We start from the raw sequence: 110,054 nt of genomic DNA on the forward strand, positions 1-110,054 counted from the left end.
ACAGCCCTACTCAACTGTGCGGAGGTGGGACGACGAAATCGAATTCTAACGAATGACCGATTTCTGTCCCACTCTCTCTCATAAACGATTCATTTGATGAGTCCCTTTAGTCATCAGACTCTGCAAATACTTGAGTGGCTTTGACTGCTTTCTTCCATCCCTTGTACAATTTCTCTTTGCGAGCTTCATCCATCTTGGGTTCAAAGATTTGGGCTGCTCCATGAAGAGATTTTAATTCATCTAAGTCCTTCCAATAGCCTACTGTCAGACCTGCTAGGAAGGCTGCCCCTAAAGCCGTTGTTTCCAAGTTTTTCGCGCGAGCAATCGCGATTCCAAGAATATCTGCCTGAAACTGCATTAAGTAATCATTTTTCGCTGCTCCTCCGTCTACTTTTAGGACAGGAATAGGAGTCTTGGCATCTACCTGCATGGTGTCGATAATATCGCGTACTTGGTAGGCAATAGATTGAAGGGTTGCTTTGATAAAGTCTTCCTTGGTCGTTCCTCGGGTAAGTCCAAAGACAGAACCACGCGCCTCTTGATTCCAGTATGGGGCTCCAAGACCCGTAAAGGCAGGGACCACATAGATTTCATCCTGGTTCTGGGACTTCAGAGCATAGGCTTCAGATTCAGGAGAACTGTCGATCATACGCAGGCCATCACGAAGCCATTGAATAGCACTTCCAGCTATAAAGATTGATCCTTCTAATGCATAGTAGACCTTGCCATTGATCCCATAACCAATCGTCGTCAGCAGGTTATTTTCTGACAACTGCATCTCTTCACCTGTATTCATAATGATGAAGGATCCAGTTCCATAGGTATTTTTGACCATACCAGGTTCAAAAGCCAATTGACCAAAAAGGGCAGCTTGCTGGTCTCCTGCCATCCCTGCAATCGGCACTTGTCCACCGTAGAAATGGAAAGGCGCTGTCTTGCCATAAATCTCAGAGTTTGAACGAACCTCAGGAAGCATGGCTTTAGGAATGTTGAGAATGTCTAAGATTTCATCGTCCCATTTCAGTTCCTTGATATTGTAGAGCATGGTACGGGCAGCATTGGAATAGTCTGTCACATGGGCTGCTCCATCCGTCAGCTTCCAGACTAGCCAAGTATCAATGGTCCCAAAGAGCAATTCTCCTTTTTCAGCTCTTTCTTGCGCCCCATCAACATGGTCCAAGATCCAACGGACTTTAGTCGCTGAAAAGTAGGCATCGATGACCAAACCTGTCTTTTGGTGGAAGGTTTCTACATAGCCTTGGTTTTTGAGCTCTTCAGCCAGTGGAGCAGTTTGTCGTGATTGCCATACAATAGCATTGTAAATGGGAAGACCCGTATTCTTATCCCAAACAACTGTCGTTTCCCGTTGATTGGTAATGCCGATCGCCTCGATTTGATTGGGCTTGATGCCACTTTCAATAAAGACTTCAGCGATCACCGACTGTACAGAGTTCCAAATCTCATTAGCATTGTGCTCCACCCAACCAGCCTGCGGAAAAATCTGAGTGAATTCCTTTTGGCTAGAGCTAACTTGCTCGCCTTTTTTGTTAAAAATGATGGCTCGCGAACTAGTGGTTCCCTGGTCAATCGCCATGATATAGGTTTCTGGTGACATAAACTGTCCTCCTAAATTAGGTACTTAAACATCTTGTTCTTTCATAAACTAGTATACTCTATTTCATCTAGGATTTGTATCCATTTTTTTAATAAATTACTGTCTAAATTTTCCTTCTGCTTCTAACTCTATCAGATCAAATTAAAAGAGCCCTAAGGCTCTTCCTAGTATTTCAAATGCTTATCAAGATCTGCTCTAATCTAACCGATTTAAGAACTCCATGGTCGGACTGTCCTGGTAAAGTTCTTTGAGAGGAATCTTATGATAGGCAGAAATCTCTTCCGATGTCACACCGTAACGAATCAGGAGATCATAAATACGATTTAAATCATGATGTAATTCATCCGTAATGAGGACATTATCGCTCGTTTCTTTTGTTTTCCAATAATAAGATGGCAGAACTTCCTTGGTTTCTATTAAAATAGTTTGCAATAAAGTTCCCCCATGACTATCCTTCTGAGAGATATCGGCTCCAAGTTCTAACATTTTTTTAAAAACCTTGAAGGATTGGTCAGCCTTTTCCTTAGACGAATACATCTCATATTGACCATTCCAACGTTTGATCATGCGCCTGCAGTCAAATACAGCTCTTCCACCGGCAGTTTGGATGACCGGTTGACAGAATGGATTTAGCTCTGTAGGTTCTTCAATAAAGTTAAGATCGGCCCCTCTATCAATGAGTAAGTCTGCAATATCTAAATGTCCCGATTTAATAGCGACTTGAAGGAGCGACTGTCCTTGATCTCTTTTAGGTTTGTCACCCGAAACAGCATTGACTTCTTCAGGCTTTTTATCCAATATCTGACGGACTCCTTCGATATCTCCTCTTCGCAATAACTGAAAGGTTTTTTGCATGGTCTTTCCCCCCTTACCTAGTAAATAAATATCAGACTGTGTTAAAACTATGGTCCTACCTCTAGTTTCTTCGTTAAACTGATTATACCATTTTATGGACTCTACATTGAAGTCCTAAAGGGTGAAGATGACAGACTCTCACAGAAAGAGGTTAAACTTTATTTTTCCGATTTTCGTATTGCCACTAGCCAAGAGGATAGTAGGATTTCAATAATAACTAGAAGGATAATCTGAGGAAGAGAACTCTGAACCAGCATAAGGATAGCCAGACTATCGATCAGCATATGGGCAAGGATACAAGGAACAGCACCTTTCGAGTACTCCTTGAGCGCTCCAAATAGGAAGGTATTCCCTAAAATCATCAGATAAAAGATGAGATAGTTAGACGAACCTGCTGTAATCCAAGGGAGTTGATAGATAGGAATATGCCAGAGGAACCAGACAAGGGAAAGAACCATCATTTTAGGTATAAAGTGCTTACTAAAGGAAAGATGATCTTGTAAAAACCAACGCCAACCGACTTCTTCCAGACCTCCATATAAAAAGGTCCAGGGGAAATAGAGGAAGAAGGCCAAGAGGGAGTTTCCAGTAAAGCGAACATTCATGAGCAGGATGGAGATCCCATAATAAATGACGGGGATGAAGAAAGCTAGTATCCAGGACAGATTACTTTCTTTTTGAAGAAAGACCTTTTTGAAAAATTCTCCCAGGGATTTAGTTTCACCTAAGACGATGGAAAAGCAAAGAGCCGTTATCATGGGAATCAAGTTCATTAGGATAAACAGGAGTGAGGCCCCCATACTACTCCTATCTGGGAAACACCATAGGATAACTTGCCCTACTATATATGTAGCAAAGAGGGCAGTCAGTGCATACCAGATAGCGACTGATTGTTTTGAAATAAATTTGCTCATTTTTCCTCCTTTAGAGTTACATACTTCTTTCTTGCAATCATGATTGCTAAACTAATAATAAGAATTTTACTGACGATAGATAGCCATACCTCTTCATTCACTATCATCTGAGACAAGGAATTGATACAGGCATGGGTCATGACACAGAGCCATAAATTTTGCGTTTTATGATACAAGGCGGATAAGATAAAGCAGTTAGTTAGCAGACCTACTAGAAACGGAAACAATTGAATGACAGCTAAAGAACCATCAATATAAAAGTATAGTAGATGCCAACTAGACCAGGCTAAAAAGGTGATCAAAGTAGCTGAAAGATAAGGTATTTTTTCCTGCAAAGTTGGTTGAAAGAAATAACGCCAGCCAATTTCTTCAATCCCACCAAAAAGAAGAGCCTTGAAAAAGAGCACCACTGGCAAGACAATCGATTGACTGGTAATCTTACCACCTAAGATAAATGGGAAAAAGTCGAGTATCAAGAAAACGAGTACTAAACAATAATTAGCAAAACTGTCTTTAACTTGAAAAAAATCTTTGAGAACTTGTTTAAAACTAGATTGATGGTAACTAATGCTTGCAAGACTGCCCCAAATAGCTGATGACAAGCCACCTACAATAATAGCGATGATCCCAAATGATGATGTAAAATCAACCTTGACTCCTCCTACTCTTAAAAACCAAACCAGAAGGCTGACTCCTAATACTTGACCAAAGGTCCCTAACAAATACATAGATAGGGCTTGCTTTCTACTCATTCGTGATTCCTTTTCTATTCTTTCATCTAATTCATGACTCTATTAGATTTGGAGCATCCCCCTAATCCGCATCAACCCAAAGATGGTATTGTTCACAGTGTAGACATCGAAAGAGATAGCCACACATAGAACCATCCTTGACTAAGTATTCAGCTACATCCTGAAATTCATTACGTGACTCGTATTCTGCTAAGACTTGCTCAGCAATGCCCATTTCTTCCAGTTCACGGGTGCCAACTGTCCCCAGATAGGCACAGTAGTCTTGGCAACAAGAGAGCCAATATTCGCCCTGCCAGCTACTATAGCCGGGAGTTTGACAGAAGAGGACCTGGTCTTTTTCCTTATCCATGACCCCTTGCCAATCAGCATCTTGGATAAACTCTGCTTCAAACTTCTGGGCAGCACGACCTGTAGCAATACAAGTCGGACAGAGATGGCTTAGCTCCTCCACACAATAAGGTCTCAGAACATAATAGATGGTGTGGTCTTCCCCACACGAAGGACAGGTCTTAGGCTCCCCTTCCTTAAAAGCACCAGTCCCTAGTGGATCCGGATGATAGCGGAAGGTTGGCAAGGAACTGATTTTCTCTTTATGAGCCTCTTTTTCTTTTTCAGTCAAAGGACGCGTAAGCGCAAAGCGATCTCCATGACTGAGACTCATCTTTTCTAAGGTAAAAAGCTTCTTAACTTGCTTGCGATCAGACTTGTCTACTAACTCTGAGAAGAGAGCAAAGGCACTGGCATACAAGCCCAACTCCTGATACACATCCACCAAGACCTGCTTAGCTTCTGGAGTTTCCAGTAAGGTCAGCCGATCCGCAAATTCATAGAAAGCCAGCACGCTGGATGAATCCTTATCTTGCGCTTGGAACTGCTTTTTTAAGTGGATATATTCTTTCATCGAATCATTCATAGGACTACTCGCTTTCATTTTTAAAGGAATCAAATCGCAGATCCTATTTCTACAGATGATTGTATTCTAACCTGGATCATGTACTTTAAACCCATACCTACCTGCATTTCGTTTGAGCTTCTCCACCAGCTCTTCATTCCGCTTGCTTTTTCCAAAAAAGAAGGGAATAGTCTTTCCATTTCTAAGCTCGATATAAAAAGCATAGCGAGCCCCACCACCAGATCGTCCACGAAAAATTGCATAGGTGATTTGCTTGATCTCTTTCAGTGGGATCATTCGCCGACTGAAACATAGTGCGGCATGGATATAGAAGATTCCATAGCTAATATGGAAAGGGGCAAAGAAGGGACCGCCACTAGATCTCACGATTGCCCTTCTTCTCAGGAAAAGGAGAAGACTGAAAAAGAGCAAGAAAACTAGCACATATATAATTGGAGTATACATCATCATTTTTCTAAACTCTAACACGTTACCCTTCATCCTCTATTTCATTTCAACCCATTTTTCATTGTCCATGATAAAGGGCTTAGCTAGACCTTCACCGGTGTAATCTTGGTATTTGGTCTCCAAATATTTGTAGACATCTTCCTTGGTCGCAAATTTGATGGCTTGGTATGGCTCTTCAAAGGTTAGCTTTTCAACAAAGAGATAGCCGTCCTTTGCAGGAACCAAGACACCGACGTGCCCGACAAAAAGGGTATTTCCGTCTAGGTTATCATGAACGATGACAGAAAGCATGCGGGCATTTTCATTGAACTTGAAGTGAGAAAAATACTCTTCCATCTTCTTGGCATGGACTTTGACATCCGTTGTGGCCTCTGTCGGAACCCGTGAATACAGTATGTTAAAGGCTTCCTTGTCTGCCTCATCGAAGACTTTTCCTTTGTCAATAGCATCATTGTCCACGAACAAGAGTTCACTATCCGCTTTCATCTTAGGAATCTCGATGCGATTCTTCAGCAAGGTATAACTATTGATCCGGCAGTTGGTTCCGACGAAATCGCCCTTCTGCTTGGTCCACAAGTCACTGATCTTCTCGACATTGTAGTCTGTTTTCTTGAACTTGCTGAAGTCACCCGTCAAACCGACCGAGCCAACAATGCTATCATAGTCCGTTACTAGACCAAGAAACTTGTCTACACTTTCCTTATCCAAATAAGCAGACAAGAGAGCCCGCACTTCTTCGACACTAGCCTTGCTATTGAGGTTGCTGTATGTTCCCTTGTAGTGCTCCTTGTCTGAATGGGACTGCTGAACAGTAGAGCTTTCCTGCTTTTCCTTGGATTGCTTTTGGTTGGTCCCACAAGCCGCTAAAGCAAAGATCGCCAAGGCACAGCTAGTAAGGAGCATGATTTTTTTAGATGGTTTCATAGATTGATTCCTTTTCTCTATACTAAGATGTTTTGTAACATGATACATTTCTTTTTCCTATCGAATCTCCTTCTCCTATATTATAGTTTAAAACTAGCTTTGCTCCAACTATTTTTTACGAAATGAGAAAAGTTTATAAGTAGCAAAAAAAGAGCTGGCAGACTATCCAGCTCTTCAATATGTTACAAAAATTAAAATTAAAATTATTGTTTAATTCAACCAATCTACTTGAGCATGTTCTATTGCGTACTCAGCTTCTTCTTGAGTAAATTTTCTATTTTCAACAAGTATTTCTAATATCTTTTCTTTCGAAATTTTGCTACCATTTGCATAAGATTCCGCTTCTTTCACAGCGTCCTCCTTCCAATCGAAATGACCTTGTTCTATGGCATAATCAGCCTCTTCTTGAGTAAATAGTTCAACATTTATAAGTTGCCAAACTAATTTTTCTTTTGAATAACGATACCTTTGAAGTGATTTTGCTGCTAAAACAGCCTGCTCTTTCCAGTCCATATTAAGCTTATATATAGCGTACTGGTTAGCTCCTTCTGAATAATTATAAATCTTTATTTTATTTTTGATAGCCTGCTTCGAAATAGGAGAATCCTTTGACAGTTGCTTAGCTGTTGCATATGCCCTTTTAAATTCTTCTTCTACTAAAGTTGGATGAAAAAGTTTTTTCACAAGCAAATTAAATAATAATTCTAAATCGTCCTCATTTTCATCACTTGAAGAAGTGTATTTTCTATAATCATAATTCTGTGTACTAGAACTTGAAGTAGCGTATTCTTGTTTTGATGATTCAAAATCATCCTTATTTCCATCACTTGAAGAAGAGTATTTTTGTACAGGATTAGTCAACTGTGATCCTGAACGTGAATTTATCCATTTATTATAATTTATTTCATAATCAATTACTATAAGAGCTAGCATTCCTGCAAATAATCCAAAAATTGTAAAAATAAATATCAAAAACTTTTTCATCATGACTCCCTTTACTTGTTTCTCTCCAATGAAATTTTCATCCCTCTGGAACTGCTTTCATTAGTATTATATCATGAAATATTGTTCATTTTTATTTACTAGTGTAAAAGTCTCTATGGCTAGTAAATAAAAAAGTGACTGCATTTCAACTGCAATCACTCATTCTATGTGAAATAAAAAATGACAAAGTATTATAAAATCTTATTTAATCTTGTGTTTGTTCATCTTTTCTTCAAAGATAGCTGTCATAATCTTGCGGAGCTCTTCTCCTTCTTTTTCAGGAAGGTCCCCTTGACGTTTCGCCACGGCATAGAGTTCAGGGTATTGCTTGGCTACACGCTCAACTGTCTTGGTCGTCGCATGCCCCCTGACAAAGAAAGGAATACGTTTGATCCATTCTTGCGGGACAAGAGCAAGTAATTTCTTCGCTGCTTCCTTATCAGAAAGCTCAGCCGTGCTCAATCCTTGCTTGATTTGTTCCTGTTCTTTTTCTGTAAAATCTTTTAATTCCATAGTAAACTCCTCATTTGTTTATCTAAGGACACATTATACACTTATGGAGGGGAATGTACAACTAAAGGATTTCGGAAAATAGCACACAAATGCGTCCATTAGAAATAGTTTTATACGTTTAGCTCTTCTCTATAAATAACAAATCCCTTTGGCTGAATGATCAAGCGATCATTAGAAATGCTTCCAAGACTCATCAGATCTGCCTGTCCTCTTTCTAATACAAAGTCTTTCTTCGACTGGTTAAAGTAGGCTTTGAGAAGGTGACCTTCATGCTGCCACTCTACTGCCACCACATCCGGCTCTACTTCTTCCAGACTCACTTTACCATACTGAATCATGCTCGCTACTTCTTTTCGGAGCTGGATCAATTCCTTCATAAAGTTGAGCATGTCATTATCAGCTGCCACGCGCTCCCATGGCATGACACGGCGGCAATCTGGGTCTGGACCTCCGATGAGGGCTAGCTCCGTTCCATAGTAGATACAAGGCGTACCCCGTTGCAGATAAAGGAAGGCGAGAGCAGACTTGACAGACTGAAGATCGCCTTTGGCCGTTGTTAGGATGCGCTCTGTATCATGGGAGTCCAAGAGGTTAAACATCACCTCAGAGATTTGTTGCCTATAGTACATGGACTGGCTATTGATTTCCCAAATGAAGCGTTGCGTCTCCTTATGCCCCCGCAGGAAATAATCCTTGATACTTTCAGAGAGAGGATAGTTCATCACCGCATGGAACTCATCGCCCTTGAGCCAAGGTTGGGACGAATGCCAGATTTCCCCGAGGATATAGAGGTCTGGTTTCTTGGCTAAGACCGCCTTACGGAAATCCCGCCAGAATTGATGGTCGATCTCATTGGCCACGTCCAGGCGCCAAGCATCAATATCAAACTCTTCAATCCAGTAAGTCGCAACCTTCAAGAGATAGGCCTTCACCTCAGGATTAGCCGTATTGAGCTTAGGCATAAAGCCCGCAAAGGCAAAAGCATGGTAAGACAAGTCGCGACTATTCCACAGATTTTCTGAGGAGACAGGGAACTCTTTGATATGGAACCAGTCCTTGTAAATCGAATCCTCCCCGTATTTGACCACATCTTGCCATTGGGGTGAATCGTAGCCAATATGATTAAAGACAGCATCCAGCATAATCTTCATCCCACGCGCGTGAGTCTCTTTCACTAGTTTGCGGAAGGTCTCTTTATCACCAAAATGTCGATCAATTTCAAAGTAATCAATGGTGTCGTATTTGTGGTTGCTCGGTGATTCAAAAATCGGGCAAAGGTAGAGCCCTGTAATTCCTAACTCCTGCAAGTAGTCCAAGTGATCGATAATCCCCTGCAAATCTCCACCAAAGAAATCCAACATGGTAGGGGCAATTGACGCATCCCAAGGACGGACACCTTCTGGTGACAGAGCTGGATTGCCATTGGCAAAGCGCTCAGGAAAAATCTGGTACCAAACCGTCTGAGCCACCCAATCCGGTACAGCGCACCCATCAATCTCATGGATAAAAGGAAGCTTAAAGCCATTCATGACGAAGTCCAGGTTCTCCTTGGTGTAAGCTGCCACACCCCGGTCTCCGTACAAGATCTTCTCTCCCGCTGTATCCTCTAATTCAAAGAGGTACTGGATCCGGGCATGGCCAACAGATACCGATACTTGCCAATAATCAAAGAGATCGTCGGTCGTCACCTTGTCCATTTCCTTGGTTGCCTCATATAGATCCTCTATAAATATAAAAGGATCCCCATAGTGCAAGACAATCCGTTTGATATCCTCTTTCTTGGTCCGGATGCGAATGTGAAGCTGGCCGTCCTTATAAAGATAGGCGTACTCCGATTCAGGCCGGTGGTAAATCGCTGTTAATTCCATCTGTCTCGTCTCCTACTTTCCTTTCTTTTCATCATTTACCAATATATGCAAACGATTACATAAAATCATTTATTAGTATACAACTTTATGAAAAGGTTTGCAATATGTTGAGAGAGATAATTTTAGACTACTAACTTTTTATAATTGTATTGCACACAAAAAGCCCATCAATTGGGCTTAAAGATTTTTGTTGAAGCAATGACTTTACCTTATAAGCATCACTTTATACTGTTTCCTACTAAAATATACTACAGATCTATATTTCTGTTAATAGTTTATTGAACAGTTGTTCGAGTTTACTAGTATCTCCATAAACTGTTCCATCCATATATAAGTGATAGATATCATCATCTAAACCAATTGAAATTTCACATTCATAGCCTTTCATCAAAGCTAAAGAACGGATAACTTCTCGTTGAGTACGACCGTTTCCTTCTCTAAATGGGTGAAAATAATTTAGATTATCTAATATCTCAGCTAAACTTTTACAAATCTCAATTTTATTATTTGCGTTAAGTAGATAGTTTGAAATCAAAGTATTTAAATATTTTTCTGCCATATCAAAAGACTGAACTGGCATAAAAGCATTTCCACTTTTAGAGATATTTACTTGACGGTATTGACCTGCCCAAGTATACATCCCTTCAAAAAGAAACTTGTGAATCTTTAAAATATCTGAAACAGTATTTACTTCAATTGGATTAATAAACAGTTTTAAACTTTGGCTTGCTACTAAACGATATTCTAATTCTCGTGCTTTATTATCATTTTTCTCATTAAATTTATTTATGAGAACAGATGAATGGGGATAGGTGTATAAATTATCAGGGTCTATATAATCATACCCATCATATATTTTTCTGACCATTATCCAACTCCTAATGCAACTGCCTCTTCTCTCAGTCGCTCCACGTCTTCTACCGTGGGATGCCATCCTTCAATCATATTGGTGCTAAGAGCAAACCAGACGCTCTTAAAAACCTTTTTGTTGTCAAAAATCACACCCATAATCATCATTTTTTCTTTATCTACATCTAAGGTCATATTCTACCTCCGTCCTATTATTATAGCATATTTTCAATCATTTTAGTTCTCCTATTTAGAACTTACCCTACACAAAAAGCCCAGCAATTGGGCTTTCTCATCATCTAAATGACTGATCCTCATTCCTTACTTGTATGTCGCTTCCCAAGACTGAGCGCTTGCTCTTCTGACATTTCAACTACTTTGGAAAAGTTAGTATTTCGTGGCATGCTATCCTTAGAATACCAATAAACATCAGCACTTCCATTTCTGGCCACATAAACAACTGGAGCCAGTTGACGAGTTGGCTCTGTAGGCTGGACAGGTTGAACGGGCTGTGCAGGCACTGCTGGCTGACTCGGTTGAGGGGCTTGACTTGGTTGCGTCTCTACAGAAGGACTGGCTGGTTGTGGTTGACTACTTGGTTCCGTCGGCACTAAAGATGGCTTGGCGGTCCCCTTCAGATAATCAATGGTCGCATTCTTAGAATAATTATCCAAGGTAACGGTGGTTATCCCATAAGCATCTACAGATTCTTTCGGACTTCCTAAGTTTATACGGAGTAGATTTCCTTCTTGATCAATCCCAACATACTGCAAGATTACTTGTCTCGGAATTAATTCATCACCCGCATAAAACGGGGTCACCTTGTAGTCTAACCAGTAATGAGGGTGAGTGGCTAACCAACTATCCAAGCGCTTTTCATAGTAGAGCATCCCCTCATCATTACGATCAGCGGTTCCTCTATAATTTCCACTATTGGTCCATGCAGTTAAGGGAACTAAATTTTTCCCTTCATTGGTCAGACCACTAAATTGATAGCCGACCAGATGCCCTCTATGGAACAACCAGGCCTTCTTCCCTTTGTTTCCATAGGACAGCTTATAATTATGCCAGCCGACTGGATTGTAGGTCAGCCGTGGCTCTCTTTTCTGCTTTGGTTCATCCTTGTCCTGTAACTGTATATGAGCTGAAGTCGCACGACCTAAATGATCAAACTCACCTAAAACGAGCTGCTTGTTACCAGTAAAAGCTAGCAGGTTGAGACTTTGGTAATCGAGTCCCGTTTGCTGAGCTTGAACCCCATGAACAAAAGTTAAGGTCATGAAAACCGCGACTATCCCAACGATGACATTTTTCAAAAATCGTTTTGTAACCATAATAAACTCCCGTATTACTATCTAGTATTATTATAGCAGAAAAAAGCGGTTACAAACATAGAAGATCTGTTTAGATTTCGATTTTTAGTTTTACCAAATATAACGATGGATCCCCTATACCAAGTTTTTACAGCAAGTCTACATTTATACCAGCTTCATCTTTCAATTATATGTTTTTAATGAGTTAATTTTCAATTTGATGTTCTTTGATATACAAAATACGGACCAGTATTTAAATATATAAAATGATCTACAACAATCCTAAATCAACTTATATTCATACCACTCTTCGTCTACTTTCTGAAATCCCAAAGCCAAAAACATTCTTTGACTTTGAGTATTAAAAGGATAAATTTGAGCAGTTACCTTAACCATTTCTTTCTCTTTGGCCATCTGTATCATTTCAGAAATACACCGTCTTCCGATCTGTAAATTCTGATACTCTTTGCTGATCACTATAGAAAGCTCTGAATTATCTTGAAGTGTCACATCTCCAACTAACACTCCCTCATATTGGATATAATAGCAAGAACCATGTGAAGATAGGTAATCATACATTTTATGAAGTTTTGTTACATCGTAAATCTGATCAGTATTATCCACCTGTTTGCAAACCTCACTATCTTGATACCAAAGAAGGGAGATCTCATCATTCCTATAATAAGGAATAAGAGTGATCTGATCGTCTACTATTCTATTCATCATGAATTGTTCTTATTTCTGATGGATCTAATCCCGGATCACTTTGATTTTTCTTCTATTTGCAATGAAATTACTCAAGAAACTAATCATGGTAATCAGCCCAATGACAAGAGGGAAAATAAAAGTGAAATACATTTCAAAGCTTATCTTATTTTCTTGTAGCAATCCTGTTCTCCAAAGACCGATAGCAACAAAAATAGCCAGTCCCATCACAATCAAGGTTTGAAGGAAAGTTCTTTTTAGCATTTTTTTCTTCGCCTCTCCTACTTCACCTTCTGAAACCTCATAGATATCGAGTTCCAAACGATGAATCACCTGCTCTTGTTGGTACAGAGAGTAGCAAAATACTAAAAACGTGATCACACCGACACAATCTGTAGTGAACATGAAACTGAGCAGGAATCCAAGGATAATCCCCGACATAAAGAGCATGTACATGTTGTTCCCAAAAGTACTCAATTCTTTTTCCTTGTATTCGTCAAGCTCACCTGTAATATCGTAGAAAGCTTTCACACATTTCAATTGCCAGTTTTTATTCATCATCATCGATCCTCCAAAATAAAGAATTCAAATCCGTCCCAAGCTCTTTTGCTAGATTGATACAGAGATCTAGGGAAGGGTTATACTTCCCATTCTCAATCATATTAATCGTTTGCCTGGAAACTCCAATACTTTTTGCCAAAGCCAATTGAGAAAGACCAAGATTGACTCTGTATTCTTTCACACGGTTCACTTGGCACCTCCTAAATGTAAATGTGTCAAATATATTTGATACATTTATTTTACAATACTAGTTGCTGGATGTCAAGTATATTTGACATCGTTTCCTAAAACTATTTTCTCAACTTTAAAAGCATTAAAAAACGATAGACTTCTGTAGCTATCGTTGTGATTTCTTTTATATACTATCTAGAGGTTTCTTCCGATACTTCAATATTCCCCATCACCCAATTGGACATCTTTTTGCCCTTGTCTTTATAAGGGTTAGGAGGAAACAAGGTGAAAGGGGGGATGCTGGCATCTGGGAAGAATAGTTCTACGCTTATCGTTCGCTCGCGATTATGATTGACGTAGGCTGTAAAATAGATATGGTAATGTCCACTCACATCACCACCATTATCATACTCGCCCCTAGCAGTATTTGGCAATAAGGTCACAGATTCTATGCCCTGCTTTTCCCGAGCTAAGTTTGCGATGATCTCACGCTTAATAGCAGTCTCATGATTTCTGACGAAATTCCCATCATCACTATATCCAGGATGCTCACTAAGAGAATAGAAAACAAGGACCATCAGAAAGGGTAGAGAAATTAAAAAAATGATTAGCTTATTTGATTTTAACATGGAGGTTCCTCAATCTACTTATAAAAAATCTTGACCAAATCCTGCTTTGCACTGAGGATACGAGCAACATACACCCTATGCTTCTCCATATAATAAAATGCGAGATAGTTCTCTATTGGCATATAACGATAGGGTTTTCCATCATTCGTCATCTCACCATAGCCCCGGCTTGATACCAGAGGACAGGCTTCTGGAAACAGTTCTAGGGTCTCAAGAGCACTTAATAGCAAATCAACTTTGCCGTCTGCAGCTTGCTGGCTATAAAAATTCACAAGAATATAGTCGTGAATGTCACGCAAGCCCTGCTTAGCACGATCTGAAAGAAAGACCTGATAACGTTTCAACTTAGTCAAGACCAAATTCCTTTCTCACATCGGCTACAGAAGTAACTTTTCCTTGAGCGATTTCCTGGTGCCCCACTAAAATCTCCTTCTTCAAATCCTCAAAGGCCACTTGATACTGCGTGTTCTGTAAATCACTTGAAACAAATTCTTCTGGATCCACAGTCCCGTTGGCAACTTTTCGAAGTGCCGCATTCAGGATATCTGACACAGAAATTTTTTGATCTGCAAGCACCTCTTTTGTTTTTTGGTAAAACATCGCATCTGCGCGAAAATTCACTGCTTTCGTGTTTGCCATTTCTACCTCTCCTTTGTACATACAATTTGTATATACATTCTACCATACAAATGAGAAGGGATTCAAGTGAAAAATGGATTCCTCTTTCACCGATTATAAGTTGGAATAGATAAGAAAGCTGAGTTTATAACTGGTGACAAATAGTTTTAAACTGAAAAAGAGAGTAGGACAGAAATCGGTAATTCGTTAGAATTCGATTTCGTCGTCCCACCTCCGCACAGTTGAGTAGGGCTGTAAAAGCTGATGGAATCAGCGTAGTAGAGCCCACTCAACCACTGCGTCTTGCTCGATAATCCAAAGACAATTGAGAGGCTAGGACTTTTGTCCCAGCCTCTTGTGTTTGCTATTGATCATCTTGTAATTGTACTTTTCTTTTCTAAATCACGACACATACCCATAAATAATACTCTAAAGGCTAGGAATTATGTCAATATTTTGGACTTATTTTGTCACATGCTTCTTTTTTTCTATGACCTCTCTTTCTTTTCTCGAAAATGAAAAAGTTTTTGTCAAGCAAATTTTTTTAAAATAATCTTGTTCATGACCTTACGTAACGATGTATAATAGGTATGAGGAGGAGGGTAATGATGGCTAAATATAGAGCAATTCCGGAAGGATTTATGACAGTTGGGCAACTTGCTAAGAAAATGGGGGTTACCGTCCGTACTTTACAATACTATGATAAAGAAGGGGTGCTTTCCCCATCGGCAGAAAGTGAGGGAGGTCGCAGGCTTTATAGCGATAAAGACTTAGTGCTACTCCATCAGATATTGTCTTTAAAATCATTAGGTTTTTCTCTCAAGGATATAAAAGGGCGTTTGATCTCTTTGAAAACACCTGATGATGTTGCTAAAGCTCTTACGGAGCAGGCAGATGTTCTTCGTAAAAATATAGAACAACTTAAGGATTCTTTGGTCGCAATAGAGCAGCTAAAGGTAGAAGTTTTACAAATACAGACGGTCAATTTTAAGAAGTATGCAGACATCATCGTCAATCTACAGATGAAGAATGACTCCTACTCTCTTATCAAGCGCTTTGATGATGATACGCTCGACCAGATACGCAGTCGATTTGACAAGAAAAGCGGACTAGACTTTATGGACAGATTGAACCGCCTAAGTGATCAAATCGTAGAGCTTCAAAAAGAAAACGTACCAGCCGAAAGCGAACAAAGCCAACAGGTTGTGAAAGAATACTGGGGCTTGATTATGGAGTTTACAAATGGTGATATGAGCATGCTTCCTAAGTTGATGGAAGTTGGTACTATTAACACAGCCTCAAACGCTTGGGAAGAAAAGCAAAAAATCGTCAATGATTATATAGGACCCGCTTTACAAGTCTATTTTTCAAGGCTTGGAACAAATCCCTTTGAGGAGGTGGAACCATGAAAGACGCGATAAAGATTTCTGGATTAAAGAAAAGTTATGGTAGCAAATTGGTTCTTGGAGGCCTCGGTTTTCAAATCAAACAAGGAGAAATATTTGCTCTGCTCGGAGTAAACGGAGCTGGTAAAACAACAACGCTTGAATGTATCGAAGGTCTGAGAAAATATGATGAAGGCAAGATAGTTGTAAACGGGAAAACCGGAATTCAACTACAGTCCTCCTCTCTACCCGCTCACATCAAACCGATAGAAGCCATAAAGCTCTTTGCAAAATGGAATCATACATACATTGATAATGCTATGCTAAAGGCCCTTGGCATAAAAGAAATGAAGGAGTCGCAATACATAGAATTATCCACCGGTCAAAAAAGAAGATTACATCTTGCTCTTGCACTTATCAGTAATCCGGATATTATTTTTCTCGATGAACCGACAGCGGGACTTGATGTTGAAGGAAGACTATCCCTCCATGAAGAAATCCGAAAGCTCAAATCACAGGGCAAGACAATTGTTTTGGCAAGCCACGATATGGCCGAAGTTGAAACCCTATGTGACCGCATTGCTATTTTGAATAGTGGAAAGATTGTCTTTTGTGGTACTCCTTCAGAACTGACAGACAGGTTGGGAAGAAAATATTTCATCCATTTAAAGACCCGGGACGGAGAGGAATCTTTTGAAACAGATACGATCGAGGATAGCTTAATTTCATTATTGGAAGAATGCAAACAGAAAAATATCCAGATATTGGATATCAAGGTTGATCGTGGCACACTGGAGCAGCATTTCATTGAAATGGCAAGGAGGGGTTTGGAATGAATGGTTTTTTATATAGCCTAACATTACAGTGGAAATTGGACATACGAAGTAAGTCTCTCTTGGTTACTTACTATATTGTACCGATTATTTTCTTTCTTCTCATGGGTGGTATTTTTACTTCCGTTATGCCTGAAATGGGTAGCACACTTATACAGTCAATGATTGTCATGAGTGTTTCAATGGGAGCCTTTCTCGGTTTACCGCCTTCCTTGATTGAAACATACGGAAGCGACATAAAAAAGATTTATAAAGCAAATGGTGTGCCTATTCATTTAGGATTGGTGACCATAGTTCTCTCTGCCTTTGTTCATTTGATAATGACTTGCATAGTGATCCTACTACTTGCTCCAATTTTATTTAAAGCAAGTCTACCAAGTCAATTTCCCTTATTCTTTCTCGCGCTTGCCATCTACATTTTTGTATCGTTGAGTATCGGAAGTATACTGGGCCTTACTGTAAAAAATCAAGCAAAGCTGACCATGATAGCGCAACTTGTATTTTTACCCTCAATTATGCTCTCAGGAATCATGTTTCCCATCACCTTACTGCCTGATTTTCTTCAAGCAATCGGGCGTCTTTTCCCCGCTTCTTGGGGATACCGCTTGATGCTAGATCATGGTTTTGGTCTTGAAAATCTTTGGTATCTGATTCTTGTATCTTGCATTGCAATAATATCATCTATCCTCCTGTTGAATAAACAAAAATCTAACTAGATGCCTGAATAATTCCATGCCAGCTTTTACTTTAAAGCAAAAGCGAGATAGATCGTAAAATCAAATGAAGAGAACACCAACAAAAAATCATCTGTTGGTGTTCTCTTCATTTTTAGATTTCTGAAAAAACCTCTTGTCCATGTATCAGTAGGTACCCTTTAACTCTATTTTTCATGAACATTGTTTTATAAACAGTAGATTACAGTCTTAATATATATGGAGATATACAACTGTTCTATATCAACGTATATTCATACAACTTTTCATCTACTTTCTGAAATCCCAAAGCCAAAAACATTCTTTGACTTTGGGTATTAAAAGGATAAATTTGAGCAGTTACCTTAACCATCTCTTTTTCTTTGGCCAGCTGTATCATTTTAGAAATACATCGTCTTCCGATCTGTAAATTTTGATACTCTTTGCTGATCACTATAGAAAGTTCTGAGTTATCTTGAAGTGTCACATCTCCAACTAACACACCCTCATATTGGATATAATAGCAAGATCCGTGTGAAGTTAGGTAATCATACATTTTATGAAGTTTTGTTAGATCGTAAATCTGATCAGTATTATCAACTTGTTTGCAAACCTCACTATCTTGATACCAAAGAAGGGAAATGTCATCATTCCTATAATAAGGAATAAGAGTGATCTGTTCGTCTACTATTCTATTCATCATGACTTGTTCTTATTTCTATCTAGAGGTTTCTTCCGATACTTCAATATTCCCCATCACCCAATTGGACATCTTTTTGCCTTTGTCTTTATAAGGGTTAGGAGGAAACAAGGTGAAAGGGGGGATGCTGGCATCTGGGAAGAATAGTTCTACGCTTATCGTTCGCTCGCGATTATGATTGACGTATGCTGTAAAATAGATATGGTAATGTCCACTCACATCACCACCATTATCATACTCTCCTCTAGCAGTATTTGGCAATAAGGTAACAGATTCTATGTCCTGCTTTTCCCGGGCTAAGTTTGCGATGATCTCACGCTTAATAGCAGTCTCATGATTTCTGACGAAATTCCCATCATCACTATATCCAGGATGCTCACTAAGAGAATAGAAAACAATGACCATCAGAAAGGGGAGAGAAATTAAAAAAATGATTAGCTTATTTGATTTTAACATGGAGGTTCCGCATCCTACTTATAAAAAATCTTGACCCAATCCTGCTTTGCACTAAGGATACGAGCAACATACACCCTATGCTTCTCAATATAATAAAATGTAAGATAGTTCTCTATTGGCATATAACGATAGGGTTTTCCATCATTCGTCATCTCACCATAGCCCCGGCTTGATACCAGAGGACAGGCTTCTGGAAAGAGTTCTAGGGTCTCAAGAGCGCTCAATAGCAAATCGACTTTGCCATCTGCAGCTTGCTGGCTATAAAAATTCACAAGAATATAGTCGTGAATGTCACGCAAGTCCTGCTTAGCACGATCTGAAAGAAAGACCTGATAACGTTTCAACTTAGTCAAGACCAAATTCCTTTCTCACATCGGCTACAGAAGTAACTTTTCCTTGAGCGATTTCCTGATGCCCCACTAAAATCTCCTTCTTCAAATCTTCAAAGGCTACCTGATACTGTTTGTCCTGCAAATCACTCGAAACAAATTCTTCTGGATCCACAGTCCCATTAGCAATTTTTCGAAGTACTGCATTTAGGACATCTGACACAGAAATTTTTTTATCCGCAAGCACCTCTTTTGTTTTTTGGTAAAACATCGCATCTGCTCGAAAATTCACTGCTTTCGTGTTTGCCATTTCTACCTCTCCTTTGTACATACAATTTGTATATACATACTACCATAAGATAGAGAGGGGAATCAAGTAAAAAATGGATTCTTCTTTCACTAAATCTAATTAAGAGATACCGATAGCTAATCTATATTCTTTCTCTCGTGTCATCTGATACCTCCTAGAATCAACAATTTAAGTAGATTCCACATCTTAATTTGACAACTCCAAGTAATTGTAGTCAATTATATTAGATATATTTTATTAATTTCTTTATAGTAAATTACTATTTCTCTAGCCAAGAGAACGCTTGGTTTAGCATTTCTTTTGCTTGTCCAACTATACACGGTCCATGAGAAATAATAATATTCTTAGGTTCCCATTTCTTTACTATACGATAACTCTTCAATGCCTGTTTTTTACTAAATAAAAAAGTCATTCTTAAATCTCTTGGTGTTTTACCATTTGGATAGTGATTATCGCCTATTTTAAACAGTAGCTTTTCAAAAATCGATACATTCTCAGTTTCTATGTTTTCAATAAGATCCGTTAAAATCAGAGTTGAACTTTCATTATGGAAAAAAACAACCTCTTTTACATAAAAACTTCCCTCAAATGTTGTAAAAAGAATTTCTTCGTTCCAATTGGCCTTGCTTAATTCCTGACCATAATCCAAACTCATTCCCGATTTTCTGGCACGCTTTTGAACACCACTAGCTAGCCAAACTTTTGCTTCAGGAAATAGTTGATGCCATTCATCTATATAACTATAATGTAAGACATTGGGTGCAATAAGGTGTTTTACCTCACCTAATCGCTTGATTTCAAAAAGTAAATTGTCATTAGGCTTAGTCGGTGAATGCACCCAAAGACCACCGTTCTGTAGACGGATAACTGTCATTCTAGTTGAAAAAGGCACTTTGAAGAATTTAAAATCCATCAGTACTTCTTCCCCATCCACAATCCATAGATTATCTGCTATCTTTTTTAAGGAATTGAGGGGACTATATTTTCTGACTTTCATGAAACTCTGCTTTCTAAATTAATAAAGTATAATCAATCGTTATTCTCCAAAAATGGCACCACCAAATCAATCCACTCTTGAGGTAGATAAGCTGATAAATAGCCGTGGTTATAGCCCTTAGCTTCATACAGGATCGTATTGGGATGGAGCTGCTGAAATAATTTCGCCGATGCTTTCACACAGTTCAATTCTTTTTCACCATAGATATACAGAACCTGCGCCTTACTAGCAGAAATCGTATCCTTGAGCTTGTAACGCCCCATATAGGTTTTGTAAATAGTCACCAATGTTTTGATAGGCGTCCTTGGAAGATCCTCCAAATAATAAGCTTTTATCTCCTCTGGATAAGCCAGTTTAGGATAGAGTTTGTCCATCATGCTTAACTGGAGTTTGCAAGAGAATTTACTGAACATCAGTTTACCAAATAGGGATACTAGAAAGATGCTGATTTTAGCTAACCTTGGTTGAGGAATACAGAGGCTTCCGTCTATGATGGCCTTCTCAGCAATTTCACTGTCTAAAGACAAAAGCTCCATGGCAATTTGACCACCAAGTGAAACACCACCGATTGCTAACAATTTCCCACCACAGTTTGCTTTGATATAGTCTAGAATCTCCAAAGCAGAATCTTCAGTAGAAACATAATCAAGTTGATATTCCTCGCCGTGGCCATTCAAAGTGGGTAGAATAACACGGTATTCTTCTGACAAGATTCGTGCTTGACGAAGATAATTCCACCAAGAACTGCCACCACCGTGTATGAGCAGGATAGGAGGTAAATTCTTATCCCCAAATTCATGGAATTTCATGTTTAAACTCCTTACCGTAAGACTTTAACTCGTAGTGATAAAAATCATCTGTTTTAAAGATAGTTAGATATATTTGAAATTGAGCAAATAATCCTGACATTTCTTCAAATTGATATTTAAACTCTTTTATTATTCAGTCTTCTTCTTGTACAAGTACCAACTAGGAATGATTTGCTTCATATCATCGTACCATTCCAAAATTTCCTTAGCTTGATGTTGCATGACTGCTATTTCTTCAGTTCCATAAGGGACAGCCCAAGGTAGAGATCCCACTATGTTATTTATAATATAGATAGCGAGAAGCTTCCAAAATAAATCTGGAACCTTACCATCAAAATATCCATCTATCATACCAGATGCAAAAGAGGGAGAGACTTGAGCAGACCATACAATCCGATTGAATTCCTCCCAAGGATCTCCAAGATCAAATCGATCAAAGTCAATGACATAAATTTTACGATCTTCACCAATCATGAAATTCCCTATATGATAATCTCCATGTTGGAAAACCTGAGGTCTATCTTTCAACAATTCTCGATTTGCATTTAAAAAATCAATAAAGATCTGACCATTTTCATATTGGACGGGACATTCTTTGTATTTGGAGATTTTATCATCAATTTTTCGATTAAAAAAACTTTCCCAATCTTCACGAACTTCTGTAACAGGAAGTGAATGAATTTTTCGAAGGATACTTCCTGCTTCTACTCCATAAGTATATTGTTGTTCTTTCGAAAAAGTTAAAATGGTTTCTCTTGCATCTTTTCCGTCAATCCATTCGTGTAAAGAATTTACTTTGTCATCGCAGAGTTCTATGCTAACCGGTTTACACATCGGAACTCCAAGAGAAGCTACTTTCTCCATCATATCAAATTCAAATTTTTTAGAATCTAACTTCTCCTTATCAGAAACACGCAAGAAATATTTTTGCTGATTTTGATCTGTCACACAATATTTTTTATCATTCGACCAGCCTTTATTTATGGCTATCATACTACTAAAATCCACCAATAACTCCTCGATTAACTTTACAACATTACTATATTCTTAACTAATGAAAAGTAATTCGTAGTCCGTCCATTCTTTCACACTTCCTAAAGATACATAAATTTTGACCACGTTCTGAAATTATAATTTTTTCTTAAAATGAATAATTCTATTTGCCTCCTGGAATCCAATATTGAGATGAAATCTTATAGAATCAGTATTCGTTAAAGTACAATCACTTGCAAATTCCTTACATCCTTTATTTTTCGCCCATTCCTCACATTTTGTACAGAGATTTTTAGCAATATCCTTTAAACGATAATCCTCGTCGACAATAATCCCTTCTAAGAATCCAACAGGACTATATTTACAACCTTCAACATAATCAAATCTGAGTGAACATAGTGCTAACCCTACAATTGTGTCACCTTTAACTTCTGTAAAGATTGCAGTATTTTTGCCATTCGTATATTTTTTTACTTCATCAATAGCTTCTTTATCTGTCAATTGGGGCCATAATTGTTTCATTAGTTCAGCCGTTTTTATAGAATCTTTTGTTATTCCTTCCATATTGATGTTCCTCCGCAAATTACAAGCAAATGTTTCGAATCATGCTGTTACTTTGTTACTCATTGATTGATACCAATACCATACCCTTCTACTTTTCGCTGTCTCAGATCGGAAGAGTAGAGTCACACACTCAGCGGTTCGGACTTACCGTATCATTTCGTCGGTTTCCCCCTCATTCTACGAGTCCTATACCCCAGGGCACCTTCTCGACCTTCGGTCTCACCTTGTCCCATGGGCAGAACATCTACTTCTATTTCGCTGAAGCCTCAGATCGTACAAGAAGTGATACTGCCTCAACATGTGGTAATATTCTGCTTTTATACTAATAAACAAAAGACAATGAAAATCATTTTAAAATGATACTGTGGAACGGAAAGATTTTCACCAGTTCCAAAAGAAACGACATTCATCACTCCACTTTAAATTATAATAGATAATTCTCTAACATAGATCATCTAATTAGCAAATCGTTACATTCAATAATGGATATCCTGATCTAAATTTTAAAATGTTGTTTCCTTACTAATTCTATTACTCGCCAATATTGTATAAATTAAATAAGCAATAAAAATGATAATAAAAATAACATAGCAGCCAGTCTTACAACTTACTACTTTTTATATGATAATTTACAAATGTCTTTCCAGCCACTCGATCTTTTTAAAATCCTTATTGTTATTGTGATCATTTCGATAGGAGTCTTTAGAAGAAGCTTTGTAAATACTTAGATACTGCTCCAGACTTGGAAGACGAAAAGTGATGCCTTCAATGTGAATAAGCTCTATATCCGATTCCGAAACTCCTGCAAAATCAAGTAAGGAATCGATACTTCCAAATTCAACACTCTCTCTATCCTTTTGGAATTCATGCTCATGAATATCTATTAAGACGTAGCCTAAGTCTTTCATCACTTTCATTATCTTGTCCCAGTCATAAATTCTGAGATGGTCAGGTGCTTCCCAACCTCTAGGGTCACCAGGTACATGAATGTCAATGTCAGACGGCCCCCAATTTTCTTTCGTTCTAAACTCCAATCCCAAAGAACCCATCAGTGTCGGTGTAATTCCGACTCGATTTAAATGGAAACAAATGGTTTTAAATTCTTCAAATAAGAGACTCATGTTTACTCTAAACCTTTCATATAGATTTTCGTTATTTCTACTATATAACCTTGAACAAAATCACCTTCATTTTCTAGAGTATAGCCAGTTATTTTGGATACAAATTCTTTTCCTTACTAATTCTATTACTCGCCAATATTGTATAAATTAAATAAGCAATAAAAATGATAATAAAAGTAAGATTAATCTTCAACACAAAATAGAGATTTAACAAATTTGCGAACGCATGAAATAAAATACAATACCCCACAGATTGTGTTTGACGGTAAAGAAGCCCTAAAACAAAACTTAAAAATAACGTATATATAAAAAATAAAATAAAAGGAAATCCTTGATGACTTTCTCCAACAATAAACCATAAAGGCAGATGCCATATCCCCCAAATTAATCCTACAATCAAATTAGATTTCCAATAAGTATATTTTTTATCAAGTAAGGGTTGTAGTATGCCTCTCCATCCTAATTCTTCGTGACCACCACCAAAAAAGATTAATTGAATATAGAATAGTGGCATCAGGTAAATTGATACTCCGTTTAATTCTAAGGAAGATAAAGAAAATAGTATCAAAATTGCTAACAAATGAATAATGAAATAAATACTACTATTTTCTTTCTTACTAAATACAAAATGTTGAAATTTTATATTATTCCTTTTCAAATAAAAGACACTTGCAATAGCTGGTCCAAGTGCACCTACTATATGTAATGATCTCCCTATAATCGTTTCTAATCCCAAAATATGAGATTGCGTAATTATGGCGAGAAGCCCCCATGTTATATAAGTAATTCCAAATGTAATATAAAGATAATTTTTTAAATTCCTTTTATCAATTTCTGTCATTTCATCTCCATATCTTGATTATTTTAAATGTAATATTTTCTGCTTCTTAGTTGCTCTCGATTATAACTACCTATATTCTATCACAAAAATGCAAAAAAAGCCTTACAATCAAGGCTTTTCAGTATCCCTTTCGTTCCAAGGTTTCTAGGCTTTTACCAGCAAAGCTACACACTCGACGTGTGATGCTAGCAAACATCTATACTACAGAACGAAAGTGATAGATTGTTTTATAAAATTATACTATAAAACGAAAGAGAATTACACACTCAACTCAAACAACTTATAAAACTCACCTCTCCTATCCATCAAGTCACAAAAAGAACCATCTTCAACAATGACGCCTGCTTTCATAAAGAGAATCCTATCATATCTTTTCAAAATGTTCTCATTCAACTTGTGGGTGACTACAAGTGCAGTTAAATCTTGAATATCCAAGATTGACTTTTCAATTTCAGTAGTTACTTGATTATCCAAAGACGAGGTTGCCTCGTCCAATAATAAGATTGGTGTTTTTCGAATCAAGGCACGCGCAATACTAAGTCTTTGTTTTTGTCCGCCAGATAGATTTGAGCCATTCTCTCCACATAAAGTCTGTAGACCAGATTCATTTTCTAAAACATAACTTTCTAAACCTGACTGCTGTACAGCTTGCTTTATTTCCTCATCAGTAAAGGATTGATTAAGAGTAATATTGGCTCTTAAAGTATCATCAAAGATATAAACATCTTGTTGAACAATAGTCATTAAGTTATAAAGGCTCTCTGCTGAAATAGCTTGCAAATCTATATTATCAATGGAGATGTGCCCACTTGTTATATCGTAAAAACGCAGTAATAGATTGAGCAAAGTTGATTTCCCACTCCCTGACATTCCTACAATTGCAATTTTTTCCCCTTTTTGAATCTTTAAAGATAAATGATTAAAAATTTTTTCTTCAGCATTAGGGTAAGAAAAGTCTATATTTGAAAAAGAAATAACATCATCGAAATATTCTTTCGTTTCACCAGTCTGAAGTCCAGTTACATCTTTTACCTCAAATGCATTAAGTGTTGCTTGCCCTTCACGAAATTTACTCATTCCCATACCAATTTCATTTAGTGGCATTACTACAAAATTGACTAGTTGAACAATAGCTGTCACACTTCCAATTGTGGTATAGCCATTAAATACGAGATACATCCCTCCACCAAAAGCTACCAAAAAAACAATCATCCCTGAAAGCTGGGAAATAACATTTGCTAAAACATCAAATTTTCCTTTTATAAAATATATCTCATCCAATTTTTCACTTTCATGACTATAATCCTCAAAGATAGCATCTTTCACATTAAAACTTTTAATAACCAGAAATCCTGCTAAAATATCTTTAACCTTAGCTAAATACTTCTGATCGGCAATCATAGCTCTTTTTTGAAGTGAAGCTGATTTTTGTCCAATAAATCCTGATATCATCATTGGAATAATGCTAGCAATGGTTACTAATAAGGTCAAAAACCAATTACCTATAAACATAGCTAGGAGTGAAAAAATCATTAAGGAAAGGTTTTTTGAAATATTAAAATACTGGTGTAGATAATCTTGCTCGATTTTCTTCATATTTTCGGTTAATACAGAAATAAATTTCCCTGATTTTTCTTTAGAAAAGTCTCTATAATCCCTATCTAAAATAGATTGGAACACCTTGTTTTTGTATCTTGACATGATTTGCATAACAAGTTTATTTTTCAATCGAAGAGATATAAAGTTGAGTCCTGCATAGATGAAAATAACAGTAGCTCCTACTAGTACCGCTTGAGTTAAGGCTTCTTTATTTTGGGACATACCACTATCAATAATACCCTTAATAGAATAAGCAAAAGCAATATTAGTTAAAGGGACCAGTGTATTAAATATCATGAAAGCATAAAAAGCCTTCTGATGGTTCTTTATCAATCGTTTCATCCTTAATTTACCTCATAATTCTTAATTTCATTTAGAAAATGTGACATAAAATATTCTTCTAAGTCAATATTCTCTCTACTAATCTCTTTCATAGAGACCTGTTCTACCATTTCTCCATTTTTGATAAAACCAATCTTATCTGCTATCTGTGAAATTTCCGATAATATATGACTCGATATTAGAATTGTAATTCCATGCTCCTTAGAAAGCGACAACAAAAGATTTCGAATTTCTTGAATTCCTATTGGATCTAAACCATTGATTGGCTCATCTAAAATTAACAATTTAGGTTTTGTTAGAAAAGCACGAGCTAAACCAAGCCTCTGCCTCATTCCTAACGAAAAATCTTTTACTTTTTTAGTCGTATTTTTTAAGCCGACCATTCTTAAGACTCTTATTATATCTGATTCAGTAATAGTTTTCCCCATATACTGTGCGTGAATTTCCAAAATTTCTTTTGCAGTGAAGTTTTCGTAAAAACTTGGTGTTTCAATAATACTTCCAACCTGACTTAGTATTTCCTCTCTGTGTTCTTGTAGATTTTTTCCAAAAATTTCAATACTACCTGATGTAATAGTTGATAAGGATAACATACATTTCATTAAAGTTGTTTTTCCAGCACCATTCGGTCCTAAAAAACCATAGATTTCACCTTCAGCAATTTGAAGGTTGATACCACTTAAAATTTCTTCTTTATCAATTGTTTTAAAAACTTCTTTTATTTCAACAATATTTCTCATTTCTATCTCTCTTTCTATAACCACCTTTAAATGCAAGAATTTTTCTTCAGGAGCATAAATACAAACTTATACAGTCTCTTTCTTTATTGAAATCATAAAGGAATTACCACTTTTCTTCGATTAAACTCAGCAATACTATTTGATACTAATATTTCGTTTTGAAATAATATAAATTGAAAATGAAGTAATCATTAAACTTATGGAACTTGCAAATATCAAAAAGAATAAGTTATCAACAATATTATTAGATAAACTTCCTGAACTTACATTCGAAAGTAATGCTGCGAAACCAAGTCCTGTAAGCATTGTTATAGCTGATGAATGCTTAATCATACCTAAAACAAATGGTAATAACCCTATTAGTACTGTTCCAAACGTAATTACAGCTAAGTTAATTAATTGATTAGCAACAGGGATATAACTAGATTCAGTGACAACAGCCATGAATCTAATGAATAATTGAATCACTAAATGTGCAGAAAAATGGGCAATAAATGATATCAGAATGACTGAAATAATTTTTCCCCATAATAACTTAATTTTAGAAATAGGGTAAGAAAATAACTGAAAAATTGTTCTTCGTTTAAATTCATCAATAATAATCGAAGATAATAAATAAGATTCAAAAATCAAAAATGCTGCTTTTGTAAATAAAGATGAAAACAAAGATGCTACAATTGCCCAACCTTCCCATTTACCAGTAATTCTAATAAGATTAGAATCCTGTCCAGTGAATTCTCCAAGTTTATTGTCAGTACCTAACCCCATAATAATGATTGCTGTAATACCTAACACTATAAATATAGTACACAACCAGGCTAAAAATAATTTAGATTTAGAAACTTTATTTAATTCAATTTTAATAAGCGACAACATAGATTCTTCCCTCCAAAGTGTAAATAAAGAATAAACTATTCAAACTAATCTCAACAAATATTTAAAAATAAGCTTATTTTACAGACAATTCCACCATACATACTGTCGGTATGTATATGTTAAATAACAAACATACCTACGGTATGTAAAATAGGATTTTAATAACACACATAAAGTATGTTATTTTTTTAGTATCAAAAATGTAAAATAGATCGTTCAATTGATAATACATAGATAGAAATTAGTATTAACAAGAATGTCATGCGACTACTTATTTACTATTTTTTTAAGTGATCAAATAAGTTGAAAATCACCTCCATCATTTCATCAGAAATTAACTGTACCCCTAGACCTTCAAAAGTAAGTTTAATGAAATTCATTTTGCGCTTTAATTCTACTAATGAAAAAACGGAAATTTGAAAACCAATCCAAATATTTAGAGTTAAAACAATTAAATCTGCTAACTCTTCTGGATATTCTGTTTTAATAGACCCATCTTCAACACCTTCGTAAACTTTTTCTCTAATTTCGGGTAAAAAATCAGAAAATAGACCTAGATACTGCTCTCCCAATAAGCGTGGACTTCTTAGCATAATCGAAGCAGAGTAAACGAGCTTTTGGTGTTCAAAGTTAGAGAAAGAATCCATCAAAGAATTTTGTATTTTTTCTAATCCAGTATTTCCTCTCCAATTATAATTAAAAATTTCTTGATTATTTTCGCTAATGATCGTTTGCAAAATATCATATTTAGACTCAAAATGATGATAAATAACACCTTTCGTTAATCCACCTAAACCATCTATGATATCTTGTATTGACGTATTATCAAAACCTTTTTCTAAAAATAAGTTTTTAGAGACCTCTAGTATTTTTTTTCTAGTTTCATGAGAGTTTCTATTTCTTGCCATTCCAGTCCCTTTCTATCATACCAACGGTATGTAACTTCTATTGTAGTGGACGAAACTAATAATGTCAAGTTTTTTATTTGAGTATAAACAAAAAGCCTTGAAACCAAGGCTTTTCATAATCCCTTTTGTTCAAGGGGTTCTAGTCTTTTACGAGCAGAGATACACACTCTACATGATGTGTTTGAGGAAACAGGTCCACCGGCTGAACTTTCTTCAATTCATAGCCTAATTCTTGGTAGAGTTTGATATCACGCGCCATGGTTGCCACATTGCATGAGATATAGGCGATGCGGTCAGCGCCTGTTTGGGTACTTGCTTTGATAAAGCTTTCGGTTAAGCCCTTGCGTGGTGGGTCGACTAGGATAGCAGTTGGTTGGATGCCTTTCTTGAGCCAATTCTTCATAGCATTTTCTGCTGTGTCACAGACATAGTGGGCATTGGTGATGCCGTTTAAGCTAGCATTCTTCTGGCTATTCTCCACTGCTTCTGGGATGACCTCAACTCCATAAACTTCCTTGACATGCTTGGCAACTGACAAGCCAATGGTCCCAATTCCGGAGTAGGCGTCAATCACGATATCCTCTGCTCTCAAGTCCGCAAAGTCAATAGCTGTCTGATAGAGCTTCTCTGCCATTTCGGTATTGACCTGGTAAAAGGCTGGGCCTGAGATTTGGAAGCTATTGCCCAACATTTGATCGGTAATGTAATCTTGACCATAAAGCGTACGCCATTCTTTTCCAAAAATGGCATTGGTATTCTGGTCATTGATATTCTGCATAACTGACACAATCTCTGGGAATTGCTTGATCAACTGCTCGATCAACTGGTCCACACGGAACATTTTAGGACGAGTAGTGACCAAAATGACCATGATTTCTCCTGAATGGTGACCTCGGCGGACCACAAGATTGCGAATCAAGCCAGATTGTTCCTTTTCATCATAAGGCTTGAGGTCAAACCGACGAATCAAATCTCGAAGAGCCAAGACCACTTGGTCAATGACGGGATCTTGGATATAGAAGTCTTCAATCGGCATCAAATCATGAGAGTTCTTGCGAAAGAAACCTGTCTCCACCTGACCATTGACACGACGAACAGGCACCTGGGCCTTGTTGCGATACTGAACGGGATGGTCCATCCCCAAGGTCAGGGGCACTTCGATATCAGAGATTCCTGCCATCTTGTAGAGACTATCCTTAACCTGTTTGGCCTTGAATTTCAGCTGCTCCGGATAAGCTAGGTGTCCCAAGTCCGCAATACCGCTTCGCAAATAGGCTAGGTCCAGTTCCTCATTGCGGTGAGGAGATTTTTCCAAGTACTCCTCTACTTTTCCGTAGCCGATCTTCTTGTTGACCTTGAGCACGCGCATGCGGATGACTTCTCCTGGCAGGGCATTCTCCACAAAAAAGACCAGGCCATCGACCTTAGCCACTCCTGCTCCTTCGTGTGTCAAATCGACAATCTCAACCGTTACAATTTCATTTTTCTTTAACATCGTTTTCTATCTTTCTACAAATTAAAAGGGGTGGAGTCCAAAACTCCCATCCCCTTATTATATCATCTCAGTCCCATTTGGTACAATTTCTTTTTATAAGCATCGAAATCAACGAGCAATCCTTGGCCACCGTACATATCGTAGGCATCGACCCAATCCCCATTTTCTGGGATGGTCACTCGTTCAATTCCTTTTCCAGCACTTCCGACTAGTCCAAGTCCATTGGTCAATAGGAAGGAGAAGGGAACATTGGTAGACGTCATAGCAAAGACTTTCCCAAGGGCTTCAGATCCCGTAAAGAGTTTAGTTGGATCCTTGATCTGATGCATGATAGCGGACATGACCTCTTGCTGGCGACGGGTCCGACCAAAGTCTCCTTCATCATCCTTGCGGAAACGCGAGTAATTGAGAAGGGTCCGGCCATCCATCCGTTGTTTTCCAACCTTGATGGTTTGCTGCGGAACGACACCGTCTTTCATGTTCAAATCATCTGGTACTTCTACTTCACTGACTTTTTCGCCATCAACCGTTGAAAATTGCGCATTCATCTCGACCCCATTTGGGAAGAGGGTATCGATTGCTGTCGCAAAGGTCTTGAAATCGACCATGGCGTAATATTGGATGTCAATGTCAAAGTTATCTTTGAGCATCTGACGCACCAATTCAGCCCCTTGGTTGTTATTTTGCTCCCCAATGGTGAAGGCAGTATTGAGCTTCTGGTCATAGTAGCCATCATATTCAGGAATATTTTGCTGGCTGACACCATCGATATGGACCAGTGTATCCCGCATGAAGCTGACCATCTTGATCTTGCCTTCTTTGTTATTGACATTGACCACCATGATGGAGTCTGTCCGAGTCTCATCTGATTTCTCACCGATCCGACCATCTGTTCCTAAAATCAGGATATTGACCCCATCTCGCGACTTCTTGCCGTTAAATTTCTCGACGACAGCAGGTTTGGCATCTTTCCCAGCTGGTTTACTGCTCAGGCCTTTTACAAACATGAAGACCATGCCACCGATAATGAGCAAGAAAAAGAGAGCAATCCACTTGAGGATCCGCTTGACGCGGATCTTTTTCCGTGGTTTCTTAGGTAGATCGCTCGTCGCAGCAACTGCTTTCTTCTTAGACTTTTTGCTACGTGATTGGTAAACAGGGAGATCCTCAATCGGTTCAGCAATCTCACCTTGCACTTCTTCTGTAGCGTCTACCTCCGGTTGAAGGGCTTCTGTTTCTTCATAAGCTCCTTGGCTCTTCTTGAGCAGGTAATTGTATTCTAATTGTTCTCGTTCATTCAAATAATGAAAATTTGAGTATAAGTACTCTAATCGCTTTCGCTCATGGTGAGATAGAAAGTTGGATTCGTTACTCATCTTTTCTCCATTCCGTTATCTTTTAAGGTATAGACCTGATACTGACCCAAGACTTTTGTCTGAATGCCCAAACTGTCTAATTCTTGATAGGCAAACTGCAGAAGATCAGGCGCTTCATTCAGGAGGTCAATAATGAAAAAGTATTCTCCTAAAGCTGTTTTTAAGGGGCGACTTTCAATCTTGGTTAAATTGATCCCCCGCCAAGCAAAAGTAGACAAGCCCTTATAGAGGGCTCCTGCTAAGTTACTTGGCAAGGTCAAGGCCAAGCTAACTTTTTGAAGGGAGGGATTCAATGTTTCTGAGATCGCTGGCTCTTTGGCTCCTAAAATCCAAAAACGTGTATAATTGTCCTCGATTTCTTGAATATCTTTGGCCTGTACTTCCAAGCCATACTCACTGGCTGCTGCCAGAGGGGCAATCGCTGCAATTTCCAAGTCTGGATGCTCTGCTACATAGCGGGCCGCATAGGCTGTTGAAGCCGTCATTTCCATGGCCACATCCGGATAATAGGCCCTTAGAAAAGCCTTCCCTTGGGCCAAGGCCTGTGGATGCGAATAGACCGTTCGAATAGGCCGATCTTTCTTTGCCACCAAGAGCTGTTGCTTGATGGGATAGACCACTTCTGCAACGGCCTGGATGGTCCCTTGGTGAAAGAGGTAATCAATGGTCTCATGGACACTGCCTTCAATCGAGTTTTCAACTGGGACGACTGCAAAATCGATCTCTTGATTCTCATAAGCCTTGATGACATCTGTGATCGTCCGATAGGCGATGCGTTCAGAAGTTAGAAAGCTATGAGTGGCCACATCATGGGTAAAGGATCCCTTGGGACCAAGATAGCCTACAAGCATCGAATGATCTCCGCAATTTCTTCAGGTGTTTTGTCCTCAACATCCACAATATGGGTAGCAATATCCTCATACAAAGGCAAACGACCATCAAAAATCTTCTTAAATTCTTCTTTTGTGTTGTTTAAAAAGAGGGGACGTTGCATGGCTTTGTCATTTTGAATCCGTCTGTACAAGGTTTCAAAATCTACCCGCAGATAAATGTTGTGAGGATTTTTTTCCAAGAGTGCACGGTTATGAGGATTGACCACAATCCCACCTCCAGGGGAAATAATGGCTGCCTCATTTTCCAATAAACGCTCCAGCATTTCAGCCTCGCGACGACGAAAGGCAGCTTCTCCTTCCACTTCGAAATAGTCATTGATTGACATACCGATCTCTTCAATAATTAATTCATCCATATCATGGAACTTTGGATCAAGAATGCGACCAACAGTCGTTTTACCTGTTCCCATAAAACCAAGTAAAATTTTAGCCATGCAGTAAGGTCTCCAAATCTTCAAAAAAACTAGGGTAACTGGTGTTGATGGCCTCTGCCCGATCCAGCATCACATTTTCTTCACTCACCAATAAGGCAGCAATGGCAGCCATCATCCCAATCCGGTGATCTCCAAAGGTCTCTAAGTCTGCTCCATGTAGGGGAGTCGGTCCAGTGATGATCATGCCGTCTTCCGTTGGCAAGACATTGGCTCCCATAGCATTGAGGCTATCTGCCACGACCTGGATGCGGTCCGTTTCTTTCACACGAAGCTCCTCAGCATCCGCAATCACGGTCTGGCCATTTGCTTGTGTCGCTAGTAAAGCAATAATCGGCAATTCATCAATCAAGCGTGGAATCAACTCCCCATCAATCCGAATCCCTTTTAAGGAAGAAGTCCTGACAGTGAGACTCGCAGAGACCGCTTTTTCATCGCGATCGTCAATGGTGAGATCTCCCCCCATTTCTTGAATCACATCGAGAATCCCTGTCCTCGTTTGGTTGATGCCAACATTTTCAATCTTGATCACACTATCTGGCAGAATGAGGCCAGCCACTAGCCAAAAGGCTGCACTGGAAATATCTCCAGGAACGATGACTTCTTGACCTTGGAACACTTGTCCACCTTGGATGCGGATGGTTTTTCCGTCCACCTGGATCTCTCCACCGAATTGGCGAATCATATCCTCCGTATGGTCACGCGTCTTTTCCTTCTCGATAATCGTCGATTCACCTTCAGCCTGTAGAGCAGCAAAAATGAGAGCAGACTTGACTTGAGCCGATGCCACTGGCAAACGGTAATGAATCGGTTGGAGCTGACGGGTCCCTTTTTCATGTAAAGGTGGGCAATCGCGATCTCCCTGACCAGCAATCTCTACCCCCATCTGACGCAGTGGGATCGCCACACGATCCATGGGCCGTTTGGAAAGACTATCGTCTCCGACCATGGTCACTGCAAAATCCTGACCTGCTAGTACACCTGAGATCAAACGAATAGAAGTTCCTGAATTGCCCATATCAAGGGGAGATGTCGGGGCTTGAAGACCTTGAAAGCCTACTCCTTGAATCCGAATCACATCCCCATCATCCTGGATAGAGACTCCTAAATCTCGAAACACCTGGATGGTTGAAAGCACATCTTCGCCTCGCAAGATATCATAGACCTTGGTTTCGCCCTGTGCAAGACTTCCAAAAATAATGGAGCGATGACTAATCGATTTGTCACCAGGGACACGAATGGTGCCCTTTAGACCCTTGCTATTGGTTTTTAATTTCATTGCCTTCTCCAGATGCTTTTCCTCATATTCTATCATAATTAAGGTATGAATTCAATTTTTTGTCAAAAATTTGGAACAAATAACGAATGTTTCCAAGCTTTTTTTGAGCTTCTTTTGATCTAGTGGCGAACGAAAATACCAGAGTCGAAATTACAACTCTGGTAGTCTTTCTATTTGTATAAATCTTGAATTGGCTCAAAGATGATCTTTTCAAGATCTGCAAGATAAATAGACAATTGCTGTTGTTTAGTGAAAAATTCATTCACAATCGGACTCGCTTGGATTTTTTCCATATAGTCCTTCATTTCTTGTTGCACAGCTTCTGTTGGAAGTTGACCGGATTGCATCAAGCCTTGCAGTTGATTTTGAAAAGCGACGTATTCGTCAAACAAGGTTTTCGCTTCTGGATTTGCCTCGATTGCTTGCTTGCTTTCTACAACAGCCTTGTATTCAGGAAGGTCTCGAAGGGTCCGAGAAAGTTCATTTGCGACATCATAAATATTTGCCATTTTCTAGGCTCCTTTACTGATAAGATACTTCTATTATACTGCTTTTCCTTCAATATTCCTAAAATGAAGCGGCCTTTTGACGCAAATCCTTCTTTAGACCTAGCGAGCAAGGACGGTATAAGACGTCGCCTGGCTAATCAATGTTTGAGCCCGCTCCTGATCCTCTGCATTTTTAAAGGTCAGCTGCAAAATCCCGTGGATATCCTCCCGATTTTCTTCATTGATGTGAATATTAACCAAGGAAATCCCTTGTAAGAGTTGTAAGATTTCGAGGATCACACCTTCCTGATCGGGGACATCGATAAAGAGATCATAGGCACTATCACGTCCCGCACGCTGATGGATCTGCATTTCTTTTCGGTGTTTCCGCCCTTCATGGAAAAAGGTCCAAATAGCCTCTTCATTATCTGCTTGAATGGTCTCAGCCACTTGATCCAAACGCTCTTTGAAATCTGCAATCCGCTCTAATATCGCTTGAGGGTTGGATAAGAGAATAGAAGTCCACATGCCTGGCTCACTTTCCGCAATCCGTGTCATATCCCGAAAGCCACCAGCCGCAAAACGACGGGTCATTTCATGCTCTTCCCCATAAGCTACGGCCTGCTCGACCAGTGTCGAGGCTAAAATATGAGGAAAATGGCTGATCTGGGAAGTCACCCGATCGTGTTCCTCGGCATCGATTTCAATAAATCGAGATCCCAATCCACTCAGAAGCTCTTTCAACTCTTCCATGGCACCCCCTGTCGTCAAGCTGGAAGTGGTAAAAATATAATAAGCGTTCTCAAATAAGGTGGCATCTGCTGCTGCAGCACCTGTCTTATGACTACCAGCCATGGGGTGTCCTCCCACAAAGCGTACATCCTTGTCTGTAAACAATTTTTCAGCTTGTGCGACAATTTCTGCCTTGGTAGAGCCTGCATCTGTCACCAGTACCTGGTCTTTCAAATTCAGGCCAGCTAAGGTTTCTAAGTAAGACTTGGTTTGCTTAATCGGAAGCGCCAAAATAATAATATCCGCTAAAGGGGCAAAGGCTTCGAAATCATCCGTCACTTGATCCACCATTCCCCTTTCAAGGGCGATGGTTCGAGAGGCTTCACTACGATTGTAACCAAGAACGGTCACATGTGGATGGGCCCTCTTAATGCCTAGCGCGAGGGATGCACCAATCAAGCCCAAGCCTGCAATATATACAACTTTCTTCTCCAAAGGAAAACTCTTTCTCTTAAAAATTCTTCGTAAAGTCCCGGTGCTTAGCAACGGCTTCTTTCAATTCTTCCAAGTTATCGGATGAGAATTTTTCAAGCACTTCTGTAGCAAGGACTGTTGCGACCACTGCTTCCATTACCACACCTGCAGCTGGCAGAGCTGTTGGGTCGCTGCGCTCAACTGTTGCCTTATAAGGCTCATGGGTTTCAATATCCACACTCATCAAGGGTTTGTAGAGGGTCGGAATAGGTTTCATGACGCCACGAACCAGAATGGGCTCACCATTGGTCATGCCCCCTTCAAAACCACCAAGATTATTGGTGCGACGGGTATAGCCAGTGTCCTGAGACCAGATGATTTCATCCATGACTTGACTACCTTTTAGGCGACCTGCGTCAAAACCAAGGCCAAACTCAACACCCTTAAAGGCATTGATAGAGACCACCCCTTGAGCGATTTTGGCATCCAATTTCTTGTCCCATTGCACATAGGATCCTAGTCCAACAGGCACACCACCAACCAAGGTTTCCACAATTCCCCCGATGGTATCGCCATCTTTTTTCACTTGGTCAATGTAGGCCTTAACAGCTTCTTCTTGTTCTGGCACAACGATCGAAACTTCCGACTTCGCTGCCTTTTCCTTGATTTCTGAAACGGTTAGATTCTCGGGAATTGCAATCTCGATTCCCCCAAAATTAACAATGTGACTGGCCACTTCAACGCCAATTTCTTCTAAAATCCGTTTAGCAACTGCACCAACGGCTACACGCATGGTCGTCTCACGTGCAGAAGAACGCTCTAAGGAATTACGAAGATCGTCAAAACGGTATTTCATCCCTCCGACTAGATCGGCATGACCAGGACGTGGCTTGGTGATCTTACGCAGATTTTTCTTTTTCTCTTCGACCGGTGCTACATTCATGATCTCCAGCCATTTTTGGTGATCCAGATTGGTCACATTCAGAGTAATCGGACCTCCCATGGTCAAGCCATGACGGACCCCTGATGTGATCTCGACACGGTCACTCTCGATTTTCATCCGAGCACCGCGACCATAGCCACCTTGTCGGCGTTTGAGCTCTTTATTAATATCCTCTTCTGATAAAGGAAGGCCGGCCGGAACCCCCTCGATAATGGCTGTTAATCGAGGTCCATGGGACTCTCCTGCTGTTAAATATCTCATACCGACCTTATTCCTTTCTTTCCAAAAAGTCCTTCATTTCTTGAAGAGGGATTTGATGAATCGCAGCTCGGCCTAACTCTGGAACAATTACTAATTTCAAGTTCGTCCCACGCGCCTTTTTGTCATGGGTCAAGGCTTGATAAAGGGCTTCTTTATCCCAGTTCTCATAGGTCACCGGAAGGCCAAATTTCCGGCACATTTCTTCGATTTGTTGGCTGATTCCTTTTGGCATCAAGCCCTTTTCTTCTGCAACTCGGGAGAGCTGTACCATACCCATACTGACAGCTTCTCCATGCATAACCTGCCCATAACCAGCTGTCGCTTCAATGGCATGCCCAATGGTATGCCCAAAATTGAGATACAGTCGAATGCCATTGTCCAACTCATCTGCCACAACATGGTCTCGCTTCACCAGGCAAGAATGAGAAATGATGCTCTCTGCATGCTCTAAAATACTCTGGACAGAACCATCCATGGCTTCCAATTCTTCCCAAAGTTCCGTATCTTGGATGAGGCCGTACTTGATGACTTCGCCCATCCCCTCGATCAATTCACGTTGCCCTAAAGTGCTTAACACTTCAGGATCAATAAACACACCATCTGGTTGAGCAAAGGTCCCTACCATGTTTTTAGCAAGTGTTGTGTTGACTCCCGTCTTTCCTCCGATAGAAGAATCCACCTGTGCAGTCAAGCTAGTCGGGATCTGAACAAAGGAAATTCCCCGCATATAGGTCGAGGCAGCAAAACCAGCCAAATCACCAACTACGCCACCCCCAAGAGCAACGATTCCATCACTGCGCGTCATGCTCTGGGTAGCTAGAAAGTCATAGACTTTTGAAACAGTGGTTAGATTCTTACTGGCTTCCCCTTGAAGAAACTCAAAGCGCACCACTTGAAAACCAGCTTTCTCAAGGCTCTTCTCTACGATAGAGGCATATAGCTTAGCCACGCGGTTATCGGAAATAATCGCGACTTTTTTATCACCCCAAAGAGTGCGCAACCAGTCTCCAACCTGGTTGAGACCACCTCTTTCAATCACAATATCATAGGAATGTCCTGGAATAGGTACCGATACGTTCATAGGAATCTCCTTCACGTTTTTCTTTGATTCTATCTTATCATGAAATAAGGCACATGTCTCAATCAAAATGAAAAAGAGACTAGAGCAAGACTGTTTTTTTTAAAATCAGTTCTTGTTCTAATCTCTTAAAGCTTTTTCAATAGGAAAAGGTAAAACCCTCTCTTAGTCACATACAAATTGGCGATATTCTGTTGTCAATGCTTCCCATACAGACTCTGTAGGAAATACTTTCCCAGTCATTAATTCAAAGGCTGCTTCAGCTTGATAAAAGAGCATTCCCAGCCCATTTACCCTCTGGTTTCCTTGATTCACTGCTAATTGCAGAAAGGGGGTCACTGCCGGATAGTAGGCCATCTCTACGATTAAGGCATGTGGGGGAAAGGTCAAGTGACTCGCTATTGGAAGAGACTGACCATCCATTCCAACACCAGTGGCATTTAAGATGAGATCAGCTTGATGAAAAGAGTTTTGAACATCTTCATCTTTCTCAATCGCATACAATTCTATCAAGAAATCAAAGCCTTCTTCAACCAACTGAACTATTGAACGATAATGAACCAATCTTTCCTCTCTCACAAAGACAAGGATACGTTTCACACCTAGATGAATCGCCTGTGCAATAATCGCTAAAGCTGCACCACCTGCACCTAAGAGAACCATTGTTTTTCCCTTAATAGAGAAAGCAGGAGGTAAACTACGAAAGAAACCAATTCCATCCGTATTATAGCCTTTAAGCTTGCCATCACGGTGAACAATGGTATTGACAGAACCGATCTTTCGGGCCATCTCATCCACTTCATCTAGATAAGGAAAGACCTTCTGCTTATAGGGCATGGAGATATTGGCCCCAATCATATCTAACTTACGAATTTGGCTGATGGTGCTTTCTAAGTCTTCTTCAGCAATATCCCAAGCTAGATAAGCAGCATTGGTCGCTGTTAATTCATAGGCTAGATTATGGATGAAAGGAGAAATACTATGACGAATGGGATGGGCAATGACCGCTGCCATCCGAGTATATCCGTCAATCTTCATTTAATAACTCCCGAATTCTTCTCATATTTTCAAGAGGAATTTGACCTGGAGCACTTTCATCTCCGACTCTAGCATAAGACCAAGAAGAGCCTGTCAAATCAGCTGTCAAGCGCGAAATCTTCCCGACCTTGCCCATGGAAATCGTTACATATTCTTGCTCAGGGTTCAGTGTCTTGAAACCACGCGTATAATTCATCAAGTCAAGAACATCTTGTTCATTGTGGGCCATGACAGATACTTTGACTAATTTTGGAGAAAAACTGGTCAATTCCGATAAGATCTCCATCATATTTTCCGGAGTTTCTTGGAAGTTATGGTAGCTGAGAACAAGATTTGAAAATTCCAACATCTCTTCAAAGACTTCACGGTGACTATAATACTCGAAATCGATATAATCCGGATGATAGATGGATTGAATATCTTTCAGGATCCCAACATATTCTTCATTAGTCAGCTCCATCCCTCCACCTTCAGCTCGAGTCCGCAAGGTGAATAAAATCTCGCGTCCAGCAAATTTCTCAAAAACTGCAGGAGCGACGGTTAAGATCTCGCTTTTTTCTAAAAAATCCGCACGCCACTCAATAACATCTGCATCCTCGTAACGCGAACTATCTAGTTGTTGCGCCTCTTCTAAGGAGCGAGGCATAATCGAAACAACTAATTTCATACATCCACCCTAATCGTAAATACTTTTAAGTAATTACTACTTTCTTCTTTCTTGTTCCATCGAAAATCTCCCGGAAGTCCGTATTCCGCTAGATAGCGATGCTTACGGCCTTGAAATCCCTTTTCGATTTGTTTTTTAAATTTTTCTTTGGTCACATTTGCCGCATTGGTACTGAGAATCAAGATCCCACCTGGATTTAAAATCTCGAGTGCCTCGCTGACCAATCGATGGTAATCTTTAGCGACTGAAAATGTCCGTTTTTTATTCCGCGCAAAGCTAGGCGGATCAAGCACGATCACATCATAGCTTAGGTCATGGCGTTTGGCATATTTGTAATAGTCAAAGACATCCATCACGACAAAACGATGAGCATCCAGCGCCAAGCCATTTGCCACAAAATGCGCTTCTGATAATTCTCTACTTCTCTTAGCCAGATCGACCGAAGTCGTCTCTACTGCTCCGCCCATTGCCGCAGCCACAGAGAAGGCTGCCGTATAGGAGAACATATTGAGCAAAGACTTACCAGCCGCTAATCCCTCTACCAAGCTACCTCGGACTTCATGCTGGTCCAAAAAGATCCCCGTCATCAAGCCATCATTGAGAAAGACTTGGTAAGAGACCCCATTTTCAAGAATCAAAAATTCTTGCGGAGCTTCTTCTCCATAGACATGAGCCGATTCATAGTCCAAACCTTTAAAGCGAATCTTTTCATAGCCACCTCGGACTTCTGAAAAAGCTTCTTGAAAGGCTGCTAGAATGGTTTCCTTAATCTGAAATACGAAGGGATTGTACCAAGAAAAAACAACAAACTCACCATATAAGTCAACCGTAAAGCCACCAAAACCATCTCCATCTTGGTTAAAGAGACGAAAGGCCGTCGTCGTTTCATCCGCATAATAAGAACGACGGTATTGCTTGGCTTTGATGAAAAGCTTTTTAAAAAAGTCTTGATCAAAAGCGACCAACTCTTGTGAAACAAACCATCCAATCCCTTTATTTTGTTCAGATAAGTATCCGACTCCGAGGGATTGTCCATCTCCTGAAAGCAATTGAACCTCTTGATCCAAAGCAGGAAGTGACTCAAAATCTTGCTTTTCAAGAAGGGATTGTCCTTGTTTTAATTTTCGAGCTACTTGGCGACTGACTGTGAGTTTTTTCATATCCTCTATTATAGCAAAAGTCTGCAGTTTTCACAAAGAGAGGCTTTATTTACTGGAACTTTTTTTACCGTTTTATCCTAGCTTTCATCATTTAGCTTCAAATGATATAAAATGCCGGATCTTTCCTATTTCTTTCCTCTCCTTTACAGTCATTTTTTTCTTTCTCCATAAAATTGTGGTATACTTGTATATGAAAATTTTTAGGAAATAAGACAAGGAAGTAACATTTTGTGAAAAAAATTACGAATTCGATACTCAATTTCATGAGTACCAGACTAGGATTTGTCTTGACCCTTCTGTTGCTCTACTGGTTCAAAACCATGTGGGCCTATTCAGTTGATTTTAATTTAGACATTCAGGGACCGTATCAGATTTTTCTAGCAGTGATCAACCCATTGCCGATTAGTCTGCTCTTCATTGGTCTTGCACTTTATATCAAACGAACCAAGCTCTTTTATAGTTTGGCTTTTGGGATCTACCTTCTCTTATTTATTTGGTTGATTTCCAACTCCATCTATTATCGAGAGTTTACAGACTTCGTAACGGTCAATACCATGTTGGCTTCCAGCAAGGTTTCTGCCGGTCTCGGAGCTGCTGCTTTAGAATTGTTCCGCCCTTGGGATGTGATCTACATTCTAGATTTCCCTATTCTAGCTTTCTTCTTCTTTAAGAAATGGATTCGAATGGACAATCGTCCCTTCAATAAACGAGCTAGTTTTGCGGTTACCTCTTTATCGGCTATGCTCTTTTCGGCCAACCTTTTCCTTGCAGAAATTGACCGACCTGAGCTCTTGACTCGTGGGTTCTCAAACTACTATGTCGTTCGTGCCCTAGGCTTACCAGCCTTTCTGGGGTATAGCGCTAATCAGACCTATGCTGCCAACAAAGAACGTTCCAAAGCTTCCGAAGCAGATCTAAAGCCGGTGGAAGAATATATCCAACAGCATTATGCCAAGCCTAATCCTGAGTACTTTGGAATGGCCAAAGGCCGTAATGTCATCTACATTCACTTGGAAAGTTTCCAACAATTCTTGATCGATTACAAGTTGAAAGTAGACGATAAAGAATATGAAGTGACACCTTTCTTAAACTCACTTTACCATTCGAAGGAAACCTTTGCCTTTTCAAACGTCTTTAACCAAGTCAAGGCAGGGAAAACGTCCGATGCTGAAACCATGATTGAAACGGGGCTCTTTGGACTCAACCAAGGTTCCTTTATGGTGAACTATGGTGGAACCAATACCCAACAGGCTGCACCATTTATTCTTTCAAAAAATGGTTACAACTCAAGCGCTGTTTTCCACGGGAATGCTGGAAGTTTCTGGAATCGAAATACCGCCTATAAACAATGGGGCTACAATTACTTCTTTGATGCCAGCTACTTCACCAAACAAAACAGCAGCAATTCCTTCCAGTATGGTCTTAATGACAAATACATGCTCAAGGATTCCATCAAATACCTAGAAAGATTGCAACAACCTTTCTATACGAAGTTCATTACGGTTTCCAACCACTATCCTTATACGACCAGCTTGTCAGGAGATGATCTCGGCTTCCCTCTAGCTAAGACTCAGGACGAAACCATCAATGGCTATTTTGCGACCGCTAACTATCTAGATTCTTCGATCAAAGCCTTCTTTGATTACCTGAAAGAATCTGGTCTTTACAAAAATTCCATCATCGTTCTCTATGGGGACCACTACGGAATTTCAAACTCCCGCAACCCAGCTCTTGCTCCTCTACTTGGTAAGAACTCTGAAACGTGGTCAAGTTATGACAATGCCATGTTGCAACGCGTACCTTATATGGTAGTTATTCCAGGTATGGATAAGGGTGGCATCATTGATACCTACGGTGGCGAAATTGATATGCTCCCAACCTTGGAACATTTGCTAGGTATTGAATCCAATAAATTCCTCCAAGTTGGTCAAGATATGCTCTCTCCAGAACATGATCAAATCGTCGCCTTCCGCTCCGCTAACTACTTTGTAACTCCAGAGTATACGAGCTATAGTGGCCGGACCTATTACACTAAAACAGGTGAGGAAATCACCAACCCAGACGAAAAAACCAAGGAAGAACTGGATAAGATTAGGGAAGCTGCTAACCTGCAATTGAAGATTAGCGATAGCATCCAGACTGGTGATCTCCTTCGCTTCTTCAAGGGCAATGATCTTGGAAAAGTCAATCCAGAAGATTATTCCTACACCAATTCCTTCAAGGCATTGAAGAAGATTGAAAAGGAAAAAGGTGACAAATCAACCAGCCTTTATAACCAACGTGGCAACCAGTCTACCGTTGATCTCTTCAAGGCACCAACTTATAAAGAATTGCACCCAGAAGACGATAGTTCTTCCTCAACAGAGACCAGTAGCAGTTCTTCTAAATAAAAAGAATCCCTGAGTTTAAAAACTCAGGGATTTTATGATTTCTTTTAAAAAAACTTAGTCTAGGACTTCAAAAACAGAAGCTGTTAAATTCTCCACGTAGAATGGTCGTTTATGACGACTATTCCCAACCATCAATTTCAATTTATTTGAATTTTGGAGGTAATATGGAAGTCCGCTGGCGTTGAAGATGACCAAGTACTTCTTGTCTCCTGTTAATTCATAGATGACAAGGCCACTGGTATCAGTTGCAGATTGAATAAAGACTTGTTGGTAGATTTTATCATAGCTTTCAAGTCCTAAGACAGGAAGACTTGTCTTCAAGGCGATCAAGCTTCGGATATAGGCAATTGATTCCTTGTTTTGACTGACCAGATCCCAATTAACCTGATTCACATAATCTGGAGCATTGTAGGAATTCATGGCCCGCTCACGATCCAAAGGTGTGATCTCTCCATCAGGACCTGTCGCTACCAATTTAGTCCGCATAAACTCTTGCCCCAATTGCATAAAGGTCATACCCTGGAAGAGCAGGTTCATGGCCGTAGCCAACTCTGAGCGCTTGACCAAGCCTGCTACTTCTTCATTTGGATGGAGGGTCTGAAGCAAGTCATAGAGATTATAATTGTCATGAGCCTCCACATAATTCAAAACCTGATTCGGACTTAAATAATGACCCAGCTCCGCACTACCTAGGACAGCACGCGCAACGATATTCTCTGTTGATTTTCGGCTGACAAAGCCACGTTTGATGGAACCATAAACCTCAGCTCCTTTAATAGCATCGCGCTCCGTGTCGTTAAAGAATCCAATACGTGGCAATTGCGCCGCATTGTCTTTCTTAGCCTTGTCCTCTGGTGCGAGACCGGTTCCCATGTCCCAACCTTCTCCGTAAAGAAGAATGCGTGGATCCAGAGCATCCATCGCCTCCCGAATAGCATTCATTGTCGTCACATCATGAATGCCCATCAAATCAAAGCGGAAACCATCGATCTGGTACTCTTTTACCCAGTGCGTAAGGGAATCAATCATGTACTTGCGATACATTTCATGCTCACTTGCCGTCTCATTACCGACACCTGTCCCATTTTGGAAGCGCCCATCTGGCTCCATCCGGTAATAATAATCCGGAACTGTATTTTGGAAAGGACCATGCTCCGTTGAGTAGGTATGATTGTAGACCACATCTATGACTACAGAAATCCCAGCTTCATGATAAGCCCGGATCATAGTTTTAAGCTCTTTCATGGTTTGTTTGGGATTGGATGGATCTGTTGAAAAACTGGTTTCTGGTGCAGAATGATTCTGAACGTCGTAACCCCAATTGTAGGTCACACGACCTTCTTCATCGTACTGTTTATAGCGATCAGATATCGGCTGTAATTGCACGACATTGACCCCTAACTGACGGATATAATCAAAGGCAGTCACATCGCCATGGCTATTGACAGTTCCTTCTTGGCAAGCCCCCAGATAGGTCCCACGCAAAGACTCGTCCACACCTGATGTCGGTGACTTGGTCAAATCCCGAAGGTGCATCTCATAGATCACTGCTTGACAAGGATTGTCCAGGCGCCAGGGAGTCGCATCGGCGCCTTTTTTAGTGCCCCAATCAAACTGACGATCTACTCTTGAAAGAATGGCTGAGCGCATCCCATCCGCTGTCGTTGCAATGCTATAAGGATCACGCGTCACTTGAGTATGGTGTTCAAAATGCATACGATATTGATAGGCCATGCCACTTAAATTTCCTAAAAAATCTAAAATCCAAACACCATGGGTATTTTCTGGGTGGTAGCTAGACTCTTGTTTGCCACGTGTCATCGGCATACTCTTCCAGATAGGCGCATCCAAGTCTGTAGATTGATAGAGCAACAATTCAACTTTCTTAGCAGTAGGAGCCCATAGTTTAAAGCAATGCTCCCCTTCTTCCTCCCGATGACCGAGCCATCCTTGATACGCCCATTTAGCATCAAACTCTCTAGGACGCATTGCCATATCGTAGGCATGAGGCTGACGATGGCTGTATGCATGACTCGTCAAAGCAGCTTGCAAAGAATAATAGACTGTATCGTCTCCATCGAGAATCCACACTTCTCGAACATGCCCTTCTGGTAAGAGTTCGATTTCAAAATCACGGGTCTTGGTGAGCCAATCCCCTTCTTTAACCAGGACATGGCCTCGGTTCAAGGCATCCTCACTCTCGTATACCAGATTTCCCTCTACTCCAAAATAATCCAACTTGGAGAAAGAGACTGATTTTCCTTCTACTTGATCCTGCCACTGCCACATATCATAGGCAAAATAATTTCCTTTTTGCTTATGAAAATGAAGTTTTACATGGTATTGTCGCATAACATTTTCCTATTTCCAATTTAATACCGAAGGAACCATCCGCTTGTAAAACACGTACATGACTCCAACTATTGTTTTTATTCTTCAGATGGGTGAACCAAAGCATCGTTGTTGATTTCATCAATATTTGCAAAGAATTCCAAGTGATTATGGAAGACTTCCAATTCAACCGGCGTATCTCCCCCGTATTCCCCATCTAGATTGATGCGGAACGGTTGAGCATTTTTCCCTAACATTTCAATCGTCAACTTCTTGGTCTTGAGATATTCTACATTTTCATCGTGCACATGCTTGCCCCCATTGATGGCCTGAATCATCAAGGACAACATGTTAAAGAGCTTAGCAGTTTTTACGATAATCAAGGTAAAGTTCCCATCATCAAGCTTAGCATCTGGCGCGACACTTTCAAAACCAGCAATGGAGTTGGTCAAGGCCACAAAAATCATAGACGCTGGCCCTTCAAAGACACCATTGTCGTGCTCAATCCGCACCTTGCGAGCCTTGTTTCGTGGCAACATTTTAGCAGCCTCTGCCACATAGGCAAAGTAACCCAAGCGAGATTTAACACTACTTGGAACACTGAAGGTCAATTCTGTCATGGTTCCTGCTGCGGCAATATTGATGAAATACTTGCTGCCATAGGCACGACCAATGTCCATTTGAATGGTTTGATTCTTTTCGATAATGCGAGCAGCCGCCACAGGATCTCCCATCGGTATCTTCAAGGCACGCGCATAGTCATTGGTGGTACCGGTCGGGATAAAGGCCATCTGCGGACGATTTTCCAGACCTGCAACCCCATTGACCACTTCGTTAATCGTACCATCTCCACCAGCGGCAATGATTAAATCAAAGCCTGCCTTAGCGGCTCTTTCTGCTTCATTTTGGGCAGAAAATGGTTCTGGAGTCGTTTGATAAGCGCTAGTTTCATAGCCCACATCTTCGAGTACGTCCAAGACTTCCGCAATATTTTTCTTGATAATTTCTTGCCCAGAGGTCGGATTATAAATTAAACGGGCTTTTTTGATTCGTTCTACCATAAAGATCCTCTATAAACTTTCAAGCCAGGCCTCATCTTCTACCTGGATTCCTAATTCTTGTGCTTTGGTTAACTTGCTGCCAGCGTCACTACCTGCAACGACCAAATCTGTTTTTTTGGAAACCGATCCAGTCACCTTAGCGCCTAAACTTTCTAATTTTGCCTTGGCTTCTGAACGCGTGAGTCGCTCTAGCTTCCCAGTCAAAACGACTGTCATTCCTGATAGGGCCGCATCAGCAGCGACTTTTTCACCAAGATAAGCCATATTGACACCAGCTTCTTTGAGCTCTTGCAAGAGACGCTTGGATCCTTCTTGTGCGAAATAACGCTTAAGGCTTTCAGCTACGACCATACCGAGACTATCAATGCTGGCAATCCGTTCTGGATCAGCTGTTGCCAATTGATCGAGGTCATGGAATTCTTGGAGCAAGATTTGACTAACCTTGCTACCGACATGGCGGATCCCCAAACCAAAGAGTAACTTCTCAGCTGAATTCTCTTTTGAAGCTTGAATGGCTTCATGGAGTTTTTCAGCAGATTTTTCTTTAAAGCCTTCTAAGGTCAATAGATCCTCTACGCTTAGGCGATAGATCCCTGCCACATCCTCTACTAACTGAGCTGCAAAGAGTTTCTCTACAACAGCTGGACCCAAGCCTGTGATATTCATAGCATCCCGACTTGCAAAGTGGTTCAATCCTTCCTTAATCTGAGCTGGACAGAGTGGATTGATACAGCGAAGGGCCACCTCATCCTCAAAATGAAGCAACTCACTCTGGCAACTCGGACAATGAGTTGGAATGGCTAATGCTTGATCAGAGACTCGCTTATCTTTAACAACACGCAAGACCGCAGGAATGATATCACCCGCCTTGTAGACAATAACGGTATCATCCTGATGAATATCTTTTTCGGCAATATAGTCCACATTGTGCAAGGTTGCCCGACTAACAGTAGTTCCTGCTAGCTGGACTGGAGTTAGATTGGCAGTTGGCGTCACAACTCCGGTCCGTCCAACCGTCCAATCCACTGATAAGATTTTCGCTTCTTTTTCTTCAGCTGGAAACTTATAGGCGACAGCCCATTTAGGAGCTTTTACGGTAAAGCCTAGTTCTTCTTGAACAGCTAGGTCATTGACCTTGATGACGATCCCATCGATATCGTAGGGAAGATCCTCTCGAAGTTGAGCTACTTTTTGGATAAAGTCCCAAATTTGCTCCATATCCTCAGCCAGCACTCGCTCTTGGTTCACGACAAAGCCTAAGCGGGCTAATTTCTCAAGCACGCCTTCCTGACTGCTTTGATCCGTCGGGCTCACTTCTTGATACAAGAAGGTCGCGAGATTTCGCTTGGCCACGATTTTCGTATCCAATTGGCGAAGCGTTCCTGCAGCAGCATTTCGTGGATTAGCAAACTCCGGCTCGCCGTTTTCTTGACGGATCTGATTGACCCGATCAAAGGAAGCCCGTGGCATATAGCACTCGCCTCGAACCGTGATGTTCACTGGCTCTGGTAACACCAAAGGAATATCCTTGACCCGCTTGAGGTTCTCTGTAATATCCTCACCGACAGAACCATCCCCACGTGTCGCCCCCGTTACGAGGACTCCATTTTCATAGGTGAGGGAAATGGACAAGCCATCGATCTTCAGCTCACATACATAGCTAACCGAAGGAAATTCCTTACGAACACGCTGATCAAAGGCTTCTAATTCTTCACGCGAAAAAGCATCCTGCAAACTATAAAGGGGATACTGGTGCTGGTATTTGGTAAAGCCTTTTAAAACCACCCCACCTACACGGTGAGTTGGACTCTCTGGTAAGATCTCATCAGGATGAGCGGTTTCTAGTTCCACCAACTCCCGATATAATTGATCATATTCACTATCTGAAACAGATGGAGCGTCTTTTGTGTAATACTCGTAAGCATATCGATTGAGTAATTCCACTAATTCTTTCATTCTGGTTTTCATGTTCTTATTTTATCATAAAATCTTAATTTAGCCTTGAATTTACTGCATTCTTAGCATTAAAAAAAGGAGCCAAAACTCCCTTTTCTTATTTTGTAAAATCGATCCGTTTAGAAAGTTGATTGATCACAATCGCTCCAAAAATCAAGGATGCGAATTCACCCAATCCCATAGTCAACCAGTTATAGAAGAATGGTTGGCCTTGAAGGTAGTATAGTTCCAAGGCAATCGTAAACATGGAGATGGAAAAGAAAATCGCAAACAAGAAATGGTCCAAGCGAATAAGACCGTCAAACAAGAACTTGTTTTTGAATCGACCAAATAGAATGAGTCCAAGTCCTAAGAAGACAAAGGTTGAACCTCCACCGACAAAGACATCGATCCATCCAAAACTAAATAAGTTAGCAATCATACAACCAAGCGTCACCGCAATCAAGTACTTCTTATTGTAAAAAGCTAAGAAATTCATCATTTCCGAAACACGGAATTGATAGCCATAGTAGGCCATAGCGTTGAGAGGTGGAGTAATGGTCAATACGATATAAATCGCAGCAACAATGGCAATTTGTGCCATATCACGAGCAGTTAACTGTTTCATTTATTCTCCTTTAGCGGTTTTCCCGCGTGTAATATGCTTGGCGAAAGGATCTTAAGCACCAAGGGTTGAAGGTTTGATTTCTTCAACCTTTCAAGTATAGCATATTTTGAGCTTTTATGGTAGACTGAATTTATGAAAACACTAATTAAAAAATTTTTTGATAATGAGATTTTATCCTATCTCTTTTTTGGGGTTGCCACAACCATTGTTTCCGTCGGAACCCGCCTCTTCATCTATCAAGTGTCTCGTGATGAACGATTAGCGACCGCGATTGGAAACATTGCTGGGATCCTCTTTGCCTTTGCAACCAATGATACCATTGTCTTTAAACAAGAAAGAAAGGGCTGGTTTCAGCGCTTGATCCGATTTGCAATTGCGCGCTCTGGGACCTTTGTACTGGACATGGCCTTGACCGAGATTTTTGTCAAGCAGTTCCCAGGAATTATCGGTCAATTCGTCCACAATAACAAGAGCCAGATCAATCTGATCGAAACCCTCTTTGCACAAGTGGCCATTGTGGTCCTCAATTACGTCTTTAGTAAACTCTTTGTCTTTAAAAATAAAAACAAGGCTTGAAACGATTGTTTCAAGCCTTATTCTTTTAAACTTCTATACTTGCATGCTCTGCACTTAATTGATAGATGGTGCCTTCAACCCCAAAATAATCCTTAGCTAGATCTTTCAATTCCTGCATGGCTGTTTGTGCCCGTTTGGCCTCCTCCTCGTTGATGGCTTCAATGACCAAAATAGCGTCCTTGGTATCTTCAGTTAGCATGGTTCTTTGAGCCTCACGCCAATTCAAACAACGGCAAACGGCGCCTTCTTGGTCGTAGTAGATGATCTCCCCTTCCAAAGCTGGCGCATCTTCGTCAGCTCCTAATGGAAAGAAAGGTTCGCCCCCTTTCGCTTGGCCTAGAGAGAGTCCACCCACCAATTTATCCATATCTTCTCCCCCACAAGGAAGGGCATAAGCCATAGAAACGCTATTGTAAAGATCCACCAAAGGATTAATCGGATAGAATTCACGTCCCTGGTGAACCCGTTTTAAGAGTGCTTCGATTGAAGATCGGGCTCCTTTTTTTGTTTTAAACTTGCTAAAAGCTTGGCGCCACTCTTGAACGAACTCACTCTGGGTATAGTTTTCTTCATCGATAAATTCCCATGCTCGCTTGGCACCCTTGTCCAACAATTCTTTGAAATAAGGATCCTTGGCTTCATCTACTGTATTATCAATACCATACAAGGACATTACTGTAATTCTAGCTGTTGGAAATAAATCCCAAAATGCTTGATCGACTGTCACTTTCATTGCTTTACCTCACTATAATTTCTTTTTTGACCTTTTTTGACTAGTTCCCAATCCAAGGTGATATTCTCACGAACTCGGATCAGATACTCTTCTAACTGTGCGACTTCTTCTTTGGAAAATCCTTTTAAGGCAGTTGTCTCAGAGTAAAGATGCTCCCCTAAAATGAAGGGGTAAATCTGCTTACCTTTTTCAGTTAATTCCCATTCCTTTGTTTTAAGGTTTTCACCCTTTGGGCGCTGTTGAATCATTCCTCGTTCTTCTAGTCTTTTTACGGATCGGGCAACAGTTGAGCGATCTACTTTTAAGAGCTCAGAGAGTTCTTCCTGAATCATTCCAGGTTGCTCCGCAATTCGCACCAGGTAGAGGTATTGACCACGCGCCAGATCCAAATCTCGAAATTCAATATTTGCTATAGAATCCAGTGCTCGCGCAATGATGCCAATCTCACGCAAAATACTCATCTCACTCCTCCTTTCCTATTGACAATAGCATAACACATTTTTATTGCAAATGCAACAAAATGGATAAAAAAAAAGAGGCTGGGACAAAAGTCCTAGCCTCTCAATTATTTTTGAATTATCGAGCAAGACGCAGTGGTTGAGTGGGCTCTACTACGCTGATTTCATCAGCTTTTACAGCCCTACTCAACTGTGCAGAGGTGGGACGACGAAATCGAATTCTAACGAATTACCGATTTCTGTCCCACTCTCCCTTATTCTATTTTATCTTTTTTTCTCAAGCGTAACCGTCGCTTTAATGTTTGTGAAGCTTCTTTATGCCGAAAAGCTACTTCTTCCGTTTTTAATTTGGAGACAATTTCTCCATTGCGCGTTTGGAACTTGGCTTCTCTAGCAAACTGGATACTGGCGTTTAAAATACAACCAATAATCATGATTTTAGCTACCAAGATGAACCAGAACATAATGACCGCTAGGACGACAGAACCGAAGAAACGAGCATCTAAGAAATGACTCACATAACGATCCACATATTTCCAAAAGATATTCAAGATCGCATACAGGACAGCAACAACGAAGGTCGCCCCTGGCAATACATATCTAAATTTTGGAATTTTGACATTTGGAAGGGTGTAATAGAGCAAGACCAGACTGACAAATAGCAAAAGGTAGATGGTCGGCTCTGTCAAATTCAGTAAGCGCACATAAATCGTCCGATCAAATGAAAAGGTCTTATAGAGATAACGAACGATCATTTTCCCAAACATGGAAAGGATCAGCGAGAGTCCAAACAAGCCCTGCAAGGCAAAACTGATCAGAAAGCTAAAGAGTCGCCCCCAGATAATACCACGCTCCTTTTCCACCCCATAACTCTTGTTATAGGCTTTTTGGAGGTAGGCAATGCTCTGAGAGAAGATCCACAAAGCAGAAATAATCGAGAAACTCAGTAAGCCTGTCGAAGGTTTGGTCAAGACACTCGAAATCATCTGTGCCACTATTCGATATAAGGAGGCTGGCAAAACTTTCTGTAAGCTTAAAAGAATCTGAGTGGGACGAATATGAAAGTAAGGCAGAATATTGGCTGCAATCAGCATCAAAGGGAAAATGGAGATCAGCAAATAATAGGCAACCGCAATGCTAGTGATATCAGACTCTGCACTCTGATAAAATCGCACGAAGCCTTTTATAAATGGCTGTCCCAGTATTTTTTGTAGGACCTTTTTCATTCGTCACCTCCCCATTTTACTAAAAAAGAGCAAAGAGCGAAACCAGACACTTGCCTTCAGCTCCATTCTTTCCTCTCTATTTTTTAGTATGTTCCTTCTTCACCTTGACTAGTCAAGATCACTGGACCATCTTTTGTAATCACAAATTGATGCTCGTATTGACAAGAAAGGCCACCGTCAAGGGTCTTATGGGCCCAACCAGTTTCCATATCTGTATCAATCTCCCAAGTACCGGTATTAATCATTGGCTCAATCGTCAAGACCATCCCTTCACGTAAGCGAAGACCGCGTCCAGCACGACCATAATGTGGGACCATTGGTTCTTCATGCATGGTAGGCCCGACACCGTGTCCGACCAAATCACGCACCACGCCATAGCCTTTGCTTTCTGCATACTCTTGAATCGCTGCACCAATATCTCCCAAGCGATTGCCAACGACCGCTTTCTCAATTCCCTTATAGAGACATTCTTTGGTCACGTCCATCAAATCTTGGACTTCTTGCGAAACATTTCCAACCGCATAAGCCCAGCAAGAGTCCGCCAAGCCACCACTATAAGACTCCGTGTATTTCTTGACTTGCGCTACATTATCAAAATCTAATTTCGATACATCCAAAACAGACTTATCAAGCGGTTCTGACAAGACCATGTCTACCTTGAGGAGATCACCATCTTTGAGAATGACATGACGTGGAAAAGCATGGGCTACCTCGTCATTCAAACCACAGCAAGTCGCATAAGGATAATCCATGAGACTGCCTTCTACACCGATCTGAAGCGGCAAGACATTGGCTTCTTTACAGCGACGACGGACATATTCTTCTACTTCCCATAGGTCAAGCCCTGGCTTGATCAAGTCACGTAATCCAATATGGATGCTGGCAAGGAAATCACCTGCACGATCCATGGCTTCAATTTCACGTTGTGATTTTAATGTAATCATTGTCTCCTCATTTCTTTTTGTTTAATTAATCTTAATTGTAATGGTTGCTTTCGCAACTAGCTGCAGATCTAAATACAAGCTAAAATCAACCAAGGCCGAACGTCTGGTTCGTCGAACTAGTTGTGGTTCAATGCGGATCACATCATCCACCTGCACAGCCTGTAAAAAATTGATGATCAACTGTTCGACAATCAAGCTACGCCCACTGTGTTGCATCATCTTGCGAATAACCTTCATCAGCACTTCGATCATGACCCCATTGGCCAAAACACCGCTTTTCTCCAGCATACTTGGCTCCACTGTGAATTGGTAATGGTCGTTCTCTGTTTGAATCTTTTGACCAATTTGCTCACTAAAGGTTGGTAAGCTCGAAAACTGCACCTTGCTAATCCGATCCATGACATCCCGACGCGTAATAACACCCAGCAAGGTCTGGTTATTACGAACAACAGGAATCATTTCATAATCTTCAGCGATCATCCGTTGGCTAATCGTCGCAATGCTGGTGGACAAATTAGTGGTAAAAATGGTCCGTGACATCACCTTATCAAGGGTCGTCTGAGGCGCCTTATCTCCAGCATCTCTCATGGTTACGACGCCCACTACCATCTGGTGCTGATTGACAACCGGAAAACGACTAAAGCGATTCTTTCGAACCAAATCTAAATAATCCCGGACCGTATCCGTCTCAGAAAGATAGCCGTACTCATGGAAGGGCCGATAGACCTGCTCGACTGTCAAGATATCCGTCTTGATCTGCATATTAGACAAGGCCTTATTGATCATAGTCGCGACGGTATAGGTATCGTGTGAAGTTCGGATGACTGGGATTTGTACCTGATTGGCCAGATCAATCACATCCTCACTCACTTCAAAGCCACCTGTCACTAAGACCGCATTGTCATGTTTAAGAGCCAATCGTTGGATGCTAGTACGGTCACCCACGATCAAAAGCCCACCTTCAGACACATAGTCTAGGACGTGCTTTTCCGTCATAGCACCGATGTAAAATTTATTAAATTCTTTTTCGAGACCTTCTTCACCAGCTAATATTTCTGAACCGGTGATTTCTAAAATTTCCCGATAGGTCAAATGCTCTAGTACAGCTTTTTGCGATTTGACACGGATGGTTCCGCTTCTAGGACGCGTTTCCACAATTCCTTGATTTTCAGCTTCTTTAATGGCACGATAGGCCGTCCCATCACTGACATTCAAAAAATTGGAGATACTGCGGACACTGACCCGTTTTCCAATCGGTAATTTTTCGAGATAGTCTAAAATCTCTTGGTGTTTACTCATAGAAGTCCCCTCTACCTAGGCGGAAATCATAATAATCGCGCATTTTACGCGTATAGCGGTCACTCCCTTTGAATTGACGAAAGAGACGAAAACCAGCCTTCAAAGCGACCTTTTGACTCCCTGCATTTTCAACATGGGTGACAATCTTAAGCTCCTTCAGTTGAAATTTCTCAAATGATAGATAGACCAACTCTTTGACCGCTTCTGTCATCAGACCCTTTCCCCAAAAATCTTTGCGCAAAAAGTAGCCTAACTCAGCCTCACCCTTGATTTCATCCAACTTTTCAAACTTGATCGAACCGATCATCTGATTGGTTTCCTGATCACAGATCGCCCAAACCCCCAAAGGATTTTTCATGAAATAGTTGGCTAGTACATATTGAGTTTCAGAAAGATCGGCTTGTGCAGGAAAGATAAATTGTAGGTTATCAGGATTCGAAGCAATCTTATAAAAATCTTCCGCATCCTCAAAGAGAAAAGGTCGTAAATACAACCTTTGTGTTTCAATTAGTGAATAGGCAGCTAAGTGCGTCCAAATATTCATTTCAAACTCCATTGTTCGTGTATCCAGCCGCCACTATCAGATCCCTAGTTCTGTCACTATTCCTCTACCAACTGGATGTCTGCTCCAAGTTGGGTCAATTTATGAATAATATCTGAATACCCGCGAAGGATGTATTCCACATTTGTAATTTCTGTTGTTCCAGAAGCCATGAGACCGGCGATCACTAAAGCCGCACCAGCTCGAAGATCCGTCGCTTTCACACTGGATCCTGTCAATTGATTTGGCCCTTCATAGATAATGTGGTCGTTTAAGGTCGAAATGGTGGCTCCCATTTTAGCCAATTCTGGCACATGGTTGACCCGTTTTTCATAAATCGTATCAACAATGCGCCCACGTCCTGCAGCCGTTAAGAGCAAAGGTGTGATCGGTTGTTGCAAATCAGTCGCAAAACCAGGATAAGGAGAGGTTTTGATCTGGATGGCCTTCAAGCCCGTCTGCTTTTCTACAAAGATACTATCTTCAGAAATGGTCATGCGCACACCCATTTCCTCTAACTTGGCAATATAGCTCTCCAAATGCTCATACAGGACATTATTGATCTGGATACCTTCTCCAATAGCAGCTGCAAGGGCAATATAGGTTCCAGCTTCGATGCGATCTGGAATCACCTGATGTCTAGTTCCATGCAATTGTGGAACACCATCAATGATTATGATATCCGTACCTGCTCCCCGAATATGGGCTCCCATGTTGTTTAGCAAGGTTACCACATCGATAATCTCAGGTTCCCGCGCAGCATTTTCGATCACTGTCCGACCTTCAGCCTTGACCGCTGCCAAAATCGTATTGATCGTTGCACCGACACTAACAGTATCCATGTAGATGTTTGCTCCTTGAAGAGGCTTGCCATCAGTCGCAAGTTTCATACTAGAGCCATCCATGGTCATAGCGGCTCCCATTGCTTCAAAGGCCTTCAAATGCAAATCGATCGGACGTGGTCCAAGGTCACACCCTCCAGGTAGTCCAACCGTTGCTTGACCATAGCGTCCTAATAAGCTGCCATAGAAATAATAGGAAGCTCGCAGACTGTTGATTTTTCCAAATGGCATGGGCATATTCTTCACCCCACGTGGATCAATGATCAAACTGTCTTCTTTGCGTTCAATCTTAGCCCCCATGATGGTCATGATTTCAATCAGACTCGCCACGTCGGAGATATCCGGTACCCCATCAAGGGTCACGATATCATCCGCCAGAATGGTCGCCGGAATCAAGGCTACTACACTATTTTTTGCACCACTAATGGTCACCTCTCCTTTTAGAGGGCGACCACCATTTATTACAATTTTTTTCATCTTAATAATTTATTAGCTCTTTCAAGTCTTTTTCCTTTTACTATCGTTTTTTGTAACGGAAATAAAAGGGACAACGTATTCAAAATACTGCATCTATTATACCACAGATCGACCTATTTTTCCATCTGTAGGAATTTTCAAAACGAAAAAAAGCTAGGATCAACTTGACCCTAACTTTTCCATTTCAACGAATTATTTTACAGCTTCTTTCAAGGCTTCTACCTTGTCCAAACGTTCCCATGGAAGGTCAATATCTGTCCGTCCCATATGGCCGTATGCTGCTGTTTGACGGTAGATTGGACGTTTAAGGTCCAACATTTGGATAATCCCTGCTGGACGAAGATCAAAGATCTCACGCGCTGCTTTTTCAAGCTTACTTTCAGCAACTGTTCCCGTACCAAAGGTATCAATACGAACAGAGACAGGTTGAGCAACCCCAATGGCATAAGCCAATTGCACTTCTGCTTTCTTAGCAAGCCCTGCTGCCACGATGTTTTTTGCAATATAGCGAGCTGCATAGGAAGCGGAACGGTCCACCTTCGTCGCATCCTTACCAGAGAAGGCACCACCACCGTGACGTGAATAACCACCATAAGTATCCACGATGATCTTACGACCTGTCAAACCGGAATCCCCTTGAGGCCCACCGATAACAAAGCGACCTGTTGGGTTGATGAAGAATTTGGTTTCCTCATCTAGATAAGAAGCTGGAATCACCTCTTTGATGACCTTGTTAATTACATCTTCATGGATTTGTTCATTGCTGACATCTGGATCGTGTTGAGTTGAAATAACCACCGTATCCACGCGCACTGGCTGGTCATTTTCATCGTACTCGACAGTGACCTGTGATTTGGCATCTGGACGAAGATAGCTGATTTCCCCAGACTTACGAAGTTCAGCCAAACGACGAACCAACTTGTGGCTGAGTGAAATCGGTAATGGCATGAGTTCTTCTGTTTCATCCACTGCAAAACCAAACATGAGACCTTGGTCTCCTGCTCCGATCAAATCAAGTGGATCTTGATCTGCGTTTCCACGAACTTCCAAGGCTTCATTAACCCCTTGGGCAATATCAGGAGATTGTTCCACCAAAGATGGGTGTACTCCTACAGTTTCAGCTGAGAATCCATATTCCGTATTAGTATAACCAATCTCTGCAATGGTATCACGAACCACACGGTTAATATCCACATAAGCAGTCGTTGAAATCTCACCAAAGACATGCACGGAACCAGTATAAACAGCTGTTTCGGCAGCTACGTGAGCTTCTGGATCTTGCTCTAAAATAGCATCTAAAATAGCATCTGAAATTTGGTCTGCAATCTTATCTGGATGCCCCTCAGATACTGATTCAGACGTGAAAAGTTTACGTTCTGACATAAAAATGTCCCCCCTTAAAAAATATTGTTATAGAGTTACAAAGTACTGATAGAAGATTTCTACCACCTTATCGGGACCATATAACACTTCATTATAACACATTACATATGATATGGAAAATGATTTTTCAAAAAGCCCATTAAATCAGCTTTTTCGGTCTATGCACTACCTAGTTAAACTGACTTAAACAGTCCTCAAAGTTCCTAAAAAGTTCACAAAAAATACCCCGTAGGGTATCTATCAATTGACGAGTTCAGCAGGCAAGATCTAGCACCCTCACACGGTGCTTTTTTTATCTTCAAAAATGATAGGCGTCCGCGTACCAATGGGTACTCGAAAACCTACCACCTACTTAAATGATAACAGTTCTTTAAAAATTTTCAACCCTATCTACTTTAATCAGTCTCCATTTTTAAATAATATACCTCCAATAAATACCAGGACTCCTAAAACCAAGGATAAAATATTTGGACCTGTCCAATAAGGATCTAGCGTACCTATGATGGAAACAATAAATAAGACGGCTGATGTATTTAAGAGACCCACATTTCCATTCCTCATAGCTATGAAAAGGATGAAAGTCGCAATCATAAAACAAATATAATGGATGGCACCAATATATAAGATCAGTAGATACATGGGGTTTCCTAAAAATAAAGGAAAAATCATAATACCAAGGTGGCAGACTGCTATTATAAGGGCGCTCCATAACCAAGACGAATGAAGAATAATCCTCTTTGGCGAATTTTCTTTATCATTGTTTGATTGTATATCAGCATTCAACTGATCGTTTACATCTATGTCTCCTTCTACTTGAGAGTCCGCCATCTCTGGTTTAGTGTCAATAGATGATAGATCTTGTACTTTCACCTTGGACTCCCAGCTAACTGCAACTTTCTCAAGTAAACTAAAAACACGACAAGCAATATAAATCGATAAGAGAAGATAAAAGAGACCGTAAAAGCTTATACGAGAGATGAAAGAGTATACTGCACCTATCACAACAAGAGAAGATAAAATGAGCAAGAGAGAAAATACTTTCTGAAGTTTCTCACTTGTACTTGTGATCATAACATTAATCAGAAGTAAAAACATTAACTCCATTACACTGTATCGAAGTGTAAAAGCGTAAATATCACTCGTTCTATCCATACCAATCAATATAAATAGTGGAGAAATATTTGTAGAGGCAACAAATAGTACTAAATAAGCTATCGATGATTTCCAACCATCTTTACTTTTCCAATTGTTTAAAAGCTCCCTCATTTCTACATTCTTTATAAGCAAGCAAATCCATATTAAACAAATGATATTTAGCACAAAGGAAATGTTCATCAGATTTGTTGGGGAGAAAGGTGGTAAAAAAAACATCAGTAGTTGGGTAATTGAGAGGAGAAGAGCAGCTATCAATCCTTCAACATTTAAACGCTGCTTCATGATTCTCCAAATTACCCAGCAAATAATCATTCCATTCCATATAGAAAAAATACTAGAGGTAGTGATCAGTGGTGTATTTCCATTTAAATTTTGGACATTATAGCTCTCTACTAGACTACTACCATAAGAAACAAGATAAAGAATTGCTTCAAGAATTAGCAGTATACCATACCATTTTTTTCTAGACATAGATTCTCCTCCGCTTTCTAAGAAAAGTATTTAACGATCCATTTATTTAAATTATAACACAATTTGTAACCGTTTTCTCAGTGCGTTATCAGTACTAAATAAATAAAAAAGATAGGATTGAACATCCTACCTGCTATCATCACTCTTCATTTTTTAACAATACAGTTCCAATCAATACCAGCACTCCTACCACAAACTGTGGTATATGATTAATCACCCAATCCGGATCACCCGCAGCAATAAATGAAAAAACATAAATAGCTGCTGCTATATAAAGAGTTGCTTTATTGCCATTCCAAAGCAGGATAGTTGCAATAACAAAACTAATCATATGGATTCACAAGAAGTCCAAAAAGCCACCAGCCCACGCTCCCATTGCAAAGAGACCTAATAAAAGTTAAACTGTATAAGCAATGGCGATTAACAGGGCAAAATAAAGTATTGCAGAAGTCCCAACTCTCTTTTCTGGCTTCATTTCATTGTTAGGAAGAAGACTTTCATCTGAAACGAATGCCTCTTTTTCTGTATCTACTTCCAGATTTTTCTGTTGATCTGTCATAACTTTCTCCTAACCTTTTTAGTTATTCTTTCAAATAATAGCGCTTAAAAATAGAGCGGATGAACTGATTTAACTATCTCTTTGATCGACCCGAATACTTTTTATTGAGTAGAGTTGACCATACCCATTTTTTGATTAAGAGCTTTTCTCTTCTTTAACCAGGAGTGTTCCGATTAAATCCAAAATACCTAAACATAAGGGAGCAATTCGAAATATTTCCCAGTCCGGATCAAAAGCCAAGATGATAGACAGCAGATAGAGTCCAACACTCGCATAGAGAAGGCTTTTATACCCCTTCTTCATCCCTAGTCGAATTAGAAAGGCCCCAATCGCAAGACTTAATAAGTTTGGACCAAGGAAAATCAAAACGACAAATCCCCAACCATCACCCCAAGGTGCAAAGTAAAAGAAAAACAATACAAGATAGATAATGGATAAGTAAAATGTCACTGAAAGAAGAATAGAATGTAAGCTATTTTCTTTTGGAGGATTCTGAACAGATACAGAATTGGGATAATCTTCACTTATCTTACGATGTTCTTTATTTTCCTCAAAATGTTTCTCTTGGTTTGTCATCACTTTCTCCTTCCTTTCTTATATTTTTATGTTTTTCCGTTAACACCATTATACTTGATTCCATTATTCTTTTCATGATAGCCATCTATTCAATGCTATCTCTTAAACATTAATTTGGACAGGTTTCCAATTAGATTGCTAACATATCGTGAAATGGACTAAAAGCCTTCCCTAAATAAAATCAGCCTCTGCAATAGCTCGTTTCACTTCTTCAATTGGTAAATTGACCAGTTCTACTTCTTTTTCACGGTAGAGGTATTCGGCATATTCATCAATTCGATACTGATGAATGTATACCACCCGCTTGCAACCAACTTGAAGCAATTGCTTGGTACAATTGAGACAAGGAAAATGTGTCACATAAGCTGTAAATCCTTTGGGAATCCCCCGTTCAGCTCCTTGCAAAATAGCATTGACTTCCGCATGAATCGTCCGGACACAGTGTCCCTCGACCATAAGACAGCCATCTTCTAGACAATGATCTGTCCCAGAAACGGATCCATTATAACCTGTTGCAATGACCTTATTATCCTTAACTAGTACAGCCCCAACCTTAGCTCGATTACAGGTCGCTCGATTCGAAATCAGTAAGGCCTGTGCTGCAAAATATTCATCCCATGCTAGTCGATTGTGTGTCACCTTTATATCCTCCATCTCTCCTCATATCGGTTACGATTATTTTCATTATAGCATGAAATCAGCAAGAAAAAAAGGGAGTGGGAAAGAACTCTGACTAGTAAAAAAGAGTTCGTTTTCCACCCCCGCACAGTTGATTAGGTCATCTTTAGAGCTTAAAAAGCGAATAAAGATACCAATCAACCACTGCGTCATACAGTTATTTCTATCATACATCAAAGGCTGGACAACTTTTGCCCAGCCTATTATAAACATTATTTACCAAGTTTTGCTTTAGCTGCATCTGCAAGAGCTGTGAAAGCTGCTGCATCGTTAACAGCCAAGTCAGCAAGCATTTTACGGTTAACTTCGATCTCAGCCAATTTCAAACCATGCATCAATTGTGAGTATGAAAGTCCGTTCAAACGAGCTGCCGCATTGATACGTGTGATCCACAATTTACGGAAGTCACGTTTCTTTTGACGACGGTCACGGTATGCATAGTAGTAAGAGTTCATTACTTGTTCTTTTGCAGTACGGAACAAGATATGTTTAGCTCCATAGTAACCTTTAGCTAATTTAAGAATACGTTTACGACGTTTGCGTGATACAACGCCACCTTTAACACGTGCCATTTATATTTCCTCCAATATTTCCTAGAATTCTTTACTTACGAATACGCGATTATTTCAAGCGAGTAAGCATTGCTTTGATACGTTTGAAATCTCCAGCATGCACCATAGATGCTTTACGAAGATGACGACGTTGTTTCTTAGTTTTTCCGTGGAAACGGTGAGAAGTGTAAGCACGGAAACGTTTAAGTCCACCAGAACCTGTACGTTTGAAACGTTTAGCTGATGCGCGGTGTGTTTTTTGTTTTGGCATGATATTTTCTCCTTTTTTTAACTTTCTGACAGATTATTTCTTGTCAGTTGCTGGCGCCAATTGCATGAACATTTGACGTCCATCCATCTTAGCTCGTTGTTCGATGATCGCCACATCTTGTGTCGCTTCAGCGAAGTCGGCTAAAACTTTAGCACCAATCTCTTTGTGGGTAATCATACGACCCTTAAAGCGAATGGATACCTTCACTTTATTTCCTTTTTCAAGGAATTTGCGAGCATTGCGAAGTTTTGTATCGAAATCACCCTTATCAATCACTGGGCTCAAACGAACTTCTTTCACGGTCACAACGCTTTGTTTTTTGCGTTGTTCTTTTTGCTTCTTCTGGTACTCAAATTTGAACTTACCGTAGTCCATAATTTTCGCAACAGGAGGTTTAGCTTGAGGTTGAATGAGAACCAAGTCAACATTAGCGTCGTCCGCAAGTGCTTGCGCTTCGCTAAGTGGTTTGATACCCAATTGCTCACCTTCAAGACCGATTAAGCGAACTTCACGTACACGAATTTCATCATTGATGAATAAGTCTTGCTTTGCTATGGTTTTCACCTCTTTTTTATTATTCGAGAAAAACAAAGAACGGACCTGCAAAACAGGCCCGAACTACATGATGTATTTCATTACTGAAACTTGATCCGTAGGGGCCAGGCAACTTGCGTCACAAGGCGAGAAGTTCTCACTTCTGCTTTTCTCAACTTTTATATGATATCAAGTTTTTTATTCTTTGTCAAGAAGTTTTTTTGCTTTTTCTTCAATAAATGCAACAACGTCTGCAATTCCAACACCCGTTGTGTCAAAATGAATCGCATCAGCTGCAGGTTTCAAAGGAGAAACGGCACGGTGGCTGTCCTTATAGTCCCGCTCAGCGATTTCTTTTTTCAACAATTCAAGATCCGCTGTGATGCCCTTTTCAACATTTTCCTTATAACGACGTTCTGCCCGCTCCTCAACAGAAGCGACCAAAAAGATCTTCAACTCTGCATGTGGAAGGACGACTGTCCCAATATCGCGTCCATCCATAACGATGCCCCCCTCTGCTGCAATTTCTTGCTGTAGAGTGACAAGTTTTTCACGGACTGGAGCAAGCGCTGCAACCCATGAAACATTGTTGGTCACTTGGTTATCGCGAATTGGGTGGGTAATATCCACGTCTGCTACAAAGACAAGCTGCTCTCCTTCTTCTGAACGACCGAAACTAATTGGATACTGATCTAAAAGGGCTAAGAGGTCATCAACCTGTTCAGCTGTCAGATTATTTTGCAAAGCTAGATATGTCGCTGCACGATACATAGCCCCCGTATCTAGATACGTATAGCCTAGATCCTTGGCAATGATCTTTGCAACTGTGGACTTTCCACTAGAAGCCGGTCCATCAATGGCAATTTGAATTTGTTTCATGCTGTCTTCAACTCCTACTGAATCTTAACGACATCACCAGGATTCGCATACCATGATCCTGTAGACATGTGAGATGGATTTAACTGTTCCAATTGGGCAATGGAAATACCAGCACGTGCAGCGATCGCTGCTTCCCCTTCACCTGCTTGAACAGTGATCGTACCTTCTTCAGAGTTCTCATCTTTTGAACTATCGTCTTTAGCCGCTTGGTCAGTTTGTGCTGCAGGGGTTGATGATTTCTGTTCAACCTTAGTCTCTCCATTGTAGAAACCAGACATTTGTTTTGATTTATTGCTGCCACCTGTTGAAAGGAAGATCAACAAGCAGACCATCGCCACTACTACTACAAAGAAAATAATGGCTAAAATCGTCAATAGACGATCTGCCTTGATTCCGTTTAACTTACTCGTTCTTTTCAATGTTTCTTCTCCATCATCGTAAATATCTTCTTCCCATGGTTCTTTTGCCATGACTTCCTCCTTGTTTTTTCTCGTAAAAATCATTACAATAGAAGTATGAAAGTTACGTTAATTCCAGATCGTTGCATCGCTTGCGGTCTCTGTCAGACCTATTCTGAATTATTTGATTACCATGACAATGGCATCGTTAAATTTGCTGCTGAAGAGGACGACCTCCTTGAAAAGGAAGTTCCTGTCACAAACGATGTTCTCGAGGCTATTAAAGAATGCCCCACTCGTGCTCTCTTAAAAGATTAAGAGGGCTTTTTATTTGTTTGCATAATAAATCTCGTAGTAATCCACATGGATGAAATTGTCCGTCAGGATTACTTCTCCCTTAAAATAAGGATTTAAGGCAAGTGCATTGATAAAGTATTTTTTCGGCCATTTACGCATACAGAATGTTCGACTGCGCGATCCATCATTAAAAATGAGCTTGATCGATTTCTTATTTACTTCGACCTTTTCGATCGAGTCAATCTTCACCTTGATTGGAGTAAAAGGATTGGCAGTAATAATCCGCAAGATCCCATCCTCATAGATCGTGAAGTAACGATGGACCCCAATCGCAAGCAAGACCATAAATAAAAAGAACGAAAACAAAACTAGCGTTGGCACACTAGAGCTCTCATACATCAAGGCCAGTCCAATAAAGACCGGAATCACTGCAATGGACCAATAAGTCACAAGAATAGATAAGTCCGGTTGCCAATGATAATGGACCTTTCCAAATATCTTAATCATGAGCGTACCCCCATCTAATAGTTTAGCATAAAAAACAAAAAAAAGGGAGCCAGACAGCCAAAATCACAAAGATTTTTACCTGCTAGCGCTCCTTTTAATTGGATTTATTAGTTGGAACTTTAAAGAAGTCTTTAGAAAGGTAACCTTTCCCACTAATCAAGTCGTATTCAACCATTTTCAAATCCTCTGCAATTTCTTGCGCTTCCCCTTCTAAGGCCTTTTTATCGACACTTGCTTTTTTCAGCACTTCCGTCAACAAAGCATAGTAAGGCGAAACTTTTGAATTGGTCTGTTCAAAGACCATAGCAGAGAAATCACTTGAATTGACCAAAGGATAGTTCAATTTCGGTGCATCAAAATTACTCCAAATGAAGTAATCTGTCTGATACTGACTCTCCGGATTATTCTTAAAGGCCGACTCAGGATAGAGACCTGGTAAGTGATCCCCATAAAATACCACTGTAATCTTCTTATCTATTTTAGAAAGACTTTCCAGGAAGGATTGGGTGGCGGTGTCTGTTTGAGCAAGCAAACGACTATAGAAAGTCAGTTTTGAATTTTCTTCGTCACTAAATCCTTTACCTTTTGCATCCAGAGTTTCTGGATTGGCTTCTAACCACGGGGTGTGGTTTTGCATGGTCATCACTGAAAAGAATTGTCCGGTTTTATCATTTAAGTTGTCTAAAACAATATTATAGGTGGATTCGTCACTCGGACTAATCCCTTCTTTTCTATATTTGATTCCTTTTGTATCGGTCGTAATAAAATCTTTGAAATCCAAGCGGGAATAAACGATATCCCGTGAATAATTCGATTTACCTGCCAAGTGAACAGCAATCTTATTCTTTTTTGAGTATGCATTACTGATAGACGGCACATCATGGATCTTAGGAAGAACTTCCGTATACAAGACAGATACAGTTTGTGATAAATTATAGAATGGTAAACCTGTAAGAGTCTGGAACTCCATATTTGCAGTTCCGCCACCATATCCATCCGATTGCATTTGCCCACTCGTGTGGGTCTTCATGATGTTCTCAATATTGGGAATCGGATTTTGCGTAAGCTCAACTCCCTCGACTTTTCTAGGATCAGAAAAACTTTCACTCAGAATATAAATGACCGTTTGATCGTTTAAGTAGTTACTTCTCTCCTTATTGATCGCATTAGACAAGTTGGTATATTTTTGGGCTATTTTCTCAAGACGTTCTTTGGAATAACCATCCGGTTTTGGAACAACCTCCGTCGTCAATTGATTCATCCAAACATAAGACAATCCTTTGTAACGAGCATTGGTCGTATTCCCTAGCCAATTAATATCTTGGTAATTGTTCAGGGTGCTAATAATTGGTACATTATCCTTGATCTTCCCGTTTTCTTTATCACTGAATATCCCATTGACACTCTTAAAGCATAAGAGCATCACTGCAATAGCTCCGATTTGTATTTTCCATGAAGAAATAATTCTTCCTTTAAAGAGGTACTTTTTCCCGACAATCAGTAGACAAACCAGAAAGACCACCAATAAAAAGATGTAAAATATTTGCGCTTTGTCCATAAAGCTCAAAAGCGTCATTGGCTTGGTTAACCAAGTTAAATCACTCGGTAAAACTGGTTCATTCCTCATGCCAAACTTGATGGAATTTGCAACTACAAAAGCAATGGAAACAATGGAAATGAGACAGGTAGCAATCCAATATTGATTGATACAAATGTAAACAAAGATAAGTATCGCTGTCAGAATGAGAATTTGAAATAAGATGGCATCTGGAATCGTGTAATGAACGCCTAAGAAGGGTTCTGTTCGACCTAAACTGAATTGGATAAAATAATTCAATACAATTGCAATAGTGGTACTAGAGAAGAACACTAAAGAGAAACTCGGTTTGTTCTTGACGAAATCTCGTTGTCCCTTTGTATATAAGAAGCCAAGTAAGGAAATCAATGGAAAGAGAATGTATAAGAATTCATTTGTTAACCAAAATTGCTGAGCTGAGTATTTGCCAATTTCAAAGGCCTTATACAAAAAATTATCTGTCCTGTAAATCAGGGTCGAAAAATTTTTGTCTGTTACGATAAAGGTGATCAAGAGTTGCGACAAGACCAGATACTGATAGTTCTCGCCAATCTCTTCTCCTCCTTTTTTCCGACTTGGTAGCTTATCATAATGCTGTCGCAATAGAACCAAACCACCTGTCAGAGCAAACAGAAGGAAAATGACTAGGAAGGAGTCCGTTCTAAAGAATGGATTCTGATCAAAATTCCAAACCTTGTATTTCGGATTATTCAAATAAATTGTGATTTCCGTCAAATAAGAAAGGGTATTGTAGACCAAATAACTGACAATCAACTTTAATGGAAACCATTTTTTAAAATTAAATTGGGATAATATTGGAATTAACAATAGGAAACTAATTCCAAATAGAATTCCTAAAAAATTGACATATTGTAGGACAGTCCCCGTTGCTTTGTTATGTACTGCAAGATTGTTCTGAGCTAGGTAAAAATTAAAAAAAGAAAATAGAACGAAAGTAACCCCATAATACCACTGAGTTCTTGAGACTTTCGATAATGCTGAGAGGATAAATTCTTTAACATTAAACTCTTTTTTCCGTTTCATTATTTCACTTTCTTTATCATTCTTTTTAGTATATATTTCACAGCTCTTGCTGGTCCAATCACAATATACTTCAAGGCCCCTTTAATCCCTCCTATTTGATTAAAGTCCACAAAGGTATGCGGTTGGAGATCCTCACGATTGTTCAATTGCTTATTATCGATAAACGGTGTCAGAACATGTGGGTTTTGAGAGATCCTAAAGTCATATTTTTGATCCCAAGCAATATAGATCAACAAGCGTTCAATCGCATGAAGGATTGAATTCTGTGGTAGAGGTTCTGCTGGAACATCTGCTGCTGTCAAATTCAAGTCAAAGAGTGGTTTCAAAGCATCGTATTTAAACCAAACAAAAGTCCCATAACTCATAACGAAGGTATTGAGATTTTTGAAGTCAATCGTCTTGGTCGCTCCCATCCGTTCCCAGAGCTTGTTCATCTCTGGTGAAATGAGGGCTTCATTCCAGGCAACCACTATTCGATTGTAACGGAAGAAGGTTGGAATATCTGCGATAGTGATTCCGACTTTTGGATTAGCCTCCATATTGGCCAGGATTTGATCAGCCGGCTTGACCAACATCTCGATCAATTCTTTTCGCCAAGATTCACCCGCCCAGAAATCTGCTTCTTTGGATTTCTTGGTATGGAAATGGCCAACATAATCGTATTTTGAGAGTTGCTCTTTTAGGAGCAGCATTGGTAATACATCCCGTCCAATGTTTCCAGTCACCACAACCGTGGCATCTTGTGCTCGATGAGAAAGAATTTTCTCAATGGCCTGCTTCTTCTCTTCTACATCTGTCGTAATCCATAAGTCATAGGCAAAATGAAAAGCTTGGAAAGCATCTAGAAATTCTTCCAGGAGGTCCACATAAAAGACATGAAGATGAGCCGCAACTTTTTTACCGAACTCTCCAGCTAATTCCTGGTTTTTCAAGTACTTACGAGACAAGAGATAAGGATAGTCCGGACGATCGATCATAGACATGTGGTTGAGAATCAAGTCTAATGGGTAGTTCGATACACGCTCCAACTCATCAAAAATATAAGGCATAATTCCTTCATTGTTTGCAATGGTTTTTACTTTGATGAAAGGAACCTTATGATTGAGAATCGCTGTAGGATTATAGTAAGAAAAGTCTGGATAAAGCATCCCTGTGGTGTCTTCATGAATGGTATCAAAGACCGTCTTATAGTGAAAACCTGCATCCAAGAAGTTCGTTGTGACCTTGGTTTCGTAGTTATCGATCACATCCTGAACATTGGTAAAGTCTTGAACTCCCTGCCAAAATTCATGGAAAGTACTTGATTCAATAACCTGTTTTTTAAAGCTAAGATAATAACTCTGAATATGCTCGTTAAAATCCTTGTCTTTCCGGTAATTGGTCATTCCCCAGAAATCCACTTCATTATCCTGTTCGAACTGCTGATAAATTGGTTCTAGATCCCAAAGAGGTCCAAAGCAGGTATCATTCATGAGGGTAACCGAATCAAAATGAGCCAGTTGATCAAAGCCGACTGTCTTCATTCCATCCCGCCAAGCCGCAAAGTCAAAGCCACTATTTTGGCGCTCTAGAATATCGTCTACCAGATGCTGTGCTACTAAATTAGACTTCACATCTTCTGGTAGCTGACTATTGGAGATAAAGACCACCCGTGAATACAAGGGACGAATGTTTTCTAATTGGTAAAGTACATGCCCACTAATAAAATTAAACTTATTGTAGTGAACATATAAAAGTAAACGTTGCATATTATTTCCTTATTCTAAAGAATTTCAAGATCTTTGTTGGAATGGTCCAACGGCGAGAATGGATGATGGAATTGTATTCATGAGATAACTTTTTATAATTCTCATGTAAGTTGAATAGGTGTCTGCTAAATTCTTCGTCACTTTCTTTTTCATAGGAGAATTGAAATTGATTACCCGAACTATTCGAAAGATCAAACAGAATATGTGGATGGGTATTAAAGAAAACCAAAACATCCTCGAAATCAATTCCGTTTGAAGTTACAAGAGGAATTTCTCTTTGATCCTCCAATGCAATCAATGACAATTTTTTATAGGATCCCGGAAATTCCGAAAGTAATATTTTTAGACTCTTTTCCTTTTCAAGCTGGAAGATAATAGAGCCCCTATTTTCCATTCTCTCTTTTGTTATTTCATGGTAGGCTGAGTGGAGTCCATCGTGTGAAGCTGAAATCACTACTTGAGATTTACCAATCACTTCGAGATCACGATTATTGAATTTCATCCCCAAAAATCGAGCATACTTGGAAGATAGCTTTTGGTTACCAATTGGCGTTTCTACTTCAATGTTATCTTTAAAAACAGCACAAATGGTCTCGAGATTGTATTTCTTTCGAGCGAGTTCTTGATCCAGTAATTGTTTTTCTTTATAGCTATCAAAATTCTCAATCACTGTAGCCATTTGTTGACTTAGCAGATCGCTATCTCCTAGTGGATATAAATTCCCAGATTCTAAAAATTTACTTGAAGACAAATGACCTAAATTATCGGAAATGATTGCCGGAACTCCATTGAGGACTGATTCCACAAATACTAAAGAAAATGTTTCTAATTTAGCAGGCAAGACGAGGATATCTTTATCTGTCACCAAGGACCATGGATCCGAGTGAAAACCAACAAAAGTCACACGATCTAGATGATGCGTTTGAATATAGTCATCCATCAACTTTTTGTACTGCTCATCCCATCCTCCGATGAAGACCAGTTCGATCTCCTTCCGATTTAAGTGATTATAGGCTGCAAGTAACTCAAGCTGATTTTTTCGTTCGTTAATACCACTGATGGATACAAAACGAGAAATAGTAGAATTCTTAAGAGGACGCTCTTGAACTTCTGTATAGGGAATAAAGGGAATCAATTTGTCAGTCGTAAAATAATTCGTTAGAGTGTGGTACAATTCCCCTTCTACTACAAAAATTTTATCAGACAAATCATCAATTAAAGGAATCAGGTCCTTATAATAACCGAACTCGCCAAAAGGAAATTCATGAATAATATAAAAATGTCTGATCTTTTCACATGCAGCTGCAATGGCCCCCTGAAACACATTGACTGTATTCGAAATGACCAATTCGATCTGTTCATTCCGGATAATTTCTCTTACTTCCTCAATATTCTTTTGTTGAGAAGTTTGGATTTCTAACTCTGAAATGTTCAGCGTCTTAGATTCAGGCCACCACCACTGATTGGTTTTTAACTGAAATAATTTAATTCCAGTTGTATCCATATGACGGAGATAGTCTTTATCAATGTGTGGGGCATTATCCGGTATCACATTATAAACTTCGTGACCTTGCTGAACCAACAATTTCATTAGGTTCACAATTGATACTTCTGCTCCACTAAACATGGCTCCAACAGGAGATACAAATAAAATTTTCATAGCCTACACCAAAGAAATTATTCCCACTTACCTTGACGGATCAACAAACCAGTCGAAGAATCCAACTCCGAACGATTTGTTCGATCGACTACCCGATCTATTGAAAAGACTGGAGGGTTCGTTGTTGACAATATTGCTAAGTTTTCTTGATTTTCATCTCTTAAAAATGCTACTAGTCTTAACTTCACATGATTAAAGTACGGCAACTTACATTTATAAGTAATTTTTTTAGCACCGATACCGGATAATGGAATATCCATGGAATTATCGTTGTACAGTCCATTTCCAGTAGAAATATCAACAAATGAAAAGGCTATGTGAGGATTAACAGACTCATCTAATAGATTAAATGAAAACTCAATCACCACCTCATCATCAGGAGTTACTTTCTTAGGAGAAAGCAATCTAGCTGTAAAATCTTCAACTTCTGTTGTGACCAAGCCCTCATCTTCATCTCCATGATAATGTGAATTCGATTCCAAGTTGTCAAAACTATATTGATCAGAAACGTCAAAAGGATCACCAATGGCCTTCACCAAACCATTCTCAATCAAAACAGCCTTGTTACAATATTTCTTGACGGCTCCCATATCATGGGTAACGAGAATCGTGGTTTTCCCTGATTTCTTTCGTTCTTGGAAGTAATCGTTACACTTGCGTTGGAAGGCTTCATCTCCTACTGCGAGGACCTCGTCCAAAATCAAGATATCCCCTTGGGCCTTAATGGCAACCGAAAAGGCTAGACGAACCTGCATCCCTGATGAGTAGTTCTTGAGCTTTTGGTTCATGAATTCATGCAACTCAGCAAAGTCTACGATATCATCATACATGGCATCAATTTCAGCTGTCGAGAAGCCCAGCATAGCCCCGTTCATATAGACATTTTCTCGACCAGTCAGCTCTGGGTTAAAGCCCACTCCAAGCTCAATAAAGGACACCAGTTTCCCATCTATAGTGACGGTTCCTTTTTCTGGCACATAGATTTCAGAAATGATTTTTAAAAGAGTCGATTTTCCAGAACCATTTCTTCCGAGGATCCCGAAAAAGTCTCCTTTTTCTACTTCAAAAGAAATATCCTTAAGAACATGTTGTTCTTTGTATCCTTTGATTCCTTTGAAGCGATTGACCAGGGCAGTTCGAAGGCTATTGGTTGCCTCTGTTGGCAACTTAAAGTACTTGCTGACATGGTCTACTTTTACTGCAATTTGTTTATCTGTCATTAGAGAATCTCCGCAAATTTCTTAGCATGTTTGTTAAAGTAAGCAAAGCCAGCAACAAAAATAAGAATTGGCAAGACATAAGGAATCAGAACCAAGAACTTATTTTCCACCAAAAGCCAGACAGGGGTGTTGGCCTTATCAATCAAGAAATAACGCATGTCTTGAATAATTTGAGCCAAAGGATTCATCATGACCAACTTAGCAGCCCATGGATTGCGGTCTGCAATAAAGGTAATCGGATAGATAATTGGCGTCGCATATAGGCCTGCTTGCAGGAGTACTTCCCATACTTGACCTAAGTCACGGAAACGAACAAAAAATGTCGCTAAGATCAGTGCGCATCCTGTCGCCATCAAGAATAACTCAAAGAACAACGGAATGACCATCAAAGCTGTCCAAGAGAATGTCACCCCATTGAAGAATGAAAAAATCAAGACCACTACAAGGTTAATAACAAAGTTGATGGCTGCTCCTGAAATCGCAGACAAGACAATGATGTGTTTGGAGAAGTTCAATTTTCGCAACAAGTCGCCTCGACTAACAATCGACACCATCCCCATAGATGTTGCTTCTGAGAAGAAGCCCCAGATTACATTGGCCAACAAGAGGGCAACTGGGAAATGGGGCACATCTCCACCCAAGCGTAAGAATCGGATGAAGACAATATACATGATCGTAAAAGTCATCAGGGGCTTTAAAATCGACCAAAGATAACCGATTGCTGATCCCTGGTAGCGTAATTTAAAGTCTGTTTTGATTAACTCTCGTAATAAAATTCGATTTTTCTGACTAAAAACGTCAAACATTATTTTTTACCTCGATATGCAAACTTTGTCAGAATCAAGCTGGTAAACACAAAGGTGTGAAAGGCTCGGTTCTTCCGGTAACCATACTGACGAATCCGTCTCAGACGTTCTTTTAGTGGAACATCCATAATGGTGACAAAGTTTTCAATAATTTCTTTAGTTTGGGAACTGACAGGCAGATCCAATAGATTTTTTGCTTGTTCTTGACTAGACTCTATGAGATTCCAATACTTGGCAAACAGCACATGGGGTCGGATCCAATTTTTAACCCGTTTTCTAAGGGTACGAGCTCCCAGAACATTGCTACTGTGCTGACGGTACAATTCTGTCGGCTGATCGATATAGATGAGCTTCCCAAAGGCAGTTGCCAACAAGGCCAAGTACCAGTCATGCATAAGGAGGGCATGTTTTTCTTGACCCGTCCATAAGTCAGCCAGAGCGTGGTTAATCATGGCAACTCCGCCAGTTACCGTATTTTCCGTCAACTCTTGAATCAGTTCGGTATTGGCATGATCAGACTGGGTGCGAATCATACTCTCATGCTGCACATTCAAGTTTTCATCGACCACTTTTAAATCTGTGTAGACCAGCAAAGGCACTTCTTGAGGATGCTTCTCGGCTTCTGCTACCTGAAGAGCAATCTTTTCAGGAAGCCAGACATCATCTTGGTCACTGAAGCAATAAAGATCAGCTTTTTCATATTTCAGAAGCGCATGGAAGCTCTTGATAACACCGAGATTTTCGATAGCTCCTTGGTTGATAAAGCGAATGCGCTCATCCTGGGCCACCAACTCTTGAATGATCTCCACCGTACCATCTGTCGATCCATCATCTCGGATCAAGAGTTGCCAGTCTTGATAGGTCTGGTCTTGGATACTTTTGACCTGCTCTTTTAGATACTGTTCACCATTATAGGTGGACAACAAGATATTTACTTTCATAATAAGAATAATTCCTCGTACTCACCTACAATTTTTTCCCAGGTAAAGTTTTGCTTCATATTAGCCTTGGCACGTTGCCCCCATTCAGATACATCTTCTAAGGGATCGACCTGGTTAATTAAATGTGCCAAATTCCCAGTTTCTTTAGTCCAATAGTGAGCCGTATCCTTTGCAACCGTTTGGTTAAAGGAGACTCCTAAAACTAAATTCAGATCCGTATGAGCGAGAGCCTCTAGGAGCCCAGGATTAGTTCCGCCCACTTCATGACCATGGATATAGGCAAAGGCTTCTTTACGGATATACTTCAACAGGTCTTGATCATAGACCGTTCCTACAAACTTAACACGAGGATCCTGATCAAATCCAGTTCGAGCTCGGAGCTCCTCAAAATAAGGATTGCCTTCCTGGTTACAAATGATCACCAAATCCCGTTTGGTGGAAGAGGCCATAAATTCACGAATGGCGGTCTCATAATTATTTTCTGGAACAAAGCGGCCCAAAATTAGGTAATAGTTTTTCTCCTGAGTCTGCCACTTGTGATAGAATTCTCGGACCTTATTATCCTGACTGCTTAGGCTGGTCGGAGATAGGTCCGTTCCGTAGGCAATATAGGTCGTCTTAGACCACGGGTAAGCTTTCTTAATATAGGACTCAATACCTGGGTTGTCTGAAATTACCAGGTCAGCATGGCGCGTCATGATCTTTTCAGAATACTTGAGATAGGCTTGGATCGGCTTGGCCCACTTGGCCCGCTTCCACTCCAGTCCATCTGGGTTGATATAGAATCGGCCACCCATTTTATGGATCTTACGCGCAAAGGGTGCCACAAAGGCTCCGATTGTATTGCCCAAGACGTAAAAAATTGGCTGTTCAATTCCTTGTTTCTTAATAAGCTTCAAGGCATAGTTGATGGCCATCATATCGTAGGCGATGACACGCGCAGGCCCAAGCTTAGGGGCTTTAATCGTAAAACAATCCACACCCTTGTAGTCAAAATGTTGATAAGCTTGATCATTAGAAAGGCAAGCAACATGGTACTGGATATCTGAAGACACTTGATGCGAAACCAATTGGTCCACAAAAGTCTCAAAACCGCCATATTGAGCCGGAAGCCCACGACTTCCGATAATAAAAACATGTTGCATAGAGTTCCCTTTCAAATCATTCACAGTCTATTCAATTATACCATTTTCTAGGCTTTTTGCCTAATCCAAACAGAAAAGCGACCCTTGAGGGCCGCTTCTATTTGTTCTTATTTCACTTCTTGTTTATAAAATTCTTTCAAAGCATCTTTCCAAGTTGGAATAACGAATCCTGTAGCCTTAGCCTTAGCCAAGCTCATCGTTGAGTTCAGTGGGCGTTTTGCCTTAGCTGGGAATTGGCTAGAATCCACTGGTTTCACTTCAACATCCGTATCTTTGAGGATTTCAACTGCAAAGTCATACCAAGTTGTATCTTCTTTCGCATCGTTAGACAAGTGGTAATAACCATACTCCTTACGGTTTTCAGCCAAATAAGTCATGAACTCTGCAAGAGTACGTGTCCAGGTTGGACGACCATGTTGGTCATTAACGACTGTAAGTGTTTTGTGAGTCTTCGCAAGGTTTTGCATGGTGAAGACAAAGTTCTTACCGTAGTTCCCAAATACCCAAGCTGTACGGATGATATAGAAGTTGGATACATGCTTCTCAACCAATTCTTCCCCCATACGTTTGGTACGACCGTACTCTGTTTGAGGATCTGGTTGATCGTCTACTTCCCATTCTTGTCCCACTGGTTTTTTCCCATCAAAAACGTAGTCGGTTGAGATATAAACTAAGGTTGCACCATGTTTTTCAGACGCTTTTGCTACATTTCCCGTACCAGTCACGTTGATCGCATAGTCCAACTCTTTACCTTCATCTTCAGCAGCATCAACAGCTGTGTAGGCAGCACAGTGGTAGACTAGGGTTGGTTTCACTTCTGCGAATACCTCGTCTACTTTTTCTGCATTTGTGATATCCATTTCAGCCACATCAACAGCTACATATTCTTCATTTCGTTCATCCAACAAATGGCGAAGTTCTGTTCCAAGTTGCCCATTTGCTCCTGTAATTAAAATCATGTTAAATTCCTTTCAAATGCTTTTTCCCTATCATTATAGCAAAAAAAGCAGAAGTTTTCTGCTTTTTAAGATGGGAATTGCTCCTTATTTTTTGAATACTTCTGCTTAAAAATAAAGAATACCAGTATCCAAGAGATCCACTCTATCATGAAACCAAGATACTGTATAAATGTCTTGTGATAAGAAATTTTGACATGTCCAGAATTTCGAATAGATAAATAAATTTTACCATCATTTAAAACTTTTTCTGAGACAGTTGGTTTCCGATCTTTTTTATTTTCTTTTAATTCTGATTCGGTAAAAGCACGATGTTTCAACACAGGTTGAGAACCTTCTGCTCCCTTAGAATATTCTGCGCGATATCCTTTGTACCATATCATTGGTATAGAAATAGTTGTTTCTTTTTTATCATCAGGAACCTCTATATCGAATTCTAAAAGATTGTATCTCTTTTTAATAGTTGATATTTTTACATCCTTAGCTGTTTGAAATTCTGTAAATTGTGGTAAGCGTATATCTTGGTTATTGATATCAAGATTATAATATTCATCACCTACAGGATCAATATATTTTGATTTGTCCCCTCTATATACTGATTTCAGTAATTTTTCATTCTTTTTATTATCATCCCGCATCTGTTTATAGTTTTTTGAGGATGTATCAAATTGAGGGACAACATGATTGAAATAGAAAGTTAAACTCAAGATGCATAAGACAATAGAGAAAAATCCATTTCTATTTGTAACAGCAAGAAAGAATAGGAACAAGAGGGGAATGAAAAACAATAGGCGCCCTGAATACTGCATACTCCCTAAAAAAGTGTATTTCAATACGGAATTCCAAGGCAGCAGACTCGTTGCAGAAAAATATAAGATCCAACAAGTCCAAAATATGGTTTTACTTAAACTCCCTAGACGGCGATAGAATAAGATTACCATCATACTCGCATAGAATAGACCATCTCGTACAAATTGATGGATCGGCCACTCTAATGGTGTGAAAGGTTTATAAAAACCATATCGATCTGCTTGAAATGGAAAAGGAACCAAAAAAGTATCTTTCACATTGACAGGAAAATTTCTCGCTGTCCATGTGAAGAAAAATTTTTGTGATGAAACCTGTTCCAGATATTGAAAAATGTACCCTGCTGATAAACATAAGGCAAACAAGATAGAAAATACAAAAGAGATAATCTTTTCAAGTGTGATCCTTTTATAATTTAAACATAAAAATACCGCAGAAAAAATTGCTAATATGATCGTTGATAAAATATGGGTTTGAATTAAAAGCGCTACTACAATCCCTAAATAGAGAGGGTTCTTTTTGTTTAAGTAGAGCACTCGATAAATAGAATAAATAAGAATTGGGACAAGTGGTACTACCATGGTCATTCCAAAACCAAATAAGGTGTAATAACAAGGAATGGTCAAGGCCACTACTATACCAGTCGCCTTATTTTTTACTATTTTTGAAACAACAATATAACTTGTTAGGCTTGTACCAAGAGTGATCAAAAATGCAAATATAGAATAAGCAAGATTTCCATCGTTGGTCATCATATAAATAATGGCTGACGGATAAAACTGCCAATTTCCATAAAACATAGGGGAAGCATATCCCGTACCGAATGCAAATAAAAAATTCAGATTGGGGAGTAAATCCCAATGCTCAATGGACTCTGCTAAGCCGACAATGCGGGATAAATGGAAGACATAGTCATATGAGCGACTTTGAAAATTGATCAGATTGAAGGATACAATTGTAAAAATGAGCGCATAGGAAGTTAGTAATAGGTAGACCAACTTATTGCTGATTTGGTTGAAAACATCTATAAGCCGGTCAATATAACTGCGGATCCCTTTTACCATATCCAACTGATTGATCTTATCGAGGAGCCGATCCACTCCCTCGTAAAATCTGTCTATCTTTTGCTTAGCAGCAAGACTCATACTTAGGATATTCTTCATTCTTCACTTTTCTCTTTGATAACATAGATTGGACGTTTCTTGGTTTCCATGAAGATCTTACCAATATATTTCCCTAAAATCCCGATGGTCAATAATTGGAACCCTCCCAGGAAAAGAATCACTGTCATAAGAGATGGCCAACCTGAAGTAGGATCCCCAAAGACCAAGGTGCGGATTACAATCAAAATCATCATGATAAAGGCCAAAATCCAAGATAACAGTCCACCAATAAAGGCAATGTTTAATGGGGCATCCGAGAAATTGACAATCCCTTCAATCGAGTACTTAAAGAGAGACCAAAAATTCCAAGACGTCTCTCCTGCCACACGCTCTACATTTTTATATTCGAGGTATTCTGTCTCAAATCCTACCCAAGCAAAAATTCCTTTTGAGAAACGATTGTACTCCGATAATTCCATGATAGCATCAACCATAGGACGGCGCATCAAACGGAAATCACGCGCCCCGTCCACCATTTCCACTTGGCTAATATGATTGATCAATTTATAAAACATCCGCGCTAAGAAAGAGCGGATCGGCGGTTCCCCATCACGGGTTACACGTCTCGTTCCGACACAGTCTAAATCCGGCTGTTCCTCCAACTTCTGCTTCATTTCGATCAATAACTCTGGTGGGTCCTGCAAATCTACATCCATGACCGTCACATATTGACCACTAGCACGCTCAAGTCCAGCATATAGTGCGGCCTCTTTTCCGAAATTTCGAGAAAAAGAAAGGTAGTGCACATTTGAATCTGTAACATGTAGCTTTCGAAGAATGGATAGCGTACCATCTGAAGAGCCATCATTTATAAAAATATATTCAAACTTTTCTCCCATTTTCATCCGAACACGTTCCATCTCTCGATAAAACAATGGAATTGATTCTTCTTCGTTAAAACATGGGACTACAACTGATATGGTCATCTCTTACTCCTTGAATTTTTCACTTTCTATTGTAACAAAAAACTAGGGTTTCCCCTAGTAATAACTTATTTTAGCCTTTAAATTAAACTGCAGCATATAAAACAGAGATGGTTTGTAGTAATGTTAGAGATAAAATAATGAGACTGCTTTGTACTACAAAATGATCAGAGAACTTTTGTTCATCTGGAACTCTTTGCTTAAATAAACTACAAATAACTGGTAGACAAAGAGCAACAACACCCAAATAATATCGGCCTTGAACTCCTAAAACTTCAAAATTTCCAACTGGTGTCCAGGTCAGATACAAGGTCAAAGAAATTAAACCAACAATTGCAAGAGAAACCAAACTTGCTCCTACTACTGATACTTTAGGAAGTTTGATTTTCCCAATATTTGAAAAAGTAATCAAAGTATAAAGAGCATAAATTGGAATAAGGACTTCTGACATCGATAAATCTAACCAACCAAAGGTGTAGAGTTGATTCAAATGACTGACTGATAATAGCATCTCCTTCAAAATCACTGGAAGATACCAATGAGGTTTCGAAATGATACTAATCACCTGAGACTTCACATCCGCTCCATCTAGTTTAAAGTTCTCAATTCGAACTTGCTGGGTAAGAACATACCAAAAAATCGTAAATAGAAAGACTGCAGCAATCAAAGCAAGAGAAATGAGATAGTAGTTTTTACATTGCGTTTTCTTTTTCGGTATAAATAGCAATAATCCCACAAGCAAGACATAAGGAAGCTTCATTGTTACAAGGATCACGCAAAGGAAAGCATAAAGCAATAAATCCTTAATTTTAACTACTTTTTCATCATCCGTTACATCCTTCAAAAACAATCCAATAATAATGTAGGTTAAACCTAAGGCTACACTATCTTGATTATAAGAAGCAGCTAGAACCAGATTCATTGGAAACATCGCTACCATTGTCATCAACTGCTTCGCTTTCCCACTATATTTAATAGCAATGAGAGCTAAAATACAGTAAGCAATGACATTGAAAATTCGACCAAGATAATAGGAGACTCCTACACTCAAGTTCAAAAATTTTCCAATCCCAAATCCAAGAGCCTGAGGGATATAACCAATAAACCAATATGAGTTGGTTGCCCTGTAATCTGTTTCTTTCCCAAACTTCACTTGTTTGCTCGTCTGCCCTTCTTCAAACAAAGAAGATTTGGTAAATGGTTTTTTAAAATTTTTATAAACATCAAAGTAATCTTCCGTAATATGGATGTTTTTATTGCCCATATTGACGTTGCCTTCCACAATATGAATCGTTCTTGAAAGGTGAACTTGTTCATCTGGCGTATTCAAAACGGGTGTAATAAAAGCAAAGGACAGACCACCAATGAGCATCGCAAGGAAGGTCCCAACATTCTTCTTCGGTAAAAGAAAAATGAAAAAAGCCAATACAACAAATAACGCTACACCGATTTTAGGAAAATCTACTAAGCGCTTTGTATAAATCACTGTAATACAAAAGGCCAAAACTGCGAAAGCTACTAAATACTTTTTATTTCGCTCATAACTATCAACAAAATATCTCATCAGTTTCTCCTACTTATTCGAATTTTGACTCTTCACATATTGTCTCATCAACAACTTGGCCATCCATTTAGGCCAAAAGAGTTCATACATGTATAGATCTTCTTTACTACGCGTATTGTCTGCAATCGTTTTTGATGTTTCAGACTCTCCATGAATACGGTGGCACATGAGCTTGTCAGATACATAAGCAAAACGACCTTTATACTCGCTGATCTTATACCATGCATACCAATCCAAACTCACTCTCATTCCTTCATCAAAATAGAAATTCTTCAAATTTTCACGATTATAGGTGACAGCTGGACAACAAATCGGATTTCCAAAAGCCATCACACGGTTTCGCCAAAAGTGACTAGCAGGAAAAAGATTCATAGTTTTTAACATCAAGGTTTTGATCTTCAGATTTGTATTCGCAGGAATTTTATGGCCATCTTTTTCTTCAAAATAATCAGAATACCCAATCAACACATCTGGATGTTTCTCCATCTTATCCAAAACTTTCTCAGCATAGTCTGGCTCATAATAATCATCCTGATGGGCGATGGTAGCATACTTCGTCTCTACAAAAGACATAGCATTGTTCCAATCCTTACCAATCCCACCACCTTGCTTGGTGTAAAACGGAATAGCATAACGCTGACAAAGTTCTTTGATCGAATCCAGTGGTGTTGAACTGTAACAGATAATCTGTGATTGGAGAGTTTGATTCTTCAAGGATTGAATACAAGCTTCCAAGTATTCGCTCTCACCATAAGCACAAATCACCCACGTATGTTGTTGATTAATGAGCATAGTCCTTCCTTTCTATTTTTCTTGCAATAAAATAAGCAAGTAAACTTCCACTAAAATAAACAGACATCACGATGAAAAAGCTTAAAGACGCACCTAGAAGTCCCATTTTTTGTACCAAATCATTATTTGTCAATTTGGAAGCTATAAACATGAATAAATACACAGGCAATAGATACGTTTGTTTTCGAATAACCGTCATGATATCCCCAAAAACAATCCCAATAGAATACAGAATTCCAGAAAAAACAAGGATGGCTAGGGTAGTACTATGCTGGTTTAAAGGTAAACCAAAAACAAGACTTAATATCGGCGTCCCGATCAAATAAGCTAGCACAGTTAATACCAAGCCGACACCCAAAACAATGACAAACATCTTCGCAATGATGGCATCAAATTTTTTCAATTCTTTATTCTTCCATAAGATCGCTAATTGCGTTGTTAAGGGTCTAAGAATTAAAATAAAGAGACTCATAAAAAACACAGGCATAAACAAAATATTAAAGTCCCGTTGTGTCCCTGCAATAAAGTGTCCCAGTCTAATTTCAGAGTCAATCGCGATTCTAGGCTCATTGAAAATATAAGCTAGTAAAAATCCACTAATGAAGAGAGGAATACAATTCTTTAAAATAGTGATCGCATCAAATAGGTCTCTTTTGAGATTTTTTACTGAGAAATCAATTGTTTCAAATTCTTTTGATTTTACATAATCATAACAAAATACAAAGATAAAGTTTAAAACAACTAAGTAAAGCAATGATTGTGTTAATGACTTTGTAATAAGCAAAAATGCCAACAAAAGAATCGTGCTGAAAGAATACCGAATGGTCATTGATTTGCCAGCGATATCTAATCGTTCGTGACGTTGAAACAATCCTTGGAAAAGATCTGAAATTGCCTCACACATACGAAATAGAACGTATAAGCCAATAATCGCAATTTTTGAACTCTCATGTAGATCAATTCCTGAAACAAAAAGGTAAGGAAAAAAGATCGCCATCATGAGTAGGAGAGAGAGACATCTGGCAATACTGTAACTGGTAAAGGAGTGTCTAAAGAGAACATCTGTCCCTTGGTAGCTTCGAACTTGAAACATGCCTACTACTACTAGAATCGCAGCAATCCCATAGGCAAGACTAAAGGAATCTGCTTCCATTGGCGAGGTCATGCGTGTAACGATCAATGTAAATAGTACAGATGATCCAGCAAATGCCAAGTTCCCTAACAGATTCCAAAAATACACCTTCTCCGTTGAAACAGGTTGATTATTCTTCATGCTCTTTTACCTGTAATGCAATTTTCTGAGACAATTGTCGAATTTGAACGGATTGTTTTGAGGTAATCCGAGTCAAAGAGAAGTTTAAATAGACAAGTAAACAGAAGCCTAAGAAAAAGATTAGATTGCTTGGAACTTGAATTCCTAACATTTTTGACAACTGTCCAATCAAATTAGGAAACCAAATGACTGGCAACGAGAGTAAACAAAGAATAAGCCAAGAAATGACATTTCTCATTTCAACGACTTTCTTTGCAACTAGGCGTAGAATATAAACGATAAAAATAATTACAATAAGGGTTAACCAAATATTTAACATGTTATTTCTTATATCCTCCACCAATTCTAGCCAATAGCATTGCCATTGTCACTTTGATCATATAGTAAACAGACTTGCTTAATGTGATGGACGATTCTCCGTGTTCTCGTTCATTCATTAATACAGGCACTTCTGCAACGGAATAGCCTGAGGTTAAGAGGGACACAATCGTCTCTGGTTCTGGATAATCACTTGGATATTGTTTAGCAAATTCTTCAATCACCTTTCGATCAGCCACTCGCAATCCTGAGGTTGGATCTGTTACCTTTTGACCGGTTAAAATCTTAATTAATTTTTCAAAAAATGAAATTCCAATCCGTCGCGCGAAGGAGGATTGGAAACCTTGATTTTCAATGAAACGAGAGCCAATCACCATGTTCACATTCTTCTCTTGAAGGACTTGAAGCATCTTTCTGATAAATTCAGGATTATGCTGACCATCTCCATCCACTTGAACAGCATATTGATAGCCATTTTTAACTGCATATTGATAACCAGTCTGGACAGCACCACCAATTCCTAAATTAATCGGTAAATCGATAACGTTAAAGTTGTTATTGCGACAAATTTCAAGTGTATGATCTGTAGAACAATCATTGATAATGACATAATCAAATTCAGGTGTATGTTCTTCAATCATCTTGATTGTTTTTTCAATATTTCCACTCTCATTATAAGCAGGAATAATGATCAGTAATTCTGAATTTCTCAATCCTATTGTTTTCCCTTCTAAGCATATCACTTCATTATACAATAATCAGTGCATATTTTCTACTTTATACTGTCCCCTCCCCCTTTTCATGGTATAATAGAGTGAATCGATTACGGAAGGACACCTTATGTTAAAGCTGGGAATTATTGGTACGAGTTGGATTTCACATGAATTTATTACAGCTGCTCATCAGACAGGCCACTATCACTTGCATGCTGTGTATTCGAGAAAGATGAAGACAGCTCAAGAGTTTTGTGAGCCTTATGGGGCGGTCTCTTGCTACACGGATTTCATCGACTTCTTAGACAGTGAGCTGGATGTGATTTACATTGCTAGCCCCAATTCTCTTCATTTCGCTCAGGCCAAGCTTGCTATTCTGGCCAAGAAGCATGTCATCATTGAAAAACCGGCTGTGACCAAGCCTTCTGAATGGAAGGAACTGGTCAAGCTCGCTAAGGAGCACCAGGTCTATCTCTTTGAAGCTGCCAGAAATTACCAAGAAGCAGCCTTTCAAGTAGTTAAAGACTTCCTCTCTAATCAGGAAATACTGGGCGCCAACTTCACCTTTGCCAAATATTCTTCCAAATTGCCAGCCCTTCTTGCAGGTGAGATGCCCAATATTTTCTCAGATGTCTATGCAGGTGGAGCTTTGATGGATCTGGGTGTCTACTGCCTCTACTTGGCGATTGGCTTCTTTGGAGAACCGATCTCCAGTCACTACACCGCTCAGCAATTACCCAATTCGGTTGATCTCTATGGTCAAGGTGTCTTGATTTATCCAGAGTTTCAGGTTGCCATTCAGGCAGGGAAAAATATCACCAGCCATCTACCTGCTGAAATCTACACTAAGACCGGAACACTAACTCTCAATGCTGTAGCAGCCATCAACCAGGCCCGCTTCGTCAGCCATTCTGGGGAAGTCATCGACCTTCCGATCCAGCCCTACCCACACCAAATGCAAGAAGAGGCGGAAGCCTTTGCCCTTGCCATCGCTCATCAAAAGCCAGCTGCTTATCTTGAATGGTTACAAACAGCTGAGCAGGTCCATGAAACCCTCTACCAGATGCGTCAAAGCGCTGGAATACAATTTAAGGATGAAAAAGAATGAAAGAACAATTTCCACAAAGCTGGAAAGACCAGTTAGAAACACTCGGATTTGATACATTCACTAAAATTCAGGAACAGATCTTCTCCCCTATCTATGAAGGAGAAAATGTCCTCGGGATCAGTCCTACCGGTACTGGTAAGACACTCGCCTACCTCTTTCCGAGCTTGCTCAAACTCAAACCGAAGAAGGCCCAACAACTCTTGATTTTGGCTCCTAACACAGAGTTAGCAGGACAGATTTTTGATGTTACCAAACAATGGGCAGAGCCTCTCGGTCTCCAGACACAACTCTTCCTTTCAGGATCTAGTCAAAAACGGCAAATCGAACGCCTCAAAAAAGGACCCGAAATCCTGGTTGGGACGCCTGGTCGGATCTTTGAACTGATCAAGCTGAAAAAGATCAAAATGAAGAATGTGGAAACCATCATTTTAGATGAATTCGATCAATTACTGAGCGATTCTCAGTACCACTTCGTCGACAAGATCAGCCACTATGCTCCCCGCGACCACCAACATATCTACATGAGCGCCACAGCTAAGGTCGATCCAGACCAATTAGAGGAAAATACTCTTCGCATTACGGTTGATGGAGTTTCTTTGGACAATATCCAACATTTTTATATGCAAGTGGATAAGCGGGACAAGGTCGAATTGCTCCGCAAACTCGCCTACGTCGAAGATTTTCGTGGTCTGGCTTTTTTCAATAGCCTGTCTGATCTGGGTAGTGCTGAAGAAAAACTACAATACCGTGGTGTTGGGGCCGTATCGCTCGCAAGCGATGTCAATGTCAAATACCGCAAGGTCATCCTGGAACGCTTTAAAGACCATCAACTAACTCTCTTACTGGCCACCGATTTGGTCGCTCGTGGAATCGATATTGAACATCTTGAATGTGTGATTAACTACGATATCCCCCGTGACATAGAGACCTATACCCACCGTGTCGGTCGAACAGGTCGAATGGGGCGTGATGGCTATGTGATCACCTTTATCACCCACCCAGAAGAACTCAAATCCTTGAAAAAATACGCTTCTGTCCGTGAACTTGTTTTAAAAAATTCCGAACTATTTTTAAATGAATAAGAAAATCCTCTGCTAGTGAAAGAACTGCAGAGGATTTTTACGTTAATTTCCATTGTAATAGATGCGATGACTTTCAAGTTGGTAATCCAACAACTCATCCACCGTTACAAAGGTATAGCCTTGTGATTTGAGGTAGTCAAGGACGGTCGGTAGAGCGTCAATCGTGGTTTGATGGATATCATGCATGAGGATAATCGAACCCGGTTTGACTTCTTTTTTCACTTCATTGAGAATGGCCGTCGTATTATGTGTCTTCCAATCTAGACTATCCACATCCCACATGATGAAGGATTGGTCGACACCGTATTGGATGGCGTTATTGATGGCTCCATATGGAGGACGGGTAATCTTGGTTTGGACGCCTGTCGCTTTTTGAATTGCTTCTTGGGTATCCAAAATCTCTTTTTTAGCATTATCCAAGCTCAATTTTGGTAATTGAGGGTGATCCCAGGTATGGTTCCCGATTTGATGACCTTCTTTGCGGACTTGTTTAGCAATATCCGGATTCGCACTGACATTTTTTCCGACCATAAAGAAGGTAGCTTTGGCATTGTATTTCTTTAAGATAGCCAGCGCCTGAGGAGTCGTGGTTGGATCTGGTCCATCATCAAAGGTCAGAGCAATCATCTTACGGTGGCGTTCTTCTATATAGGATTCGTAAGAAGCTAGATCATCAGGAAGCAAGCGCTCTGTATCAATCACGTCATAGAATTTAGACAAAGGAACAGTGAAGGTATCATCTCCCTTAACCTTAGTTGGAAATGGAATGGTGAAATTTCCTTTTTCATATTGGAATTCCCATTGGCTCAAATCCAACTCTGAGAAGTGGGCAACCATTTGATCAATGCTTTCCTCGTCTAGCTGACGAAAGGCTAGATTTCCCCGTAATTCCTCCAAAAAGATCTGCTTGGCTCCATCTGGATCCGCAAAAACTTGGCTCAGGGTTAGAGGATTGTTCTCATCATCCAAGTAAAAGAGGGGCAACTTCACCGTCTCATCTTTGATGAATTTCCCTTTTTTGTACTGGTATTCAGCCCGTTTGATTTGGATAGGGTGATAACCAACAAAAGGCGCTTCTGCTTCTTCACTATGGTAGAAGGTCAAATGCTTTGGTTCTTTGGTTTTTTCATCGGATCCTAGACGCTGAAGGTCTTCTTGGATCTTCTCTTTAATAATCTCAACAGGCTGTCCATCCTTAGTAGGATAATAAGCCGTCACATAAGAAGTTCCTAAAATCCCTTCCTGAACTTGAACATCTTTCCCTTTTTCAGAGCTTTTCTCAAGTTGGGTAACCTTAGCAAACTGATCCTGATAGGCTTTTTGTTCACGAACCCTTTGAATCTTTTGATAGCCGATATACAAAAGACTCAATAAAAGGAGATTTGTAATGATTAATAAAATAGTTTTCGTGTGTTTGAATCTCATAACTTTATTATAGCAAATTTCTCTCGAAAAAACATTCCTTTTTTGTAAATGGTTTCATAAAAAAGAGGGCGACTGTCGTAGCCGACAGCGGCCCTTATTGTTAATCCCTCTTATTTTTCGCGAATGACTTCTACTTTATACCCATCCGGATCTACAACGAAATAGTAATTCGGTTGCGTCCCTGGAAGACCTTTTGGTTCTGTCACTTCATAGCCTTTAGCCTTGTGTTCCGCATTCAAACCTTCTAGATCAGGAGTACTCAAGGCAACGTGAGCATAGCCATCTCCGATGACATATGGACCATGATCATAATTGTAAGTCAATTCCAGCTCATAGTCATCTCCAGGCAAGGCCAAATAAACAATCGTGAACTTGTAGTCTGGAAAATCTTTCCGACGTTTTTCTTCAAAACCAAAAGCATCTTGGTAAAAAGCGATTGACTTTTCTAAGTTTTCCACACGAAGGCAAGTGTGCAACATTTTTGAACTCATAGGTTTTCCTCTTTTCTATTTTTAAAAGATTATGAACGATTTTTTTTACGACTTTCCGTCTTAATGGATAATTTCACTTCAAAGATGGTCCCTTTTGGTTTATTATCTTTGACTTGAATGGTCCCTTTAAAGGCTTCTACGATTTGCTTAGCGAGGGATAACCCCAAGCCAAATCCACCTTTTTGACGGGTTCTGGCCTTGTCGACCCGGTAAAAACGATCAAAGATCCGTTTCTTATCCTCATCTCGAATCCCTGGACCATTATCCAGCACTCTCAAAAGAAGATTTTTATCCTTCAATTGAACTTCAAACTGGATCTCACCATCTTCATCGGTATACTTCAAGGCATTGTCATAGAGAATGGTCATCAATTGCTTGAGGAGCGTTCTATCAGAACAAATGACTTTGTCCACCTGATTGTCTCCTCGGAAGATTTTGCCATTTTCTTCTGCAATGATCTCAAAATTCGAGAAGGTCTGATCGAAAAAGCTTGGTTCGATATCTTCCATCTCCGGCTTCAAGCCGTCATCTCTTCGAGCGATATTAAGAAGGTTGGTGGTCAAGAGCTTCATATTTCGAACTTCATCCAAACTGGATGCAATATTCTCACTCGATTCCATAATGGTCGCTTCAGGCTTTCTAAAAAGCGTTTCGAGGCGATTTTGCAGAACTGCTAAAGGCGTCCTCAACTCATGGGAAGCATTTTCCACGAAAGCCTTTTGCTTTTGCATACTCTCAAGAAGGGGCTTGACGCTGAGACGTGCTAAGAAGAGACTAGCGAATAAAGAGATTCCCCAGAAGCAGATCATGACAAGGGCAATTTGACTTTCGTGCTCTTCACTGGTCTGCTCTAGCTGACTGATATTGGTCATGACAACCGCATACTTGATATCACTATCACTTTCATCATCAGATAAACTCAACTCTGCCATATAGGCCCGGTAACTTTCTTTTTTCCCATAGCTATTTGTAATTTGAAGTTGGGAAACCTTGTTGAGGAGCTTTCGACCAAACGTCACGGTTTTGAAGTTTAAAAACCCATTACCGGTTGTCAAGTTTTCATATTTTTTATTGAGCAAAACAACAGTGGTATTGGATGTGACATCCCCTTTAGGTTCTGATTTATCATGATCTGGGATCATCATCTCATGATCATTATCATCTCCTTTGGTATTTGACTGTCGCTGGTCTCGATAAGCAATCGCTACAAGCGAGTAGGGATCCTGACTGAGAGTCTTGAGGTTTTCATCGACCGTTGTATAGAGACTCGAGCGCATGACCTGGATGATAATCAGGGTCATGGCTGAGAATATCAAAGTAAAGAGCCCAAAATATCGGATGAAGTAGGAAAAATCATCTTCCCCGACGGTTTTCTTAATTCTGGTTAGCATCTTTTAAGATATACCCCACACTGCGCAATGTTTGCAAGTTCTCAACGAAATCAGTACCTTTTAATTTCTTACGGATTTTTGAAACATAGACTTCAACCACTGAGATGGTTGTGTCACTATCAAAGCCCCAGAGACGATCGAAGATCTGGGTCTTTGGAAGGATGACATTTTGGTTTTGAAGGAAATAGACCAAAAGATCAAATTCCTTCCCAAGAAGTTCCACTTCTTTCCCATCCACATAAGTCGAATTGGTAGATAAATTGACCTTCAAATTGCCATAATTGAGGGTATTTTCATTGACCTTTCCTGAGCGCTTCAAGAGAGCTTGAATCCGCATCTTAAGCTCTTCTAGGTAGAAAGGCTTGGTGAGGTAATCGTCTGCCCCTAGCTCAAATCCGTGCCCTTTGTCATCCAGACTTTCTTTGGCTGTCATGATCAAAACAGGGGTTGTCACGCCTTTTTCACGCAATTCTTTCAATACATGGAAACCGTCTTTTTCAGGAAGCATGAGGTCCAGCAAAATCAAATCATAGATCCCACTTTCTGCTTCGTAGAGACCTTCTTCTCCGTCAAAGACCTGCATGACATCCGCAAAATCATCTAAAAAATCAAATACTGAATTTGACAAACCAAGGTCATCTTCGACCAATAGAATTTTAATCATCGTCGTATCCTCTTCTCTTTCGTGAGTGAGTCTTTCTAATCTATTCTTAACCATTATAACACGACTTGCCTTCATTTCCTATAGTTTAGAACCCGGTTTTATGATCAAATTCAGCCTGCCTGAGGGAGGCTAATTCTATGAGTTTGTCGTGTTTTCTTTGTTACTTTGACTATCACTCGTCTTGTTTTTATTTTTTGAATTCTTCTTATTGGACTTTTTAGAGGAACCCTGGTTCCCTTCTTGTCCGCCAGATTGGTTCATGTCATTATCTGGACCATTCCCTTGTGGGCCACCATTGCCTTCTTGTGGCATCTGACCAGGTCCGCCACCTTGTGGGCCGCCTTGACCTTGGCCACCACCTTGAGGTCCGCCATCCTGTGGGCCACCATTTTGCTGGTTTCCTTGTGAAGCATGGCCATTTTGACTATTTTGTTGCTGATTGGATCCTTGGTTCTGACCCGTTTGGACCGGTTGAGAAAATTGTTGGTTATTGGAAGATTGAGAGGCGATGACTCCGACACCAAAGCCGCTTCCAGCACCAACCAACAATCCACCAACTGCTGCCATTCCAATCCACCACTTAGGGCTTCGTTTGAGGACAACCATTTTTTCTTTGGATTCTTGCGTTTCGACTACTTGTTTTGTTTCTTTTTGATTCATCTTTTTACCTTTTATCTTTTTGTACAAGTACTTGTCTTTTAAAATTTAAAGGGAGCTCGATCCTTTAATAAGGCGATTATACTTCAGGAGTCTTAAGCCTGCCTAAATTTTTACTTAAAAAATCCTAAAACAAGCGTGGGCTATTGACAGGTTGAGCCCCTTATTGTAGAATAGTTACCATAAAATAAATACGAGGTTAACTGTTATGAAGAAAATCTTTCCCTTAGTTCTCATCTCCATTGGAGTGGCCATGATCTCCGTCCTATCTCAATTCACCGTTCCTTTTGGGCCTATTCCTTTGACCCTACAGACACTCATGATTGGGATCATCGGGACCATCTATAAACCCAGCCATGCCTTTGTCACAGTCTGCCTTTATTTACTGTTAGGTTTCTTAGGATTCCCAGTATTTGCAGGCGGTGCTGGTGGCGCTTCGCATTTCCTTGGCCCTACTGCTGGTTTCCTCCTCTTCTTCCCATTCCGAGCATGGATCACATCTCTGTTCACGAGTGCTAAATCCAGCATTGTCACTATCTTTTTGGCCAATCTCCTCAGTAGTGCTCTCCTCTTTGTGTCAGGAGCTATCGGCTTTATGCTGGTCACGCATACCGATATCCAAAAAGCATTTGCTTTGGTCGTTGCTCCCTTTATCCTTGCCGACCTCATCAAACTGATCATCATCACGATCACCAGCAAAGCTATTTTTGCCAGCCTCAAACACCACTGGTATTTCAAATAAGATACAAAGGGTACGAACATACTAAAATAAGCAACATCTGAACACAGTTGTTGCTTTTTGTTGTAGGAATATCTCTTTAATTGAACTACTTTTATAATGGATGACTGTTTCATAGAAGAACCTTCTATCTACCCTCCTTCCTTTATTTTTCCTTATAAAGAACTCTCAAGATCAGTAACTGTGTTAGCAAAATCCAGATGATCAGAATAGTGAAGTCAAAAAATGAGACGGGACCATGACTATAGACACTAGCTCGTAGGAGGTTGACAGAAGGGACAAAAGGAAGAACATGGTAGAGATGGTTTATCCAATCTGGAAGACGACTTGCTGGGTACATAATTGGCGAAAACATCAAACCGATCATAAGAATTAACTGAGACATCAACGTGACAATATTGGGAGAAAAAGTATAGGCAATGGCAAATCCAAGACTGATCATTGTAAGACAGATAAGAAATAGGATGAAAACAGCCAGAACAGATACATTTAGGCGGACAGAAAAACGAAAATAGCCCAGTATAACAGAAATGAACACTCCAGGTAAAATAGCAATCATCCACATCCAAAGATCTGCTAAGGAAATCAGAATTCGAGGTATTGGAAGGGCTCGTACATAGTCTACATGTCCTTCTGACTTCGCATTTGCTATAACAGGTGATGAGATAGTACAGCCAATAGAAATAATTCCTATCAGAACTGAACCAGAAGAGAGATAGTAGGCAGCTGTCGTATCAATTTTACCTATCACCAGTGGATAACCAAAAAGAAGTGAAATGGATAACAGAACCTGAGCTAGCGTAAAGAGTAGAAATAGATCTTTTTGACGAAGATAGTTCCAACGAAGTAAGTAAAAAAATTGAGTCATATCAGTTTGTCAACTCCTCTCTATAAAGATCTGAAATGGATATGTTTTTCTGAGTAAGTGACAGATTGAAAATATTCTTTCTATCCAATTCCTGTGTAATTTTTGGTAGCAGTCTCGTTAGCTCCTTCTCTTCTATTTCAATCTGGCAGATCGAACCATTGATAATGGTGTAATCTTGAAATAGAGCTAAGCTGTCTTTATTCCTAAACTCAAAAGATATTTGATACTGTTTTTGATAGGTTATTTGCTGAACTGGTCCTGATTTGATTAACTTCCCATGGTTAAATAAGGCATAGTTGTCAGCATATTTTTCAACTTCTAAGAGATTATGCGTCACGATAATAATGGTATGACCTTTATGCGCTAGCTTCTGTAATAATTGCCATTGTTTTTCACGACGTATTGGATCAACATCGTTCGTGGGCTCATCAAGAAGAATAATGATCGGAGATCCGATCAAAGCCATTGCAAAAGAAGTTAGACGTTTTAAACCGCCTGAGAGATCCTTTCCTTGTTTTGCCCGGTACTCCTTAATTTCCAAGTCGATTAGGAGCTGATCCATTTCCTTTTGTAAATCTAAGCTGTTTAATCCTCTCATTCTTCCAAGCATTTCTATGTTTTGTTCCACCGTCAATTTCTCAAGTGGTGCATACTGTTGCGACATATAGCTCATCATTGAGCGAGCTTGTTTACGATTCTGTACAAAAGAAATGTCTCCATAGCATACATCTCCTTTATCGGGTTTGGTAAAACCAATCATTTGATTTAAGAGGGTGGACTTACCAGCACCATTATGTCCTAAAAAGGCTGTAATTTTAGCAGCTTCTATTTCTAAGGAAATATGGTTATTAGCAAAATGTTGCTTATCGAATGATTTTGTCAAATCTTTAATAGTCAGTGTCGCAAATGTCTTCATCTTATCACTCAAAACTGAGAAGATTGTCCCAGCTTCCTTCATTTTTGATAAGATTATTGTATAATAAACATATGACTTTCCATGGTTTACGTCATGATTTACCATTTAAGTGTCATAATTAGCCAACTCAATTTGATAAGGGGGACTTATGTTAAACGTCGTTATTTGTGATGACTCAACTAGAGATGCTAGTCAGTTAGAACAGTATTTACTTTCTTACGACAAGGTTCCTGTAGAAACAAAACTATATACAAATCCACAAAAAATGCTAGAACAGTTAACAAGGGATACACATTGTGTTTTTTTGGATATTGATATGCCACAAATTACTGGAATTGACCTTGCACGTGAAATTCGTCAGTTCAATCCTTTTATCCCCATTATTTTTGTGACCAGCTATCGAGATTACATGGAACAAGTATTTGAAGTACAGACTTTTGATTACTTAGTAAAACCCATTGAACCCCAAAGGTTAAATAAGGTAGTAGATAGGATCTTGCGTTATTTAGATCTAGGACAAACCATCTTTAACTTCTCATTTGGAAAACAAAGTTACTCTATTCCTTTAAGTGACATTACCTATTTTGAAAAAGATAAGCGTTCCGTTTTTATTTACACACTAGCAGATACCTATAAGTCCTTACTGAAAACTCAAGAAATTTTAGATAAACTACCTGATTATTTTATTCAAATTCATGCTTCTTATATTGTAAATCCCAAATATATAAAAGATTTTGATGCGAAAACAGTAACTATTTTGCTAAATGGAACCGAGGAACATTCACTTCCAATTAGTCGTAAGTTCCAGTCTTCTTTTAAAGAAAAATACTATAACTATCTCAGTGAAAGGAATTTCTAATGCTAATAGGATTGCGGATCATTAGTATCTTGTTTGACTTATTTCTAGCAAGTGTTTTATTTTATGGGCCAATATCCAAAAGTAAACATTCAAAAGAGACACTTTTAGTCCTTTGTTGTTGCTTGCTTTTTCATGTAGCTCTTGTGTTTATATTTTTAGAAAGTCGCGTTTTTTTAGTCAGCAATCTCCTTCTTAGTATTTTAGAATCCTCTCTTGTAGGACTCTATTTTGGCTACTCCTTTCGTGATTCTTCCTTTTGGATATTCTTACAAACAAGCCTGACATTATTAGCCGGAGCTGTCCTCAATCAAGCTATCCAACTATTTCTTCCACTGTCAAAAGTATCGAAAAATTTAGGAATGATTAGTGGTTACCTTGCCATCAGTTTTCTTTTTTCAACTGTGATCACTCTTGTTCTTCGACAGCTATTTCGAACACATCAAAAGTTAAGCATGGCAACATCTAGAAGAAATTGGCTTTATCAATTTATCGTGCCGATTTTATCGATTATTTTTGCCTTTACTGTATCTGCTATTCAAGGGCAAGTATTTGGACCAGATTATCTTTCTGTCATTTCACTCTTGTCTCTTATTGTATTGTCGTTTTCCTCGCTGTATTTTACCTTGCATCTTTCTCAACAACAGCACGCTTATTATCAAAATAAATTGGATAAAGAACAACTTCAATTCCAATTAAGAGAAACACAACAGTCTCAAGAAGAATACCAACGATTGCAAAGTCTTCGGCATGACTTAAAAAATAAACATTTAACCCTCTTGGCACTTCTAGAAGAAAATCCTGATGAGGCTAGAGAGTATCTTCAATCATTAACCGATAGTATTTCAGGAAAACAAACCTTTTACTCCAAAAATCCAACGGTTAATTATTTACTGAATCAAAAACTGCACGATGTGGAAGATGAAATTGAATTGGATATTAACTGCTTTATCCCACAAGAACTATCTATTCAGCCAGATGTTCTAGCTGTTATTCTAGGAAATTGTTTAGATAATAGTATTTCAGCCTGTCTTCGATTGACTGATAAATCAGAGAGAACATTGTCACTAAATATACGTTATTTTCAACAAAATCTATTTATTTCGATCAACAATACCTTTAATGAACAGGAACAAGAGACTCGTAAAACACGTCAAAGAGATGGTTGGGGCTTGCGAAACGTTGATGCCCTAGTACAAGAATACCAAGGAACTATCAAACGATTCAAAGAAAATGGCCATTATAGAACGGAGATCCTCTTACCAAGTCCAGTAAACTAATGATTCTTCTCCTTTGAGGTCTTATTCAGATCATTTATAAAAAAGAGGCTGGGCAAAATCTGTCCAGCCTTTGATGTTAGATAGAAATAACAGTTTGACACATTGGTTGATTGCTCATAGCACTGCTTTGAGGTGACGCAAACAGTATTTCCTTTATCTGCAACCTCCAACACTCTCCCAGACTGTTGTATCTATGCGGGGGTGGAAAAATTGAAAAGAGAGGACTTCTTTCCCACTCCATTAGGATGTAGTTAAACTATCATTAACCAACCTAAATGATGCCCCAAAAATTAAAATAATATATTTTTTAAGTCTCAATCAAATATACACTGAAACTTTCCGCCGTGAGAAAAATGCCTGAAACACAATTGTTTCAGGCACTCGGGAGTTTTGAGAGTAAAACAGTTCGGGGAACTGTTTTAGCCTGAGCCCAAAAATTGAAAAGTGAAGGGGCTCAAAACTAAGTCATGGAACTTCAAAGAAGTTCGCTGACGTCCGTGCTTGCCTAAGGAAAGTTTCAAAGATGACGTTGTCTATATTCTAAGATGCTACAGAATGAATTCTGTAGCATCTTTTTTAAATCTATTTTGTCGCAAGGATAGCAGCTTCAACAGCTGCTTTCTCCCACTCGATAAGATCAATACGAGCAGCAATTTCTTTAATTCCCATCTTGATATTGCGGCTGATCGCCATATCATCCAATTGAGGCTCAAAGAAGGCCTTGTATTCATTTAACCGTTCACGGGTCTTGAAACAGTTAGCTGGGTAGATGACAAACTTATCAAAGCTCATATCACCACCGAGTGCTTTCTTGATCCAATCCCAGTTTTCACGCGCCCAAGTCCAAGTTCTTCCTTGGGTAAAGTCATCGTGCAAGAAGTTGTAGTACCAGCTCATAGCCAAGTCCTGTGGTTTCACCACATCCTTGTTCTTCCACTCCTTCAATAGAGCTTCCAAAGTTTCCTTATCCTTGGTATAAGAAAGTGCAGCCGCCAACTGACGTTTAAAGTTTCCATCAACTGTCTTTACATAGGTATCTAAGTATTGTTGGCTAAGCGCCTTGGTTTCCTGGTGTTTGATTTGGTTGACCAAGATTTGCAAGCGGATGGCAGCTGGAAGTTTTTCCAAATCATCGGCATGCGCTTCAAAGATAGCGCTCGCTTGAGCTTTTGCAGCTTCATCATTGGCCTTGATCATATTAGCAATCATTAGCTGACGAACTTTTTCGTCTTCTTCTGTTTCACCAGGCTTAGCTTCTAGACCCAAGCGTTCAAAGTTGTAACGGTTCAAACGTTTCAACAACTCATGGAAGGCCACTTCTGTTTCAGTTCCTTCATCCACAAAGAGACTGATTCCAGCTAATACGCTCGAAACAGCTGAAACAACCAAGTAGGAACTTTCTTCTGTTAAGTGTTCAATTACTGGCAAGAGGCTTGCATAAGAAATTTGACCACTTTCCGCTAAGAGACGGCGTTCTTGAACCACTTGCAGTTTCGAAGTGCTATCCAAGTTAGCAAGTTCAGCAAGGATGTCTTCCAACAATTCCCCACGGTAGTCACTGATATAGTGAGCTGTGTTTTCTGTATTGAAGCGAAGAGCACCGCTGTTAGCTGCTTTCAAGGCACTGTAGTTTGGAATCTTTAAGACTTCTGTATCCAAGGTATCTGGAATACCTGTCCAGTTGCTATTCAATGGAACAACCCACTTACGGCCTTTTTCTTCTCTTTCTCCGATGAAGAACTGCTCTTGACGGATGATCAAGGTATCGTTCTCCACAGAAGCTGAGACAACAGGGTATCCTGGTTGCTCCAACCAAGAATCCATAAAGGCTGCGACATCACGACCTGAAGCCTGCCCAAGAGCATCCCAAAGGTCACGACCGATGGTATTGCTGTATTGGTGTTTTTCAAAGTAGATCTTCAAGCCTTTACGGAAGGCGTCATCGCCTAACCAACGGCGAAGCATGTGCATGAGACGGCTACCCTTGGCGTAAACGATGGCTGGGTCAAAGAGGGTGTTGATCTCATCAGGGTGTTTGACTTCCACATGGACGGATTGAACGCCATCTGTAGCATCGCGTTTCAAGGCAGCAGGCACACCGGTTGTTTGGAAGTCTTCGAAGATATTCCAGCTTGGTTCGATAGCATCCAAGCTGACATATTCCATCATATTGGCAAAACTTTCATTCAACCAGAGGTCATCCCACCATTTCATGGTCACGAGGTTTCCGAACCATTGGTGAGCCAATTCGTGAGCCACCACCAAGGCTACTGTTTGACGGCTTTGGGCAGTCGAGTTTTCATCTACAAGGAGATAAACTTCACGGTAGGTTACCAAGCCCCAGTTTTCCATCGCTCCTGAAGAGAAGTCTGGAAGAGCGATATGAAGGGATTGAGGGATTGGATACTTAACGCCATAGTAGTCTTCGTAGAATTCAATAGCACGAACGGCAATATCTAATGAGAAGTCCAAATTTTCTAATGGGTGAGCTTTTGTTGAGTAGACTCCGACAAGGGTTCCATTCTTAGTCTTAGCTGTCACTCCTTGGAGGTCTCCAGCCGCAAAGGCCAAGAGGTAAGAAGACATGCGAGGAGTTGTGTCAAACTTCCAAATACCTGTTTCTTTGCGGTTTTCCACATCAATTTCAGGCATGTTTGAAAGAACGATTTCTCCTTCTTCTTGGTCAAACTTCACAGCTAAATCAAAGGTTGCTTTGGCTTCAGGCTCGTCCACACTTGGAAAAGCTTCACGCGCAAAATGGCTCTCAAACTGAGTAGAGATTACTTCCTTCTTCACACCATCTACTGTGTAGTAAGAAGGATAAATTCCTGTCATATTGTCTGTGATCTTACCAGAATAGGTCAAGGTAATCGTTACTTGTCCTGTGCCTTCCAATTCAACATAAACCGCTTCATTAGCATCATCAACCGTAAATGGGCGGGCTTGACCTGCTACTTCTACTGTTTCGATGGTCAAATCCTTTTGGTGAAGCGAGATGCGAGTCTCTTTTGCTTCTCCGTTAATGGTCACTTTCCCTGAGAAAGTTTTACTAGAGCGGTTCAAATCCAAGAATAGATCGTAGTGCTCAGGTACAAATGTATCAATAAAATGTGCAACTGCTTGCATAATTTCCTCCTTTAAATGTTTCACGCTTTTCCAATCAAAAGCCCTAATAAAACTATTTTATCACAAAGTTGGGATAAAAGAAAAGACAAGCATGACAATGCCTGTCTGATATCGAAAAGACTCCATGATCTTACATTTCGATAATTTTACCTGTCTCGAAGTAAACCACCCATTCACAGATGTTTTTTGCATAATCTCCGATACGTTCCAAGAAGTTGATCACTTGGAAATAATCCCGTCCTGTCACGATGGACTCAGGATTTTTCCGAATTTCTTCTGTTGCTAATTCTTGGATGCTATCGAAGTAACGGTTGATGACTTCGTCTCGTGTCGCAACTTCATAGGCCAAATCCACATCGCCTTTGAGGTAAACATCTAGTGTCGCTTCGACAAAATCTTTGACTTCACGGCCCATCTTGCTGATCTCTTCCTCAACAGATTGGATGCGGACTTCCCCTTTCATGCGAATCGTTGCCTTGGCAATTGATACTGCGTGGTCCCCCATCCGCTCTAAGTCGGAGACCGCTTTTAAGACAGTCATCACGATACGAAGGTCTTGTGAAACGGGCTGTTGAAGGGCAATAATCTCAAAAGATTTGCGCTCAAGCTTCACTTCGTATTCGTTGATCTCCGCATCATCTTCAATAACTTGGCGGGCCAATTCACGGTCATGGGTCACAAAAGCGCGGACCGTACGGTTGATCTGACTCAACACTTCATTTCCCATTGCATAAAACTGGTTATGCAACTTCTCTAAATCTTCTTCAAATTGAACTCGTAACATTTTATTTTCTTCCTATCCAAATTTACCGGAGACATAGTCTTCTGTTTCTTTCTTAGCTGGGTTCAAGAACATTTCATTGGTGTCATTGTACTCAATCAAATCCCCATCCAAGAAAAAGGCTGTTTTATCGGAAATCCGACTTGCTTGTTGCATGGAGCGTGTCACCAAAAGCATGGTGTAGCGGTCTTTTAGTCCATACAAGGTTTCTTCAATCTTCCCAGCTGAAATTGGGTCCAGCGCTGAAGTTGGCTCATCCAAAAGAATAATCTTTGGACTGGTCGCAAGAACCCGCGCCACACAGACCCGCTGCTGTTGACCACCGGAAAGTCCGATAGCCGAATCATGCAGGCGATCCTTGACTTCATCCCAGATGGAAGCGCGTTTCAAAGAGGTTTCAACTGCTTCATCCAAGACAGCCTTGTCCTTGACACCATTAATCATCAATCCGTAGGTCACATTATCATAAATGGACATTGGGAAAGGATTGGGCTGTTGGAAGACCATTCCGATTTCCTTACGCAATTCGACCGTATCGGTCCGTGGTCCGTAGATATTATGTCCATTGTAGAGGATGGTTCCTGTGGTAGTGACCTCATGGTTGAGGTCGCCCATACGGTTAATAGCTTTTAAAAGGGTAGATTTTCCTGATCCTGAAGGACCAATCAAGGCTGTAATCTCCTTTGGAGCAAAGTCCAAGGAGACGCTATTTAGAGCCTTCTTTTTATTGTAATAAACCGACAAGTCCTTGACTTGCAAAATTGGTTCTGTCATTCTATTTTCCTTTTTGTTGTCATTTTACTTTATCCAAAGTGACCAGATACATAATCGTTGGTCGATTGCAATTTCGCATTTTGGAAAATATTCGAAGTCTTATCGTACTCGATGAGGTTTCCAAGGTAGAAGAAACCGGTATAATCACTAGCACGGGCTGCTTGTTGCATGCTGTGGGTCACGATGACAATGGTATAATTCTTCTTCAACTCAAGCATGGTTTCTTCTAATTGAGCTGTCGCGATCGGATCAAGCGCTGAAGCAGGCTCATCCATGAGTAAGATATCTGGCTTCACAGAGATAGCCCGCGCGATACAGAGCCGTTGCTGTTGGCCACCTGAAAGTGTCAAGGCTGATTTATGAAGGTCATCCTTGACCTGATCCCACAGAGCTGCCTGTTTCAAAGAAGTTTCGACCAATTCGTCCAAGATCTTCTTGTCTTTCACCCCAGCGCGTTCATGCGGGAAGGTGATGTTTTTATAAATCGATTTGGCAAAAGGATTGGGCCGTTGGAAAACCATCCCAATATGCTTACGCATTTCATAAACATTGATATCTGGACGATTGACATCGATTCCTTCATACCAAATTTCACCCGTTACACGCGCAATATCGATGGTATCATTCATCCGGTTCAAACTACGGAGGTAGGTTGATTTCCCAGATCCTGAAGGACCGATCAAGGCTGTAATTTTATTCTTTTCAAACTGCATGTCGACGCCTTTAATGGACTCGTTCGTTCCATAATAGACATGCAAATCTTTGGTCGATAGGACCACCTTTTCTTCAGGAAAAGTAATGATGTGTCTCTCATCCCAATTGTATTTTGACATTTCTTCTCCTTTAAGCAGATGTTAGTTTTTTATGGAGGTAACTTCCGAGTTTGCGCGCTCCAAAGTTAAAGATCAAGATAAAGATCAAAAGAACGGCGGCAGAACCGGCTGAGACTTCGATCGAGTCTGGAATGGTTCCTTCACTGTTGACCTTCCAGATATGGACAGCCAAGGTTTCAGCCTGACGGAAGATCGAAATTGGACTGGTCACACTAAAGATATTCCAGTTTGACCAATCAAGGGCTGGAGCCGATTGACCTGCTGTATAGATCAAGGCAGCGGCTTCCCCAAAGATCCGTCCAGAGGCCAAGACAACCCCAGTGATAATACTTGGAAGAGCTTCTGGTACCACGACATGAATCACAGTTTCCCAGCGAGACAAGCCCAGTGCTAGACCTGCTTCGCGCTGCGTATGGTGGACGTGTTGCAAGCTATCTTCGATATTGCGAGTCATCTGTGGCAGGTTAAAGACGGTTAAGGCCAAGGCCCCTGAAATGATCGAAAATCCATATTTGAACTGAACAACGAAGACCAGGTAACCAAAGAGACCTACAACGACAGATGGCAAAGAAGACAAGATCTCAATACAGGTACGAACCAAATTGGTCAAGCGACCTTTTTTAGCATACTCAGAGAGGTAAATCCCAGCTCCAAGAGAAAGTGGGAAGGAAATCACCAAGGTAATGACCAAGAGGAAGAAGGAATTATACAATTGAATTCCGATCCCTCCTCCTGCTTGGTAAGAAGAGGATTTCCCAGTCAAGAAGTGCCAAGATACATGAGGCAAGCCACGGACCAAGATATAAAGGATCAATGAGGCAAGAATCGCAACGATGATCCCTGAAATAGCATACAGCACTCCTGTGGCAATTTTATCCATTCGTTTAGCGTGCATAGTTCTTCTTACCTCTTTCTTTCGTAATCAGTTTAATCACACTGTTAAAGGCAAGACTCATGAGGAGCAATACCAAGGCAAGTGACCAAAGAACATTGTTATTGACCGTACCCATGACGGTATTTCCGATTCCCATGGTCAAAATAGAGGTGAGGGTGGAAGCTGGTGTTGTGAGCGAGGTTGGTACCACTGCTGAGTTTCCGACCACCATCTGGATCGCCAAGGCTTCCCCGAAGGCACGCGCCATACCAAAGACAACCGCTGTAAAGATTCCAGAGCGAGCTGCCTTGAGCGTGACATGCCAAATGGTTTGCCAGCGTGTCGCACCCATAGCCATACTAGCTTCCCGATAATGACGGGGCACAGCTCGGAGGCTATCGGTCGTCATAAAGGTAACAGTTGGCAGGATCATAACAAAGAGGACAAAGACCCCTGAGAGGATCCCAAAACCAGTCCCACCAAAGAGACTACGCGTAAATGGGACGACCACTTGAAGGCCAATAAATCCGTAAACAACTGAAGGAATCCCCACTAGGAGCTCAATCGCTGGTTGCAAGAAACGAGCTCCTTTAGGAGAGACTTCTGTCATGAAAACTGCTGCACCAATGGCAAACGGCGTTGCCAAGAGGGCAGAAAGCAAGGTTACAATAAAGGAACCTAGAATCATTGGCAGGGCTCCGAATTCCTTTGCAGCAGGATTCCAAGAGCTCCCAAATAGAAAACTAAAGATATTGACTTTATTGACAAAGAAAGTCGATAAACCTTTTTGGGCCACGAAAATCAAAATCATGGCAACGACGACAACAATCAAACTCATACATAGAAAGGTAATGGTTTTCCCAAATTTTTCTAGGCGGGAGTTTTTTGATTTCGTCAGCATTTTTTTTGCTACTTCGTTCATTTTTTACCTAATTCTTTTATTTTTTTGTCACATTCCCTTTTAAATCACGGGTGACTTTCATATCATTGATTGGGATATAGCCCATCTTACCAACAACCTTTTGCTGGATCTCTTCGGTCATCATGTAGTCAATGAATTTTTTAGACAACTCATTGGGTTTTCCTTTGGTATACATGTGTTCATAAGACCAGATTGGCCAGTTATTGTTGACAACATTGGCTTTGGTTGGTTCATAACCGTTAAGCTTCATGGTTTTGACACTGCTATCCAAGTAGGTAAAGGCCAGATAAGAGATGGCTCCTGGAGTCTGGGAAACGATATTTTTCACCATTCCATTAGAATCTTGCTCTTGGGCCTGCTTGGGTTGTTTGCCATCCATGATGATGGCATCAAAGACAGCACGGCTACCAGAACCTACTGCCCGGTTCACAATTGTGATCTCAAGATTTGGTCCTCCCAATTGCTTCCAGTTGGTATATTCACCCGTAAAAATCTTTCGCAATTGCTCAGTTGTCAAATTATCGACTGAGATATTTTTATTGGCAATGATCGCTGTCCCTGCTACGGCTACCTGGTGATCAACTAGACTAGAAGCATCAATCCCAGATTTTTCCTCGGCAAAGAGGTCACTATTTCCGATATCCACAGCGCCTGATTGAACTTGTGAAAGTCCTGTACCAGAACCTCCTCCTTGCACATTCACAATTTTACCTGGATGTTCCTCAATGTAGCGGTCCACTACTCCCTCAACTAGAGGTTGTAGGGCAGTCGAGCCAACAGCTGTAATAGACTCTCCACGATTGATCCAAGAAGCACAAGCAGATAAGCTTCCTGCTAATGCGATCGTCGCTAATCCTAAGACTAACTTTTTAGACGTTTTCAAATCATGTCTCCTTGATATTTCACTATTTCACTTATGATTTTGACAAGTTTTTTTCAAAAAAACCTGTACTTCCACTATATCATAGAACGGGTTCTTTGCCCAGCATTTTACCTAAAACGAAGCCCCTTTGGATAGAAATTTTTCAGGGTCTGTCCGGTCACTTTGGCAAAGCCCAAACCATTGCCTTCAACAAGGACCTGGTACCATCCATTTGGATGCGTTTCCTTCAATTGGACCGTCTCTCCCGCCACATAATGAACAAAGTCCTCAGGCGTGATCGAAACGGTCTCTTTGACCTCACTCGGTCTCAATGCTAGGCCAAGGGCAAAACTAGGTTCAAATCGATTTTTCTTGAAGGTCCCTAGGTGCAAACCATTTCGGGCAATTTTTACTTTGCGCAAATCTGGTAAACCAAGTGGAACCAAGTAGAGTTCATCTCCAAAAGTTTCGAGGACACCTTCTAGAGTGATCTTCAAGTGTTTCTTAGCAAACTCCTGCCACCATTTCTTTTGCTCCGCAGATAATTGGTCCTTTTTGGAAGGGATTTTGGCAGGACGATTCTCTCCTAGATAACGGAACTTAGCAACAAATTGTCCCTCCCCTTTAAAGAGATGAGGATACATACGCGCGGTTTCTGGATAGTCAATGCCTTCTGCCATACCATTGATCTTCTCGATCGTTTCCAGCTCCAGATCATAGTTTTCCAAAAGCCAGGATACGATCTCTTCATTTTCCTCTGGAGCCCAGGTACAGGTTGAATAAACCAAAGAACCACCTGGGACCAACATCTTGAGAGCATCCTCTAAAATCTCTCTTTGAAGAAGACTACACTCTCGAGGATAATCGACAGACCAATAGTCCATGGCATCTGGTTGCTTGCGGAACATCCCCTCACCTGAACAAGGGGCGTCTAGTACAATCAGATCAAAAAAGCCTGAGAAAACTTTGGCCAGACGATCGGCAGACTCATTGGTTACCAATACATTTCGGGCACCAAAGCGTTCTACATTCTCTACAAGAATTTTCGAGCGGCCCTTGTGGATTTCATTGGAGACCAAGAGTCCCTGATTGTCCAAATAAGACAAGAGTTGGGTGGTCTTTCCCCCAGGAGCCGCGGCCAAGTCTAAGACCTTCATTCCAGGCTTTGGCTGAGCGACTTGGGCCACTATCTGTGCAGCTGGCTCTTGCGAATAGACCAAACCCGTTGCGTGCTCGATGGATTTTCCTGAGACCTTTCCATAATGGCCCCAAGGGGTATTAGGAATCGGATCATCAAATGCTTTTTGAGTTTCTTTCAAGGGATTAGTGCGAAAGGCTGCTACTGCTTCTTGATCAAAGGTCGCAAAAAAAGCAGCAGCATCCTCACCTAGAAGATGCTGGTATTTTTCTTTAAAACCATTGGGAAAATTCATTTAACTTCTCCCTTTCTTAAGATAGGTTTGAATTTCTGTTAACTTCACTTTTGGAACCATCATAATGGGCTCCACTGAATGGTAATTGGGTTTATCTCCATTTAGATTTAAAACGGTATAGCCCAACTGTTCCCCCATGATCGCAGCTGCGGCATAATCCCAGGGCCAGATGTAGCTAAAATAAGCTAGAATCCCACCTGAGAGAATTTTTGAAAAACTAATACCGGCACTTCCGTAGACCCGAATGCCAAGAGAATCCATACCAAGATCGGCCATGCCCCAGTCATTTTTCTCAAGCATGCCGACATTTGAAGCAATCAAAAAGTTTTCCAGAGGTTGGTCCACAAAGGGCGTCAGTTCAACCTCATTGCGATAAACAGGGAATTCTCCGCCCCCGTAAAAAAGGTGATCTCGCATCACATCGTAGATCAGGCCAAACTGACCAATTCCGTCTTCAAAATAGGCCACCATCACCGCAAAATCTTCCTTTTGGGTCACAAAATTATTGGTCCCATCAATAGGATCAATCACCCAAACGGATCCTTCTGAAATCGGTGAGCGAAGGCCATCTTCCTCCGCAAAAATCCGATCTTCTGGGTAGCGATGTGTGATTTTTTCAACCAAATCCTTTTGAACTTGTTGGTCCATCTGGGTTACTAAATCTGTTGGCCCAGTCTTTTTTGAGATCATCAAGTCATCATGGAGATGAAGACGCAAATAGTCTCCAGCCTCTAAAACGATTTGTTTGGCAAACTCTAACTTATTCTTCAAGAGAAAACCATCCTTCCTCTTTTTGCTTTGCAGCCTGGGTCGCACGATAGAGAGAATAACCGCTCACTTCTTCGAACTCCCGTCCAAGACGCTTTTCTTCTCCGATACTAGGAACGACCTTCTTAAAAGCCCGGTAGGCTTCCATGTATTCTTTGGCTTCTACCTTACTTTCATAGGCTTCTTCAACTTTATTGAAAAAAGAAAGCACTGAAGCAAGCTCTTCAGTGCTCCACGATAAGTCCAGTGGGTAACTATAATTTTTTTGCATTCGACATACTTCTTAGTTTATTTCTGCTCTTAGAGTGGCAGAGCGTAACTCTTGTTTGCGATAACTCCGTGGCAAGAAGGCCCGAATTTCATCTTCGTTAAAGCCAATCTGCATGCGTTTGTTATCTAAAATAATCGGTCTCCGCAAGAGACTAGGATTTTCCTCAATCAGATGGATCAAGGCCGAGATGGATAAATCTTCAACATCAACATCCAATTTTTGAAAAATTTTTGAACGAGTTGAAATAATGTCGTCTGTTCCGTTTTCGGTCAAGGCCAATATACTTGTCAACTCCTGTTTGCTCAAAGGACTTGTCATAATATTGTGTTCTTTAAATGGAACATCGTGCTTTTTTAACCAAGCCCGAGCTTTTCGACATGATGTACAACTCGGTGATAAAAATAATGTAATCATGTGGTTCACTTCTTTTTTTATATATAACTATCTGACTCTATTATACAAAAAAAATAGGTGCTTGAAAAGCGCTTTTTTGATTTCTCGACGATTTTTCTGGATTTCAGTGGAAAAAAGAAATCCCTTTCATTATTCTCAAGAAGAGGCCCGAAAAAAAGAGGCTGGGACAAAAGTCCTAGCCTCTCAATTATTTTTAGATTGTCAAGCAAGACGCAGTGGTTGAGTGGGCTCTACTACGCTGATTTCATCAGCTTTTACAGCCCTACTCAACTGTGCGGAGGTGGGACGACGAAATCGAATTCTAACGAATTACCGATTTCTGTCCCACTCTCTTGGTCCAGTTTCGTGAAACTGCTTCATCTTCTTCTAGTTGCGCCACTAGTTGATCAATCCCATCGAATTTGACCATTTCTCGAATCTTATCTAACCAGCGAATGGTCAAGGTATGACCGTAGATATCTCCTGTAAAATCAAAGAGATTGACTTCGAAACGAAGCTCTTTCCCATCAAAGGTGACATTTTTCCCGACAGAAGCCATCCCACGGTATGTCTGCCCTTTAAAATCGACATCAACTACATAAACCCCATCTGATGGTAGATAGGTCCGATCAATCGGTGCTAGATTAGCGGTAGGATAGCCAATGGTACGGCCACGCGCATCTCCGTGCACGACGATTCCCCTACTGGATAAAGGGTGACCAAGTAGACAGGCAGCTTCGTGGACGCGTCCTTCTAGGACAGCCTGACGAATGCGGGTCGAACTAATCTTTTCCCTCTGATCCAATACAGGAGAAATGACTTCCACTTGACCATCAAAATAATCAGCTAAGTCAGAGGCAGTTTTCTTATCAGAGCCAAAACTATAATCAAATCCAGCAATTAAAACTCGGGCTCTCAAGGCTTTGACAAATTGATCGACAAATTCTTTGGCAGTTTTAGAAGCAAAATCGGTCGTAAAATCAATGAGAAAGAGCTCATCTACTCCTAGTTCGTTTAATTTTTGGAACCGATCCTCAGGACTTTGCAAATGGAGTAACAATTCTGGTTGGTAGCGAACAAAGGCTAACTTAGGAGATTCAGGAAAGGTTAACAAAGCGACCTTCAAGCCTTTTTCATCCGCGATCTGACGCGCCTTTTTAAAAAGTTCTTGATGCCCCAGATGCAGGCCATCAAAGTAGCCCAGAACCAAAACTGTCTCATTCTCCAAATGGATCTGGTTAGCAGTAGTAATCGTACGAATATTCATGAATTTATTGTAACACACTTTCTGTTAGAAAGACTTTTCGAGGTTTGTAAAGTTCTTCTCTTTTTTCTAAAATGGCTACCAATTTTCCTTGGTAAAAAGCAGCTAACTCTTTGGAGTCACTCTCAACTGGAATAAAGCGTCCCACTTGGACTTCACCGACCTCTTCGACTGTCAGCTCTACTTTTTCCAGATCCCCGGTGCCAATTTCAAGTGGATGAAGGAAGCTCAAATCTCCTTGGGCTACTTTTTCAGCCACTTCTTCTAAGGTCAGGGCCTCTTCCAGTGACAAACCGGCAGCACTGGTCCGTGTCAGATGAGACATATGGGCTGCGTAGCCCAGTTTCTGACCAAGGTCCACCGACAAGGTCCGGATATAGGTGCCCTTACTGCATTTAACCCGGAAACGAAAACGGGCTAGACTTTCTTCATAGCTAATCTCACTGGTGCGCGTGAATTCATATATGGTTACCTGCCGTACAGGGCGTTCCACTTCTTCTCCTACCCGCGCATATTCATAGAGCTTACGTCCATTGACTTTGACCGCTGAATACATAGGTGGTACTTGCTCGATTTCTCCCACCATTTGGGCAATCATGCGATCGACCTCTGCTGCATCTAAAGGGGCTTCCACTGGAGTCCGCTCTACGACTTCCCCACTGGCATCCTCCGTCGTGGTAGAAAATCCCAAAGTGATTTCTCCTTCATAGACCTTGCCTTCATCTTGCATGAATTCGACCATCCGGGTCGCCTTTCCAACTGCTATCGGAAGCACTCCCACCACATCCGGATCCAGCGTTCCCCCATGGCCGATCTTCTTAGTTCCTAAAATTTTTCGCAGTTTAAAGACCACATCATGTGAGGTCATGCCTGCTTCTTTTTTTACATTGATAATTCCGTCCATCTGTTTTGCTCTTTCTAACTGATTGTGTGACCATCCGGGCCACCGACCCTTTATTATACCACGAAATGAGACTTCTTGTCCCTCTTTCCCACTTCCCATGAGCTTCTAAAAAATCCCGTAGCAGATTTCAGACTTTTTAAAATGGGTTTGATACAATAGAAAGCGAAAGAAGGTGTAACATATGTTAATGTATGATATTATTGTGATTGGATTTGGTAAAGCTGGTAAAACACTTGCAGCGAAATTATCAAGCCAAGGAAAAAAAGTCGCTCTGATTGAAAAGAGCAAATCTATGTACGGTGGTACTTGTATCAATATCGCTTGTATTCCCACCAAGACCTTGATTGTTGCAGCAGAAAAAGGCTTGGATTTTGAACAAGCCATGAATGAGAAAAATGCTGTCACCACTCGTCTCAACGGAAAGAACTATGCAACTATTGCTGGAACCGGTGTAGACATTATCGACGCGACGGCTCGTTTCGTTTCTAACAAGGTCATCGAAATTCAAGCTGGAGATGAGAAGGAAGAATTGACAGCTGAAACCATTATTATTAATACTGGTGCTGTGCCAAATGTCCTTCCGATCCCAGGTTTGGCTGAAAGTAAATTTGCCGTGGATTCAACCGGTATTCAACGTTTGGAAAACCTACCTAAACGCCTGGGTGTCCTTGGTGGTGGACCTATCGGATTGGAATTTGCTCATCTCTATAATACCTTGGGCAGCCAAGTAACGGTATTGGATGCTTCTGAAACATTCTTGCCACGGATCGAGCCAAGTATTGCAGCTCTTGCAAAAAGCTACCTTGAAGAAGATGGCATTCAATTCTTGCAAGGCGTTCATACCCAAGAAATCAAAGATGGCCAAAACAGCTTAACGATTGTCACAGATAAGGGAGACTTCGAGTTTGATATCCTTCTCTACGCAACAGGACGTAAACCAAACACAGCTGGACTTGGTCTTGAAAACACAGATATCCAAGTCACTGATCGTGGAGCGATCCAAGTCAACCGTCATTTGGAAACCAGCGTCCCTGGTGTCTTTGCAGTTGGCGATGTCAATGGTGGTCCTCAATTCACCTACATGTCACTCGATGACTTCCGCATTGTCTTCAACTACCTTACAGGCGATGGTAGCTACAATCTCGAAACTCGTCACAATTATGCGACAACACTCTTTATTGCTCCTCCACTGGCCCAAGTCGGCTTGACCGAGCAAGAAGCACGTGACAAAGGACTTCCAGTTGCTGTTAAAGAATTGCCAGTTGCTGCTATGCCACGCGGACACGTCAATGCAGACCTTCGAGGGGCCTTCAAAGCCGTGGTCAACCCAGAAACTAAAGAAATTCTTGGGGTGACGCTCTTTGGAGAAGCTGCAGGCGAAATCATCAACCTGATCACCATGGCCATGGACAACAAGATCCCTTATACTTACATCGCAAAACAAATCTTTACCCACCCAACCATGGCAGAAAACCTAAACGATCTCTTTGCGATTTAACTAACATAAAAAAGAGGCTGGGACAAAAGTCCTAGCCTCTCAATTATTTTTGGATTGTCGAGCAAGACGCAGTGGTTGAGTGGG

115 protein-coding genes, 1 riboswitch and 1 other annotated feature are annotated in these 110,054 nt (G+C 40.3%); of the genes, 12 read left to right on the forward strand and 103 right to left on the reverse strand.

Translation table 11 applies throughout. The features are described from left to right. Positions 1-106: 106 nt before the first annotated feature. The 19 genes from glpK to relB (NFR56_RS02970) all read right to left on the reverse strand — a co-directional run bounded on the left by glpK (position 107) and on the right by relB (NFR56_RS02970) (position 14,652). Positions 107-1,615, reverse strand: coding sequence for a glycerol kinase GlpK (gene glpK / locus NFR56_RS02880; protein WP_251457562.1), 1,509 nt, complete (start codon positions 1,613-1,615; stop codon positions 107-109). Between the two features lie 195 nt (positions 1,616-1,810). After that, positions 1,811-2,470, reverse strand: coding sequence for an ankyrin repeat domain-containing protein (locus tag NFR56_RS02885; RefSeq protein ID WP_251457565.1), 660 nt, complete (start codon positions 2,468-2,470; stop codon positions 1,811-1,813). A 158-nt stretch (positions 2,471-2,628) separates the two neighbouring features. Then, positions 2,629-3,384: a CPBP family intramembrane glutamic endopeptidase gene (locus tag NFR56_RS02890; RefSeq protein WP_251457568.1), complete on the reverse strand. Its 756-nt coding sequence runs from the start codon at positions 3,382-3,384 to the stop codon at positions 2,629-2,631. After that, the gene (locus NFR56_RS02895) at positions 3,381-4,136 is read right to left on the reverse strand and encodes a CPBP family intramembrane glutamic endopeptidase (RefSeq protein WP_251457570.1); all 756 of its coding nucleotides are present in this window, start codon (positions 4,134-4,136) and stop codon (positions 3,381-3,383) included. The genes NFR56_RS02890 and NFR56_RS02895 overlap by 4 nt, the downstream gene beginning before the upstream one ends. Positions 4,137-4,197: 61 nt before the next feature. Next, positions 4,198-5,049: a CbrC family protein gene (locus NFR56_RS02900; RefSeq protein ID WP_251457574.1), complete on the reverse strand. Its 852-nt coding sequence runs from the start codon at positions 5,047-5,049 to the stop codon at positions 4,198-4,200. A 66-nt stretch (positions 5,050-5,115) separates the two neighbouring features. Then, entirely contained in the window at positions 5,116-5,529 is a 414-nt protein-coding gene (locus NFR56_RS02905; protein ID WP_251457578.1) for a hypothetical protein, read from the reverse strand. A gap of 3 nt (positions 5,530-5,532) precedes the next feature. Next, complete coding sequence (locus tag NFR56_RS02910) at positions 5,533-6,420, reverse strand: DUF4300 family protein (RefSeq protein WP_251457580.1); 888 nt, start codon at positions 6,418-6,420, stop codon at positions 5,533-5,535. A 210-nt stretch (positions 6,421-6,630) separates the two neighbouring features. After that, positions 6,631-7,407: an Ltp family lipoprotein gene (locus NFR56_RS02915; RefSeq protein WP_251457583.1), complete on the reverse strand. Its 777-nt coding sequence runs from the start codon at positions 7,405-7,407 to the stop codon at positions 6,631-6,633. 198 nt (positions 7,408-7,605) lie between these two features. Beyond that, positions 7,606-7,917 carry a hypothetical protein gene (locus NFR56_RS02920; protein ID WP_003003574.1) on the reverse strand — a complete coding sequence of 104 codons (312 nt, stop codon included), beginning with the start codon at positions 7,915-7,917 and terminating at the stop codon, positions 7,606-7,608. Positions 7,918-8,027: 110 nt separating this feature from the next. After that, the gene (locus tag NFR56_RS02925; protein ID WP_251457586.1) at positions 8,028-9,785 is read right to left on the reverse strand and encodes a glycoside hydrolase family 13 protein; all 1,758 of its coding nucleotides are present in this window, start codon (positions 9,783-9,785) and stop codon (positions 8,028-8,030) included. Positions 9,786-10,041: 256 nt separating this feature from the next. Further along, positions 10,042-10,653, reverse strand: a complete 612-nt coding sequence (locus NFR56_RS02930) for a Fic/DOC family protein (protein WP_003017315.1) — start codon at positions 10,651-10,653, stop codon at positions 10,042-10,044. Beyond that, positions 10,653-10,829, reverse strand: a complete 177-nt coding sequence (locus NFR56_RS02935) for a hypothetical protein (RefSeq protein ID WP_003017298.1) — start codon at positions 10,827-10,829, stop codon at positions 10,653-10,655. Before NFR56_RS02935 ends, NFR56_RS02930 begins: the two co-directional genes overlap by 1 nt. 119 nt (positions 10,830-10,948) lie before the next feature. Beyond that, the gene (locus NFR56_RS02940; RefSeq protein ID WP_251457589.1) at positions 10,949-11,968 is read right to left on the reverse strand and encodes a DNA/RNA non-specific endonuclease; all 1,020 of its coding nucleotides are present in this window, start codon (positions 11,966-11,968) and stop codon (positions 10,949-10,951) included. A 261-nt stretch (positions 11,969-12,229) separates the two neighbouring features. Beyond that, entirely contained in the window at positions 12,230-12,673 is a 444-nt protein-coding gene (locus NFR56_RS02945) for a GNAT family N-acetyltransferase (protein WP_023026903.1), read from the reverse strand. A gap of 24 nt (positions 12,674-12,697) precedes the next feature. Next, positions 12,698-13,216, reverse strand: a complete 519-nt coding sequence (locus NFR56_RS02950) for a DUF3278 domain-containing protein (RefSeq protein WP_251457592.1) — start codon at positions 13,214-13,216, stop codon at positions 12,698-12,700. Next, positions 13,203-13,403 (reverse strand): helix-turn-helix transcriptional regulator, encoded by a 201-nt coding sequence (locus NFR56_RS02955; RefSeq protein WP_003003382.1) that lies wholly within the window; start codon positions 13,401-13,403, stop codon positions 13,203-13,205. The genes NFR56_RS02950 and NFR56_RS02955 overlap by 14 nt, the downstream gene beginning before the upstream one ends. A gap of 172 nt (positions 13,404-13,575) precedes the next feature. Beyond that, the gene (locus NFR56_RS02960) at positions 13,576-14,013 is read right to left on the reverse strand and encodes a hypothetical protein (RefSeq protein WP_195487134.1); all 438 of its coding nucleotides are present in this window, start codon (positions 14,011-14,013) and stop codon (positions 13,576-13,578) included. Between the two features lie 14 nt (positions 14,014-14,027). Further along, entirely contained in the window at positions 14,028-14,366 is a 339-nt protein-coding gene (locus NFR56_RS02965) for a type II toxin-antitoxin system RelE/ParE family toxin (protein ID WP_195327072.1), read from the reverse strand. After that, entirely contained in the window at positions 14,359-14,652 is a 294-nt protein-coding gene (relB, locus tag NFR56_RS02970; protein WP_247913659.1) for a type II toxin-antitoxin system RelB/ParD family antitoxin, read from the reverse strand. Before relB (NFR56_RS02970) ends, NFR56_RS02965 begins: the two co-directional genes overlap by 8 nt. Before the next feature lie 584 nt (positions 14,653-15,236). On the opposite strand from relB (NFR56_RS02970), the gene NFR56_RS02975 reads away from it, so the two are divergent. Genes NFR56_RS02975 through NFR56_RS02985 form a run of 3 tightly spaced genes read left to right on the forward strand, consistent with a single transcriptional unit; the run spans position 15,237 to position 17,565 of the window. Beyond that, positions 15,237-16,040: a MerR family transcriptional regulator gene (locus NFR56_RS02975; protein ID WP_251457595.1), complete on the forward strand. Its 804-nt coding sequence runs from the start codon at positions 15,237-15,239 to the stop codon at positions 16,038-16,040. Continuing rightward, positions 16,037-16,852 carry an ABC transporter ATP-binding protein gene (locus tag NFR56_RS02980; protein ID WP_251457597.1) on the forward strand — a complete coding sequence of 272 codons (816 nt, stop codon included), beginning with the start codon at positions 16,037-16,039 and terminating at the stop codon, positions 16,850-16,852. Before NFR56_RS02975 ends, NFR56_RS02980 begins: the two co-directional genes overlap by 4 nt. Beyond that, positions 16,849-17,565 carry an ABC transporter permease gene (locus NFR56_RS02985; RefSeq protein ID WP_023917887.1) on the forward strand — a complete coding sequence of 239 codons (717 nt, stop codon included), beginning with the start codon at positions 16,849-16,851 and terminating at the stop codon, positions 17,563-17,565. Before NFR56_RS02980 ends, NFR56_RS02985 begins: the two co-directional genes overlap by 4 nt. Positions 17,566-17,800: 235 nt before the next feature. Here the strand turns inward: NFR56_RS02985 and NFR56_RS02990 are convergent, their stop codons facing one another. The 26 genes from NFR56_RS02990 to NFR56_RS03120 form a co-directional block, all read right to left on the reverse strand. After that, entirely contained in the window at positions 17,801-18,244 is a 444-nt protein-coding gene (locus NFR56_RS02990) for a GNAT family N-acetyltransferase (RefSeq protein ID WP_070660368.1), read from the reverse strand. 15 nt (positions 18,245-18,259) lie between these two features. After that, on the reverse strand, positions 18,260-18,697 hold the full coding sequence (locus tag NFR56_RS02995) for a hypothetical protein (protein WP_251457600.1): 438 nt from the start codon (positions 18,695-18,697) through the stop codon (positions 18,260-18,262). 14 nt (positions 18,698-18,711) lie between these two features. After that, on the reverse strand, positions 18,712-19,050 hold the full coding sequence (locus NFR56_RS03000) for a type II toxin-antitoxin system RelE/ParE family toxin (RefSeq protein ID WP_024054821.1): 339 nt from the start codon (positions 19,048-19,050) through the stop codon (positions 18,712-18,714). Further along, positions 19,043-19,336, reverse strand: coding sequence for a type II toxin-antitoxin system RelB/ParD family antitoxin (relB, locus tag NFR56_RS03005; protein WP_023917881.1), 294 nt, complete (start codon positions 19,334-19,336; stop codon positions 19,043-19,045). The genes NFR56_RS03000 and relB (NFR56_RS03005) overlap by 8 nt, the downstream gene beginning before the upstream one ends. A 259-nt stretch (positions 19,337-19,595) precedes the next feature. Further along, complete coding sequence (locus tag NFR56_RS03010; protein ID WP_023917879.1) at positions 19,596-20,333, reverse strand: DUF4336 domain-containing protein; 738 nt, start codon at positions 20,331-20,333, stop codon at positions 19,596-19,598. Positions 20,334-20,365: 32 nt separating this feature from the next. Continuing rightward, positions 20,366-21,142 carry an alpha/beta fold hydrolase gene (locus NFR56_RS03015; protein WP_251457603.1) on the reverse strand — a complete coding sequence of 259 codons (777 nt, stop codon included), beginning with the start codon at positions 21,140-21,142 and terminating at the stop codon, positions 20,366-20,368. Positions 21,143-21,271: 129 nt separating this feature from the next. Beyond that, entirely contained in the window at positions 21,272-22,150 is an 879-nt protein-coding gene (locus tag NFR56_RS03020) for an aminoglycoside phosphotransferase family protein (protein WP_251457606.1), read from the reverse strand. A gap of 120 nt (positions 22,151-22,270) precedes the next feature. Beyond that, positions 22,271-22,699 (reverse strand): aminoglycoside 6'-N-acetyltransferase, encoded by a 429-nt coding sequence (gene aac(6'), locus NFR56_RS03025; RefSeq protein ID WP_251457609.1) that lies wholly within the window; start codon positions 22,697-22,699, stop codon positions 22,271-22,273. Between the two features lie 629 nt (positions 22,700-23,328). After that, positions 23,329-23,820, reverse strand: a complete 492-nt coding sequence (locus tag NFR56_RS03035; RefSeq protein ID WP_084881270.1) for a phosphoribosylanthranilate isomerase — start codon at positions 23,818-23,820, stop codon at positions 23,329-23,331. Between the two features lie 88 nt (positions 23,821-23,908). Further along, entirely contained in the window at positions 23,909-24,661 is a 753-nt protein-coding gene (locus NFR56_RS03040; protein ID WP_150905908.1) for a CPBP family intramembrane glutamic endopeptidase, read from the reverse strand. A 258-nt stretch (positions 24,662-24,919) separates the two neighbouring features. Further along, entirely contained in the window at positions 24,920-26,602 is a 1,683-nt protein-coding gene (locus tag NFR56_RS03045) for an ABC transporter ATP-binding protein (protein ID WP_251457612.1), read from the reverse strand. A gap of 2 nt (positions 26,603-26,604) precedes the next feature. Further along, positions 26,605-27,342 carry an ABC transporter ATP-binding protein gene (locus tag NFR56_RS03050; protein WP_251457615.1) on the reverse strand — a complete coding sequence of 246 codons (738 nt, stop codon included), beginning with the start codon at positions 27,340-27,342 and terminating at the stop codon, positions 26,605-26,607. Between the two features lie 135 nt (positions 27,343-27,477). Then, positions 27,478-28,218: an ABC-2 transporter permease family protein gene (locus tag NFR56_RS03055; RefSeq protein ID WP_251457618.1), complete on the reverse strand. Its 741-nt coding sequence runs from the start codon at positions 28,216-28,218 to the stop codon at positions 27,478-27,480. Between the two features lie 278 nt (positions 28,219-28,496). Further along, a complete protein-coding gene (locus NFR56_RS03060) occupies positions 28,497-29,126 on the reverse strand; it encodes a TetR/AcrR family transcriptional regulator (RefSeq protein ID WP_251457621.1) in 630 nt (209 codons plus the stop codon). A gap of 139 nt (positions 29,127-29,265) precedes the next feature. Then, the gene (rlmD, locus tag NFR56_RS03065; protein ID WP_251457623.1) at positions 29,266-30,621 is read right to left on the reverse strand and encodes a 23S rRNA (uracil(1939)-C(5))-methyltransferase RlmD; all 1,356 of its coding nucleotides are present in this window, start codon (positions 30,619-30,621) and stop codon (positions 29,266-29,268) included. A gap of 62 nt (positions 30,622-30,683) precedes the next feature. After that, positions 30,684-31,997, reverse strand: a complete 1,314-nt coding sequence (locus tag NFR56_RS03070) for an LCP family protein (protein WP_251457638.1) — start codon at positions 31,995-31,997, stop codon at positions 30,684-30,686. Beyond that, complete coding sequence (gene pheA, locus NFR56_RS03075; protein WP_251457641.1) at positions 31,994-32,848, reverse strand: prephenate dehydratase; 855 nt, start codon at positions 32,846-32,848, stop codon at positions 31,994-31,996. Before pheA ends, NFR56_RS03070 begins: the two co-directional genes overlap by 4 nt. Continuing rightward, positions 32,839-33,324 carry a shikimate kinase gene (locus NFR56_RS03080; RefSeq protein WP_070589216.1) on the reverse strand — a complete coding sequence of 162 codons (486 nt, stop codon included), beginning with the start codon at positions 33,322-33,324 and terminating at the stop codon, positions 32,839-32,841. The genes pheA and NFR56_RS03080 overlap by 10 nt, the downstream gene beginning before the upstream one ends. Further along, on the reverse strand, positions 33,317-34,600 hold the full coding sequence (aroA, locus tag NFR56_RS03085) for a 3-phosphoshikimate 1-carboxyvinyltransferase (protein WP_070589218.1): 1,284 nt from the start codon (positions 34,598-34,600) through the stop codon (positions 33,317-33,319). The genes NFR56_RS03080 and aroA overlap by 8 nt, the downstream gene beginning before the upstream one ends. A 170-nt stretch (positions 34,601-34,770) precedes the next feature. Beyond that, complete coding sequence (locus NFR56_RS03090) at positions 34,771-35,109, reverse strand: YlbF/YmcA family competence regulator (protein WP_003014453.1); 339 nt, start codon at positions 35,107-35,109, stop codon at positions 34,771-34,773. 99 nt (positions 35,110-35,208) lie between these two features. Further along, on the reverse strand, positions 35,209-36,315 hold the full coding sequence (locus tag NFR56_RS03095) for a prephenate dehydrogenase (protein WP_251457644.1): 1,107 nt from the start codon (positions 36,313-36,315) through the stop codon (positions 35,209-35,211). 16 nt (positions 36,316-36,331) lie between these two features. Next, complete coding sequence (gene aroC / locus NFR56_RS03100; RefSeq protein WP_251457646.1) at positions 36,332-37,498, reverse strand: chorismate synthase; 1,167 nt, start codon at positions 37,496-37,498, stop codon at positions 36,332-36,334. Between the two features lie 7 nt (positions 37,499-37,505). Next, a complete protein-coding gene (gene aroB, locus NFR56_RS03105; protein WP_251457648.1) occupies positions 37,506-38,579 on the reverse strand; it encodes a 3-dehydroquinate synthase in 1,074 nt (357 codons plus the stop codon). Between the two features lie 162 nt (positions 38,580-38,741). Beyond that, on the reverse strand, positions 38,742-39,614 hold the full coding sequence (aroE, locus tag NFR56_RS03110) for a shikimate dehydrogenase (protein WP_070845470.1): 873 nt from the start codon (positions 39,612-39,614) through the stop codon (positions 38,742-38,744). Continuing rightward, positions 39,604-40,281: a type I 3-dehydroquinate dehydratase gene (gene aroD / locus NFR56_RS03115; RefSeq protein ID WP_049474751.1), complete on the reverse strand. Its 678-nt coding sequence runs from the start codon at positions 40,279-40,281 to the stop codon at positions 39,604-39,606. Before aroD ends, aroE begins: the two co-directional genes overlap by 11 nt. Then, on the reverse strand, positions 40,278-41,441 hold the full coding sequence (locus NFR56_RS03120; protein WP_155167788.1) for a class I SAM-dependent rRNA methyltransferase: 1,164 nt from the start codon (positions 41,439-41,441) through the stop codon (positions 40,278-40,280). The genes aroD and NFR56_RS03120 overlap by 4 nt, the downstream gene beginning before the upstream one ends. Before the next feature lie 230 nt (positions 41,442-41,671). Here NFR56_RS03120 and NFR56_RS03125 point away from each other — a divergent pair, with 230 nt between their 5' ends. Beyond that, positions 41,672-43,831, forward strand: coding sequence for an LTA synthase family protein (locus tag NFR56_RS03125; RefSeq protein ID WP_049497311.1), 2,160 nt, complete (start codon positions 41,672-41,674; stop codon positions 43,829-43,831). Between the two features lie 54 nt (positions 43,832-43,885). Here NFR56_RS03125 and pulA read toward each other — a convergent pair whose 3' ends face one another. The 4 genes from pulA to NFR56_RS03145 form a co-directional block, all read right to left on the reverse strand. Further along, positions 43,886-46,183, reverse strand: a complete 2,298-nt coding sequence (gene pulA, locus NFR56_RS03130; RefSeq protein ID WP_155167790.1) for a type I pullulanase — start codon at positions 46,181-46,183, stop codon at positions 43,886-43,888. A gap of 77 nt (positions 46,184-46,260) precedes the next feature. Next, positions 46,261-47,223 (reverse strand): diacylglycerol kinase family lipid kinase, encoded by a 963-nt coding sequence (locus NFR56_RS03135; RefSeq protein ID WP_003006748.1) that lies wholly within the window; start codon positions 47,221-47,223, stop codon positions 46,261-46,263. Positions 47,224-47,232: 9 nt separating this feature from the next. Further along, entirely contained in the window at positions 47,233-49,191 is a 1,959-nt protein-coding gene (ligA, locus tag NFR56_RS03140; protein WP_070595216.1) for an NAD-dependent DNA ligase LigA, read from the reverse strand. An 85-nt stretch (positions 49,192-49,276) separates the two neighbouring features. Further along, entirely contained in the window at positions 49,277-49,786 is a 510-nt protein-coding gene (locus tag NFR56_RS03145; RefSeq protein ID WP_003006740.1) for a QueT transporter family protein, read from the reverse strand. Continuing rightward, a riboswitch (PreQ1 riboswitch) is annotated at positions 49,784-49,890 on the reverse strand. It overlaps the preceding gene by 3 nt. Positions 49,891-49,918: 28 nt before the next feature. On the opposite strand from NFR56_RS03145, the gene NFR56_RS03150 reads away from it, so the two are divergent. After that, a complete protein-coding gene (locus tag NFR56_RS03150; protein WP_049513904.1) occupies positions 49,919-50,362 on the forward strand; it encodes a GtrA family protein in 444 nt (147 codons plus the stop codon). Positions 50,363-50,387: 25 nt separating this feature from the next. Here the strand turns inward: NFR56_RS03150 and NFR56_RS03155 are convergent, their stop codons facing one another. The 18 genes from NFR56_RS03155 to NFR56_RS03240 form a co-directional block, all read right to left on the reverse strand. Then, on the reverse strand, positions 50,388-51,095 hold the full coding sequence (locus tag NFR56_RS03155; protein WP_049513900.1) for a B3/B4 domain-containing protein: 708 nt from the start codon (positions 51,093-51,095) through the stop codon (positions 50,388-50,390). Continuing rightward, positions 51,092-51,556, reverse strand: a complete 465-nt coding sequence (locus NFR56_RS03160; RefSeq protein ID WP_049513898.1) for a MarR family winged helix-turn-helix transcriptional regulator — start codon at positions 51,554-51,556, stop codon at positions 51,092-51,094. Before NFR56_RS03160 ends, NFR56_RS03155 begins: the two co-directional genes overlap by 4 nt. Before the next feature lie 251 nt (positions 51,557-51,807). Next, positions 51,808-52,779 carry a YihY/virulence factor BrkB family protein gene (locus NFR56_RS03165; RefSeq protein WP_129824174.1) on the reverse strand — a complete coding sequence of 324 codons (972 nt, stop codon included), beginning with the start codon at positions 52,777-52,779 and terminating at the stop codon, positions 51,808-51,810. Between the two features lie 83 nt (positions 52,780-52,862). Further along, a complete protein-coding gene (locus NFR56_RS03170) occupies positions 52,863-53,723 on the reverse strand; it encodes a methionyl aminopeptidase (protein WP_070595210.1) in 861 nt (286 codons plus the stop codon). A 21-nt stretch (positions 53,724-53,744) separates the two neighbouring features. Further along, entirely contained in the window at positions 53,745-55,022 is a 1,278-nt protein-coding gene (gene spxR, locus NFR56_RS03175) for a CBS-HotDog domain-containing transcription factor SpxR (RefSeq protein WP_049515543.1), read from the reverse strand. Then, positions 55,015-55,566 carry a GNAT family N-acetyltransferase gene (locus NFR56_RS03180; RefSeq protein WP_024055817.1) on the reverse strand — a complete coding sequence of 184 codons (552 nt, stop codon included), beginning with the start codon at positions 55,564-55,566 and terminating at the stop codon, positions 55,015-55,017. The genes spxR and NFR56_RS03180 overlap by 8 nt, the downstream gene beginning before the upstream one ends. 56 nt (positions 55,567-55,622) lie before the next feature. After that, complete coding sequence (locus NFR56_RS03185) at positions 55,623-56,882, reverse strand: UDP-N-acetylglucosamine 1-carboxyvinyltransferase (RefSeq protein WP_049471988.1); 1,260 nt, start codon at positions 56,880-56,882, stop codon at positions 55,623-55,625. 192 nt (positions 56,883-57,074) lie between these two features. Further along, positions 57,075-58,265 (reverse strand): methionine adenosyltransferase, encoded by a 1,191-nt coding sequence (gene metK, locus NFR56_RS03190; protein ID WP_049515546.1) that lies wholly within the window; start codon positions 58,263-58,265, stop codon positions 57,075-57,077. 399 nt (positions 58,266-58,664) lie between these two features. Beyond that, positions 58,665-59,891 (reverse strand): hypothetical protein, encoded by a 1,227-nt coding sequence (locus tag NFR56_RS03195; protein ID WP_049515548.1) that lies wholly within the window; start codon positions 59,889-59,891, stop codon positions 58,665-58,667. Between the two features lie 139 nt (positions 59,892-60,030). Further along, positions 60,031-60,222, reverse strand: coding sequence for a hypothetical protein (locus tag NFR56_RS03200; RefSeq protein ID WP_247913921.1), 192 nt, complete (start codon positions 60,220-60,222; stop codon positions 60,031-60,033). Positions 60,223-60,288: 66 nt separating this feature from the next. Beyond that, positions 60,289-60,450, reverse strand: a complete 162-nt coding sequence (locus tag NFR56_RS03205) for a hypothetical protein (protein ID WP_239683631.1) — start codon at positions 60,448-60,450, stop codon at positions 60,289-60,291. 135 nt (positions 60,451-60,585) lie between these two features. Next, entirely contained in the window at positions 60,586-61,026 is a 441-nt protein-coding gene (locus NFR56_RS03210; RefSeq protein WP_049515551.1) for a hypothetical protein, read from the reverse strand. Positions 61,027-61,197: 171 nt separating this feature from the next. Next, complete coding sequence (locus NFR56_RS03215; RefSeq protein ID WP_049490930.1) at positions 61,198-61,665, reverse strand: deoxycytidylate deaminase; 468 nt, start codon at positions 61,663-61,665, stop codon at positions 61,198-61,200. A gap of 251 nt (positions 61,666-61,916) precedes the next feature. Beyond that, complete coding sequence (gene rplT / locus NFR56_RS03220; RefSeq protein ID WP_000124830.1) at positions 61,917-62,276, reverse strand: 50S ribosomal protein L20; 360 nt, start codon at positions 62,274-62,276, stop codon at positions 61,917-61,919. 49 nt (positions 62,277-62,325) lie between these two features. Next, positions 62,326-62,526 carry a 50S ribosomal protein L35 gene (gene rpmI / locus NFR56_RS03225; RefSeq protein ID WP_003003453.1) on the reverse strand — a complete coding sequence of 67 codons (201 nt, stop codon included), beginning with the start codon at positions 62,524-62,526 and terminating at the stop codon, positions 62,326-62,328. A gap of 33 nt (positions 62,527-62,559) precedes the next feature. Continuing rightward, positions 62,560-63,090 (reverse strand): translation initiation factor IF-3, encoded by a 531-nt coding sequence (infC, locus tag NFR56_RS03230; protein WP_003003721.1) that lies wholly within the window; start codon positions 63,088-63,090, stop codon positions 62,560-62,562. A 16-nt stretch (positions 63,091-63,106) separates the two neighbouring features. Continuing rightward, positions 63,107-63,235 (reverse strand) — a sequence feature (ribosomal protein L20 leader region). 23 nt (positions 63,236-63,258) lie between these two features. Continuing rightward, complete coding sequence (gene cmk, locus NFR56_RS03235; RefSeq protein ID WP_049482459.1) at positions 63,259-63,939, reverse strand: (d)CMP kinase; 681 nt, start codon at positions 63,937-63,939, stop codon at positions 63,259-63,261. 14 nt (positions 63,940-63,953) lie between these two features. Continuing rightward, entirely contained in the window at positions 63,954-64,409 is a 456-nt protein-coding gene (locus NFR56_RS03240; RefSeq protein WP_251457650.1) for an SAG1386/EF1546 family surface-associated protein, read from the reverse strand. A gap of 45 nt (positions 64,410-64,454) precedes the next feature. Between NFR56_RS03240 and NFR56_RS03245 the strand changes: the two genes are divergently transcribed. Next, positions 64,455-64,655: a ferredoxin gene (locus NFR56_RS03245; protein WP_003003472.1), complete on the forward strand. Its 201-nt coding sequence runs from the start codon at positions 64,455-64,457 to the stop codon at positions 64,653-64,655. 9 nt (positions 64,656-64,664) lie between these two features. Here the strand turns inward: NFR56_RS03245 and NFR56_RS03250 are convergent, their stop codons facing one another. The 16 genes from NFR56_RS03250 to NFR56_RS03325 all read right to left on the reverse strand — a co-directional run bounded on the left by NFR56_RS03250 (position 64,665) and on the right by NFR56_RS03325 (position 83,790). After that, on the reverse strand, positions 64,665-65,141 hold the full coding sequence (locus NFR56_RS03250) for an EbsA family protein (protein WP_195623080.1): 477 nt from the start codon (positions 65,139-65,141) through the stop codon (positions 64,665-64,667). A gap of 94 nt (positions 65,142-65,235) precedes the next feature. After that, the gene (locus tag NFR56_RS03255; protein ID WP_251457651.1) at positions 65,236-67,761 is read right to left on the reverse strand and encodes an LTA synthase family protein; all 2,526 of its coding nucleotides are present in this window, start codon (positions 67,759-67,761) and stop codon (positions 65,236-65,238) included. Then, positions 67,761-69,509 (reverse strand): rhamnan synthesis F family protein, encoded by a 1,749-nt coding sequence (locus tag NFR56_RS03260; RefSeq protein ID WP_070595206.1) that lies wholly within the window; start codon positions 69,507-69,509, stop codon positions 67,761-67,763. Before NFR56_RS03260 ends, NFR56_RS03255 begins: the two co-directional genes overlap by 1 nt. Before the next feature lies 1 nt (position 69,510). Further along, positions 69,511-71,169, reverse strand: coding sequence for a glycosyltransferase family 4 protein (locus NFR56_RS03265; protein WP_049490927.1), 1,659 nt, complete (start codon positions 71,167-71,169; stop codon positions 69,511-69,513). Positions 71,170-71,186: 17 nt separating this feature from the next. Continuing rightward, positions 71,187-72,389, reverse strand: a complete 1,203-nt coding sequence (locus NFR56_RS03270) for an ABC transporter ATP-binding protein (RefSeq protein ID WP_049490926.1) — start codon at positions 72,387-72,389, stop codon at positions 71,187-71,189. Next, the gene (locus NFR56_RS03275; protein ID WP_003003247.1) at positions 72,389-73,195 is read right to left on the reverse strand and encodes an ABC transporter permease; all 807 of its coding nucleotides are present in this window, start codon (positions 73,193-73,195) and stop codon (positions 72,389-72,391) included. Before NFR56_RS03275 ends, NFR56_RS03270 begins: the two co-directional genes overlap by 1 nt. Continuing rightward, entirely contained in the window at positions 73,195-74,136 is a 942-nt protein-coding gene (locus NFR56_RS03280; RefSeq protein ID WP_251457652.1) for a glycosyltransferase family 2 protein, read from the reverse strand. Before NFR56_RS03280 ends, NFR56_RS03275 begins: the two co-directional genes overlap by 1 nt. Beyond that, positions 74,133-75,281, reverse strand: coding sequence for a beta 1-4 rhamnosyltransferase Cps2T (gene cps2T / locus NFR56_RS03285; RefSeq protein ID WP_049490924.1), 1,149 nt, complete (start codon positions 75,279-75,281; stop codon positions 74,133-74,135). Before cps2T ends, NFR56_RS03280 begins: the two co-directional genes overlap by 4 nt. A gap of 107 nt (positions 75,282-75,388) precedes the next feature. After that, a complete protein-coding gene (gene rfbD, locus NFR56_RS03290) occupies positions 75,389-76,240 on the reverse strand; it encodes a dTDP-4-dehydrorhamnose reductase (RefSeq protein WP_049490923.1) in 852 nt (283 codons plus the stop codon). Between the two features lie 65 nt (positions 76,241-76,305). Continuing rightward, positions 76,306-78,189: a putative glycosyltransferase family protein gene (locus NFR56_RS03295; RefSeq protein WP_141751596.1), complete on the reverse strand. Its 1,884-nt coding sequence runs from the start codon at positions 78,187-78,189 to the stop codon at positions 76,306-76,308. A gap of 14 nt (positions 78,190-78,203) precedes the next feature. Beyond that, positions 78,204-79,133 (reverse strand): glycosyltransferase family 2 protein, encoded by a 930-nt coding sequence (locus tag NFR56_RS03300; protein ID WP_251457653.1) that lies wholly within the window; start codon positions 79,131-79,133, stop codon positions 78,204-78,206. An 82-nt stretch (positions 79,134-79,215) separates the two neighbouring features. Further along, positions 79,216-80,694 (reverse strand): DUF2142 domain-containing protein, encoded by a 1,479-nt coding sequence (locus NFR56_RS03305; RefSeq protein WP_049490920.1) that lies wholly within the window; start codon positions 80,692-80,694, stop codon positions 79,216-79,218. A gap of 9 nt (positions 80,695-80,703) precedes the next feature. Continuing rightward, a complete protein-coding gene (locus NFR56_RS03310; protein WP_141751597.1) occupies positions 80,704-81,480 on the reverse strand; it encodes a glycosyltransferase family 2 protein in 777 nt (258 codons plus the stop codon). After that, positions 81,476-82,759, reverse strand: a complete 1,284-nt coding sequence (locus tag NFR56_RS03315) for a lipopolysaccharide biosynthesis protein (RefSeq protein WP_049490918.1) — start codon at positions 82,757-82,759, stop codon at positions 81,476-81,478. Before NFR56_RS03315 ends, NFR56_RS03310 begins: the two co-directional genes overlap by 5 nt. Then, positions 82,749-83,078: a DUF2304 domain-containing protein gene (locus tag NFR56_RS03320; RefSeq protein WP_049490917.1), complete on the reverse strand. Its 330-nt coding sequence runs from the start codon at positions 83,076-83,078 to the stop codon at positions 82,749-82,751. The genes NFR56_RS03315 and NFR56_RS03320 overlap by 11 nt, the downstream gene beginning before the upstream one ends. Position 83,079: 1 nt before the next feature. Then, positions 83,080-83,790, reverse strand: coding sequence for a glycosyltransferase family 2 protein (locus NFR56_RS03325; RefSeq protein WP_049490916.1), 711 nt, complete (start codon positions 83,788-83,790; stop codon positions 83,080-83,082). A gap of 127 nt (positions 83,791-83,917) precedes the next feature. On the opposite strand from NFR56_RS03325, the gene NFR56_RS03330 reads away from it, so the two are divergent. Both NFR56_RS03330 and NFR56_RS03335 read left to right on the forward strand, forming a co-directional pair. After that, on the forward strand, positions 83,918-84,898 hold the full coding sequence (locus NFR56_RS03330; protein ID WP_049490915.1) for a Gfo/Idh/MocA family protein: 981 nt from the start codon (positions 83,918-83,920) through the stop codon (positions 84,896-84,898). Beyond that, a complete protein-coding gene (locus tag NFR56_RS03335) occupies positions 84,895-85,980 on the forward strand; it encodes a DEAD/DEAH box helicase (RefSeq protein ID WP_049490914.1) in 1,086 nt (361 codons plus the stop codon). The genes NFR56_RS03330 and NFR56_RS03335 overlap by 4 nt, the downstream gene beginning before the upstream one ends. Before the next feature lie 42 nt (positions 85,981-86,022). Here NFR56_RS03335 and NFR56_RS03340 read toward each other — a convergent pair whose 3' ends face one another. From NFR56_RS03340 to NFR56_RS03360, 5 genes are all read right to left on the reverse strand, one after another. After that, positions 86,023-87,405, reverse strand: a complete 1,383-nt coding sequence (locus tag NFR56_RS03340) for a polysaccharide deacetylase family protein (RefSeq protein ID WP_049490913.1) — start codon at positions 87,403-87,405, stop codon at positions 86,023-86,025. Between the two features lie 110 nt (positions 87,406-87,515). Continuing rightward, positions 87,516-87,896: a lactoylglutathione lyase gene (gene gloA, locus NFR56_RS03345; RefSeq protein WP_003006623.1), complete on the reverse strand. Its 381-nt coding sequence runs from the start codon at positions 87,894-87,896 to the stop codon at positions 87,516-87,518. A 29-nt stretch (positions 87,897-87,925) separates the two neighbouring features. Further along, positions 87,926-89,287, reverse strand: coding sequence for a sensor histidine kinase (locus NFR56_RS03350; protein ID WP_070595204.1), 1,362 nt, complete (start codon positions 89,285-89,287; stop codon positions 87,926-87,928). After that, positions 89,271-89,951 carry a response regulator transcription factor gene (locus tag NFR56_RS03355; protein ID WP_021152983.1) on the reverse strand — a complete coding sequence of 227 codons (681 nt, stop codon included), beginning with the start codon at positions 89,949-89,951 and terminating at the stop codon, positions 89,271-89,273. The genes NFR56_RS03350 and NFR56_RS03355 overlap by 17 nt, the downstream gene beginning before the upstream one ends. A gap of 135 nt (positions 89,952-90,086) precedes the next feature. Beyond that, positions 90,087-90,611 (reverse strand): hypothetical protein, encoded by a 525-nt coding sequence (locus NFR56_RS03360; RefSeq protein WP_251457654.1) that lies wholly within the window; start codon positions 90,609-90,611, stop codon positions 90,087-90,089. Positions 90,612-90,816: 205 nt separating this feature from the next. On the opposite strand from NFR56_RS03360, the gene NFR56_RS03365 reads away from it, so the two are divergent. After that, entirely contained in the window at positions 90,817-91,350 is a 534-nt protein-coding gene (locus tag NFR56_RS03365) for a biotin transporter BioY (RefSeq protein ID WP_195529096.1), read from the forward strand. Between the two features lie 142 nt (positions 91,351-91,492). On the opposite strand, the gene NFR56_RS03370 is transcribed toward NFR56_RS03365, so the two are convergent. Next, on the reverse strand, positions 91,493-92,215 hold the full coding sequence (locus NFR56_RS03370; protein ID WP_061455454.1) for an ABC transporter permease: 723 nt from the start codon (positions 92,213-92,215) through the stop codon (positions 91,493-91,495). Between the two features lies 1 nt (position 92,216). Further along, positions 92,217-93,173 (reverse strand): ABC transporter ATP-binding protein, encoded by a 957-nt coding sequence (locus tag NFR56_RS03375; RefSeq protein WP_061455590.1) that lies wholly within the window; start codon positions 93,171-93,173, stop codon positions 92,217-92,219. Positions 93,174-93,279: 106 nt separating this feature from the next. Here NFR56_RS03375 and NFR56_RS03380 point away from each other — a divergent pair, with 106 nt between their 5' ends. Then, on the forward strand, positions 93,280-93,990 hold the full coding sequence (locus NFR56_RS03380; RefSeq protein WP_014713137.1) for a LytR/AlgR family response regulator transcription factor: 711 nt from the start codon (positions 93,280-93,282) through the stop codon (positions 93,988-93,990). Beyond that, a complete protein-coding gene (locus NFR56_RS03385; RefSeq protein ID WP_251457659.1) occupies positions 93,990-95,267 on the forward strand; it encodes a sensor histidine kinase in 1,278 nt (425 codons plus the stop codon). Before NFR56_RS03380 ends, NFR56_RS03385 begins: the two co-directional genes overlap by 1 nt. 582 nt (positions 95,268-95,849) lie before the next feature. Here the strand turns inward: NFR56_RS03385 and NFR56_RS03390 are convergent. The 13 genes from NFR56_RS03390 to truB all read right to left on the reverse strand — a co-directional run bounded on the left by NFR56_RS03390 (position 95,850) and on the right by truB (position 108,472). Next, a complete protein-coding gene (locus NFR56_RS03390; protein WP_251457661.1) occupies positions 95,850-98,393 on the reverse strand; it encodes a M1 family metallopeptidase in 2,544 nt (847 codons plus the stop codon). Between the two features lie 130 nt (positions 98,394-98,523). After that, entirely contained in the window at positions 98,524-99,177 is a 654-nt protein-coding gene (gene phoU, locus NFR56_RS03395) for a phosphate signaling complex protein PhoU (RefSeq protein ID WP_251457663.1), read from the reverse strand. Between the two features lie 12 nt (positions 99,178-99,189). Next, positions 99,190-99,948: a phosphate ABC transporter ATP-binding protein PstB gene (gene pstB / locus NFR56_RS03400; protein WP_003003393.1), complete on the reverse strand. Its 759-nt coding sequence runs from the start codon at positions 99,946-99,948 to the stop codon at positions 99,190-99,192. 29 nt (positions 99,949-99,977) lie between these two features. Beyond that, a complete protein-coding gene (gene pstB, locus NFR56_RS03405; protein ID WP_003011874.1) occupies positions 99,978-100,781 on the reverse strand; it encodes a phosphate ABC transporter ATP-binding protein PstB in 804 nt (267 codons plus the stop codon). A gap of 10 nt (positions 100,782-100,791) precedes the next feature. Next, positions 100,792-101,676 (reverse strand): phosphate ABC transporter permease PstA, encoded by an 885-nt coding sequence (gene pstA, locus NFR56_RS03410; RefSeq protein ID WP_003006597.1) that lies wholly within the window; start codon positions 101,674-101,676, stop codon positions 100,792-100,794. Next, positions 101,666-102,577 carry a phosphate ABC transporter permease subunit PstC gene (pstC, locus tag NFR56_RS03415; protein ID WP_014713132.1) on the reverse strand — a complete coding sequence of 304 codons (912 nt, stop codon included), beginning with the start codon at positions 102,575-102,577 and terminating at the stop codon, positions 101,666-101,668. Before pstC ends, pstA begins: the two co-directional genes overlap by 11 nt. Before the next feature lie 16 nt (positions 102,578-102,593). Further along, entirely contained in the window at positions 102,594-103,460 is an 867-nt protein-coding gene (locus NFR56_RS03420; protein WP_251457665.1) for a phosphate ABC transporter substrate-binding protein PstS family protein, read from the reverse strand. A gap of 107 nt (positions 103,461-103,567) precedes the next feature. Next, complete coding sequence (locus tag NFR56_RS03425; RefSeq protein ID WP_251457667.1) at positions 103,568-104,872, reverse strand: RsmF rRNA methyltransferase first C-terminal domain-containing protein; 1,305 nt, start codon at positions 104,870-104,872, stop codon at positions 103,568-103,570. After that, entirely contained in the window at positions 104,873-105,643 is a 771-nt protein-coding gene (locus NFR56_RS03430) for an inositol monophosphatase family protein (protein ID WP_251457669.1), read from the reverse strand. It lies immediately after the preceding gene. Beyond that, positions 105,633-105,911, reverse strand: a complete 279-nt coding sequence (locus tag NFR56_RS03435) for a UPF0223 family protein (RefSeq protein ID WP_003003480.1) — start codon at positions 105,909-105,911, stop codon at positions 105,633-105,635. The genes NFR56_RS03430 and NFR56_RS03435 overlap by 11 nt, the downstream gene beginning before the upstream one ends. 12 nt (positions 105,912-105,923) lie before the next feature. Next, complete coding sequence (locus tag NFR56_RS03440) at positions 105,924-106,325, reverse strand: Spx/MgsR family RNA polymerase-binding regulatory protein (protein ID WP_009732658.1); 402 nt, start codon at positions 106,323-106,325, stop codon at positions 105,924-105,926. Between the two features lie 301 nt (positions 106,326-106,626). Beyond that, on the reverse strand, positions 106,627-107,571 hold the full coding sequence (locus tag NFR56_RS03445; protein ID WP_247913930.1) for a bifunctional riboflavin kinase/FAD synthetase: 945 nt from the start codon (positions 107,569-107,571) through the stop codon (positions 106,627-106,629). 4 nt (positions 107,572-107,575) lie between these two features. After that, a complete protein-coding gene (gene truB, locus NFR56_RS03450; protein ID WP_247913931.1) occupies positions 107,576-108,472 on the reverse strand; it encodes a tRNA pseudouridine(55) synthase TruB in 897 nt (298 codons plus the stop codon). A gap of 181 nt (positions 108,473-108,653) precedes the next feature. Here truB and NFR56_RS03455 point away from each other — a divergent pair, with 181 nt between their 5' ends. Continuing rightward, positions 108,654-109,970 carry an FAD-containing oxidoreductase gene (locus tag NFR56_RS03455; RefSeq protein ID WP_247913932.1) on the forward strand — a complete coding sequence of 439 codons (1,317 nt, stop codon included), beginning with the start codon at positions 108,654-108,656 and terminating at the stop codon, positions 109,968-109,970. Positions 109,971-110,054 lie beyond the last annotated feature (84 nt).

The sequence above is a fragment of the Streptococcus caecimuris genome (assembly GCF_943193075.1).
In the GTDB taxonomy this organism is placed as follows: domain Bacteria; phylum Bacillota; class Bacilli; order Lactobacillales; family Streptococcaceae; genus Streptococcus; species Streptococcus caecimuris.

Excerpts from the sequence above, each read along its gene's own strand:
- gloA (WP_003006623.1), bottom strand. The coding sequence starts at position 87,896 with ATGAGTTCAAAAATGTTGCACACTTGCCTTCGTGTGGAAAACTTAGAA.
- NFR56_RS03375 (WP_061455590.1), bottom strand. The coding sequence starts at position 93,173 with ATGAAGGAAGCTGGGACAATCTTCTCAGTTTTGAGTGATAAGATGAAG.
- NFR56_RS02925 (WP_251457586.1), bottom strand. The coding sequence starts at position 9,785 with ATGGAATTAACAGCGATTTACCACCGGCCTGAATCGGAGTACGCCTAT.
- NFR56_RS02900 (WP_251457574.1), bottom strand. The coding sequence starts at position 5,049 with ATGAATGATTCGATGAAAGAATATATCCACTTAAAAAAGCAGTTCCAA.
- NFR56_RS03165 (WP_129824174.1), bottom strand. The coding sequence starts at position 52,779 with ATGAAAAAGGTCCTACAAAAAATACTGGGACAGCCATTTATAAAAGGC.
- ligA (WP_070595216.1), bottom strand. The coding sequence starts at position 49,191 with ATGAAAACCAGAATGAAAGAATTAGTGGAATTACTCAATCGATATGCT.
- rpmI (WP_003003453.1), bottom strand. The coding sequence starts at position 62,526 with ATGCCAAAACAAAAAACACACCGCGCATCAGCTAAACGTTTCAAACGT.
- NFR56_RS03365 (WP_195529096.1), top strand. The coding sequence starts at position 90,817 with ATGAAGAAAATCTTTCCCTTAGTTCTCATCTCCATTGGAGTGGCCATG.
- NFR56_RS03455 (WP_247913932.1), top strand. The coding sequence starts at position 108,654 with ATGTTAATGTATGATATTATTGTGATTGGATTTGGTAAAGCTGGTAAA.
- pstB (WP_003011874.1), bottom strand. The coding sequence starts at position 100,781 with ATGTCAAAATACAATTGGGATGAGAGACACATCATTACTTTTCCTGAA.
- NFR56_RS03080 (WP_070589216.1), bottom strand. The coding sequence starts at position 33,324 with ATGGCTAAAATTTTACTTGGTTTTATGGGAACAGGTAAAACGACTGTT.
- pheA (WP_251457641.1), bottom strand. The coding sequence starts at position 32,848 with ATGCTTGTAGGCTATCTTGGTCCCAAGGGATCCTTTACCCATGATGTG.
- NFR56_RS03015 (WP_251457603.1), bottom strand. The coding sequence starts at position 21,142 with ATGAAATTCCATGAATTTGGGGATAAGAATTTACCTCCTATCCTGCTC.
- rfbD (WP_049490923.1), bottom strand. The coding sequence starts at position 76,240 with ATGATTTTAATTACAGGAGCAAATGGGCAACTTGGAACAGAACTTCGC.
- NFR56_RS03425 (WP_251457667.1), bottom strand. The coding sequence starts at position 104,872 with ATGAATTTTCCCAATGGTTTTAAAGAAAAATACCAGCATCTTCTAGGT.
- NFR56_RS02980 (WP_251457597.1), top strand. The coding sequence starts at position 16,037 with ATGAAAGACGCGATAAAGATTTCTGGATTAAAGAAAAGTTATGGTAGC.
- NFR56_RS03090 (WP_003014453.1), bottom strand. The coding sequence starts at position 35,109 with ATGGCAAATATTTATGATGTCGCAAATGAACTTTCTCGGACCCTTCGA.
- NFR56_RS03300 (WP_251457653.1), bottom strand. The coding sequence starts at position 79,133 with ATGACCATATCAGTTGTAGTCCCATGTTTTAACGAAGAAGAATCAATT.
- NFR56_RS03390 (WP_251457661.1), bottom strand. The coding sequence starts at position 98,393 with ATGCAAGCAGTTGCACATTTTATTGATACATTTGTACCTGAGCACTAC.
- NFR56_RS02890 (WP_251457568.1), bottom strand. The coding sequence starts at position 3,384 with ATGAGCAAATTTATTTCAAAACAATCAGTCGCTATCTGGTATGCACTG.
- pulA (WP_155167790.1), bottom strand. The coding sequence starts at position 46,183 with ATGCGACAATACCATGTAAAACTTCATTTTCATAAGCAAAAAGGAAAT.
- NFR56_RS03060 (WP_251457621.1), bottom strand. The coding sequence starts at position 29,126 with ATGGCAAGAAATAGAAACTCTCATGAAACTAGAAAAAAAATACTAGAG.
- aroB (WP_251457648.1), bottom strand. The coding sequence starts at position 38,579 with ATGAACGTATCGGTACCTATTCCAGGACATTCCTATGATATTGTGATT.
- NFR56_RS02945 (WP_023026903.1), bottom strand. The coding sequence starts at position 12,673 with ATGATGAATAGAATAGTAGACGATCAGATCACTCTTATTCCTTATTAT.
- NFR56_RS02975 (WP_251457595.1), top strand. The coding sequence starts at position 15,237 with ATGATGGCTAAATATAGAGCAATTCCGGAAGGATTTATGACAGTTGGG.
- glpK (WP_251457562.1), bottom strand. The coding sequence starts at position 1,615 with ATGTCACCAGAAACCTATATCATGGCGATTGACCAGGGAACCACTAGT.
- NFR56_RS03255 (WP_251457651.1), bottom strand. The coding sequence starts at position 67,761 with ATGAAACGGAAAAAAGAGTTTAATGTTAAAGAATTTATCCTCTCAGCA.
- NFR56_RS03270 (WP_049490926.1), bottom strand. The coding sequence starts at position 72,389 with ATGACAGATAAACAAATTGCAGTAAAAGTAGACCATGTCAGCAAGTAC.
- NFR56_RS03120 (WP_155167788.1), bottom strand. The coding sequence starts at position 41,441 with ATGAAAAAACTCACAGTCAGTCGCCAAGTAGCTCGAAAATTAAAACAA.
- NFR56_RS02950 (WP_251457592.1), bottom strand. The coding sequence starts at position 13,216 with ATGATGATGAATAAAAACTGGCAATTGAAATGTGTGAAAGCTTTCTAC.
- truB (WP_247913931.1), bottom strand. The coding sequence starts at position 108,472 with ATGGACGGAATTATCAATGTAAAAAAAGAAGCAGGCATGACCTCACAT.
- NFR56_RS03195 (WP_049515548.1), bottom strand. The coding sequence starts at position 59,891 with ATGTCTAGAAAAAAATGGTATGGTATACTGCTAATTCTTGAAGCAATT.
- NFR56_RS03210 (WP_049515551.1), bottom strand. The coding sequence starts at position 61,026 with ATGACAAACCAAGAGAAACATTTTGAGGAAAATAAAGAACATCGTAAG.
- NFR56_RS03445 (WP_247913930.1), bottom strand. The coding sequence starts at position 107,571 with ATGAATATTCGTACGATTACTACTGCTAACCAGATCCATTTGGAGAAT.
- NFR56_RS02940 (WP_251457589.1), bottom strand. The coding sequence starts at position 11,968 with ATGGTTACAAAACGATTTTTGAAAAATGTCATCGTTGGGATAGTCGCG.
- NFR56_RS03035 (WP_084881270.1), bottom strand. The coding sequence starts at position 23,820 with ATGAGTCTCTTATTTGAAGAATTTAAAACCATTTGTTTCCATTTAAAT.
- NFR56_RS03250 (WP_195623080.1), bottom strand. The coding sequence starts at position 65,141 with ATGATTAAGATATTTGGAAAGGTCCATTATCATTGGCAACCGGACTTA.
- metK (WP_049515546.1), bottom strand. The coding sequence starts at position 58,265 with ATGTCAGAACGTAAACTTTTCACGTCTGAATCAGTATCTGAGGGGCAT.
- NFR56_RS03180 (WP_024055817.1), bottom strand. The coding sequence starts at position 55,566 with ATGAATATTTGGACGCACTTAGCTGCCTATTCACTAATTGAAACACAA.
- NFR56_RS02910 (WP_251457580.1), bottom strand. The coding sequence starts at position 6,420 with ATGAAACCATCTAAAAAAATCATGCTCCTTACTAGCTGTGCCTTGGCG.
- NFR56_RS03380 (WP_014713137.1), top strand. The coding sequence starts at position 93,280 with ATGTTAAACGTCGTTATTTGTGATGACTCAACTAGAGATGCTAGTCAG.
- NFR56_RS03040 (WP_150905908.1), bottom strand. The coding sequence starts at position 24,661 with ATGACAGAAATTGATAAAAGGAATTTAAAAAATTATCTTTATATTACA.
- NFR56_RS02895 (WP_251457570.1), bottom strand. The coding sequence starts at position 4,136 with ATGAGTAGAAAGCAAGCCCTATCTATGTATTTGTTAGGGACCTTTGGT.
- NFR56_RS03305 (WP_049490920.1), bottom strand. The coding sequence starts at position 80,694 with ATGAGATATTTTGTTGATAGTTATGAGCGAAATAAAAAGTATTTAGTA.
- NFR56_RS02935 (WP_003017298.1), bottom strand. The coding sequence starts at position 10,829 with ATGACCTTAGATGTAGATAAAGAAAAAATGATGATTATGGGTGTGATT.
- NFR56_RS03360 (WP_251457654.1), bottom strand. The coding sequence starts at position 90,611 with ATGAATCAAAAAGAAACAAAACAAGTAGTCGAAACGCAAGAATCCAAA.
- NFR56_RS02905 (WP_251457578.1), bottom strand. The coding sequence starts at position 5,529 with ATGAAGGGTAACGTGTTAGAGTTTAGAAAAATGATGATGTATACTCCA.
- rlmD (WP_251457623.1), bottom strand. The coding sequence starts at position 30,621 with ATGTTAAAGAAAAATGAAATTGTAACGGTTGAGATTGTCGATTTGACA.
- NFR56_RS03055 (WP_251457618.1), bottom strand. The coding sequence starts at position 28,218 with ATGTTGTCGCTTATTAAAATTGAATTAAATAAAGTTTCTAAATCTAAA.
- NFR56_RS03170 (WP_070595210.1), bottom strand. The coding sequence starts at position 53,723 with ATGATTACATTAAAATCACAACGTGAAATTGAAGCCATGGATCGTGCA.
- NFR56_RS02930 (WP_003017315.1), bottom strand. The coding sequence starts at position 10,653 with ATGGTCAGAAAAATATATGATGGGTATGATTATATAGACCCTGATAAT.
- NFR56_RS03340 (WP_049490913.1), bottom strand. The coding sequence starts at position 87,405 with ATGAGATTCAAACACACGAAAACTATTTTATTAATCATTACAAATCTC.
- NFR56_RS03385 (WP_251457659.1), top strand. The coding sequence starts at position 93,990 with ATGCTAATAGGATTGCGGATCATTAGTATCTTGTTTGACTTATTTCTA.
- relB (WP_023917881.1), bottom strand. The coding sequence starts at position 19,336 with ATGGCAAACACGAAAGCAGTGAATTTTCGAGCAGATGCGATGTTTTAC.
- NFR56_RS03315 (WP_049490918.1), bottom strand. The coding sequence starts at position 82,759 with ATGAAGAATAATCAACCTGTTTCAACGGAGAAGGTGTATTTTTGGAAT.
- NFR56_RS03245 (WP_003003472.1), top strand. The coding sequence starts at position 64,455 with ATGAAAGTTACGTTAATTCCAGATCGTTGCATCGCTTGCGGTCTCTGT.
- rplT (WP_000124830.1), bottom strand. The coding sequence starts at position 62,276 with ATGGCACGTGTTAAAGGTGGCGTTGTATCACGCAAACGTCGTAAACGT.
- NFR56_RS03045 (WP_251457612.1), bottom strand. The coding sequence starts at position 26,602 with ATGAAACGATTGATAAAGAACCATCAGAAGGCTTTTTATGCTTTCATG.
- NFR56_RS03160 (WP_049513898.1), bottom strand. The coding sequence starts at position 51,556 with ATGAGTATTTTGCGTGAGATTGGCATCATTGCGCGAGCACTGGATTCT.
- NFR56_RS03265 (WP_049490927.1), bottom strand. The coding sequence starts at position 71,169 with ATGAAAATTTTATTTGTATCTCCTGTTGGAGCCATGTTTAGTGGAGCA.
- NFR56_RS03010 (WP_023917879.1), bottom strand. The coding sequence starts at position 20,333 with ATGAAAGTCAGAAAATATAGTCCCCTCAATTCCTTAAAAAAGATAGCA.
- NFR56_RS02990 (WP_070660368.1), bottom strand. The coding sequence starts at position 18,244 with ATGATGAATAGAATAGTAGACGAACAGATCACTCTTATTCCTTATTAT.
- NFR56_RS03330 (WP_049490915.1), top strand. The coding sequence starts at position 83,918 with ATGTTAAAGCTGGGAATTATTGGTACGAGTTGGATTTCACATGAATTT.
- spxR (WP_049515543.1), bottom strand. The coding sequence starts at position 55,022 with ATGAGTAAACACCAAGAGATTTTAGACTATCTCGAAAAATTACCGATT.
- aroC (WP_251457646.1), bottom strand. The coding sequence starts at position 37,498 with ATGAGATATTTAACAGCAGGAGAGTCCCATGGACCTCGATTAACAGCC.
- NFR56_RS02920 (WP_003003574.1), bottom strand. The coding sequence starts at position 7,917 with ATGGAATTAAAAGATTTTACAGAAAAAGAACAGGAACAAATCAAGCAA.
- NFR56_RS03240 (WP_251457650.1), bottom strand. The coding sequence starts at position 64,409 with ATGGCAAAAGAACCATGGGAAGAAGATATTTACGATGATGGAGAAGAA.
- NFR56_RS03205 (WP_239683631.1), bottom strand. The coding sequence starts at position 60,450 with ATGACAGATCAACAGAAAAATCTGGAAGTAGATACAGAAAAAGAGGCA.
- aroD (WP_049474751.1), bottom strand. The coding sequence starts at position 40,281 with ATGAAATTAGTTGTTTCGATTATGCCTCGCTCCTTAGAAGAGGCGCAA.
- aroA (WP_070589218.1), bottom strand. The coding sequence starts at position 34,600 with ATGAAATTAAAAACCAATAGCAAGGGTCTAAAGGGCACCATTCGTGTC.
- NFR56_RS03135 (WP_003006748.1), bottom strand. The coding sequence starts at position 47,223 with ATGGTAGAACGAATCAAAAAAGCCCGTTTAATTTATAATCCGACCTCT.
- NFR56_RS03355 (WP_021152983.1), bottom strand. The coding sequence starts at position 89,951 with ATGATTAAAATTCTATTGGTCGAAGATGACCTTGGTTTGTCAAATTCA.
- NFR56_RS03435 (WP_003003480.1), bottom strand. The coding sequence starts at position 105,911 with ATGCAAAAAAATTATAGTTACCCACTGGACTTATCGTGGAGCACTGAA.
- NFR56_RS03295 (WP_141751596.1), bottom strand. The coding sequence starts at position 78,189 with ATGAGTCTTGCTGCTAAGCAAAAGATAGACAGATTTTACGAGGGAGTG.
- NFR56_RS03275 (WP_003003247.1), bottom strand. The coding sequence starts at position 73,195 with ATGTTTGACGTTTTTAGTCAGAAAAATCGAATTTTATTACGAGAGTTA.
- NFR56_RS02985 (WP_023917887.1), top strand. The coding sequence starts at position 16,849 with ATGAATGGTTTTTTATATAGCCTAACATTACAGTGGAAATTGGACATA.
- NFR56_RS03350 (WP_070595204.1), bottom strand. The coding sequence starts at position 89,287 with ATGCTAACCAGAATTAAGAAAACCGTCGGGGAAGATGATTTTTCCTAC.
- NFR56_RS03155 (WP_049513900.1), bottom strand. The coding sequence starts at position 51,095 with ATGAAAGTGACAGTCGATCAAGCATTTTGGGATTTATTTCCAACAGCT.
- phoU (WP_251457663.1), bottom strand. The coding sequence starts at position 99,177 with ATGTTACGAGTTCAATTTGAAGAAGATTTAGAGAAGTTGCATAACCAG.
- NFR56_RS03260 (WP_070595206.1), bottom strand. The coding sequence starts at position 69,509 with ATGCAACGTTTACTTTTATATGTTCACTACAATAAGTTTAATTTTATT.
- NFR56_RS03320 (WP_049490917.1), bottom strand. The coding sequence starts at position 83,078 with ATGTTAAATATTTGGTTAACCCTTATTGTAATTATTTTTATCGTTTAT.
- pstB (WP_003003393.1), bottom strand. The coding sequence starts at position 99,948 with ATGACAGAACCAATTTTGCAAGTCAAGGACTTGTCGGTTTATTACAAT.
- cmk (WP_049482459.1), bottom strand. The coding sequence starts at position 63,939 with ATGAAACAAATTCAAATTGCCATTGATGGACCGGCTTCTAGTGGAAAG.
- NFR56_RS03280 (WP_251457652.1), bottom strand. The coding sequence starts at position 74,136 with ATGAAAGTAAATATCTTGTTGTCCACCTATAATGGTGAACAGTATCTA.
- aroE (WP_070845470.1), bottom strand. The coding sequence starts at position 39,614 with ATGAAGATTGACGGATATACTCGGATGGCAGCGGTCATTGCCCATCCC.
- NFR56_RS03070 (WP_251457638.1), bottom strand. The coding sequence starts at position 31,997 with ATGAGTAACGAATCCAACTTTCTATCTCACCATGAGCGAAAGCGATTA.
- pstC (WP_014713132.1), bottom strand. The coding sequence starts at position 102,577 with ATGAACGAAGTAGCAAAAAAAATGCTGACGAAATCAAAAAACTCCCGC.
- NFR56_RS03370 (WP_061455454.1), bottom strand. The coding sequence starts at position 92,215 with ATGACTCAATTTTTTTACTTACTTCGTTGGAACTATCTTCGTCAAAAA.
- NFR56_RS02995 (WP_251457600.1), bottom strand. The coding sequence starts at position 18,697 with ATGTTAAAATCAAATAAGCTAATCATTTTTTTAATTTCTCTCCCCTTT.
- pstA (WP_003006597.1), bottom strand. The coding sequence starts at position 101,676 with ATGCACGCTAAACGAATGGATAAAATTGCCACAGGAGTGCTGTATGCT.
- NFR56_RS03150 (WP_049513904.1), top strand. The coding sequence starts at position 49,919 with ATGAAAACACTAATTAAAAAATTTTTTGATAATGAGATTTTATCCTAT.
- NFR56_RS03145 (WP_003006740.1), bottom strand. The coding sequence starts at position 49,786 with ATGAAACAGTTAACTGCTCGTGATATGGCACAAATTGCCATTGTTGCT.
- NFR56_RS03335 (WP_049490914.1), top strand. The coding sequence starts at position 84,895 with ATGAAAGAACAATTTCCACAAAGCTGGAAAGACCAGTTAGAAACACTC.
- cps2T (WP_049490924.1), bottom strand. The coding sequence starts at position 75,281 with ATGCAACATGTTTTTATTATCGGAAGTCGTGGGCTTCCGGCTCAATAT.
- NFR56_RS02885 (WP_251457565.1), bottom strand. The coding sequence starts at position 2,470 with ATGCAAAAAACCTTTCAGTTATTGCGAAGAGGAGATATCGAAGGAGTC.
- NFR56_RS02915 (WP_251457583.1), bottom strand. The coding sequence starts at position 7,407 with ATGATGAAAAAGTTTTTGATATTTATTTTTACAATTTTTGGATTATTT.
- NFR56_RS03185 (WP_049471988.1), bottom strand. The coding sequence starts at position 56,882 with ATGAAAAAAATTGTAATAAATGGTGGTCGCCCTCTAAAAGGAGAGGTG.
- NFR56_RS03050 (WP_251457615.1), bottom strand. The coding sequence starts at position 27,342 with ATGAGAAATATTGTTGAAATAAAAGAAGTTTTTAAAACAATTGATAAA.
- NFR56_RS03440 (WP_009732658.1), bottom strand. The coding sequence starts at position 106,325 with ATGATTACATTATTTTTATCACCGAGTTGTACATCATGTCGAAAAGCT.
- relB (WP_247913659.1), bottom strand. The coding sequence starts at position 14,652 with ATGGCAAACACGAAAGCAGTGAATTTTCGCGCAGATGCGATGTTTTAC.
- NFR56_RS02960 (WP_195487134.1), bottom strand. The coding sequence starts at position 14,013 with ATGTTAAAATCAAATAAGCTAATCATTTTTTTAATTTCTCTACCCTTT.
- NFR56_RS03200 (WP_247913921.1), bottom strand. The coding sequence starts at position 60,222 with ATGATTAGTTTTGTTATTGCAACTATCCTGCTTTGGAATGGCAATAAA.